The 115,343-nt window shown below is 41.4% G+C and carries 114 protein-coding genes and 1 tRNA gene (1 of these 115 running past the window's edge); 85 read left to right on the top strand and 30 right to left on the bottom strand.

Annotated elements, in window-relative coordinates; translation table 11 throughout:
* Window positions 1-51 precede the first annotated feature (51 nt).
* Window positions 52-276, top strand: coding sequence for a hypothetical protein (locus IIB39_00825; GenBank protein MCH8927241.1), 225 nt, complete (start codon window positions 52-54; stop codon window positions 274-276).
* On the top strand, window positions 273-1,250 hold the full coding sequence (locus tag IIB39_00830; protein ID MCH8927242.1) for an SIR2 family protein: 978 nt from the start codon (window positions 273-275) through the stop codon (window positions 1,248-1,250). The genes IIB39_00825 and IIB39_00830 overlap by 4 nt, the downstream gene beginning before the upstream one ends.
* Before the next feature lie 32 nt (window positions 1,251-1,282).
* Here IIB39_00830 and acs read toward each other — a convergent pair whose 3' ends face one another.
* The 4 genes from acs to IIB39_00850 form a co-directional block, all read right to left on the bottom strand.
* A complete protein-coding gene (acs, locus tag IIB39_00835; GenBank protein MCH8927243.1) occupies window positions 1,283-3,193 on the bottom strand; it encodes an acetate--CoA ligase in 1,911 nt (636 codons plus the stop codon).
* An 89-nt stretch (window positions 3,194-3,282) separates the two neighbouring features.
* A complete protein-coding gene (locus tag IIB39_00840; GenBank protein MCH8927244.1) occupies window positions 3,283-5,103 on the bottom strand; it encodes a TRAP transporter large permease subunit in 1,821 nt (606 codons plus the stop codon).
* A gap of 25 nt (window positions 5,104-5,128) precedes the next feature.
* Entirely contained in the window at window positions 5,129-6,160 is a 1,032-nt protein-coding gene (dctP, locus tag IIB39_00845; protein ID MCH8927245.1) for a TRAP transporter substrate-binding protein DctP, read from the bottom strand.
* 24 nt (window positions 6,161-6,184) lie between these two features.
* Window positions 6,185-7,102: a TRAP transporter TatT component family protein gene (locus tag IIB39_00850; GenBank protein MCH8927246.1), complete on the bottom strand. Its 918-nt coding sequence runs from the start codon at window positions 7,100-7,102 to the stop codon at window positions 6,185-6,187.
* Window positions 7,103-7,311: 209 nt separating this feature from the next.
* Here IIB39_00850 and IIB39_00855 point away from each other — a divergent pair, with 209 nt between their 5' ends.
* From IIB39_00855 to IIB39_00870, 4 genes are all read left to right on the top strand, one after another.
* Window positions 7,312-9,069 carry a hypothetical protein gene (locus IIB39_00855; GenBank protein MCH8927247.1) on the top strand — a complete coding sequence of 586 codons (1,758 nt, stop codon included), beginning with the start codon at window positions 7,312-7,314 and terminating at the stop codon, window positions 9,067-9,069.
* A 21-nt stretch (window positions 9,070-9,090) separates the two neighbouring features.
* Window positions 9,091-9,825, top strand: coding sequence for a carbohydrate binding family 9 domain-containing protein (locus IIB39_00860; GenBank protein MCH8927248.1), 735 nt, complete (start codon window positions 9,091-9,093; stop codon window positions 9,823-9,825).
* Between the two features lie 84 nt (window positions 9,826-9,909).
* Window positions 9,910-11,361: a hypothetical protein gene (locus tag IIB39_00865; GenBank protein ID MCH8927249.1), complete on the top strand. Its 1,452-nt coding sequence runs from the start codon at window positions 9,910-9,912 to the stop codon at window positions 11,359-11,361.
* Window positions 11,362-11,525: 164 nt separating this feature from the next.
* Window positions 11,526-12,404 (top strand): alpha/beta hydrolase, encoded by an 879-nt coding sequence (locus tag IIB39_00870; protein ID MCH8927250.1) that lies wholly within the window; start codon window positions 11,526-11,528, stop codon window positions 12,402-12,404.
* Here the strand turns inward: IIB39_00870 and IIB39_00875 are convergent.
* From IIB39_00875 to IIB39_00885, 3 genes are all read right to left on the bottom strand, one after another.
* A complete protein-coding gene (locus IIB39_00875) occupies window positions 12,391-13,428 on the bottom strand; it encodes an isoaspartyl peptidase/L-asparaginase (GenBank protein MCH8927251.1) in 1,038 nt (345 codons plus the stop codon). The two genes, IIB39_00870 and IIB39_00875, sit on opposite strands and share 14 nt — an antisense overlap.
* A gap of 96 nt (window positions 13,429-13,524) precedes the next feature.
* Window positions 13,525-14,745, bottom strand: a complete 1,221-nt coding sequence (locus tag IIB39_00880) for a glycine C-acetyltransferase (protein MCH8927252.1) — start codon at window positions 14,743-14,745, stop codon at window positions 13,525-13,527.
* A 22-nt stretch (window positions 14,746-14,767) separates the two neighbouring features.
* Window positions 14,768-15,946 carry an alcohol dehydrogenase catalytic domain-containing protein gene (locus IIB39_00885; protein MCH8927253.1) on the bottom strand — a complete coding sequence of 393 codons (1,179 nt, stop codon included), beginning with the start codon at window positions 15,944-15,946 and terminating at the stop codon, window positions 14,768-14,770.
* Between the two features lie 170 nt (window positions 15,947-16,116).
* On the opposite strand from IIB39_00885, the gene IIB39_00890 reads away from it, so the two are divergent.
* From IIB39_00890 to IIB39_00940, 11 genes are all read left to right on the top strand, one after another.
* Window positions 16,117-16,518: a 6-carboxytetrahydropterin synthase gene (locus tag IIB39_00890; protein ID MCH8927254.1), complete on the top strand. Its 402-nt coding sequence runs from the start codon at window positions 16,117-16,119 to the stop codon at window positions 16,516-16,518.
* 8 nt (window positions 16,519-16,526) lie between these two features.
* A complete protein-coding gene (locus IIB39_00895; GenBank protein MCH8927255.1) occupies window positions 16,527-17,714 on the top strand; it encodes an acetyl-CoA C-acetyltransferase in 1,188 nt (395 codons plus the stop codon).
* 20 nt (window positions 17,715-17,734) lie between these two features.
* Window positions 17,735-18,103 carry a hypothetical protein gene (locus tag IIB39_00900; GenBank protein ID MCH8927256.1) on the top strand — a complete coding sequence of 123 codons (369 nt, stop codon included), beginning with the start codon at window positions 17,735-17,737 and terminating at the stop codon, window positions 18,101-18,103.
* Window positions 18,104-18,125: 22 nt separating this feature from the next.
* Window positions 18,126-18,896 (top strand): enoyl-CoA hydratase/isomerase family protein, encoded by a 771-nt coding sequence (locus IIB39_00905; protein MCH8927257.1) that lies wholly within the window; start codon window positions 18,126-18,128, stop codon window positions 18,894-18,896.
* Complete coding sequence (locus IIB39_00910; GenBank protein MCH8927258.1) at window positions 18,893-19,477, top strand: flavin reductase family protein; 585 nt, start codon at window positions 18,893-18,895, stop codon at window positions 19,475-19,477. Before IIB39_00905 ends, IIB39_00910 begins: the two co-directional genes overlap by 4 nt.
* A gap of 80 nt (window positions 19,478-19,557) precedes the next feature.
* Window positions 19,558-20,595 carry an alcohol dehydrogenase catalytic domain-containing protein gene (locus IIB39_00915; GenBank protein MCH8927259.1) on the top strand — a complete coding sequence of 346 codons (1,038 nt, stop codon included), beginning with the start codon at window positions 19,558-19,560 and terminating at the stop codon, window positions 20,593-20,595.
* 34 nt (window positions 20,596-20,629) lie between these two features.
* The gene (locus IIB39_00920; protein MCH8927260.1) at window positions 20,630-21,247 is read left to right on the top strand and encodes a nucleotidyltransferase family protein; all 618 of its coding nucleotides are present in this window, start codon (window positions 20,630-20,632) and stop codon (window positions 21,245-21,247) included.
* Window positions 21,234-22,016: an XdhC family protein gene (locus IIB39_00925; GenBank protein MCH8927261.1), complete on the top strand. Its 783-nt coding sequence runs from the start codon at window positions 21,234-21,236 to the stop codon at window positions 22,014-22,016. Before IIB39_00920 ends, IIB39_00925 begins: the two co-directional genes overlap by 14 nt.
* Window positions 22,009-22,797 (top strand): EF2563 family selenium-dependent molybdenum hydroxylase system protein, encoded by a 789-nt coding sequence (locus tag IIB39_00930; protein MCH8927262.1) that lies wholly within the window; start codon window positions 22,009-22,011, stop codon window positions 22,795-22,797. Before IIB39_00925 ends, IIB39_00930 begins: the two co-directional genes overlap by 8 nt.
* Window positions 22,798-22,891: 94 nt before the next feature.
* Entirely contained in the window at window positions 22,892-24,127 is a 1,236-nt protein-coding gene (locus tag IIB39_00935) for a Glu/Leu/Phe/Val dehydrogenase (protein MCH8927263.1), read from the top strand.
* A gap of 18 nt (window positions 24,128-24,145) precedes the next feature.
* Window positions 24,146-25,411, top strand: coding sequence for a 3-isopropylmalate dehydratase large subunit (locus IIB39_00940; GenBank protein MCH8927264.1), 1,266 nt, complete (start codon window positions 24,146-24,148; stop codon window positions 25,409-25,411).
* A 50-nt stretch (window positions 25,412-25,461) separates the two neighbouring features.
* Here the strand turns inward: IIB39_00940 and IIB39_00945 are convergent, their stop codons facing one another.
* Window positions 25,462-26,154, bottom strand: a complete 693-nt coding sequence (locus tag IIB39_00945) for a polysaccharide deacetylase family protein (GenBank protein MCH8927265.1) — start codon at window positions 26,152-26,154, stop codon at window positions 25,462-25,464.
* A 97-nt stretch (window positions 26,155-26,251) separates the two neighbouring features.
* A complete protein-coding gene (locus tag IIB39_00950) occupies window positions 26,252-27,604 on the bottom strand; it encodes a 1-acyl-sn-glycerol-3-phosphate acyltransferase (GenBank protein MCH8927266.1) in 1,353 nt (450 codons plus the stop codon).
* A 354-nt stretch (window positions 27,605-27,958) separates the two neighbouring features.
* On the opposite strand from IIB39_00950, the gene rdgB reads away from it, so the two are divergent.
* The 11 genes from rdgB (at window position 27,959) to IIB39_01005 (ending at window position 43,588) form a co-directional block, all read left to right on the top strand.
* Entirely contained in the window at window positions 27,959-28,546 is a 588-nt protein-coding gene (rdgB, locus tag IIB39_00955) for an RdgB/HAM1 family non-canonical purine NTP pyrophosphatase (protein MCH8927267.1), read from the top strand.
* 98 nt (window positions 28,547-28,644) lie between these two features.
* Window positions 28,645-34,680: a cell surface protein SprA gene (gene sprA / locus IIB39_00960; protein MCH8927268.1), complete on the top strand. Its 6,036-nt coding sequence runs from the start codon at window positions 28,645-28,647 to the stop codon at window positions 34,678-34,680.
* Window positions 34,681-34,789: 109 nt separating this feature from the next.
* Entirely contained in the window at window positions 34,790-35,596 is an 807-nt protein-coding gene (locus tag IIB39_00965; protein MCH8927269.1) for a M28 family peptidase, read from the top strand.
* Window positions 35,597-35,807: 211 nt separating this feature from the next.
* The gene (locus IIB39_00970) at window positions 35,808-36,260 is read left to right on the top strand and encodes a hypothetical protein (GenBank protein MCH8927270.1); all 453 of its coding nucleotides are present in this window, start codon (window positions 35,808-35,810) and stop codon (window positions 36,258-36,260) included.
* Between the two features lie 85 nt (window positions 36,261-36,345).
* Window positions 36,346-37,572: a GlmU family protein gene (locus IIB39_00975; GenBank protein MCH8927271.1), complete on the top strand. Its 1,227-nt coding sequence runs from the start codon at window positions 36,346-36,348 to the stop codon at window positions 37,570-37,572.
* A 9-nt stretch (window positions 37,573-37,581) separates the two neighbouring features.
* Entirely contained in the window at window positions 37,582-39,870 is a 2,289-nt protein-coding gene (locus tag IIB39_00980; GenBank protein MCH8927272.1) for a TonB-dependent receptor, read from the top strand.
* Window positions 39,870-40,802, top strand: coding sequence for a DUF4249 family protein (locus IIB39_00985; GenBank protein MCH8927273.1), 933 nt, complete (start codon window positions 39,870-39,872; stop codon window positions 40,800-40,802). Before IIB39_00980 ends, IIB39_00985 begins: the two co-directional genes overlap by 1 nt.
* Window positions 40,803-40,998: 196 nt before the next feature.
* On the top strand, window positions 40,999-41,259 hold the full coding sequence (locus tag IIB39_00990) for a hypothetical protein (protein ID MCH8927274.1): 261 nt from the start codon (window positions 40,999-41,001) through the stop codon (window positions 41,257-41,259).
* A gap of 218 nt (window positions 41,260-41,477) precedes the next feature.
* On the top strand, window positions 41,478-42,230 hold the full coding sequence (locus IIB39_00995) for an electron transfer flavoprotein subunit beta/FixA family protein (GenBank protein MCH8927275.1): 753 nt from the start codon (window positions 41,478-41,480) through the stop codon (window positions 42,228-42,230).
* A 14-nt stretch (window positions 42,231-42,244) separates the two neighbouring features.
* Entirely contained in the window at window positions 42,245-43,213 is a 969-nt protein-coding gene (locus IIB39_01000; GenBank protein MCH8927276.1) for an electron transfer flavoprotein subunit alpha/FixB family protein, read from the top strand.
* Window positions 43,214-43,246: 33 nt separating this feature from the next.
* Window positions 43,247-43,588 (top strand): STAS domain-containing protein, encoded by a 342-nt coding sequence (locus IIB39_01005; protein ID MCH8927277.1) that lies wholly within the window; start codon window positions 43,247-43,249, stop codon window positions 43,586-43,588.
* Between the two features lie 210 nt (window positions 43,589-43,798).
* On the opposite strand, the gene IIB39_01010 is transcribed toward IIB39_01005, so the two are convergent.
* From IIB39_01010 to IIB39_01020, 3 genes are read right to left on the bottom strand one after another with little or no spacing between them, the layout of a single operon-like run.
* Complete coding sequence (locus IIB39_01010) at window positions 43,799-44,983, bottom strand: hypothetical protein (GenBank protein ID MCH8927278.1); 1,185 nt, start codon at window positions 44,981-44,983, stop codon at window positions 43,799-43,801.
* Window positions 44,984-44,991: 8 nt separating this feature from the next.
* On the bottom strand, window positions 44,992-45,696 hold the full coding sequence (locus IIB39_01015) for a hypothetical protein (GenBank protein MCH8927279.1): 705 nt from the start codon (window positions 45,694-45,696) through the stop codon (window positions 44,992-44,994).
* Complete coding sequence (locus tag IIB39_01020) at window positions 45,686-46,288, bottom strand: sigma-70 family RNA polymerase sigma factor (protein MCH8927280.1); 603 nt, start codon at window positions 46,286-46,288, stop codon at window positions 45,686-45,688. The genes IIB39_01015 and IIB39_01020 overlap by 11 nt, the downstream gene beginning before the upstream one ends.
* A gap of 211 nt (window positions 46,289-46,499) precedes the next feature.
* Here IIB39_01020 and IIB39_01025 point away from each other — a divergent pair, with 211 nt between their 5' ends.
* Together IIB39_01025 and IIB39_01030 are read left to right on the top strand one after the other, a co-directional pair.
* Window positions 46,500-46,901, top strand: a complete 402-nt coding sequence (locus IIB39_01025; protein ID MCH8927281.1) for a HEAT repeat domain-containing protein — start codon at window positions 46,500-46,502, stop codon at window positions 46,899-46,901.
* A 94-nt stretch (window positions 46,902-46,995) separates the two neighbouring features.
* Entirely contained in the window at window positions 46,996-47,412 is a 417-nt protein-coding gene (locus IIB39_01030) for a hypothetical protein (protein MCH8927282.1), read from the top strand.
* Here IIB39_01030 and IIB39_01035 read toward each other — a convergent pair whose 3' ends face one another.
* From IIB39_01035 to IIB39_01050, 4 genes are read right to left on the bottom strand one after another with little or no spacing between them, the layout of a single operon-like run.
* Window positions 47,413-48,318 (bottom strand): PorV/PorQ family protein, encoded by a 906-nt coding sequence (locus IIB39_01035; protein ID MCH8927283.1) that lies wholly within the window; start codon window positions 48,316-48,318, stop codon window positions 47,413-47,415.
* Complete coding sequence (locus IIB39_01040; GenBank protein ID MCH8927284.1) at window positions 48,319-49,245, bottom strand: PorV/PorQ family protein; 927 nt, start codon at window positions 49,243-49,245, stop codon at window positions 48,319-48,321.
* A 1-nt stretch (window position 49,246) separates the two neighbouring features.
* Window positions 49,247-50,833 (bottom strand): hypothetical protein, encoded by a 1,587-nt coding sequence (locus tag IIB39_01045; protein MCH8927285.1) that lies wholly within the window; start codon window positions 50,831-50,833, stop codon window positions 49,247-49,249.
* 2 nt (window positions 50,834-50,835) lie between these two features.
* The gene (locus IIB39_01050) at window positions 50,836-51,645 is read right to left on the bottom strand and encodes a hypothetical protein (GenBank protein MCH8927286.1); all 810 of its coding nucleotides are present in this window, start codon (window positions 51,643-51,645) and stop codon (window positions 50,836-50,838) included.
* Between the two features lie 161 nt (window positions 51,646-51,806).
* Between IIB39_01050 and IIB39_01055 the strand changes: the two genes are divergently transcribed.
* From IIB39_01055 to IIB39_01275, 45 genes are all read left to right on the top strand, one after another.
* A complete protein-coding gene (locus IIB39_01055; GenBank protein ID MCH8927287.1) occupies window positions 51,807-52,154 on the top strand; it encodes a hypothetical protein in 348 nt (115 codons plus the stop codon).
* A gap of 58 nt (window positions 52,155-52,212) precedes the next feature.
* Window positions 52,213-53,406: a hypothetical protein gene (locus IIB39_01060; protein MCH8927288.1), complete on the top strand. Its 1,194-nt coding sequence runs from the start codon at window positions 52,213-52,215 to the stop codon at window positions 53,404-53,406.
* Between the two features lie 17 nt (window positions 53,407-53,423).
* Complete coding sequence (locus IIB39_01065) at window positions 53,424-54,344, top strand: zinc ABC transporter substrate-binding protein (GenBank protein ID MCH8927289.1); 921 nt, start codon at window positions 53,424-53,426, stop codon at window positions 54,342-54,344.
* A 59-nt stretch (window positions 54,345-54,403) separates the two neighbouring features.
* Window positions 54,404-55,237, top strand: a complete 834-nt coding sequence (locus tag IIB39_01070; GenBank protein MCH8927290.1) for a metal ABC transporter permease — start codon at window positions 54,404-54,406, stop codon at window positions 55,235-55,237.
* Window positions 55,238-55,394: 157 nt separating this feature from the next.
* A complete protein-coding gene (locus tag IIB39_01075) occupies window positions 55,395-56,546 on the top strand; it encodes an acyl-CoA dehydrogenase family protein (protein MCH8927291.1) in 1,152 nt (383 codons plus the stop codon).
* 127 nt (window positions 56,547-56,673) lie between these two features.
* Entirely contained in the window at window positions 56,674-57,300 is a 627-nt protein-coding gene (locus tag IIB39_01080; GenBank protein MCH8927292.1) for a hypothetical protein, read from the top strand.
* On the top strand, window positions 57,297-57,839 hold the full coding sequence (locus tag IIB39_01085; GenBank protein ID MCH8927293.1) for a hypothetical protein: 543 nt from the start codon (window positions 57,297-57,299) through the stop codon (window positions 57,837-57,839). Before IIB39_01080 ends, IIB39_01085 begins: the two co-directional genes overlap by 4 nt.
* On the top strand, window positions 57,823-58,887 hold the full coding sequence (locus IIB39_01090; GenBank protein MCH8927294.1) for a divergent polysaccharide deacetylase family protein: 1,065 nt from the start codon (window positions 57,823-57,825) through the stop codon (window positions 58,885-58,887). Before IIB39_01085 ends, IIB39_01090 begins: the two co-directional genes overlap by 17 nt.
* Before the next feature lie 20 nt (window positions 58,888-58,907).
* A complete protein-coding gene (locus IIB39_01095; GenBank protein ID MCH8927295.1) occupies window positions 58,908-59,597 on the top strand; it encodes a pyridoxine 5'-phosphate synthase in 690 nt (229 codons plus the stop codon).
* Window positions 59,598-59,634: 37 nt separating this feature from the next.
* Entirely contained in the window at window positions 59,635-60,594 is a 960-nt protein-coding gene (locus IIB39_01100) for an asparaginase (protein ID MCH8927296.1), read from the top strand.
* A 110-nt stretch (window positions 60,595-60,704) separates the two neighbouring features.
* Window positions 60,705-60,881, top strand: coding sequence for a hypothetical protein (locus IIB39_01105; protein ID MCH8927297.1), 177 nt, complete (start codon window positions 60,705-60,707; stop codon window positions 60,879-60,881).
* Between the two features lie 153 nt (window positions 60,882-61,034).
* Window positions 61,035-61,790, top strand: a complete 756-nt coding sequence (locus IIB39_01110; GenBank protein ID MCH8927298.1) for a hypothetical protein — start codon at window positions 61,035-61,037, stop codon at window positions 61,788-61,790.
* A 20-nt stretch (window positions 61,791-61,810) separates the two neighbouring features.
* On the top strand, window positions 61,811-62,641 hold the full coding sequence (locus tag IIB39_01115; GenBank protein MCH8927299.1) for a hypothetical protein: 831 nt from the start codon (window positions 61,811-61,813) through the stop codon (window positions 62,639-62,641).
* Between the two features lie 152 nt (window positions 62,642-62,793).
* On the top strand, window positions 62,794-65,631 hold the full coding sequence (gene uvrA / locus IIB39_01120; protein ID MCH8927300.1) for an excinuclease ABC subunit UvrA: 2,838 nt from the start codon (window positions 62,794-62,796) through the stop codon (window positions 65,629-65,631).
* 61 nt (window positions 65,632-65,692) lie between these two features.
* Complete coding sequence (locus tag IIB39_01125; protein ID MCH8927301.1) at window positions 65,693-66,544, top strand: transketolase; 852 nt, start codon at window positions 65,693-65,695, stop codon at window positions 66,542-66,544.
* Window positions 66,531-67,517: a transketolase family protein gene (locus IIB39_01130; GenBank protein ID MCH8927302.1), complete on the top strand. Its 987-nt coding sequence runs from the start codon at window positions 66,531-66,533 to the stop codon at window positions 67,515-67,517. Before IIB39_01125 ends, IIB39_01130 begins: the two co-directional genes overlap by 14 nt.
* Window positions 67,514-68,557 carry a Holliday junction branch migration DNA helicase RuvB gene (gene ruvB, locus IIB39_01135; GenBank protein ID MCH8927303.1) on the top strand — a complete coding sequence of 348 codons (1,044 nt, stop codon included), beginning with the start codon at window positions 67,514-67,516 and terminating at the stop codon, window positions 68,555-68,557. Before IIB39_01130 ends, ruvB begins: the two co-directional genes overlap by 4 nt.
* A 19-nt stretch (window positions 68,558-68,576) precedes the next feature.
* Window positions 68,577-69,608 (top strand): tRNA preQ1(34) S-adenosylmethionine ribosyltransferase-isomerase QueA, encoded by a 1,032-nt coding sequence (gene queA, locus IIB39_01140; GenBank protein MCH8927304.1) that lies wholly within the window; start codon window positions 68,577-68,579, stop codon window positions 69,606-69,608.
* 9 nt (window positions 69,609-69,617) lie between these two features.
* Entirely contained in the window at window positions 69,618-70,313 is a 696-nt protein-coding gene (gene ispD / locus IIB39_01145; GenBank protein ID MCH8927305.1) for a 2-C-methyl-D-erythritol 4-phosphate cytidylyltransferase, read from the top strand.
* Window positions 70,306-70,785 (top strand): 2-C-methyl-D-erythritol 2,4-cyclodiphosphate synthase, encoded by a 480-nt coding sequence (locus IIB39_01150; GenBank protein MCH8927306.1) that lies wholly within the window; start codon window positions 70,306-70,308, stop codon window positions 70,783-70,785. Before ispD ends, IIB39_01150 begins: the two co-directional genes overlap by 8 nt.
* A gap of 9 nt (window positions 70,786-70,794) precedes the next feature.
* Complete coding sequence (locus IIB39_01155; GenBank protein ID MCH8927307.1) at window positions 70,795-71,415, top strand: DedA family protein; 621 nt, start codon at window positions 70,795-70,797, stop codon at window positions 71,413-71,415.
* Window positions 71,416-71,417: 2 nt separating this feature from the next.
* Window positions 71,418-72,857: a glutamate--tRNA ligase gene (locus IIB39_01160; GenBank protein ID MCH8927308.1), complete on the top strand. Its 1,440-nt coding sequence runs from the start codon at window positions 71,418-71,420 to the stop codon at window positions 72,855-72,857.
* Window positions 72,854-73,717: a 4-(cytidine 5'-diphospho)-2-C-methyl-D-erythritol kinase gene (gene ispE, locus IIB39_01165; GenBank protein ID MCH8927309.1), complete on the top strand. Its 864-nt coding sequence runs from the start codon at window positions 72,854-72,856 to the stop codon at window positions 73,715-73,717. The genes IIB39_01160 and ispE overlap by 4 nt, the downstream gene beginning before the upstream one ends.
* 6 nt (window positions 73,718-73,723) lie before the next feature.
* Window positions 73,724-73,794: transfer RNA gene (locus tag IIB39_01170), tRNA-Gln, on the top strand.
* Window positions 73,795-73,813: 19 nt separating this feature from the next.
* The gene (locus IIB39_01175) at window positions 73,814-74,764 is read left to right on the top strand and encodes a ribose-phosphate pyrophosphokinase (GenBank protein ID MCH8927310.1); all 951 of its coding nucleotides are present in this window, start codon (window positions 73,814-73,816) and stop codon (window positions 74,762-74,764) included.
* 20 nt (window positions 74,765-74,784) lie between these two features.
* Complete coding sequence (locus IIB39_01180) at window positions 74,785-75,471, top strand: 50S ribosomal protein L25 (GenBank protein MCH8927311.1); 687 nt, start codon at window positions 74,785-74,787, stop codon at window positions 75,469-75,471.
* An 18-nt stretch (window positions 75,472-75,489) separates the two neighbouring features.
* Complete coding sequence (locus tag IIB39_01185) at window positions 75,490-76,080, top strand: aminoacyl-tRNA hydrolase (GenBank protein ID MCH8927312.1); 591 nt, start codon at window positions 75,490-75,492, stop codon at window positions 76,078-76,080.
* Window positions 76,081-76,082: 2 nt separating this feature from the next.
* On the top strand, window positions 76,083-78,104 hold the full coding sequence (locus IIB39_01190) for a sodium-translocating pyrophosphatase (GenBank protein MCH8927313.1): 2,022 nt from the start codon (window positions 76,083-76,085) through the stop codon (window positions 78,102-78,104).
* Between the two features lie 22 nt (window positions 78,105-78,126).
* Window positions 78,127-78,672 (top strand): 30S ribosomal protein S6, encoded by a 546-nt coding sequence (gene rpsF / locus IIB39_01195; protein MCH8927314.1) that lies wholly within the window; start codon window positions 78,127-78,129, stop codon window positions 78,670-78,672.
* Window positions 78,673-79,218: a single-stranded DNA-binding protein gene (locus tag IIB39_01200; GenBank protein MCH8927315.1), complete on the top strand. Its 546-nt coding sequence runs from the start codon at window positions 78,673-78,675 to the stop codon at window positions 79,216-79,218.
* A 17-nt stretch (window positions 79,219-79,235) separates the two neighbouring features.
* Window positions 79,236-79,457, top strand: coding sequence for a 30S ribosomal protein S18 (locus IIB39_01205; protein MCH8927316.1), 222 nt, complete (start codon window positions 79,236-79,238; stop codon window positions 79,455-79,457).
* Between the two features lie 11 nt (window positions 79,458-79,468).
* Window positions 79,469-79,912, top strand: coding sequence for a 50S ribosomal protein L9 (locus IIB39_01210; protein MCH8927317.1), 444 nt, complete (start codon window positions 79,469-79,471; stop codon window positions 79,910-79,912).
* A gap of 134 nt (window positions 79,913-80,046) precedes the next feature.
* Entirely contained in the window at window positions 80,047-82,290 is a 2,244-nt protein-coding gene (gene priA, locus IIB39_01215) for a primosomal protein N' (GenBank protein MCH8927318.1), read from the top strand.
* 5 nt (window positions 82,291-82,295) lie between these two features.
* Complete coding sequence (locus IIB39_01220) at window positions 82,296-83,213, top strand: hypothetical protein (protein ID MCH8927319.1); 918 nt, start codon at window positions 82,296-82,298, stop codon at window positions 83,211-83,213.
* Complete coding sequence (locus tag IIB39_01225) at window positions 83,176-84,123, top strand: PorV/PorQ family protein (GenBank protein MCH8927320.1); 948 nt, start codon at window positions 83,176-83,178, stop codon at window positions 84,121-84,123. Before IIB39_01220 ends, IIB39_01225 begins: the two co-directional genes overlap by 38 nt.
* A 151-nt stretch (window positions 84,124-84,274) precedes the next feature.
* Entirely contained in the window at window positions 84,275-84,646 is a 372-nt protein-coding gene (gene sdhC / locus IIB39_01230) for a succinate dehydrogenase, cytochrome b556 subunit (GenBank protein MCH8927321.1), read from the top strand.
* Window positions 84,647-84,670: 24 nt separating this feature from the next.
* The gene (locus tag IIB39_01235; protein MCH8927322.1) at window positions 84,671-85,024 is read left to right on the top strand and encodes a hypothetical protein; all 354 of its coding nucleotides are present in this window, start codon (window positions 84,671-84,673) and stop codon (window positions 85,022-85,024) included.
* Window positions 85,025-85,035: 11 nt separating this feature from the next.
* Window positions 85,036-86,772, top strand: a complete 1,737-nt coding sequence (locus IIB39_01240; GenBank protein MCH8927323.1) for a succinate dehydrogenase flavoprotein subunit — start codon at window positions 85,036-85,038, stop codon at window positions 86,770-86,772.
* Entirely contained in the window at window positions 86,772-87,482 is a 711-nt protein-coding gene (locus IIB39_01245; protein ID MCH8927324.1) for a succinate dehydrogenase iron-sulfur subunit, read from the top strand. Before IIB39_01240 ends, IIB39_01245 begins: the two co-directional genes overlap by 1 nt.
* A gap of 3 nt (window positions 87,483-87,485) precedes the next feature.
* Complete coding sequence (locus IIB39_01250; GenBank protein ID MCH8927325.1) at window positions 87,486-87,878, top strand: hypothetical protein; 393 nt, start codon at window positions 87,486-87,488, stop codon at window positions 87,876-87,878.
* A 34-nt stretch (window positions 87,879-87,912) separates the two neighbouring features.
* Window positions 87,913-88,962, top strand: coding sequence for a hypothetical protein (locus IIB39_01255; protein MCH8927326.1), 1,050 nt, complete (start codon window positions 87,913-87,915; stop codon window positions 88,960-88,962).
* Window positions 88,963-88,997: 35 nt separating this feature from the next.
* Entirely contained in the window at window positions 88,998-89,381 is a 384-nt protein-coding gene (locus IIB39_01260) for an NUDIX domain-containing protein (protein MCH8927327.1), read from the top strand.
* Window positions 89,382-89,384: 3 nt separating this feature from the next.
* A complete protein-coding gene (locus tag IIB39_01265; protein MCH8927328.1) occupies window positions 89,385-89,669 on the top strand; it encodes a helix-turn-helix domain-containing protein in 285 nt (94 codons plus the stop codon).
* Complete coding sequence (locus IIB39_01270) at window positions 89,662-90,144, top strand: type II toxin-antitoxin system VapC family toxin (protein ID MCH8927329.1); 483 nt, start codon at window positions 89,662-89,664, stop codon at window positions 90,142-90,144. Before IIB39_01265 ends, IIB39_01270 begins: the two co-directional genes overlap by 8 nt.
* Entirely contained in the window at window positions 90,134-91,327 is a 1,194-nt protein-coding gene (locus IIB39_01275) for a dipeptidase (protein ID MCH8927330.1), read from the top strand. The genes IIB39_01270 and IIB39_01275 overlap by 11 nt, the downstream gene beginning before the upstream one ends.
* 8 nt (window positions 91,328-91,335) lie before the next feature.
* Here the strand turns inward: IIB39_01275 and IIB39_01280 are convergent, their stop codons facing one another.
* The 6 genes from IIB39_01280 to IIB39_01305 all read right to left on the bottom strand — a co-directional run bounded on the left by IIB39_01280 (window position 91,336) and on the right by IIB39_01305 (window position 95,565).
* The gene (locus tag IIB39_01280; protein MCH8927331.1) at window positions 91,336-91,662 is read right to left on the bottom strand and encodes a hypothetical protein; all 327 of its coding nucleotides are present in this window, start codon (window positions 91,660-91,662) and stop codon (window positions 91,336-91,338) included.
* Window positions 91,595-92,281 (bottom strand): Crp/Fnr family transcriptional regulator, encoded by a 687-nt coding sequence (locus IIB39_01285; GenBank protein ID MCH8927332.1) that lies wholly within the window; start codon window positions 92,279-92,281, stop codon window positions 91,595-91,597. The genes IIB39_01280 and IIB39_01285 overlap by 68 nt, the downstream gene beginning before the upstream one ends.
* Before the next feature lie 111 nt (window positions 92,282-92,392).
* On the bottom strand, window positions 92,393-94,024 hold the full coding sequence (locus IIB39_01290) for an arginine--tRNA ligase (GenBank protein ID MCH8927333.1): 1,632 nt from the start codon (window positions 94,022-94,024) through the stop codon (window positions 92,393-92,395).
* Between the two features lie 5 nt (window positions 94,025-94,029).
* The gene (gene rsfS / locus IIB39_01295; protein MCH8927334.1) at window positions 94,030-94,347 is read right to left on the bottom strand and encodes a ribosome silencing factor; all 318 of its coding nucleotides are present in this window, start codon (window positions 94,345-94,347) and stop codon (window positions 94,030-94,032) included.
* 83 nt (window positions 94,348-94,430) lie between these two features.
* Complete coding sequence (locus IIB39_01300) at window positions 94,431-94,961, bottom strand: LytR C-terminal domain-containing protein (GenBank protein ID MCH8927335.1); 531 nt, start codon at window positions 94,959-94,961, stop codon at window positions 94,431-94,433.
* 136 nt (window positions 94,962-95,097) lie between these two features.
* The gene (locus IIB39_01305; protein ID MCH8927336.1) at window positions 95,098-95,565 is read right to left on the bottom strand and encodes a hypothetical protein; all 468 of its coding nucleotides are present in this window, start codon (window positions 95,563-95,565) and stop codon (window positions 95,098-95,100) included.
* Window positions 95,566-95,758: 193 nt separating this feature from the next.
* Here IIB39_01305 and IIB39_01310 point away from each other — a divergent pair, with 193 nt between their 5' ends.
* Both IIB39_01310 and IIB39_01315 read left to right on the top strand, forming a co-directional pair.
* Window positions 95,759-97,876 (top strand): acetate--CoA ligase family protein, encoded by a 2,118-nt coding sequence (locus IIB39_01310; GenBank protein ID MCH8927337.1) that lies wholly within the window; start codon window positions 95,759-95,761, stop codon window positions 97,874-97,876.
* 1 nt (window position 97,877) lies between these two features.
* Entirely contained in the window at window positions 97,878-98,138 is a 261-nt protein-coding gene (locus tag IIB39_01315) for a hypothetical protein (protein MCH8927338.1), read from the top strand.
* Here IIB39_01315 and IIB39_01320 read toward each other — a convergent pair whose 3' ends face one another.
* From IIB39_01320 to IIB39_01335, 4 genes are all read right to left on the bottom strand, one after another.
* Window positions 98,139-99,452, bottom strand: a complete 1,314-nt coding sequence (locus IIB39_01320; GenBank protein ID MCH8927339.1) for a glycine--tRNA ligase — start codon at window positions 99,450-99,452, stop codon at window positions 98,139-98,141.
* Between the two features lie 12 nt (window positions 99,453-99,464).
* The gene (gene topA / locus IIB39_01325) at window positions 99,465-101,693 is read right to left on the bottom strand and encodes a type I DNA topoisomerase (protein ID MCH8927340.1); all 2,229 of its coding nucleotides are present in this window, start codon (window positions 101,691-101,693) and stop codon (window positions 99,465-99,467) included.
* 100 nt (window positions 101,694-101,793) lie between these two features.
* Window positions 101,794-103,479 (bottom strand): amidohydrolase, encoded by a 1,686-nt coding sequence (locus tag IIB39_01330; protein ID MCH8927341.1) that lies wholly within the window; start codon window positions 103,477-103,479, stop codon window positions 101,794-101,796.
* On the bottom strand, window positions 103,472-104,341 hold the full coding sequence (locus IIB39_01335) for a DMT family transporter (protein MCH8927342.1): 870 nt from the start codon (window positions 104,339-104,341) through the stop codon (window positions 103,472-103,474). Before IIB39_01335 ends, IIB39_01330 begins: the two co-directional genes overlap by 8 nt.
* A gap of 169 nt (window positions 104,342-104,510) precedes the next feature.
* On the opposite strand from IIB39_01335, the gene IIB39_01340 reads away from it, so the two are divergent.
* From IIB39_01340 to IIB39_01375, 8 genes are all read left to right on the top strand, one after another.
* Window positions 104,511-104,861 (top strand): heavy metal-binding domain-containing protein, encoded by a 351-nt coding sequence (locus IIB39_01340; GenBank protein MCH8927343.1) that lies wholly within the window; start codon window positions 104,511-104,513, stop codon window positions 104,859-104,861.
* An 89-nt stretch (window positions 104,862-104,950) separates the two neighbouring features.
* Window positions 104,951-105,622 (top strand): TIGR00153 family protein, encoded by a 672-nt coding sequence (locus tag IIB39_01345; GenBank protein ID MCH8927344.1) that lies wholly within the window; start codon window positions 104,951-104,953, stop codon window positions 105,620-105,622.
* A gap of 22 nt (window positions 105,623-105,644) precedes the next feature.
* Complete coding sequence (locus IIB39_01350; protein MCH8927345.1) at window positions 105,645-107,099, top strand: inorganic phosphate transporter; 1,455 nt, start codon at window positions 105,645-105,647, stop codon at window positions 107,097-107,099.
* 130 nt (window positions 107,100-107,229) lie between these two features.
* Window positions 107,230-108,663: a proline--tRNA ligase gene (locus tag IIB39_01355; GenBank protein MCH8927346.1), complete on the top strand. Its 1,434-nt coding sequence runs from the start codon at window positions 107,230-107,232 to the stop codon at window positions 108,661-108,663.
* 24 nt (window positions 108,664-108,687) lie between these two features.
* Window positions 108,688-109,701: a CPBP family intramembrane metalloprotease gene (locus IIB39_01360; protein MCH8927347.1), complete on the top strand. Its 1,014-nt coding sequence runs from the start codon at window positions 108,688-108,690 to the stop codon at window positions 109,699-109,701.
* A complete protein-coding gene (recO, locus tag IIB39_01365) occupies window positions 109,701-110,375 on the top strand; it encodes a DNA repair protein RecO (protein ID MCH8927348.1) in 675 nt (224 codons plus the stop codon). Before IIB39_01360 ends, recO begins: the two co-directional genes overlap by 1 nt.
* Before the next feature lie 89 nt (window positions 110,376-110,464).
* A complete protein-coding gene (locus IIB39_01370; protein MCH8927349.1) occupies window positions 110,465-111,289 on the top strand; it encodes a rhomboid family intramembrane serine protease in 825 nt (274 codons plus the stop codon).
* Between the two features lie 24 nt (window positions 111,290-111,313).
* Entirely contained in the window at window positions 111,314-112,069 is a 756-nt protein-coding gene (locus tag IIB39_01375) for a glucose 1-dehydrogenase (protein MCH8927350.1), read from the top strand.
* Here the strand turns inward: IIB39_01375 and IIB39_01380 are convergent.
* The 4 genes in view from IIB39_01380 to IIB39_01395 are tightly spaced (at most 5 nt apart) and all read right to left on the bottom strand, a layout consistent with a single transcriptional unit that may run on beyond the window.
* Window positions 112,052-113,644, bottom strand: a complete 1,593-nt coding sequence (locus tag IIB39_01380; GenBank protein ID MCH8927351.1) for a GGDEF domain-containing protein — start codon at window positions 113,642-113,644, stop codon at window positions 112,052-112,054. The genes IIB39_01375 and IIB39_01380 overlap by 18 nt on opposite strands.
* A 5-nt stretch (window positions 113,645-113,649) precedes the next feature.
* Window positions 113,650-114,591: a glycosyltransferase gene (locus IIB39_01385; protein ID MCH8927352.1), complete on the bottom strand. Its 942-nt coding sequence runs from the start codon at window positions 114,589-114,591 to the stop codon at window positions 113,650-113,652.
* Entirely contained in the window at window positions 114,578-115,240 is a 663-nt protein-coding gene (locus IIB39_01390) for a hypothetical protein (protein ID MCH8927353.1), read from the bottom strand. Before IIB39_01390 ends, IIB39_01385 begins: the two co-directional genes overlap by 14 nt.
* Window positions 115,227-115,343: the 3' end of a WbqC family protein gene (locus IIB39_01395; GenBank protein ID MCH8927354.1), read on the bottom strand. Its footprint extends 528 nt past the window's final position; 117 of the gene's 645 nt are visible here — the last part of the coding sequence; its start codon lies beyond the right edge, outside the window; its stop codon occupies window positions 115,227-115,229. Before IIB39_01395 ends, IIB39_01390 begins: the two co-directional genes overlap by 14 nt.

Here is a 115,343-nt window from a genome sequence, read left to right on the forward strand (position 1 = left end):
TGTTATGGGTCAGTATAAAGATTTAATGAAGAAATACCCTAAGGTGGTGGCATGAAATCATACCTTGAACTTTGTGAATCAGTAATGCTGAATCCAGCATGGCCTTTGGAAGGTCCATTGAAATCACTGACATTGGAAGTGGAGAAGGGTATACGGACAGGTGATCTTTGTGTTGAGTATTGTCAAGAGAAAATTGACAGCTTGCAGAAGTGGTTGAATGATATTAAGCTTGCTCACCATAGAGAGCATATTGAATTGGAGGAAGCAAAGAAATGACAATAACTGATGACAAAACGCTGAGCGACCTGCAGGGTGATGTCATAGACAGCAGGGATCTGATTGCTGCTATGGATTACTGGAGTGGTGAGGTGGATAACCTGCAGGAAACAATAGATGATCTGAACGATGATACATCTGCAGAGAAACCAACAAAGGAATTGCTTGATGAACTCGAAGAGGCAAAAAATTTTATTCATAAAAAGATTGTAGAGATTTTACTTCCGAATAATCTTAGAACAAACAAGAAACTGCTCGAAAATGCTTTATCAAAAATCGATAAAGGTGACACAATTATTACATTTAACTATGACCTGTTATTAGAACAGGGATTGTTAAAAAGAGGGCTTTGGAATCCTAAAGATGGATATTGCATAGGAGAAGTAAAAGAGGACGAATTAGATATAATAGCAAATCTAGACAAATCTGATGTAAGAGTATTAAAAATGCATGGATCTATTTCTTGGGAATCTCCTTCATGGCACGACAGTAATTTAAGGATATTATTAAAAGATCCGTATAATGATTTACCGTTTTTTGATGAAATTGATACACCGAAAAACGATGTTGAAAAAAAATATACGTCTTATCAGAGTCACCATGTAATTCTACCTACTTTTATGAAATTCTATAGACATAAATGGGAAATTGAACTAGTGAAACTGGCTGCTAATGCTCTTTCTAAAACAGAAGAAGTGTATATTGTTGGATACAGCCTACCGGAAGCAGATGCAATGGCAAATTTTCTTTTTTCATCAATTAAGCAAGATATTGTAATAAAAATTATTAATCCGAATGCAGGTGAATTAAGAGAGAGATTAGTAAGAATATTTGGATTGTCGCGGAGCAAGATAATAGATGAAAGTAGCAAGTTGGAAGTTTGGCTGGAAAATGATTGTAAATACATAGAACATGAAAAAACACTCAAAAATGAAGAAATGATTAATCGTATGATTGAAGAGATGGATAATTAAATCAGACGGTTAATATGAGCCTAAATCGTATTCTACTCTTCCAAAGTAGAGAGATCGCCTTCATCTTCGCCTAACGCTCGCGCTTTAAGCACTCGTCGCATTATTTTTCCGCTTCTGGTTTTGGGGAGCGAGTCCACAAACTCTATTGACTCAGGTCTGGCAATTGGGCCGATTTCATCCCGAACGTGCTGGGAGAGTTCGTCCCGAAGCTCATCGGAGCTTTCCAAGCCGGCATTCAAGATTACGAATGCGTGAATAGCGTTACCCTTTAGTTCATGAGGCAGACCGATAGCGGCAGCCTCTGAAACTGATTTATGGCTAACGAGAGCGCTTTCAATTTCCGCTGTTCCGAGCCGGTATCCGCTGACTTTTATGACATCGTCAATGCGTCCGATAATCCATACGTAACCATCAGAATCAATGCGCGCGGAATCGCCCGTTTTATACCATCCCTGTTTCTCGTAATCTTTCCAGTAAACCTCTTTATATCGCTCGGGGTCGCCGTAAATTGTGCGTGCCATTCCGGGCCAAGGAGCTTTCAGGACCAGTTTTCCCTCTTCCCCCACTCCGACATCATTGCCATCATCGTCAACCACTCCGACTTCATTTCCGAAGAAAGGTTTGGTAGCGGAGCCGGGTTTCAGCGGCGTAATTGGAAGAGGAGTAATCACAAAACCACCCGTTTCCGTTTGCCACCAGGTGTCCATGATAGGACACTTTCCTTTGCCTATAACACGATGATACCATTTCCACGCTTCGGGATTTATTGGTTCACCCACTGAACCCAAAAGACGAAGCGAGCTGAGGTCATATTTTTCCGGCCATTCATCGCCGAAACGCATAAGTCCTCGAATGGCAGTTGGGGAGGTATAAAGAATGTTTATGCCGTATTTCTCAATCATCTGCCACCAGCGGCCCGGGTCAGGATGGTTTGGCGCTCCTTCATACATCACAATTGTGCTGCCGTTGATGAGCGGGCCGTAGACGATATAGCTGTGTCCCGTTATCCATCCGGGATCCGCCGCGCACCACCAAACATCTTCGTCCTTAATGTCGAATACATATTTGTGGGTCACGGATGTATAAAGAGTATATCCGCCATGAGTATGAAGCACGCCCTTTGGTCTTCCGGTGGTACCGGAGGTATAAAGAATAAACAGCATATCCTCGGCGTCCGTTACCTCTGTTTCACATTCACTGCCGGCATTTTCAAAGAGCTCGTGATACCAGAAATCTCTACCATCCTGCATTTCCACATCATGCTCGGTGCGCTTAACCGTGATGCAGGTTTGAATGGTGGGTGCACGTTTCATTGCTTCATTTGAAATCGCCTTTAGGTCGGTGATTTTTCCTCTTCTCCAGCCGCCGTCGGCTGTGATCAGTAGTCGGCTTTGAGCATCGCCGATCCGCTGAGAAAGCGCTTCAGCGCTGAATCCGCCGTAAACTACACTATGAGCGGCACCGATTTTTGCGCAGGCGAGCATAGCGAAAGCCAATTCGGGAATTTGCGGCATATAGATGGTTACGATATCGCCTTTATTTACGCCCTTATCTTTTAGAATGTTGGCGAATTTTGAGACTTCTTCGTTGAGCTCTTTGTAAGTGAATTTGCGCGAATCACCCGGTTCACCTTCCCAAATGATAGCGGTTTTTTCAGCAGTTTCATTTTGCTGATGCCTGTCAACGGCATTAGCAACGATATTAATTTTTCCTCCGGTGAACCACTTATAAAACGGCTTCTCTGATTCATCTAAAACGGTATTCCATTTTTTATACCAGCTGAGTTTTTCAGCCTCATCCGCCCAAAAACCCTCTCTGTCTTCAATAGATTTTTTATACAGGGCATCGTAGTCCTTAATAATAGCTTGATCTACAACTTCGTCAGACGGGTTGAACAGCTCGCTGTGTTCAGCAGTAGTTGTTATTGAATCATCATTAGCCATCTGTTCCTCCGGTCAACTGCATAAATTTATTAAAAAGTAGGATAGATATTAACAAAAATTCAGCCGAAAATGCAAGTTTTATCACTAAATCAATACCCTAACAATCTTCCGAGTCCAAGTGTTAATATCGGTACATAAGTAATAGCAATAACGCCTATCAATAGAATAATCAGGTATGGAATAGCAGATTTGTAAACCGTGATGAGGTCTTTATCGAATCGGTACGAAGCGAGAAAGAGATTCATTCCTACAGGTGGAGTGAGAAAACCTAATTCGAGATTTGCCAAAAATATGATCGCAAGATGAACAGGTTCAATTCCGAAAGCGAGCGCCATCGGAGTTATAAGTGGAACGACGACAACTATAGCGGAGAATATATCCATCAATGTTCCTACCACGAGCAGGAGCGCATTGAGCGATAATAAGAATACCCAGCGGGATTCGACATGCTCCTGAACCCATTCGAGGGCGAGCATCGGCACTTCAGCGTCAACAAGATATGCGGTAAGTCCCATAGCAACGCTGAGAATAATAAGAACTCCGCCGATGAGAATAGAGCATAAGACAATTACCCGCGGGACATCTTCTGTTAAACTTAAATCCTTATGGATAAATACTTCTACTACAAGGGCATAAAGAGCGGCAAGAGCGGCTGTTTCGACAAGAGTCGTAAATCCACCATAGATTCCGACGAGAACGACAACCGGAAGCATTACTTCGTACTTTGCCAACCAAAGGGCTTTAAAAGCAGTATTGAAATCAAACGAAGTTCTCGGAATATTTGATATTATGCCTTGCCGAACTCCCCATGCTCCAATGAACAGCATTAAAATAATGCCCGGAACAATTCCCCCGATAAAAATTTCGTTTATCGGAGTGTGTGAAATAACGCCGTAAAGTATGACAGCAAGGCTCGGCGGAAAGAAAAGTCCCAGCGAACCGGAGGCTGTTAACAGACCTACAGAAAATTTCTCCGGATAGTTATCCTTTATCAGCATCGGGAGTAAAAGCCCCCCTAACGCGAGTATAGTAACTCCGGAACCGCCGGTAAATGTTGTGAAAAAAGCGCACACTATAACCGTTACAATAGGCATACCACCGGGAAGCCACCCAAACCATGCTCGGAATACACCAACAAGCCGATGAGCCGCATTGCTTTCTGCAAGAAAATATCCGGAAAGAGTAAAGAGCGGAATAGTTGGAAGCGTGGGTGAAACAACGATCCGTAAGCTTTCGGCAGGAATGGAGGCTATCGGTTCGAAATCGTGCCAGAAAAGCAGCAAGGCAGCTCCGCCGAGTCCCACAAATATAGGAGCCCCGAATGCGATGGAAGCAAAGAGAAAGATGAACCCTAAAATAAAAATGTTTGATTCCTGGAACATTTCCGAATTCCCAATCAGAGCAAACAGAAGAACAGCGCCAATTATAATCAATCTGATTTTAAGACTGGGCGACGATTTCAGCATAATACGCACAGCGATCACACCCATTGAAATTGGCATTATAAGTTCTACGAGCCAGTTAGGTACGCCTAAAATTATGTCAATCGGGTATTCGAAATCCGCCTTCACCATATTCCAGCTCGCCCATAAAAGTCCGACAGAAACAGCAGTGCCTATAGCGGCGGCGAAATAGCGGGAGTATTCATTGAATTTTCCCTTGAAGACAGCCTTATCTGATGTAAGAGAGAGTAACCGCCCTTCTCTCGCGGCTAAGGACGCTCCGGCAAATGCCACGAACAGCGTTAAATACTGAACAATGACCGAGGAGCCCGGAATACCTCCGGTGGCGATATTTCGATATACGATCTCTATTAGAGGAAGAATAGCCATTCCCAGTAAAATGGCAACTAAGAAGTAGTCCTCCGCCTTGTGAATATATTTGAAAATGGATTTCGAGCCGGAAATCATCAGCCGTCATTTCGTAAAGATTTTATCACTGACCAAACGTATTTCCGGAATTAATGGAATGAAGACTATCGCTAATAGCCACTGCCCTGTCGAATATATCTGCGGGGACGAAGTCGCCACGAAGGTCGGGATAGAATTCTCTGGCAGTATTTCTCCATAATGCGACAGTTTCAGTATTTGCCTCATGCACGGTGAGGCCGTGCTCTACCATAGCGTCAATAAATTTTTGATCGTCATGTCGAAGTTCTTTTTTAATTTTTTCACCGACCGCAGCAGCGGCGGCTAACATCGCAGGCTTGAATTCATCGGGAATTGAGTTCCATGTCTTGAGGTCCATGACGAATCCGCCAATGAAAGGAGCAAAACGCATATCGAGCATATGGTCAGCAATCCCAAACCACTGTGATGAAAGTGCTCCGAAGGGTGGAGCCGCGAAAGCATTTATCAGCCCCGTTTGAAGACCCGTCAGAATATCTATAGGCTGAAGCGGGACAGCGCGAAACCCTGCGTTTTTCCACATACGGAGTGATGTTTCGTCCCCTGCCCATGTAAATATCTTCATATTCCTCAGATCATCAGGTGTAATAATAGGTTTTGAACCGAAAAATCGCACCCAACCGACATCCGCCCACGCAAGAAGAATGAATCCTTTAGATTCAAGCCGTCTGCGAATTTCCGAGTCCATCATTTCCCGCACTTTGTCGAGCTGCTCATAATTATCGTAAAGCATTGGGATAGCGAAGGCGTTGACCGACGGGTCGATATACGCAAGTCCGTTAAAAGTCAACGCAGCGGCTTGAAACTGACCGATTCGAATTTTCCTTATCATTGCGTCTTCGTCACCCGCCACTCCATCAGGATATATTTTCATACGCAATCTACCGTTGGTAATTTCACGCCATTCTCTTCCCATTTTTTCTAAGACTTCGTGCCAGGGGGAACCTTTCGGCGCCAATGTCGCCATTTTCACCTTGATTCGTTTCTGCCCAAATGCAGAACTGATTATCAGGGTAAATGAAAAAAGAAATATAACCGTGTTATATATTAATTTTTGCACTGAAATTCTCCGATTTGTATCATATTAAAAGAACAGATCATCGATAGTCTCAAGAAGCCAGCGCGCTCTGTTTTGAGCGATAATATTCGCCAGTCTATCCTCCGAAGGATTATCGATATTTACGGCTAAGGCTTTATTAAGCATTTCAATAAACATTTCCCGGTCTTGTAGTAATACGCCGACATTTTCGGCGTACGCTACATACGGTCCGGCACGTTCGCCATTTGAAAGTCTGATAGCATTGTCGAGATGTTCTTTTGCTCTTACCTGTGAACCGCCCAATGCCTCAGATCGTCCCCCATCGTAAGAAACCAAAAATTCGTAAAGCGCTCCTCTATCCCAGTTCGCATCAAGCTCCAAAGCTCTGTTGATAAGAATTCCAACCTGCGGCAATTTGGCTATTTCCATCGGATCGTCAATAGAAAGAGATATTTTTAGTCCCAGAGCAGCTGCATACCAATACATAAGAGGCACATCTTTCTTTTTTAAGAAAATAATTGTTGAATCCGGATTTGAATCGAAAGCGTCAAGGAATCCACGATGATTCACCTCAAGACCCCGACGGGCATAATTGATTGCCCTGCTATAAAGTTTTCTTGCCCTCTTCCGAATTTTAAGAGCTTCGTCAAAATCCTCTTCCTCAATAAAATCTGCGTCTTGCTCAATAAATCCATAACTATATTGTGTGAAACCTTTGGCTGCGGTTAAGAGGAGACCAATGTGATTCGGTTTTTCTTCCAATAGTATTTCAATAGTTTTAAGACTGAAAGGCACTGCTTCACGAATTAGTTCAGGGTCATCATCAGCCGCGAATGCAGTTCCTGACGCGCTCATGGCGTCCGCTAATGAATTGATAGCCATTCCATTTATCAGAGAGCATCCGGAGGATACGAATCCGAGAAGGATAATTATGAATATCAATTTTGTTGAAGTTTTAGACATAATCAGGTCACAGAATATAACATTTTCATAATAAAATAAAATTCTTTTTATATTTTTCCGGATCAAGTTATGATGAATTAAAAAATGATTCAATTTGAATTAGATAAAACTATCGGGCAACAATTGCAGGCGGATTTACGTATGAATATATAATCTGACACCATTTAATAATTGTCAGAAAGGATATAACTACAAGGGAAGCACTATAGATGCCAAACATTACAATATATAGTAGAATATTCGCATTTTTCATCGCAATAAGTTTTTTGGATCCGGCATTAATATACTCTCAGGATAATACTCTTGTTGAGATAATAGACATATATCCTAAAGATTTGCGTGTTGCTGGTTTCGCGCTGACCTCAAAACAAGAGATTGCAATTGAAGCAATCGGTTTTAGTTACAGATCTTATGATTACAAGCTGTTTATGGGTAATGCCTGGATACTTGACTCCGAGTCAAGAGAAGTAGTCTGGGACCTGTCGGAAAGTTCCTCAAGAAGAAGCAAAAGGGGGACCTTGGAATTTATGGATAAAGTGTCGCTTCCGAAGGGGATATATGAGGTTTATTATGCCTCATATCCTCTAAGCCGGGATTTTGATTTAGAGGATATTGGAGATATACTCGGTTCATTTTTCAGAGATTGGTTTAATGGAGATCGGAGATCATCGAGAAGAGAGATGAGAGGTTTTTATAAAGAGTTTCAAGTAGTTATAAAAGGAGACGGTAAAAGTCTGTCCAGAAACGAAATTTATGACATTCACGAAAAATTAAAAAATGAATCATTAGTCTGGATTAGCGGATACAAAAAGAATTTGTATAAAAGTGTAGGGTTTGTTGCCAACAAACCGGTAGAACTTGAAGTCTATTCTATAGGAGAATTTGATGATAGAGAACAATTTGACTATGGATATATCCAGGATGCGATTTCCAGAAAGAAAGTCTGGGATTTGTCCTATAGGAAATCGAAGTACGCAGGCGGAGCAGAGAAGAATCGTATGAGAAAAGATACTATAAAATTGCCAGCCGGTAAATACGCAGTCATTTACGCCACAGATGGAACTCATTCCTCGAAGAAATGGAATGCTCAACCACCATATGATCCTGAGTTCTGGGGAATATCCGTCGTATTGAAGAATAAAAAAGATAAAAAGAATATTGAATTTTTCGAGTACGAGGATTTTATGGAACTCAGAACAATTGTAGATATGACACGGGTAAGAAACAATGAGTCAAAGTCTTATGGTTTTACACTTAAAAAGGATATGGATATAAATATATATGCAGTTGGCGAGGGGCGGAGAGGAGAAATGTTCGACTTCGGCTGGATAATTGATGCAAACAACCGAGAGAGAATTTGGGAGATGGAATTTAGAGATACAGAACATTCCGGCGGAGCCAGCAAAAACAGAGTTTATGATGATGTCATAAGTCTGAAAAAGGGAGATTATATCGCATATTATGTTACCGACGGTTCTCATTCTTATCGGATGTGGAATTCTTCTCCTCCTTCGGATCAGAAAGCTTGGGGAATGAGACTGATCGCGGTAGATACCGATTTCAATAGTAAGGATGTATGGGAATATAAAGAAGATGATAAGAATATTTTAGCGAGGATCGTCAATATAGGTGATGATGAACTGATCTCTGAAAGATTTAGACTAAGAGAGAGGACAAGAATACGAATATATGCTATTGGTGAGGGATCCGGGGGAGAGATGTATGATTACGGCTGGATCGAGGATTCCCGAACCGGAAGAACAGTATGGGAAATGTCTTATAGAAGAACAGAGCACGCGGGAGGTGCAAAGAAAAATCGAATGTTTGATGGTACTATCGTATTAAAGCCGGGCGAATACGTTATCAAATATGAAACGGATGGTTCGCATTCGTTTAATGATTGGAACGATTCACAACCATATGACCCATTCAATTGGGGAATAACGGTAACGGCGGTGAGTGAATAAAAAAAAGGATACGGTGGTATAATGAAAAACAATATTCATTTGGTATTAATGAGTTTGATAATGGCTACGAGTACAGCTTATGCAGGTGAGTCAATCTTGGGCGATGAAGTAAAATTTATTCCTAACATTCAGCCTCGACTTGAAATTTCAAAGACATCAGCAAAGATTATAATTGATGGAGAGCTAAATGATGCCGGCTGGGTAGGCGCCAATCCGGCGACAAATTTTACACAGTTTGAACCGGTTGATATGACCAAACCGTCATCAAGAACAGTTGCTATGCTGACCTATGATGATGAATATCTGTATGTAGCAATCAGCGCATACGATGATAATCCCGATGCTATACGCTCAACTCTTCGCGACAGAGATAAAATAGGGTCTGATGATTTAGTTGGCTTCATACTTGATACTTATGGAGACGCATCATGGGCTTACCAAATTTATTCCAATGCAATGGGAATACAAGGTGATGCCCGATGGACACAGAATGGTGAAGATGAAAGTTTTGATATAGTATTTGCGTCAGCAGGGAAAATTACGGAAGACGGATATCAGGTTGAATTCGCTGTTCCTTTCGCAAGCCTGCGGTTCCCGGAAAAAAATGTTCAGGACTGGAAAATTACTTTCTGGAGGGTTCGCCCGAGGGAAAGCAGAGAGGAATATTCATGGGCTGCAATAAGCAAAAACGACCCTAATTTTTTAGGTCAATTCGGAACGCTCGTCGGAATGGAAAATGTGAAATCGGGGAAATGATTTGATATTTTACCGTCATTTACCTCCTCACAAACAGGCACCAGAGATATTAGCGATCCGAATTCATCGTTCCAAAATTCAGATGTGGTAGGTGACGCATCAGTAGGAGTCAGATACGGCATTTCGTCCAACACATCACTTGAAGGAACGATCAATCCCGATTTCAGTCAGGTAGAATCAGATGCGGGTCAGATAGATGTAAATAACCAATTTGCCCTGTTTTTCCCGGAAAAGAGACCCTTCTTCCAAGAGGGAAGCGATCTGTTAAATTCATTTTTTAGTTTAGTATACACTCGATCTATAAATGATCCATCATTTGCGACAAAATTAACAAGTAGAAGCAACAAACTAAGTTACGCATATATCGGAGCTGTGGACGAACGTTCACCATTGATAATTCCCGGTGAAGAAGGTAATAACATTGTACAGAACCTTGGGAAAAGTTATTCTAATATTTTAAGGGTCAGAAGATCATTCAGAGAAGATTCTCATGTCGGGGCATTTATTATAGATAGGAGAGTTGTAGGGGGTGGGTCCGGCAGTATCCTTTCCATTGATTCGAATATCAGATTTAAAAAAGTTTACAATTTTGAGCTCCAGGGAGTCTTCAGCAATACTGCTGAAGTAAACGATACAACTCTCACAGAAGGGCTGAATCAAACAGTATTTGATAATGATGGACACACGGTAGGATTAGATGGAGAATCATATACCGGAAATGCTGTTCATGCGAGTATAACGCGACGTTCCAGAGGTCTCTTTTATAATTTAAATTATCAGCATATATCTCCTTCTTACAGAGCTGATAACGGTTTCCAGACTGCTAACAATAGAAGGTTCGGCTTGTTCAACGCTAATTATTCAATATACCCGGATAATTCTTACATTGACAGAATCAGAACGGGATTATTTGTATTTAGGATGTGGAACTTCGATGGTCAAATAAAAAACAATGCGTTACGTGGCGATCTGTTAGTTGACCTTAAGGGGCAAACATCTCTGTTTGCGCAGTATGGAATTGGCCCGGAAACTTTCCGTGGTAGAAAGTTCAATGATCAATGGACTGCATTTTTTAGAGTAAACTCCAACTATCTTGATGAAATCGGATTTTCAGCATATTTTTTCCGGGGATTATTAATCGCGCGATTTTCAGACCCAATTCAAAATGGGGATATCACTAATTACGGATTTAGCGCAACAATTAAACCGATTGATAGACTGGTCATAGAACCTAATTTGGATATTTTTAAACTGGTTACCGTTGAAACTAAAGACATAAGCGAAGGATATATATTCAGAACACGGGCGGACTACCAGTTTACGAAAGAACTTTTTGTGAGACTTGTAGTTCAGTATAACGATTTTAACAGGCGGTTGGATTTGGAGCCGCTCCTGACATATAAAATCAATCCATTCTCTCAGTTCTTTATCGGCTCAACTCACGGCTCTTTTGACGATGCAAGCAATAGAGGGCTCAATTTTGTCCAGGCGGACAGACAGTATTTTATGAAGTTTCAATATCTCTTTAGAATCTGAGAGATTTATTTAAAGCCCGCCGCCGGCGGGCTTTTTCTTATTGAGTATTCTTATTACCGTTCCGGACTGTTCTGATATACAAAGTTTCCAATCAATCGAAAAATGTTATATATTTACGGCTCGAGAGAAATCAAAATAATAGATCATTAGTGTTGTGAGTCGACTTGAAAACTAAAAAAAATAAAATCGGTCTGATATTTAAAATCGTGCATGGCATTATGAGAACCACTTCAAAAATACTTTGTATGCTTTCTCCAAGCCTCGCAGCCCGTTGGGCAGATATATTATTTTTTATACCTATTGGGTTACCGCGGCCGTCATCAGAGCTGCCGTATTACGATTCCGCAATCCATTCAAGTATTGAATATAACAGTAAAAAAGTCGCTCTTTATACGTGGGGCGAGGGTGAAAAAACTATAATTATGGTACACGGATGGGGAAGCCGCGGAACACGTATGGGACATCTTGCAGAGCCTTTAAACAAACTCGGCTATCGGGTGGTGGCGTTTGACGCTCCTGCTCATGGTGACTCGGAAGGAAAAACAACAAACCTGTTAGAGGTTTCTGAAATAACTGCTCTGATATTCAAAAAATTTGAACCTGTCCAAGCTATAATAGGGCATTCTTTTGGCGGAATGGCTCTGGCAAACGCAGTTCACCGGAACGATTTAAATGTGAGTAGGGTTGCCGTTATCGCATCTCCGTTTTCTATGGATTATATCATAGAGAGTTTCAGGAAAATTATAAATATTAATTCAAAGGTAACAAAGATGATGGTAGATCGTATTAAAAGGCGATTTTTAAAAGAGCAAAATTTAGATGTTTTCAGCCTGTCGCTTGATTCTTTTGCGGCATCTTTTAAAACACCTATTCTTATTGTTCATGACAGAGAAGACAGAGACGTTGCTTATGAACAGGGAGAAGAATATGCGGAAAATTTTCCAAACGCCGAATTTATCAGTACAACGGGCTTAGGTCACCGAAGGATTTTAAAAGATGCGGGAATTATGGGTAAAATAATTGAATTTATCAGTTCTTCTTAAAAATCCGCACGATAGGTTTTTCGCCCTGTCGATAATAGCCGCGATACATTCCATCGGTGTTAAAGGTCATTGATACGTTTCCGTTGTAATCCATTGCTATGACACCTCCCGTACCTCCCGCCTTAGTAAGCTTATTTGTGATTACTTCGCTTGCGGCTTCATGTACATTCATATCTTTATATTCCATTAATGCTGAGACATCATAGGCGATTAATCCACGCATAAAATATTCGCCAATACCCGTTCCTGAGACTGCGCAACTGTTATTATTGGCGTAAGTTCCAGCTCCGATTATAGGAGAATCGCCCACCCTTCCATACATTTTGTTCGTGAGTCCTCCCGTGGAAGTTCCGGCAGCAAGATTACCCTCCGAGTCGAGAGCAACAGCTCCTGTAGTTCCAAAATAATTATCGAGTTTGATAGAGCTGCTTGAGAGATCATTCTTGGATTCAGCATCTAAAACGTTTTGAAGAGATTTCCATCTCCTTTCCGTGAAAAAATATTCGTCCGGAACTAATCCGATTCCGTGCTCTTGCGCGAGAAGCTTTGCTCCATTCCCGATGAGCATAACATGCTCGGTTTTATCCATAACAAGTCTCGCCAACTCAATCGGGTTTTTTATGTTCCGGACGGCGCCAACTGCTCCGGCTTTTAAAGTTCTTCCATCCATGATGGAAGCATCTAATTCGTTCAATCCATTGTGAGTAAAAACCGCACCCTTGCCCGCGTTGAATAGAGGAGAATCTTCCATAATCGTGATTGCAGCTACTACAGCATCAAGGCTCGTCCCCCCGTTGGCAAGAATTTCATATCCCGCCTTCAAAGACTCGGACAATATTGCACGGTATTCGGCTTCAATTTCAGGAGACATATTCTCTCTGAGAATAGTTCCTGCTCCGCCGTGGATTGCGATGGCGAATTCGAATTCTCTTGAAATCGAAAAATCGTCTTTGCTGCATGAAATGGAAAATATAATTATCATTAAAAGAACGGATACATGTATAAGATAAATTTTATTTTTCATAGTTAGGCTACCTCCATCATTCAATTGAAATTTACACAAAACTGTTTACACAATTTACATAAGCTTAATGTCGAATTAAAAACTCTTCAGGAAATATCAGCTGATAACACCCATCCGTTTGCCGACTTTCTCAAAGGCATTTAAGGCTCGGTCAATATCTTCTCTTTCATGCGCAGCAGAAATCTGAGCTCTCAGCCTCGCTTCTCCTTCAGGCACAACGGGGAACCAAAGTCCTTTGATGAAAACTCCTTCATCAAGCAGCGATTTTGCCATCTCCTGCGCAAGTGATGCGTCTTTAAGCATTACCGGAACTATAGGATGGACACCCTCAAGAATTTCGAACCCGAGAGAGTGAATTTCTTTGCGGAAATAAGAAGTATTATCTTTTAATTTTTGTAGAATCGAGGGGTCAGAGTCGAGAAGCTCAAACGCTTCAATCGCAGCGACAATGATATTCGGGGGCAACGAATTTGAAAATGTGTATGGTCTCGATTTCTGCCTGAGATATGTGATAAGGTCGGAATCACCGGAAATAAATCCACCGGCTGCTCCTCCCATGGCTTTTCCAAGAGTGCCTGTGGTGATATCCACTTTGCCGTGAACCCCGAGCTCTTCCGCAGTTCCGCGTCCGCTGCTTCCCAGCACTCCAAGAGAATGTGAATCATCCACCGTCAACGTTAATCCGTATTGACTGCTCAGCTCGGTCAATTCGGGCATAGGCGCTAAGTCGCCCTCCATACTGAATACACCGTCTGTGACCAACAACCTGAACCTGTAATCTTTATCTTTATCTTCCTCTAACATATTGCGAAGATCGTCCATATCGAGATGTTTGTAAATTCTTTTAACCGTGTTTTTCTTGCGGCAAAGCCTCATTCCGTCAATTATACTGGCATGATTAAGTTGGTCAGAATAAATCACGTTCTGCCATTCTTCGCTGCCCAGCGGTTCGTTGAAGAGGCTCGCAAAAAGACCCTCATTCGCGGAGAAGCAGGATGAAAACAGTATTGAATCGTCAGTGCCGAGGAATTCGGCTATCTTTTTTTCCAGGTCTCTGTGAATTGTTTGTGTGCCGCAAAGAAATCGAACAGACGCAACACCGTGTCCGTATTCCTTTATACCCCGAATTGAAGCTTCTATAATGCGAGGATGGTTTGACAATCCGAGATAATTGTTTGAGGCGAGCATCACGACATCGTTACCCCCGACATTTACTCTTCCTGATTGAGGAGATTCTATTTCTGTTTCAAATTTAAATGTATTGGCGTTGTGAATCCTGCCAAGTTCTTCTTTGATGATAGAGAGCATATTGTTCATGAAAAAGATTCCTGTATTTAATTTATTCAGGTTTGAGTAAAACTTTTAGAGCGTTCCCTGCCGCGATTTCCTCAAAAGCGTGGTCAACCTCTGATATGCCAAGATTATGAGTGACAAATCCATTATCAATAAAAGTATCGCTGAGTCCGCTTTCTAATAATTCTATCATTAAGTCCCATGTCTCCCAAATCCGCCGACCGATAATTCCCTTTACTGTCGCACCTTTAAAAATTATATCTCTGGCAAAGTCCATTTGAAAATCACCACTCGGTAATCCGAGAAGAGCGAATACGCCTCCCGCCCGAAGAACTTTAAAAGCGTCTTCATAGGCTTTATAATTTCCGGACATTTCAAGGATGCCGTCAACCCCGATTCCATCAGTTTCGTCCATGACGAACTCGAAAAATTTTTGTCTGTTATCAGGAATTGCCATGTCGAAGCATGCATCCGCTCCAAATTTTTTAGCCATTGCGAAGTGAGAGTCCTCAAGTTTTTCAGGAGTCATCCCCACTTTAGGATGAGAAGCGTCCGTGACAAATATTTTCTTCGCTCCAAGCTTGTGAGAAATTGCGGTAGCCATCAAGCCCTGAATCCCACATCCAAGAATAGCGATTGTTTTATCCTTTTTGTTGATAGTACTCGTCGTATGAACGGCGTTTCCGAAAGCGTCCATAAACGACATAATTTCCATAGGAATTTTTCCACGCTGAATGAGTACAAGATTTTCTGCCGGAACGGTAATGTACTTTGTGAACGCTCCGTGTTCATGAATACCTTTTATGATAGTGTTCTTACAAACGTGTTTTTCTCCTATTCGGCATTGCAGACAATTTCCGCAGGTGATGTGCATTTCTGCGGTGACGTCATAGTCGTTGAAAAGCTTATTTTTGAAATCAGAATTGACCGGAGAATTCAATTTTGTCCCGAGAAATTCTAAAGCGCCGTTTCCTACATCTACCAATCTGCCGGCAAATTCGTGTCCGATTATTATCGGATCAATATCTGCGGCGAGCATCATCTCTCTTTTTATTGATTCTTTTGAATTATAGATTCCAACGTCTGTACCGCATATTCCGCCTGTTGATACTTCTATCAGAACGTGATTATCATCGGGCAGGGTGGCTTCCGGCATATCGGTAACGTTAAATCCTTGAGTCCACTCTTCGTTTTCATGGGGTTTGGGTTTTGTGACAGCTAACAATTTATTTCCTTTTAAGCGTTAGATTATTGACTGTTTACAGCGATTATCTAAAATTATAGAGAACTGAAGCTAAATAGGAGATTATGCATAATCAACTTTTTTATTTGCCCTTTCCTCGACAAACTGTTTATATTTTTCAATAATAACAATCTAAATAAAGATTATATCAAATGTATAAAGTAAGCAAAGCCATAGAATTTTGTTATGGACACCGTCTTTTGAATTACGATGGAAAGTGCAGGCACCTGCACGGCCATAACGCACGGGCAGAAATTGAATTAAATTCCGAAGAACTTGACGATCGGGGAATGGTGTTTGATTTTTCTGATATAAAAAAAGCGGTAAAAAGCTGGATAGATGAAAATCTTGACCATCTGATGATACTCAACGAAAAAGATGAGATTATCCCAATGCTTGAAAAAGCGGGAGAACGGTATCTTGCTGTCCCGGCAAATCCCACTGCCGAATTTATCTCTAAACTGATTTATGATCATGTTAAATCGTTGGGTTTTCCGGTGGTCTCGGTGAAGGTATGGGAAACACCGGACTCATATGCCGAGTATAGTGATTAGGATACAGGATGGCGGAGCAAGAAGTATATATAGCAGAACCTCGTAGGACACCGGTTGGAGCATACGGCGGAGTATTTAAAAATGTACCGGCTGTGGAGCTTGGAAAGTTTTCTGTTAGGGGTACATTGGAGGGCAGCGGAATTGATATCGGCTCTGTTGACGAGGTGATACTCGGACACGCTCGACAGGCTGGAAACCGTCCAAATCCCGCAAAGCAGGTCGTGAGGTTATCAGGATTGCCCGATGAAGTACCTGCGTGGACCATAAACCAGGCGTGCGCTTCGGGACTGAGGAGCATAGTCTCCGCGGCGCAGGCAGTGATGCTTTCTGATTCGGATGTGGTAATTGCAGGTGGAATGGAATCAATGAGCACTACTCCTTATCTGCTGATGAATGCCCGATGGGGCTATCGCTTAGGGCATAATAAGATACTTGATGCGCAATACTGGGATGGGTTTATCTGTCCGCTTTGCGAACAATTGATGGGCGAAACGGCTGAAAATCTTGTTGAAAAATACAATATCACGCGGGAAGAACAGGATAAATTCGCCGCTGAAAGTCAGCAAAAGTGCGAGGCAGCGGCAAAAAATGGCAAATTTGACGATGAAATCGTAAAAGTGGAAATGAAAGATAGGAAGGGTAACCTGACGATAATTGATTCCGACGAACATCCCCGAAAGGGAATTACCGCTGAAGACCTTTCTAAATTGAATCCTGTCTTTAAAGATAATGGAATCGTCCATGCGGGAGCATCTTCAGGTATAACCGATGGCGCAGCTTCGATGCTTGTATTATCAGAAAAAAAAGTGGAGAAATTAGGAATTGACCCCATTGCGAGAATAGTCGGATATTCGGTCGTCGGGCTTAAGCCGGAGCATATGGGATTGGGGCCCGTACCGGCGTTAAAGAAACTTGAAGAAAAAACAGGCGTTAAAACAGAAGAAATCGATTTGATAGAAATTAACGAAGCATTTGCGGCTCAGGTGATAGCTTGTCAGCGGGAGTTGAATATTGACCCGATAAAGCTTAACGTAAATGGCGGTGCGATTGCCCTCGGACACCCGATTGGTTGCTCGGGTGCGAGAATCAGTGTTACGCTGCTACATGAAATGAAAAGACGAAAAGTAAAATACGGTGCGGCTACACTATGCGTTTCGGGAGGAATGGGAATTGCAGCGCTTTTTGAAAGAGTTTGAATTTAGAATGAGGAAAATTAATGGCTAAGGCATTGAATGATGAACCTGATTATGAAGCGGTTATCAAATCGCTTTACGAAAAGACCAAAAAGGGAAAAATTGCATGGGAGCAAGGCGATGAACCTACGAAATTTCGTGCAACATTAGGCGACTCTGTTTCGTTCGTTGTGTTTCTCTATGTAATAAATGCCGAAGAGCAGGAATCGGCGTTTATTCTAAGGATGCATGGCGCTGATGATGTACCGATATTTGCAGTCAGCACAACCACGCCTGATCTTGATGAAGAATATTACGATATGATAACAGAGATATACCGACTTGCCGGTCGGATTGCGAAAAGGGTCGATGACCAAATAAACGCAGCGCTCAAAGCACTTAAAAAAGCCTGAGAAAAATAATTCTTTTATACAGATGAATTATAAATCAATATCGCTGGAAATTGATTCTCCGGCAGCCACAATCAGACTTAACAGCCCCCCATATAATGTCATTGATATTCCAATGATGGAAGAGATTTTCGGCGCTCTTCAGGTACTTGAAGAAGATAATAACATTCAATTTGTGCTGTTTCGGGGAGCGGGTGATAAGCTGTTTTCAGCAGGCGTTGATATTGCAGACCACACAGAAGATAAAATAGAAATGATGCTGACAAAATTTCACGATATATTTCGGCTCATATATAAATGGGATAAGATTTCAATTTCAGTGGTACACGCGCCGGCGATTGGCGGCGGTTGCGAACTCGCGGCTTTATGCGATTTTGTGATAGCCGCAGAATCCGCTACATTTTCGCAACCCGAAATAAACGTCGGATGTTATCCGCCCGCAGCCGCAGCCGCGTTTCCGCGGATAATTGGTCCGAAAGCGGCAATGGATATGATTCTTACGGGACGTGAACTATCGGCAAAAGAGGCAAAAAAATTGGGATTAGTTACACGTGTGGTTCCCGATGACAATCTCAATGAGGCTGTGGACGAGCTAATAGCCACTCTTAAAGGGAAGAGTCGGGCCGTACTCTCACTGGCGAGGAAATCTATTAAGGCAGGGATTGAGTGGGAATACAACCTTGCTCTCACAAAAGCTGAAGACATATACTTTGATGAACTTATGAAAACTGAGGATGTAAAAGAAGGCGTCAGCGCCTTTCTGGAAAAACGTAAACCGGATTGGAGACATAAATGAAAGTAGATCCTGCTAATCTTGACGTGAAGGAATCGCATAAGATTTTAACAAGTATAATTATTCCGCGCCCAATAGCTTGGGTAACTACCTTAAATGAAGACGGCTCGGTGAATGCCGCTCCGTTCAGTTTTTTTATGGGAGTATCTACTAAGCCTCCGAGATTGGCAATATCGGTATCGGCAAAGGGGGGAGAGATTAAAGATACATCGAGGAATATTATTAAAAATTCCGAGTTTGTAGTAAACATGGTTACGAATGCAAACGTTGAGGCAATGAACTCAACAGCGGGTTTATATGACTACGGCGTTGAAGAGCTGAAGATTGCAGGATTATCGACCAGTGAGTCGGAAAAGATAGCTCCGCCGTGTATCAAAGAATCTCCTGTAAGCATGGAATGCAAATTAGAGAAAGTTGTTGAAATAGGAGATAAAAATCATTTTCTATTCATCGGTGAAGTAGTTTTATTTCACATAAATGACGATATGTTTGAAAATGGGGCTGTAGTTTCACAGAAAATTCATGCGGTGGGAAGATTAGAAGGCTCTTTCTATTCACATGTAAGTGATATCTTTGAATTGTAGCGGCAATCCATCGGTGAAAAATAAAAAAATACGATCACACAACTGAAATGTGAATGTTTTATAAATATGGTAACTGATAATTGAGTAAGATGATGAGAGCCGGATTCCTTGTGGAACCCGGAAAAATAGAGCTAAGAGAGATTCCTGTGCCCGAACCGTTTCACGGCGAAATAATAGCCAAAGTTCATACCGCTCTTACCTGTGGAACAGACTTAAAAACGTACAGGCGTGGTCATCCGAAAGTCTCTCTCCCTTCGCCGTTCGGTCATGAATTTTCCGGAACAGTTTCAGCGTTAGGAAATGGGGTAAGTGGATTCAAAGAGGGTGACACCGTTATGACGGTGTTTTCTGCACCTTGCGGCGAGTGCTACTACTGCTTGCGCGGAGAAGAACATCTCTGTAAAGAATTAAAAAATTCTCTGATGTTCGGGGCGTATGCCGAATATATAAGGGTTCCAAAACAGATAGTATCGAAAAATATGTTTGCTAAGCCGCATTCTCTTTCATTTAGACAAGCCGCAATGCTGGAGCCACTCTCCTGCGTGGTTCATGGAGTTGATGAAGCGGCTGTTGGAAAGGATGATTCTGTACTGGTTATGGGAGCCGGTACGATAGGATTGTTATTTACGGCAGTCCTAAAAACTTTAAACCTGCGAAATCTCATAGTTGCTGCTCGTGGGGAAGAACGTATTGACTTAGCAAAAAAATTAGGCGCAGATAATGTTATTGATGCCTCATCTGAAAATATTTTGGAGCGGGTTATGGAATTGACGGAGAATATGGGGGTAAATATTCTGATTGAATCAACCGGAGCCCGTGAGGTCTGGGAAGATTCGGTAAACTACGTTTCAAAGAATGGTGTGGTTATTTTATTCGGGGGATTATCTAAAGGCGCTAAAGTAACATTCGATGCAGAGCGCTTGCATTATGATAACATTAGGCTGCAGGGACTGTTCCATTACCGCAGAAAGGATGTGGTGGAAGCTCGCGAACTTTTAGTAGGCGATAAAGTTTTTTTGGAGCCGTTGATTACAGGTGAATATCCGCTTGGCGAGCTTAAGCAGGCCTTTCAGTTATTGGACAATAAAAAAGGAATTAAATACGCAATTTTGCCTTAATAATTTATAGTATGAAAAAGATTCGGAAATAAGATTGGATGTGTACGGAATAATGCTTGCTGCCGGAAGCTCAAGCAGAATGAACGATAGTTTCCCAAAGTTGACGTTGCCCTTTCGACAAAAACCACTCCTTTGGTGGTCGTTGAAAGCGGCTTTAAAATCAAATTTAAAATCTGTACTGCTTGTTGTCGGCGCGAATAAGAACAGAGTATTATATGGAATAAAAAATATCGGCGGAGAAAATAAATTCAGGTTGGTTGAGAATGAAAATTGGGAAATCGGGCGATCATCTTCAGTGACTTGTGGCCTTCGAGAACTTCCAAAAAATGCCTCCCATGTGATGTTTTTGCAAGGAGATCAACCTCTTATCGGTGTTGATCTTATCAACAGAGTCATTGAATATGCTGTAAAGAATCCCGAATCGCCTATGCTTTATCCATCATTAAAAGGAAAGAAGGCCAACCCGGTGGTTTTCTCAAAAGAGGGATTGATTGAACTGTCAAAAATAGAGGGAGACACATCCGGCTTCGGACTTTCGGATAAATTTAATAAAAGAGCGGTGTCTTTTGAGCTGGAAGATAATTCAACACAGCTGAATATAAATACGAACAGCGATTACAGAAAGTTGATTGAGAATTATGAAAAAGAGTGAGATGTTTAAGAGAATATCGGAGCTGTTAGATGAGGGAAAATCTTTTGCCGTAGGAACGCTTTTGGAAGTCAAAGGTTCTGCTCCTCAAAAAGTCGGTGCGAAGATGATAATTTTTGAAGACTCTTCAATTGAATTCACAATCGGGGGCGGACCGTTCGAGGCGCAGGTAATACAGGATTCTGTAAAAATCCTAAAAAACGGCAGCGGGAGCAAAATCGAAAGCTATGAACTCACAGAGGATTCACTTGGGATGTATTGTCAGGGAGTATCAAAAGTTCTAATTGAGACTTTTAAGCCGGAGGCGCAATTGGTTGTATTTGGGGCGGGACATGTAGGCTCTGCAATTATAAAATTAGCGGAACAAACGGGGATATTCAATTTAACAATAGCCGACGACAGAACTGAGTATGCGAACAAAGACAAATTCACTGATTCGGTGAGTGTTATCCTGACAGATAGAGATTATAAAAACGGCCTTCCGGATGTGGGTCCGAATTCGTTTATCGTGATTGTGACCAGGTGTCATCCCACGGACAAGGAACTGGTGAAAAGATATGCCGGATCAAACGCGGCCTATATCGGTATGATAGGAAGCAAAGCAAAGAAAAAGATACTTTTCAAGGAATTGGAAAAAGAAGGTACTTCTAAAGCGTTCCTTGATAAAGTTCATTCACCAATCGGGATACCGCTTGGGGGCAAGGAGCCGACGGAGATTGCTGTGAGTATTCTCGCGGAGCTCATTAAAGTTAAGAACGAGATTTTTGGATAATCTTATTCTCTTCCGCGGGGCAGGCGAGCTTGCCTCGGGAGCAATACGCAGGTTAACACTGGCAGGTTTTCCGGTAATAGCGCTTGAAATAGCCAAGCCGCTCTGTGTTCGCAGGACGGTTTCTTTTGCTTCGGCAATATATGATGGCGGAATAGAAATTGAGGAGATTAAGGGAATATTCTGTAATGATATCGATGAAGCAGCGGAGATTACAGCCGGACGGGAGACAGCAGTTTTGATCGACCCTGAAGGCGCTGCAATTCAGGAGTTATCACCGAAGATTTTAATTGATGCCCGAATGATGAAGAATAACCCTGATACAAATTCTGATATGGCTCCTGTGGTCATAGCATTGGGACCGGGTTATGCGGCTCCCGAAGACGCACATTATGTCATAGAGACGTCACGGGGGCACGATCTCGGTCGGGTCATCACAAATGGGAATGCGTTAAAGGACACGGGTGTGCCCGGCGAAGTGGGAGGCGAAACCATCAGGCGGGTGATTAGGTCTCCGATGAGCGGGAAATTCGAGTCAAATGCAAATATCGGAGATATGTTAAGCGCTTTTCAAACGGTAGGAAAAGTAAACGGAAAAGAAGTAATAACTGAAATATCAGGATTGCTTCGAGGTTTATTGTATGACGGAGTTGAAATTTCAAAGGGAACTAAAATCGGGGATGTGGACCCGCGTGGCAACTCCGATTTTCTGCATACAATTTCAGATAAAGCAAATGCTATTGCAGGGGGGGTTATGGAGGCGGTGCTAAGATCAATTCAGTAAAACAGCTGCAAAATAATTCTTTCCACCGTCGGCATAAATAACTAACTTTCCATTCGGAACAAATTAAAATTACGTTATTTGGGGATCCAACTAAATGTACGAGCACGAACCGCAATTTATAGTCGATTATTACGACAAGAAATATGACGTCAAGGGATATTTCGTGGTGGATACTCTTATAAACGGAATAGCAGGAGGCGGCATACGAATTCGCAAGGACTTGACGGTTGAAGAGGTTGTTCATCTCGCAAAAAAAATGACTCTCAAATTTACTTTTATAAATCCACATATCGGCGGCGCGAAATGTGGTCTTGATTTTGACGTTAACGGTGCCGGAAGCGATGAAATTAAAGAAGAAGTATTGGATCGTTTCGTTCAATTCCTCGAACCGTTTCTACGGGGTTTCTATGCGACGGGGCCCGATATTAATACTTCCGGAAAGGAAATAATGAAGTCAGTTTTGAAGTTAGGAGTTCCTCATCCTCAATATGCTCTTGCGAAAAAATCGCCTATGGGTTTGGAGAAAGCTCTCGACAGGCTTCAAAAAGGAGTGAATATTCCGGTCAGAGTACTCGGTAAAGAGACTATATTAAATGATGTTGTAGCCGGATTCAGCGTTATGGAGGCGGCAAAAACAGCTTGTTTCCTTGACGGCTCATCGTTTGAGGAAAAGAAGATAGCCATTGAGGGATTTGGTTCTGTGGGCGGCAGCGCGGCTCATTTTCTAACTCAGGAAGGCGCTTCTGTGGTTGCTATTTCGGACATCGACTGCACAGTTTATCATCAAGGCGGAATAGATTTGTCTCTTGTTACCGGAGAGAATTCCGGACATATAAACATAAATAATTTACCTGAAAATTACACCGTTATTCCGGCAAGCGAAGGCGATATATATAGCGTGGAAGAAGATATTGATGTATTTATTCCCGCGGCCCGTTCGGATTATATAACAGCTGAAAAACTGGATCTTCTCATGAAGAATTTGAATCCGCAATATATTATTCCCGGGGCTAATCATCCATTCTTGGTATCAGGCGATAAGGATGAAGGCTATATTGAGAATTGGCTGTTTTCGAAAAATGTTATCGTCATTCCGGATTTTATAGCTAATGCCGGAGCCGCGGCTTTGTTCGGAATTCTTACATGGAATGAGAAGATAAATCTCACAGCTGATTCCCTGCTGCGCGCTGTAGCGGTGATGATAAGGGAATCGACAGTTAAGGTAATGGCTTCAAGCGAAACAGAAAGACTGAGTCCATTTGAAGTTTCGATTGCTCAATCACGGAAGAAGATAGTGGAATATTACAGTGATTATTCATCCAAGTTTTAATTAGAAAGGATTTTATAAATGGGGATGACTCTAACAGAAAAAATACTCGCGAATAAATCGGGGAATTCAAGCATAAAACCGGGTGATCTAATTTTTGTGAAAGTCGATTTATCTATGGCGACTGATATTGCCTCCCCGCTGACCATAAAAGTGTTTGAAGAAATTGGAATGGATAAAGTGTTCGACCCTGATAAGATCGCATTGGTTAACGATCACCTCACACCCGCAAAAGATATAGATGCTGCCGGTTTCTCCAAGATGATGAGAGAATTCGCGAAAAAACACGGTATTAAACACTATTATGAAGTTGGTCGAACAGGAATTTCGCATGTTCTCCTTCCTGATGAGGGGTTGATCGCTCCCGGCGATATTATATTAGGCGCTGATTCGCATTCCACGACTTATGGCGCATTCGGTTGTTTCGGAGCGGGAATGGGCGCTACCGATATTGCGGCAATATGGGCTGAAGGGGAGATTTGGCTTAGAGTACCGGAGACTATAAAGATAGAATTCAAAGGGAAATTACCTAAATATGTGATTGGAAAAGACCTTGTGCTTCTTGTATGCCGCGACCTCGGAATGGAGGGGGGTAATTATAAGGCATTAGAATATTGCGGAGAGACCGTTGATAATATGACAATGGATGATAGGTTGACTCTTACAAATATGGCGATTGAAGCTGGCGCAAAAAATGGCGTTATCGCAGCCGATGATACGACCATGAAATATCTTGAAGGAAAGCTTAAAAAAGACGATTACCAAATATTTGAAAGTGACGATGATGCTGAATATCACAGTGTTCTGGAGTATGATGTAACAGATATGGAGCCGCAGGTGGCAGTGCCTTTCTTGCCGAGCAACGTAAAGCCGATATCTCAAGTAGAGAATGTTAAAGTTGATCAGGTAATGATCGGTTCATGTACCAATGGACGATACTCCGATTTTGAATTAGCGGCGGAAGTTTTAGGTGATAATAAATTTTCAAAGGATACAAGGGTACTAATAACACCGGCAACCACAGAAATATATCAAAAAATGTTAAAATCGGGTCTTATACTTAAGTTTTCTGAAGCGGGCGCTGCCATAACCACACCGGGCTGCGGGGCGTGTATCGGCGCACATCTTGGAGTTATGGGTGATAAAGAAGTAGGAGTTTTCACCACCAACCGAAATTTCCCTGGCAGGACAGGCGCACGTACGGCGGAAGTGTATCTCAGTAACCCTGCGGTAGCAGCGGCATCGGGTATTACCGGCAGACTAACTGATCCGAGGGAGTTGAGTTAAAACCTGTTTAACGGTTGCAGCAGTTGTGTTATAGGATATTGACCCGCCAGTCAATTAGCGGCAATTTTTTCATCTCCGCTAATTAATTCGCTCAGCGTCACAAATTGGTAACCTTTTGCCTGTAATTTCTCTATAATTATAGGAACAGCTTCGATTGTTTGATTTCGGTCAAAATTTCCCCAAGTACCGCCATCGTGCATGATAATAATAGAGCCGGGTTTGACACGCGTTAATACTCGCTTAATGATTTTATCTTTGCCGGGTCTGTTGGGGTCCCTTGGATAGACTTCACCGATAACAGTTTGAAGACCATTTGATTCAATAATGTCGAGTATAGCAGGGGTAAAAAGTCCCATCGGCGGTCGAAAATACACGGGTTTAGTTCCAACAGCATCTTTTATTATCGAATTTGTGGATTCTACCTGTTTATGAACCTCTTTACGGCTTACAAGAGGCAATACCGGATGTGAATAAGTGTGGTTACCAATCTCATGGCCTTCGGCATGTATTCTTCGCGTAATATCCGGTTCTTCTGAAACGTTTTTGCCAATAAGGAAAAAGGTGGCTTTGGCATCATAATTTGATAGAATATCGAGAAGTTTCGGAGTGTATTCCTCATTTGGACCATCATCAAATGTAATGGCAATACGTTTTAAACTTGTGTCTGAAGCCCAGATTACCCGATTTGAGAGCAGGTGACCATATTTTTCAAGCAAAATCAGGTCTGTGTAATAAATACCCACAAAAAGGGCTATTATTAAAATCAGGAGAGAAGGGACGGTTAAGCGATTTAATTTTTTCCAATTATTTCCATCTATATGGTATTAAACGGTTCAATAATCACTCCGAAGCGCCCATAACCTTCAAATAATCATCTTTAAATTCGTCTAATCGTCGAATGATGCTATTTCTCTCAAGTTTTAGTTTTTTGACTATATGTCTATTTGTTAATAGTGTAAGTGAAAACTGCCAGACTCTCCAACGATATTTCACCTTTTTTCGATACGCAAGTGCGCCGAAGCCAAGAAACGGCAAGCTTGTCATGAATGCTACGCCAATCATAGGATCGAATAAATTCCAAATAAGTAAGGTTTCTAAGAAGTAATATGCCAAAAATCCTATCCCCCCGCCGATCATAAGAGCAGACGATGTTTTCGTTTGATCGTATCCGATTTTTTTACCTACGAATTCGGCAAACCGATAAGGAGGATAGTTAGTTATAACGCCGGCTATCCATAGCGGAAGGCCGATTATGCTCCACATAACCATTTTCCAACTGCGTTTTGTGACTTTGGATTCAGTGATATCCGTTTGTAACAAAGAATCGTGAAGATTGAGCCTGTCAATTTTCATTCTGTAATATTTTACATCGTGCAGCAATGCCGTAGCTTTTTCCGGGTCGTTCTCCATATAATAACTAACTGCTTCAGCAAGATGTTTGGTTAAAAACATTTCTTTAAAAACTTCATCATCGGAAATAAGAATTTCGTCCTTTTCGAGTTTGTCTTTTAGCGGAGCTCTATATATTTTCTCCAAATCAGTCACAAAATCGTTAAATTCGTCCTTTTGGATATTTAGTGTAAGTTTACCCAATTCTATTGAGATTTTATCAGTTAGGCGGTGCACACCCTCGTATTCATCAGTCAGATAAGTTTCTTTGAACTCTGAGACAATTATAGGTTTTCCAAAATTTAGCAAGACATTGCTTCTGAATCGATGCCGGGCTGTAAAATAAAGTCCAAGTGGAATAATGGTAACGCCCAATTTGAAATCGTTTTGTCTCTCGGCTCCGAGTGCAATTCGAGCTGTTCCGGTTTTCAGTTTAAGGACTTTTCGGTCCGTTTGACTCGTTCCTTCCGGGAAGATACCGATGCATTTTCCTTCCTCGAGAATAGTATAAGCCGCGCGGAACATATCGTCGTTTTTATTCATTTTATCGGGGTTGTCAAATCTCCGGTAAACAGGGATGATACCCATAGCGTAAAGAAATTTCTTACTTATCGGGTTGGAAAAAAGCCCCGAATGACCGATGTAGTGAATTTTACGAGGAGTTTTAACGCCAAGAACAAGGGCATCCATAATACTTGAAGGATGATTGGCGGCTATTAAAATCGGACCTTCTTCCGGCACGTTTTTCAGATTGTGAATTTCTACCTCGTCAAAGAATAGATTTATGGAGATGCGGAGAATCAATTTAACTGAATTATAGAATATCATAAGTGTAGTAATAATAATTAAGCAGGACTCAATATAGCGTAGAATAAAAGGGAATTCAAACAAGAAAAGAATGTCAAGGTACGCTTAATGCTGTAGAATGGAGAAAGTAGAATCGGCACAAATCCGTTGACAATATTAAAGTTACAACCTAATTTCACCGAGCTATACTTTTAGTAAAACTTTGTTGGAACAATGAGAAAAGATGTTTTTTGATGTAATAATAATACCGTTTGTAACGAATGGAACGACACATTTCAAGATCGTATTCAACGACCAATATTTTGGGAAACAATTACCGTAGAAATGAGTAAAAGAAGAGTGTCCTGAACTATGCAGATAGTAATTGCGACCAGAAACGACGATAAATATAAAGAAATTAGGGATATATTGCGGGATAAGGACATTGAAATCCTTTCTTTAAAGGATTTTCCTGATGCGCCTGAAGTAGAAGAAACGGGAGCTACTTTAGATGAAAACGCGCTACTTAAGGCTAAAAGCGCAGCTGAAGCAACCGGTTTGCCTGCAATTGCAGATGATACAGGATTAATGGTAGATGAGCTCGAGGGAGCTCCGGGTGTGATGTCCGCACGATTTGCGGGCGAAAATGCCACTTATGGAGATAATTGTTCTCTATTGCTTTCAAAGCTGAATGGCGTTCAGGATGAAAAAAGGACTGCACAGTTTGTATGTATAGCGGCGCTGGTTGATGCAAGCGTTTCTATTATTACAAGGGGAGAGGTGGGTGGAGTCATTTTAAAGGAACCAAGAGGAGAAAATGGTTTTGGATACGATTCGATTTTTCTACCGGATAATTCGGAATTGTCTTTTGGGGAGATGACGATTGAAGAAAAAAAGTTGATCGGACACCGTGGTAAAGCGTTTAACGAGATGTTAAAAATAATAACGGATATATATTAATAATTAAAATAGAGGTGACTTATAAGATAGAAGAGATACGATGACTTGGGAATAAAACCTTAGTCAAAATTATTTAATGAAAAAACATACATTTATTAATGATAAACAGCGACAGCAGAGAATATATTATAGCTAGTCGCCGTTTCATTCTATTGCTGTCGCTACTTGTAGCGCAAATTACCTCCCTTTATGCTGAGTCCGGTAAAGAACCGTCAATTTATTCGATACCGGGCTTTGTTCCAATTTTAAAGAAGTCATTTCAGGGACTTTACTGGTCTGATTCTGATTCAAATATCGTGCTGGACGGCGCGTTTCTACCGCTCAGGGTCGGATTTTTCAAATCTATTGTCGAGTTAGATTCATCTGCGAAATATTTTACTTTTAGGAAGCAATATCGCGGGAAAGATATACAGGCTCCTACAGTCATCAGTGTTAAAGATTATTATCTGCTTGCAATGGAAAAGTCACTATTGGAAGATTGGACTTTGCGTGTGGAAGATGTTCTCAAGAGAGAAAGGGAGCGAGGAAGAGGAGGAGCAATAGAAATTATTGGCGGTTCAATCGCCGGACAGGATGTTGCCTTACGGGTAACCGGAAATATTAATATACGCGGTGGATTGCGGAATGAGAATAGAAGTACAGTAGCCCAAAATTTTGCAGAGGCGCGGAATACTTCTTTTAAGCTTGACCAAAAGCAACAATTCAATATTGAAGGAACTATAGGAGACAAAATAAGTATCCTCGTGGATCAAGATTCCGAGAGAGATTTTGAATTTGAGAACGCTTTGAAGATTCGGTATCTCGGCGATGAAGATGAGATTATAAAACGAATTGACGCAGGAAATATTGATCTATCGCTGCCCGGAACTCGATTTGCCGTTTCGGGAGGGAGAAATCAGGGACTTTTCGGAATTAAATCACTAATGAGAATCGGCGGTCTTGATATTACGACTATTGCCAGCGTTGAGCGTGGCAAAAAGGAAAAATTGACCCTTGAAGGAGGCGCCACATCGCAAGCAAGGATAATCAATGATTATGATTATGTAAAAGGTACATATTTTTTCCTCAGTAATACATACAAAGATGCGCTATATCCAACAATCAGAACACAATTTGTAAGGAGGGCAAGTCGAATCAAAAATATTGAGGTATATGTAACCGCTGCAGGAAACGAAACAGGAAATTTTGAAGCGATGGCAGTGCCTGAACCGGACGATGTAAATGATCCGGGATTTGATTTAGCTTTGAGTGGAGGAGAAAAAGGACGCTTTAAGCGATTGACCAAGAATGTCGAATACGAGATAAACGAAAATCTCGGATTTATAAGAATGAATACTTTCCTAAACAGTAACGATATACTCGCAGTAACCTTTGAAAATGATATTGGAGTCACTGTTGGAGGACAAATAATCACACAAGGCGAAAATCAGGATACATTGGTGGTTCTGAAGATGATTAGAAGCAGGAACCATGTTCCAACTCATCCTACGTGGGATTTGGAATTTAAAAATGTTTATTTCCTCGGAGCTACCGGCATTAATAAAGAAGGGTTTGAGTTGACTGTGGTTTTTGATAGAGGAAGCGCCGAGCCGCAGGAACGGGACAGCAACGGAACGAACTATCTACAAATATTCGGTTTGGATTCTCTTGACGTTAACGGAAAAATAGGGTCGGATGAAATTTTCGACATTGAGACATCATCAATTATCAATCTTGCAAGAGGAGAATTATGGTTTCCAGCTTTGAGACCGTTTGAAGCTCCGAGAACTCTCCCCCCAACTTTTTATTCACCTCAATTGTACGATACAACAGCCATAGAGGCTATTCAGGCAGCAAGCAAATTCAAGATAATGGTTTCGTACAAAAACAGATCATCAATCTTAAGTCTTGGAATAAACGTTATTGAAGGAAGCGAAGAAGTAATTTTAGATGGGGTTCTTTTATCAAGAGGCACTGATTACTCCGTAGATTATTTCACCGGGCAGTTAACACTGCTTAAAGATGGAGCGACAGACCCGGGAGCGAATCTTGAGATAAAATATGAAAAAAACCAACTCTTTCAATTGGACAAGAAATCTCTTCTTGGAACAAGGGCGGAATATAGATTTGGCGATAGCTCATATTTAGGTGGGACATTTCTATTTTTCAGTAAAAGTACTATTGACCAAAAAATTCGGGTTGGAGAGGAACCGATCAAGAATATGTTGTGGGATATTAATGGAAAAATTGATCTTAAACCAAATTTCATTACACGGGGAGTCAATGCTCTTCCGATGTTTAAAACGGACCAGGCGTCGGCAATAAATATTGAGGGAGAAATAGCACAAATAATTCCGAATCCAAACACTCTCAACAGTATTGAGACGGGAGATAATAATGGCGTTGCATATTTAGACGATTTTGAAGCAAGCAAAAGGATAACATCGTTATCCATAATCCGTCGCCATTGGTTTAGAGCATCTCCTCCGGACCCACAAAATTTTAAAGGCGAAGAAGAAAGAGCGTTTACCTACTGGTATAATCCGTTTGAAAGAGTGCTAACTCAAGAAATTTGGGAAGACAGAGATATTGGTAGCCAGGCGGGGAATTTATTTACTGATATTTTGAATATTACAATAGATGCTAAAAATAATAGGTTTGATAAACCCGATTCCACCATTCCCAGTGAACAAAGATGGGGTGGTGTTATGAGGGCGCTACCGGCGAGTTTCTTCGATCAAACTCAAACTAAATTTATTGAAATATGGGTAAATGGAAACGAGGGTCTGCTGAATATAGACATAGGTCATATTAGCGAGGACGCTAACGATGACGGAGAATATAATACTGAGGATGTTCCTGTGGGAGGTACAATAGGAAATAATCTACTTGATGAAGGAGAAGATTTAGGAATTGATGGTTTAATCGATGAAGAGGAACCCGGTTATGATGCTATTTCAAATAAAGATCCCAATGCCGATAATTGGCGTTTTGATCCGAACCAGAGGGAAATTGATTATCGAAGAATAAACGGAACGGAAGGTAATCGAAGAGATGAGGGCGGTTTCATTCCGGACACTGAAGATTTGAATAGAAATACCTTTCTTGACACTCGAAACGATTTTTTCAGGTATTCATTCTGGCTCGACGGAAGAGATGATCAATTAATCGCCGGCGGAAGAGGGAATGATAAGGGGTGGCGTCTTTACAGACTACCTCTAAAGGAATTTAATTTTAAATCGGGACCGGGCGCCTCGTTTCAGGATATACAATATGTACGGATTTGGGCAACCGGATTAAACAAGGAAAAGAGCATAAAAATAGCGACTATTGAACTCGTCGGAAACGAGTGGCAGGAAATAGGTGTGTTGGGAAAGGGCGCTACTGATTTTGATAAAAATGATTCGTCATTTACGATAACGGTTGTAAACACTGAAGATAACAGTGATATATATGATGGAAAGAGGGAAAACGGAGACCCCGATCTACAGCCGCCGCCAGGCGTAACAGGACAAGAGGACAGATTAACGAGAGTGCGCGCAAAAGAACAATCGCTGGTTCTTAAATTTAATGACCTTGCTCCCGGAGCTTTTGGCGCAGCTCGAAAAGTATTCTTTAAAGAAATTGATATCGCACGATATAAAAAATTAAAAATGTTCGTACACGGCGATAAGCACTTCGGAAAGGACTCTTCATCGGTAGAGTTTATCATACGAATAGGTCGAAGTAATGAAAGCTATTATGAAATAAGCGAACCGATTTATCCGGGTTGGGATGACAGGAATCACATAGATATTGATCTTGAAGCGTTAACCCGGCTAAAGCTAAAAGATGGAGAAGTATTCAATTTAGGAAATGGGAAGAAGGCGAGGATAGTAAATTCTCCCTCGATTACACGGCTACGACAATTAGTTGTAGGTGTGAAAAACAATCGTAAGGTCATTCCAATATCAGGACAAATATGGTTAGATGAACTTCGAGTTTCGGATATAAGACGTGAAAGTGGCATCGCTGCCCGTGGAAGCGCATCAATAAAATTCGCAGATATTGGAAATATGAATTTCAATATTGATAGAGTTGATGCAAATTTCCATAAAGTGGAAGATAAATTAGGAAGTACGGGATCCAGTACAGAACGAGTTTCTTACCGGTTTAACAACACGTTTCAATCCAATAAATTGTTACCTGCCCGATGGGGACTATCAATACCGATAACTTTTAATATAAGTCGGCAGTTTAGTAAGCCGAAATTTTTCCCCGGAACAGATGTTCTCGTTCAGGGTAGCGCTCCGGATTCTATAAAAAATATAGGAAGGCAAAGCAAATTTGGAATTTCGTTTAAAAAGAACAGTAAATCCAGGAGACGAATATTAAAATATACTATAGATAAGTCAACGGGAAATCTTTCTATTCTAAATCAAAGCGGAAGCAACTCACAAATATTTGAAAAATCATTATCAGCTTATAACGGCTCTTTTGCCTATAAACTTCCCGTGAAGAAAAGATCAAAACTAAGACCATTCTTCTGGACCAAGTCTATACCTTGGTTGGGCGGCAAATTGAGCGACCAAAAGTTCAATTATTATCCAAACTCTTTTAACTGGAATTTAAAAGCTACTGAATCAAAAAGCAGATCGATTCCACGAAGAGGCAAGCCTTCTGAATCATATAAATTTAATATGGTAAGAAATCTAAAAACAGGATTCCCAATATTTAAATCAATGAATTTAGAATATGGAAGAGGATGGACTAACGATTTAAGTGATTTAAGAGGATCTAAATCAGATATCTTCTCCGGCGATTTTGGAGCGCTCACCAATGCTAATGAAACTTTTTCTGCAAGGTGGAATCCAAAGGTTTTTAATTGGCTCCAAACAGGCTTTGGTTATAACAATAATTATCGACTTCAGCTGCAACGCGCGAGGCAGCTGCAAAGCAATGATGTTTCGAGTCAAAAACAAATGAACGCTAATTTGAATTTTAATTTGAAGAAATTCATGTCATTTTTAACTCCGAAAAAGAGTGATAAGGAAAAGGCGGCTGCGAAAAAAACTGCAAAAAAAAGAAGGCCGGGTAGAAGAGCAAGAAAGAAACCTAAACAAAAAGAGGAAGCAATAGAAAAAAAGGGTAAGAAAAATCCCACACTTGGGGAATTAATTACAAAACTTTCACAAAAACTCCAACCGGTTACTTTTTCTATATCAAAAAGCACAAATATAACTAATCCTGCGGTATTCGGCGCACCGTCATTGGCGTACAAATTGGGATTAACAGACAATCCGAATTTGGTAAAAGATTCTCTTATAGTGGCTGAGAATAGAAAAAGCGAAAACACCAACATAACTGCAAAAAGCGGCTTGAATATTAGCCGAAATTTGACTGTGAATTTTTCATATGGACAGAACGAAAGAAAAAGCAGAACGTCGGCAAGCAATTTGAATATTACTAAATCCAGAGACTTTTTCCCGCTGGGCGAGCTCGGTAATGAAGGAATTCCTTTTCCGACATGGAATGTTCGCCTTTCGGGACTCGAAAAAATTTCCTTCTTCTCCAAAATAGCAAAAACAGTAAGTTTGGAACATGGATTCAGCGGAAAAGAAAACGAGAAGATATTAGAGACAATAGTACTGACGAATGATTCAAGAATTGATTCCATAAGTAGTGAAGTTACCGGCAAAAATTATTCAAAATCCTGGCAACCGTTAGTGGGTCTGAACTTAAACCTTAAAGGAGATGTGTCGGTCACTATCAGGTATAACAGTTCATCTTCAATATCAAATTTTTTTGGAATCAGAGATGGAACGCAGATAATTAACACTTCAAATTTATCTGTGACAGCCAATTATTCACGGCGCGGAGGATTCAGGTTGCCCATCTTTTTCTTCAGGGATTTCAAACTTGATAACCAGGTAACATTTTCTTTAAATTATAATCGTGGGAAGAATTTGACCCGTTCGCGGACAGGACCAACAACAAATGAATTTGCGACGATAAATAAATCAAATAGATGGACACTACAACCACAAATGAATTATTCTTTTAGCTCAAAACTTAATGGTGGTGTATTTTTTGAAATTGGAAAAACAGAAACTATAAACGGAACCACCAGCTTCCAAGATTTTGGCTTAACGGTTAACATAACCATCAGAGGATAAGAACATACATACTGTTTCAAAACAGATAATATTCTCGATTCTCCTTACAACTGTTGTATCATGCGGTAATACAAAACCTGAATTTGATAGTGCAAACGCGTTTAATATTTTGGTTGAGCAATGTGATTTCGGCCCAAGAAATCCGGGTTCAACCGGGCATAAAAACACTCTTGAGTATCTGGCATCGAAACTTAGCGCATTAGCGGATACTCTGAAATTACAAACATTTTCATACCTTGATAGCTCTACAGGAAGGAAATACCAGCTAACAAATATTATAGCATCATTTAATTTGTCAAACCCCAAAAGGGCATTATTGGGGGCGCATTGGGATACGCGACCACGTTCGGAGAACGATTTAGACCCGTTAAAGAGAAACGACCCCATGTTGGGCGCAAACGACGGCGCAAGCGGTGTGGCAGTGCTATTGGAGCTTGCCAGAATTTTTAACTTAAATACTCCTCCTATTGGTGTGGATATAGTTTTATTTGATGGTGAAGATTTCGGGGAGGAAGGTGATTTAGAAAGGTATTTTTTGGGATCGAGGTATTTTAGCCAGAATTTTAAAGGTGACAAACCTGAATGGGCGCTGATTATAGATATGGTAGGTGACGCAAACCTCGAGTTGCCTATTGAAAGATATTCCTATGACCGGAATAAAAAATTGGTTAATGAAGTTTGGAGCGCAGCCGAACGCGCAGGAGCATATCAATTTAAAAGACGGCTTGGCCACTATGTCGAAGATGACCACACGATGCTTTTTGAGCATGCGGGAATTCCCGCTATAGATATTATTGATTTTAACTATGTACAGAGAGGGGTCAATCTCTGGCATACTTCTCTTGATACTCCCGACAGATGCAGCCCTGCGAGCCTTGATGCGGTTGGTAGAACGTTAATCGAAATGATATATTAACTAATCATTATTTATCTCTGTTTTCATCTGAACTCACCAGTTATTATATTCCTTCAGATAAAAAGTAAACAAAAGAAATATTATTTTAACTTCTTTCAGAAAAGACATTGCAAGCTATGCGATAAGAAAATTCTCGCACGCTGAAGTTGATTCCAATTCTCCTATTTCCATCGGGAAAAGTATTGAAGAAAGTTCGGGAATACTGATATGTATGCCTGAGGATGAAAAACAGTTCAGGATTGCAAGATACGTATTTAAGAGCGTATTCGCGGCTGAAGTTTCTAATCGGGTTACTATTATACTCACGGAAAAAAACGCGAATTCTTTTCAGCAGGAAACAAACGCTCGGAAGATAATATTAAAAAAATCGGATATCGGTTTTTGGAGATTACCTAAATCCCAGTGGATTAGCGATCAAGGATTTTCCAAATACGACCTTACTGTGGATTTGAACACAAATTTCTGTTTATACTCGGCATATTTGTGTAAGAAACTCGGTAACAGATTGCTTGTCGGATTCGCATGGGATAATTCAGACGAATTCTATAATGTAGTACTTGAAATGCAGGGAATTCATACCAACTTAGAAAAAGTTTACAGAATTGTCAGAGATGAATACACAAATCTTATCCCTGTTGAGCTGATACAAAAAACAAGACGATAATCAGCTCCGGGGATTGAAGACATTGCATTAAATGAAACAAATGGATTTAAATATCCGTTACGATATATCGGAGGAATAATAAGGAATGATGAGATCGGTGTTATTCGAAGACGAACATACAAGACGTCTGAACCCGTTAGTTCACCTACGTCCTGTATACGACTTGAAATTCGGTATACGGACTATCAGAGAAAAATATCAAAAAATATTTAAAGATGAATTTGAAACTCTTCATTGCCGCGAAGAATTGGCAGCTGTTTTGACGAATCAAAACCCAAAGGCGGAGATAAACAGCTATTCCGCCGATAAATATATTTTTATTAACGGCAGAAGTATCATCACAGAATCTGCTCTCAAAACTATAGATGAATCGGAGGATGCACTTTACTTAAAAGATGGCGTTGTTGCAGCGGCGGTGCTGTCGGGGGGTAATATCGATCTTATAAGGGCGGTAAAGGGAATGCTGTTAAGCCGAAAGGATTTTCCCGATCTTCCTGAAAAAGAGATAGAATGTACTTGGATTAATTTTCCCTGGAATCTATTTCTTGAAAATGGAAATGAAATAACCCGGGAATTTGAAGGCCCCGGAATCCACGGCAAGGTTCACAATGGCGTTAATATGCTCAACGAGGAAAATATCTATATCGCAGAAGGAGCAATAATAAAACCGGGTGTATCGCTTGATGCAGAAGAAGGTCCGATTATTATAGACGCAAATGCGCACATAATGGCAAATGCGTATCTACAAGGTCCTCTTTATATAGGTGAGAACAGCATCATAAAAGCCGGAGCTAAGATTTACGAAGGCACGACTATCGGCGAATTTTGTAAGGTCGGCGGTGAAGTGGAAGAATCTATTTTTCACTCTTATTCAAATAAACAACACGATGGTTTTTTAGGTCACGCTTATTTGGCAATGTGGGTCAATCTTGGGGCTGACACCAACAACAGCGATCTGAAAAACAATTATGGAAACGTACGTTTCCATGTGGAGGGTGAGTCAATAGACACCGGTACAATGTTTTGCGGGCTTGTAATGGGCGACCACTCAAAATCAGGTATCAATACAATGTTCAATACGGGCACACACGTAGGTATTGCGAGCAATGTTTACGGAAGCGGTTTTCCACCGAAGTTCATACCATCATTTTCGTGGGGCGGCGCTGAAGGAATGACAAGTCATCAAATTGATAAAGCGGTTGTTACTGCCCGATTGGTGATGGCGCGGCGAAATGTGGAATTGTCATCTGAAGAAGAAGCGCTGCTTAAAGATGTATTTGAAAAAACCGCTTCTGACAGGGCTGCGTATTAAGGTGCCGAGTTGGATAATATTAGAAAGCAGCTGATAGTATTTTTATTATCAGTTGTCATTTCCGATTCGGTTTCGGCTACGAGGATGGAATCAGATTTTTCAGAAGCCGGTGACGGTGTTTCAATCCATGGTACTATAACCGATGCCGGTTCAGGGGAGTATATCTACGGCGCAAATATAGTCCTGAAGGGTACTCGATTCGGCGCTGTAAGTAATATCGAAGGCTTTTATTCCGTTCCCAAGATCGTTCCTGGACAATATACTCTTTTAATAACGTTTATCGGATATGCTCGATTTGAAAAAATAATAAATGTGCAGCCAGGCTATAGTGGTCGTGAAGATGTTGAATTAGCCGCGAAAGATTTAATAGGTAGGGAAGTTGTGGTGACCGGTGAAAAATCCGAGTTTGAGAAAACCATCAAGACTTCGACTGTGTCGGTAAATCCCATAAAGATAAAAACTCTTCCCCAAATAGGAGAAGTTGACCTATTCAGGGCGCTACAATTTCTGCCCGGTGTAATGTCTCAAAACGATTTTTCAGCGGGGTTATTGGTACGCGGAGGAAACACAGATCAAAACCTGATATTGCTTGATGGAATCACGGTATATAATCCCTCTCATCTTGGCGGATTCTTTTCCACATTTATTACCGACGGACTTCGTGAAGCAGAGCTTATCAAAGGCGGCTATACTGCTGAATATGGTGGACGTCTTTCTTCCGTACTTGATATTAAGACAAAAGACGGTAACAATAAACGTATAGCAGGCTCAGGCGAAATCAGCCTAATATCATCGAAAATGTTAATTGAAGGTCCCATTGCTAACGGCGGGTGGTTGTTTGCCGCCAGAAGAACCTATATAGATAAAGCGCTTGACGGAGCTCGCAAACTTGGCATCAGCGATTTTGATTTTCCATATTATTTTTTTGATATTCAGGCGAACATTTATCAGGATTTAACTCCGAACGACAGGCTGAGGATTTCAGCCTATTTCGGAAGCGATGTACTTGATTGGAGAGCAGCCACAGCTTTTATAGACTGGGGAAACGAAACGTTTTCTACCCGCTGGCGACATCTGTTTAGTAACAGACTGTTCTCTACATTTATGATAGCACGCAGTAAATTTGAGGCCAACTTCAACTTCGGTGGAGATGATGCATTTATAGGGTTGGACAAAGTCAGGGATTGGACCCTGAAGGCGGATTTAACATATTTCAGAACTGAAAATCATCAGATTAATTTTGGAACAGAAATTAAAGACCTCAACGTAGAATTTAAGCAGACGTTTGATGAGAGGGAGTTAATTCGTATTATACAGAAACCGATATTTTCAGCAGTGTATTTCAATTCTAAGTGGAATCCCGACAGCTGGATTATTCAATCTGGTCTCAGAAGTACATTTTACAACGATGCTGTTGATAAATTAACATTTTCGCCCAGATTATCTGTCAAAAAACTACTGAATCCACTAACGGCGCTGAATTTTTCAATAGGTCGGTATTACCAATATATTTATACATTTAACGATGAATTTTCATCATTTACAATAATTGATCAATGGTTTGCAATCGATGAATCCGTTCCGCTACAATTTGCCGATCAGATTATGTTCGGTTTTGAAACCAAGCTGACTGAAAATATAAATTTTACTCTCGAACCGTATTATAAAAATATGCATAATCTTTTGGTTGGACGTCCTCAATTGGCGACTTTTGATGAACAGTTAATCAATCCTACCGTAAGTGATGTATTTGTCGAAACTGATGCCGAAGCATTTGGAGTAGAATTTTTCCTTGAAAAGACTTCCGGCAGACTAAACGGAAATCTTTCCTATACTTATTCTTATGTAATAAAACAGATAGAGAACGAGCCAAAATATTGGGCAAATTGGGATAGAAGAAATGTTTTCAAGGGGGTATTGAACTTCAATAAATCAACAAATACCGAATTCGGATTCGCCTGGACTTACAGCAGTGGGCTTCCGTTTACTCAACAAATAGGAACATATCCATATTGGGAGCCCGGATACACTGTTCCGGAATATCAGCTAATTCCCGGAACAAGAAACAACGCACGGTTACCATTCAGCAATAGGCTCGATTTCAGCGTTACCAAGCACAAGCGATTCAGTAGTTGGAAGATGGATTATTATTTCCAGATAGTGAATGTGTTCAACAGAAAAAACATATTCGCCGTTTTTTGGAATACAGATGAAGTCGAAAAGGGAAATCCTGCAGAGAGAAGTGATTTACGAGGGTTTCCTTTGATTCCCACGTTCGGAATAAGGGCTGAATTTTGATGAATAATAAATCCACTATCGCAATAAGCATACTTTTTTCACTCTTAACGGTTTTGTCATGTGAGTCTCTGCTTGATTTACCGGACCCAAAGCAGTTTGAAGAACTGATAGTGCTAAATGCCAACCTGGAGTCGGGTGCGGATAATGTGCAGATAACGCTGAATTTGTCGGCCTCAATAGATGACCTGTTCGATGAGCAGACAACCCTACTTTCGGGGGCAACAGTTATATTAAAATATAATTCAATTTCTGACACTTTAGTGGAGACTGTTCCGGGTATTTACTCATCCACAGACACGGCTTTTGAAGTAAAGAGTGGAGCAACATACAGCGTAGAAGCGTATGATAATGAACATACAACAGTGACGGCTTTTACAACTGTTCCGGCTCCGATTGAATTGTATGATCTGAGCCCTGTTATAAATCCCAATGATTCCCTTGTATATGTTCCGGCCGGAGAAGACGCGCAATTTCTTTATCCATATATGTTTTCATTTAAGGTTCGAACGCTGAACGGAGGATCGTTTCCGGCGATGATCAGACTCGTAAACGAGGCTTTGGATGCGCGCGCAGAAACTATGGTAACGGAAGACAATACTCTTAAAGCCTTTCTATTTAAATGGGAAGGGATCGGGGATGATAGTCCTTTGGACATCACGAACAGAATCCTGACAAAAAGCGAAATTTCGTTCAATAGCGTTGATACGGACGCAATCTATAAATTGGGCTGGATATATTATACATTTTACGGCCCTCAGCGACTTGAAGTATTCGCATTAGATCAAGGATATTACAATTATCATGTTTTAAACCTCGAAGGTCCCCCTACAGATCCGAATTATCTGCCTGAAAGTAACATAACCGGCGGATACGGGCTTTTTTCTTCCTCCTATAAAGTAAGTTTGGATTATTATCTCTTACGCCCGAATTAATCACCGAGCGGGTTATTTAATTAAAAACATTAGCAAAATAGAGTAAAGGCGCCAAATAACACTCTATATGGACATAATTCCTTCCGGAATAACCGCTTTAGCACAATAATAGCCCCCATTTGCAAAAAAATCGTTAATCCTATTCAGAATATCTTCTCCTTCCCGATAAATATTTATAGACGAGACAGTGATTAAAATGAGTAAAAAAAATAAAATAATAACATTGATGAATAATTCCGGGCATAATATGGAATTATCAGAAATAGATGATTTAATTCCCGTTCATTATTCAAGCATGAATAATAACAGACCGGAAGGGGAATTGAATTTTGAACAATTTGAAAGGGCCGTTGCTTTGATATGGAGCGCCATAATGGATGGTTCGGAGAATTTATCCGGGCATTCCTCTCAAGGCAGATCGAAGAAGGTGGATCCAAACCCGGTATCAGATGCCTGAGGGTACCAAACGGAATTGTTACCTTATTAGGGATTTGGGCCCTCACTGAGCGCCTCTGTTTGACTTATGACCAAATAGGGGCGTTGCCCTTTTTTGGCCGGTATTATGTTAATATTATAGCATTTTATTCATTATTCTCAGCTTGCAATTCACCGAGTATTTTAAGTAATTTTCAATGGCTTTTAACGTATTAGATTAAAGAGAAATCGGAGAATTAGTTGAATGTTATCGTTTGTATGAAATCTGTGCCGAGTACAGAAACAAAAGTAATTGTTGGGGATGACGGTAAATCAATTGACCAAACTGACATTGTCTATGAGATAAATCCATATGATGAATTTGCGATTGAAGAGGGAATTAAAGCGAAGGAGGCACATGGCGGAAAGGTCACAATTATAACTCTCGGATCGGGAACAGCAACCCAAAATATCAGGAAAGGGTTAGCAATGGGCGCAGATGAAGCCATTCATTTAGTTTGCGATGGCTCGAGTCTAATTGATTCATCTGTAGTTGCCAAGCTTCTTGCGGATACAATAAAAGAATTGGAATTCGATTTGATATTATGCGGGAAAAAATCTGTCGATAGTGATAATCAGCAGGTTCCGAACAGAATTGCCCATCTTTTAGGGATTCCTGCGGTTACGGCAATTTCCAAACTTGAGCTCTCATCCGACAGCGCGATAGCGACAAAGAATATTGAAGGTGGATCAGAGACTGTTAATCTGAATCTGCCTGCACTTTTCTCGGCAGAAAAAGGGCTGAACGAACCTCGATATGCTTCTCTTCCGGGGATTATGGCTGCCAAGAAAAAGCCTCTTGAGGAAAGAGAAGTTTCACTTACGGATAGGAAAATTGAATTAAGCTCGCTTGAGCTTCCGCCTCCGAAGCCTGAAGGTCGCATAATCGGGGAGGGACCCGAAGCAGCAGAAGAATTAGTTAGGGTCTTAAGAGAAGAAGCGAAAGTAATTTAGGAGGAGTATAGATAGTGGCATCAGGTGTGTTGGTATTCGCGGAGCAAAGGGAGGGAGTTTTAAAATCCACTTCTTTCGAATGTGTGTCTCTTGGAAGAAAATTGCTTTCGGATATTGGCGGTGAATTAAGTGTGGTTTTGATAGGTTCCGCTGTTTCGGACATGGCAAATGAATTTGAGCCGTACGGAGTCGATAAGATATATATGGCTGATGATAGCGGCTTAAATTACTATGACGGCGGAAGGTATAGCGAAATTATAGTAAGTATTATCAAGGATATTAACCCATCAGCGTTCATTGCCTCGGCATCGTCTATGGGGAAAGATATTGCTCCACGTGTGGCGTCTTCTCTGGATGTTGGATTGGCTGTGGAATGCACAAACGTTGAATTTTATAACGGCAAAATCAGCGCTACGAGACCGATATTTGCCGGAAAAGCAAATATTAAAGTTGATTTCCAAAATGAATTGCAAATGTTGACAATCAGACCGAATGTTTTTGCCTCTGAACCGGCTGATACCAAGACACCGGAAGTTATCAAGGTTGATGCGGGAAGTAGTAAAGAGCCGGTAAGCAATGTAGGACATATTCAAGATGAACGACCGGAATTGACGGAAGCTTCAATCATAGTATCCGGCGGCAGGGGAATGGGGGGTCCGGAAAATTTCAGTGTTACGGAGAAACTTGCCGATGAGTTGGGCGCTGCGATAGGAGCAAGTCGAGCAGTAGTTGACGCAGGATGGAGACCACACTCAGAACAAGTTGGACAGACAGGTAAAACGGTGTCTCCTAATTTATACATTGCCTGTGGAATATCAGGAGCAATACAGCACATTGCGGGTATGTCAACATCAAAAGTTATTGTGGCTGTAAATAAGGACGCTGACGCGCCTATCTTTAAAATCGCAACGTACGGCATCGTCGGAGACCTTTTTGAGGTTGTGCCTAAGATGATTGAGCATATAAAAAAGTTAAAAGGATGATATTCAGCAGGATATAAATCCGGGGAAATTAATATGGAATACAGTCAAGAATTAAAAGGAAACAGTTTGATATTCAGGATAGAAGAACAGAAATTAAATACATCTGTTTCTGTGGACGTGAAAGATATATTACTTAATCTTCTGGAAAATGCGGATATCATCAATCTATTTTTCAATCTTTCTTCCGTACAATCAATTGATAGCAGTGGCCTAAGCTCGTTGCTTTTCGGCAGAAGACAGGTTACCGAAAGAGGAGGAAAGTGCTCTTTGATAAATCCTCAGCCCAAAGTTGTATCGCTGTTGAAGATTGCAAGACTGGATAAAGTATTTGAATCGTTTGACGATGAAGGAGATGCTTTAAAATCCGTATCATAATAATTTAAATTTCCATTAAAAAGCCTTCCATAACGGAAGGCTTTTTTAATGGGAGCAGGAGTACGTATCGAAATATGTGTGGGGGAAACACCTATTTCACGAAACCCCTGCTGTTTATTACTAAAGTTGTAACAAATATAAATTTATACGCTTCGTTTGTCAAGGAAATTTTTAGAGCAGCCGATTATTCGGATAATGAGAGAAGTAAGATTAATATTCTGTATATTTGATTTTCTTAAAGAAATCTTCGTTTGAGATTTTCCCTTTGTTGTAATCAACTAAGACACTTTTCCGCACTCTCATAACGAGAGAGTTTTGTGTTGCACCGGTGCGCCTAAAATTTGTAGGATTCTGCCAGTTGGTCGTAACACAGATCCATTCATTATTTTTAACCAAACGAAGTGTATTGCCGTAATTGCCAAGAAGTCTGGAAAATGATTTTTTAAAGTTTTTTATCCTTTTTAAATAAATTTCCTTCTGCCTCTCTAATTCCTTTTTTTGATTATAGATTCTCTTTCTGTTTTCATCAGCGGAAACGCCTTCGAATATTTCAATTTGAGTTCCATTAAATTGATTTGCGGATAAATTCAATAAATTAGGACCGAGAAGGATAAAATTATTCCCGAAATTACCATAAGAAGTTTTAATAAGAAACAATGCTCCGAAATTTTCCAGGTAAAGTCCATTGACACTTTGGCCAGAATATCCGATACCATCATGCCTATGTCCTGATTGCGTTTTCACCGCGGAATCCAATACATACGCTAATATATCAATTTGCGATCTCATTTCATTTTTATCTTCAAGTGATGTTACGAGAATCAACGAGTTAAATTGTTCTACACTGAGTTTACCCGACCTGAATTTAGTTATATTCGACTTCGATACGCTATGAAGCTGTAACGGCGCACGGTTAGAATAATCATAAATATAGATTGAAATTTTGTCGTTAGGTTTCAACTGACCGATGGCATCTGCGTAAATTCCGAGAAAGTCCTGTATCTTTAAGGAGATTTTATCCAGAATTTCATTTTCCTGCCTTTTATTTTTCCCGCCGTCAAGCTCATTCATTTCAAACGAATACGAAATCCCGTTGGTATTGGGCACTTTGGGCAGTGAAGGAAAAACAAATAGAGGTCCTGATGCGGATTTGGCTATCGGTACTGAAAAAATTAAACCGTATTCGGGAACGTAAAATCCCTTTGATCGGGTGATAGACGGCCATTTGTTCGGTACGACGGAACCGATAAGCTTGTCAATTATTCCTTCCATTATTGACAGGTCGTCATTTAACCTATTGAAATCAATGTATCCGTTCTGCTTCGCAACTACCGTGTTAAGCGAAAACGCTAAAATAACGCAAGTGGCTATTATCTGACTAAATCTCTTCATCATTTCTATACTTAATTTCCTTCGATCTTTCTTGAGCTTCCTTGATAGCCGGGTTGGTATGAAGAGAGCCTAAACAGCTCATTTAGCATCCGGTTTGTCTGCAGTTGACGGTCCTGATTTCTTTGAGCCAGCTTATTGATTGAGCTGCCTATCAAGAAGAGGTCTTGTTGTCTTTGCTTAGCAAATTCGTTCGCCAGAATACTTACCGAGTTCATATTTTCTTCCCGGAGCCTTCTTTCGCTGTTAAGGAGAATACTGTTCATAAAGAGAAGATTTTCCTTCTGAAGTTTTTTGAATTCAGCAAGAACAGCATTTTCATTTCTGATTTCATCTCTCTTTAGTTTGTCGCCGAATGATATTTCCCATTCGCCGTTTTGATATACAGCGTCCGTTCTCATAATTCCCGTGAACAAAACCAATATAAAGATAAAAGTTAAAGCTCCAAAAACAAACCTTTGCGGAGTAATTCCAAACTGATCGAGCTTACCTATCAACCGCTCCATAAGCGGAACCTTTTCTTCAATAAATACGAGGTTTATTTCAGGCTGTTCCTCAGTCCATCGGGCAAGCGCTGTAGTAGTTTCTTTTAATTTATTATATTTTTTCGCGCAGGATTTGCAAGACAGGAGATGATACTTGGCGAGCTCTTCATCTTCCTTGCTCACTTCTTCATAAATCAAATCCACGAAAACTTCTTCCATCTTTTTACAATTCATACTGAAAAACCTCCTTATCAATCTCGAGGTCTGCCAATGCCTTTCGCAGTGCGGTTAAACCATAATACATTCTTGATTTAACGGTATTCAACGGCTCCTCTAATATCTCTGCTATTTCTCTGAATTTTAATCCCTGATATTCTTTCATAATAATTACTGTGCGCTGCTCAACGGGAATCATATTCAAGCCGCGCCGAATTATTTCCACAACTTCACCCTGATATAGCGAATCTTCTGGTGACGCTGAGTCATCCGAAAGAAAGTCAGCGAGTTCCATTTCCTCTCCGTTGCTCGTTCTTATTTTGCCATGAATGGACGTTGAAGGAGCGCGTTTATCCTTTCTCATTTGGTCCCGGCAGATATTCATAGCGATTTGATATATCCATGGTGAAAATTTATTCGGATTCTTTAGTTTTCTAAGGTTCTTGTAAACCTTAATAAACGTCTGCTGCGTAGCATCCTTTGCATCTTCTCTTTTCCCGAGTACTTTAAAAATAAAATTATATATTTTCAGTTCCCAGCGGTTCACTAAATGATTAAACGCACGCACGTCACCGCTTAAATATTGATTTATAAGACCGCCGTCTTCCATAATATTGTACTCCACACCTTTATAGACTGAGTTTTCATTGAAAAAGTTCTATCAGCAACTGATTATTATGATATTCGTATAAGCATATACGAAAATAATAATGGTAAGTTCAAAAACATAGAAACCTTTTTGTATAATTTGCTGTCAAATGAATGCAACCGGGATTAAGGAAAACGAGATGGGAGCCACTGAATAACGGATACGGAGGAATATGATGAAGCAAGCAATGAAAGCCAGGGTCATGCCAGCCATATTGATGGCGGGGATGGTATTGGGAGCGGTCACCATCGTTGCGGCGGAAGAAAACGATACAGTAAGACTAATCGAAGCACTGAATTCAGAGAATCTTGGGCAAAGAATATCGGCGGCGCATCTTCTTGGCGAATATGAAGATACCTCGGCAGTTAGGCCTCTAATTGCAATGCTGCAAAACGATAGTGAATATTCTGCAAGGACATCAGCTGCAATCGCTCTTTTGAGAATAGGTGATATAAGAGCCATTGCCGCATTGAAAAAGTCATCACTGAATGACAGCAACAATATTGTAAGAAGCGTGGCAACCGAAGCATATATTATGTTACAAGTTTCAATGGTGAAATTTACGTCGGAATAAAAACGGCTGAACCACAATTATTCAGCCCGTGAAATAAACACGGCTTTTGATTATACTTCCGTTTTTGCCGCTGAGATAGTAATATCCTGTCCTTATGGACAACAAGGTTTTAGAAATCAGACGGGCCTGTCCGACCGATGCCAGGCGGGCAATATTCGATTTCGCGCTGCTGTCTATCCTGATTCAGCTGTTCCTGGCTTTTGTATATCCCGACAAAATATATTATTATCTCTATCTTTCGTTGCCACATCTTGTAATTGCAATATCATCTAAATTTAAACAGGACTTTGTCTATCTGTTCGGAATTGCTCTGGCGTTTACTTCGATACTAATAGGTATTTTTCAGGGTATATATCTTGTTTCTCTAAAAGAGTGGGGAATTTTCTTCAAGCTGGGATACTCTCTTCATTTTTCCGAACTATCTGATTTTCTGCTGTTCCTGAACCTTACAGGAATAATTTACTTTTCACTGAGAGGCATTATTTTGAAAAGGGGTTTGAGTAAACGTTAATCAAAAACCGATTCTGAAGCTGATCTGATGAGTATCACTGAGATTGAAATCGAACGGAAGATAGGCATAATCAAACCGATACCGTTTTCTGTTTATGCCGAAGCCGGCAGTGTAGCCGGAGGAGCTTTCCGAGTTTTTCCGGTAGCCGGCCCGGAGATTCAACGTTTCGTTCAACGCTAATTCACCGCCGAACCGCAGGAATGCGGAAGAGTCAAAATATTTCCCGGCATCCAAAGACCAATTAATAGTTGAAGACGAATAGGGTAAAAAATCGCCGCTGATGCCGCCCGTTACGCGGGCGGGAAGTTGAGTGGACTCAACGTTCAGGGAAGACATCCCACCGATGTCTTTCACTACAACGGCGGCGCTGATATCGTGGAAACCCAGCTGTTTTTTAATGCCGAGGTCAACGGCAAATCCGTTTGCCGAGTAAGTAAATATCTTTTCGTATAGAAATTTTAAGGTGACTCCAATCTGAATATCATTACCCTGTGCTTTCGCAGCGGACAGAGAAAGCGCCAACGAGTTGGCGCTGAAATATCCTAACGGTTCTATTGTCGGGCGTTCATCCCGTCTTTCTATATCGCTGACACCCGAGAATGCGGCGCTGAGACCAAAAGAGATTTTGTCTCCCGGAAAAGTAATTCCGAGCTGTTGGTTAATAGAGCCTGCGAGCCATTCCTGATGTGAGAAGATGGCTTCGGAGGATTCGTTGTTTGCGAGTCCGGCAGGATTCCAGTAGATAGCTGAAGTCCCGGAAGAATTGGCTACTGCAGCTCCGCCCATAGCGGTTGATGCGGCGTCTCCTCCAATCTTAAGGAACGCCATACCGGTGGAAGAAGCGTCTCCCGCGTAGAGCGGCTCAGTGAAAAAAAGCGTAATTAAGGATAATAAAAATATTTTCATCTAAAAGATAAACTCCCAACTGAACAGATGTGTTCCACCCTCGCCGCTAAATTCCTGCTGAAACGCATAATTAATCTCAGTTTCAAGGTTGTCGGAAACCGAATAAAACAGACCGCCTCCGAATGCTATCCTGTCATCGTTGGTGCCTACTCTCAAGGTGTACAAGTCATTGCCGTGGTATTCCACCCCGAGCCTGAATTTCTCCTGCAGAAGCTGGTTGAATTCCAATGTTGTGGAAATAAGGAATATGTCATTAAGAATATAAGAGGCACCCAGATTGACTGTGTAAGGAATGGAATCAACGGAAGTAGTTCCCCGTGTAAAAATGTTCTGCGTATCCCAGCTCAAGCCGCCATTTAAGTCCTTTAGCTGAATAGCTACCGTTAAATCTTTCAGCGGAAGTACCATAAGACCCATATCAAAAAACAGGTCATCAGCGGAGAGATCATCAGAAACGAGATCAAGATTATGTCTAATGACTTTTACCGTTAATCCTATCGAAACTTTTTCATGAAATCTGTTTGCGAAGGAGAGTCCGAAAACGTTCACGGATTCAGATAGATCAAATGTGTGGTTACCCGAAAGATCTCTTCCGTCAATCTTATCGGTTCCGGCGCTAAGCCAAAAAATAGAGAACCCTGCCTGCGGTTTTAAACTTTGGGAGTACGAGATGTACTGTATTTTCCTATCCAGAGAGAGTAAAGAATAGGTAGTGGAGAAATGTTTTTTATTGAGAAACGGTAATCCGGCGGGATTGTAAAATGCCGCAAATCCATCATCTGCCACAGCCGTTTGCGCTCCGCCCATGGCGATAGCCCGCGCCCCGAGACCCATCCTGAGGAAAGCTCCGGCGAGACCACCCTCTCCCTGGGCTGATGCGGTAACAGGCAGAATCAAAAACAGTAATAGGAAAACTATTCGTTTCATTTTATTCAATCACCATAACCTTTCCCCACTGAACTTCGCTGCCACCGGAGTCGTGATTGATGATGATTTTATAAAAATAAGTACCATTCGCTACGATGGCTCCGAAATCGTTTCTTCCGTTCCAGACGTCGTCCCACTCACGTTTAAATCGCGGAACATCGCTTACGGCTTCGGTTACAAGCGTCATTGAAAAATCATATATTTTGATCGTAACAGTAGAGGATTGATCTACCGAGTAGTGAAATCGTACATGACCGTCTCCGCCGATAGTGTTATGCCGGGCAGGAGAAAACGGGTTAGGATAAGAATAGCTTTTTACGCCTCCTGAAGTAGAAATCGGAGCCGTCGCCCTGAGGAGTGTCCAATCAGCGCCGTTGTTTTCAGTATAAATAATACCGTCTGCCGTTCCTCCCCAGAGTTTTCCGTCCGCTGCGCCCCTCACCGAAAAAAAAGTGGAAGTATAAAGCGGTAATCCTGTAGTTAGATCACTGATTGGAGGAAAGGAAGCCCAGCTAAATCCACCGTCAATGGATTTAAAGAGTCCGCTGTCCGCGGCGGCGTAAATCACTGAATCAAACGATGCGAAGTTCCATACTTTCTCGCCCGGCAAAACGGAATTCCAGCTGTTTCCGCCGTCGTTACTAAATGTGACGCCGGTTTGCTCTATAGGTGAGCTCGGTCGTGTAGCCGCGAGTATAACCTCTTCTCCTTTCCACGAATGTCTATGCATAGCAACCGCCCAACTGCCGGTTATCCCATTGTTTAAGCCATTATATTTGTACCAGGAAAGTCCGCCGTCTGTAGATTTGTTGATTCCTCCGGCAGTTCCGATATAGACAGTGTCGCCCCATGCGATGACAGAAAACGGCCGGTGGTTTAAATTTCCCAATACGTTGAATTTAGTGTTGTCAACCGGGCTGAGATCAAAATTATGGTCAGATGTAAGTGTGAGAGAGTCTGCGAAATCAGGCGGGAGAACAATCCGCTTCCAGGTTTTTCCAAGATCAGTGGATTTTCTTGCTCCGCCTGCGAATGAAGTAATATATATTGTGCTGTCATTTAAAACAGCGGCGTCAAAGGTTACATTATCCACCGCGAGAATAATGGGCAAAGCGTCTATTCTATCTCCGAATACCGTTACAAAATCAGCATCCGCTGAATCAATAGGCTGACTAATGTGGAGCCAGGTTGCGCCGTTGTCTGTGGATATGCTGATACCGCTTCCGGTGGCGTTTGATTCTTCCACATCCGGATCGTCAAACGCAGTAGCAACAACTATGGTATTCCCTGAAACAGCTAATGCCGAGACTCCCCCGAGTCCGATATCTATTTCATCAGGGGAATACTCTTCGAATGTATTGCCGTTGTCCGAAGTAGAATTTAGTCCCTTACCTGTTCCTATCCACATTGTATTCAGAACATTTATCCGAATATCCGTGACTGAATTTCCGAGGAGGCGGCTGCTTTTTCGTAAAATTTCCTGATCGTATAATCGATAATCCTGAACAATCTGTCCAAAAGAATTTTCAACCATAAACAGAGTCAAAAGTGTAATCATAAAAGGAAATAAATTTAATTTAATTTTCATATTTAATCTGTTAAGGTTACCGGAACCAGAAGCTCGTCGCTTTTTAGACCGGAGAAATCTTCAGCCGTAATAATAAAAGTAAATACTCCGGTGCTTCCGCCTTCGCTGGTAGGGTTCGTTGCTTGTTTCACGGAATATACAGCGTCACCTGCTATCTTATCGCCGAAAGCTCCATCGTCACGCAAGAAAAATAGCGGGCTTTTAACAGTCAGCGTGTCATTAGGAGGAAGAACCTCATAAGTAATTTTAAAGATGTCAGCCAGACCGTTCGAATCTGAAGCCATCACTTCCAAAAAAATTGTGTCACCTGCCGTGACTATATTAGTGACCGAAACTAATCTTAACCTTGGCGCGAAACTGATAAGATTGTAAAGGAATTCGGCTGAATCGCTGATATTTGACTCTAAGTCAACAGCGGAAAACAGGAACTTTATTTCGCCGAAACCTAATCCCGGCGGTAACGGAGGGATTAGCGCGGAGTAAAGACCGTCTTTTATGATGATATCGCCATCACTGCCGTCATCGTTAAGAGTTCCTGTTGCATAAAGTCCGATGCTATCAGGTCCAAAAAACTCGTACGACACGCTATCGATGTCAGATTGACCCTGTGGGTCGCTGATCTCCGCCGTAAGAAAAAACTGCTGTGTAGTCTGATTTAAAATAGCATTGACCGATACTATAGTGGGCGCTACTTCTCCTGTGTCACTGTCAGGCTCGTCCGGAAATTTTTCCTCGCACGCTGAAAGGAAGAATAGAAGCGCTACTATCAGAAAAGATTGCAGCGTCAATGAACTAAAATATGTGTTTTTCATCGTAAAAATTACGGGGAAATATAAACGCATATGTTGGATTTGTCAAGTACGTAAGATTTTATGGGAAAGAAATAGTTAAAACAATTTGAATGCAAATTTGAATAATCTTGATAAATTGCAACTTAGAGCTTATTATTTCTTAATTGCCAAGAGATATTTCAATGATAAAGAAACTTATACATATCGCATTTATTCTCATAATCACAGCTATGGGTGCGCTGCAATTTCTCGATCATCATTCTGTATTGGGAGTTGAGGAGTTATCACTTTCCTCTTGTGATAACGAAGAACATAGCCATCAGTCTTACAACGGTGTACATATATGTCTCCTCCTGAGAAAGCAGCAAACCGATGCTTACTTGAATTCCGAAAAATTCGCCTATAGCATTGATGCTGTCGGGCGACTGGTTTATGTCGAAACTCTGATTTTCGATGATATTTTTTCTATAGCTCTCTTTGAAGAGCGAGCTCCCCCGCTTAGTTTTACCCTAATATCTACACAAACATAATCTGATTTTTAAATTAGCTGCGGTAAGTACCGCAGTAACATCAATGGGAGTATAATCATTGAAAAGTTTAACACTAATTATGGTAATCTTAATTTTAAGCTCACTGGAGCTAAATGCCCAACAGGCAGAGACAGAGAGCTCGGCAAAAGACAGCGCGGACGCTGCGCTCGAGGCAGAGTTGGCGAGAATGCTGGCGGGGGACGATAAAAGTCCATCGCCCGCTCGGCAGTCGAACACACCGATTCCAGCAGCATCGACAGGCGGTATCAGCAATATGAACCCTAATATCGGATTGATAGCAAAATTTACCGGAGATGGGCTTGTGAACGGTGAATCCGGCGAAGCAGGCTCGCTGGAAGGATTCAATTTTCATGAGGTGGAGTTCTCCTACCAGATGATAATCGACCCATACGCCCGAGCGGACTTTTTTGTGGCGCTCCTGCCTGAAGAAGAAGCGATTGAATTAGAGGAAGCATTCATCACTATATTTTCGCTCCCCCTCGACCTCCGTGCAAAAGTAGGTATAATCCGTTCGAAGTTCGGAAGATTGAACCCAATCCATCCGCCTGAGGTAGTCTTCGTGGACTATCCGCTCCCGTTAGAAATGTATTTTGGCGGTGAGGGATTGGTCGGAACGGGAGTCTCTATAAGCTATCTGATACCGAATAAGTGGGACCTATTCTGGGAGGCAACATTCGAAGTAACAAACGGAGATAACGAGGAGATATTTAACGGAAGAGCAACGAACGATTTAGCGTATAACGGACACATCAGTTCCTTTTTTAGCGTGGGAGATAACTCGGCGTTTCTGCTGGGCGGTACGGCTATCACAGGAGTTAACGATGAGTTGGGACTTTATAGGACTAACGTTTATGGCGTTGACCTGACTTACAAATGGAAACCTTTAAGAAGACAACTTTACAAGTCTTTTACCTGGCAAACTGAATTCTTTTTCCTGGATAAGGAAGTAGCCGGGGTAGAAAATATTCAGGCTACAGGTTTCTATTCTTACGCAGAATGGCAAATTGGAAGACGGTGGTTTGTTCTCGGCAGATATGATAGAGCGGAGTTGCCCGATAATTCAGGTGATGCGGGTCAGAAATATATCGCCGCCTTAACTTACTTCCCGAGCAATTTTCAGACAATAAGATTGCAGTCCACTACAAGCAGGAGCTTTGAAGGAGAAAGCAGCACTCTATTATCGCTGCAGTGGAATTTTGTAATTGGCTCTCACGGGGCACACATATATTAAAAAAATGGAGTATGAAATTGAAATTAATTAATAAATTATCAGTAATAATTATACTAATTTTCGGAGCTTCACAAGTTCACGCACAGCTGCGTGTCGTCTCGACGCTACCAAACTTTACAGCGATAGCTAAAGAAATAGGTGGAGATAAGGTAAACTTATCCACTATAGCGAAAGGGTATCAAAATCCACACTTTATTGATCCGAAACCGAGTTTTATAATTAAAATGAAAAAAGCCGATATATTGATTTGGGCTGGTTTGGATCTTGAAATTTATTGGCTGACACCGCTGCTTGAAAACTCCCGTAATCAGAAAATTATCTGGGGCGCATCGGGAAACGTTGACGTATCCAAAGGAGTATCTCTTCTTGAAATCCCGAACATCCCCGCAGCTCAATTGAGAGCGGGAGGTGACATCCACGTTTATGGGAATCCACATTATTGGCACGATCCGTTGAACGGGAAGATAATTGCGCAGAATATTTACAACGCCCTGGTGGACGCATCTCCGGAAGATAAGGAGTATTTCAAGGGGAATTTAGAGGATTTCAATTCAAGATTAGACGCATCCATTAAAAAATGGTTGAAAATGATGGAGCCATATATAGGATGGAAAATAATCGCCTACCATAATTCCTGGCCATATCTGGAGAAACGGTTCGGGTTCGAGATCGTCGATTTCGTAGAGCCGAAACCGGGAATCCCGCCAAGTCCAAATCATCTTGTACGTCTAATTAAGAAGATGCGAAACCAGGATATTAAAGTGATTATTATTTCTCCGTATTTCAATGACAAACCGGCGAACGTTATCGCCGACAAAGTAAACGCAAAAGTCGTTTTGGTAGCCCCAAGCGTGGGCGCGTTTGACGGTGTTGACAGCTATTTTGATATGTTCGATTACAACCTGAATTCGTTGGTGGACGCTTTCAAATCCAAATAATCAGAAAAGTAGATTTTATTAATTATAACCTGAATTAAATAAAGTAGGAGAAAGAAAAGATGTTTGAACTTATTTCATTACCGTTATTCGCCGGATTCCTTCTCGTTTCAATTCACTCCTATCTCGGTATCCACATAGTTGAGAGAAAAGTGATATTCGTCGATCTTGCGTTAGCGCAAATTGCGGCTGCCGGAGCAGGAGTGGGGGTGCTTATGGGCTACGAGCTCGGAGGGATAGAGACTTTCCTCACAGCGCTGTTTTTTACGTTTATAGGTGCGGCGATATTCTCGTTCACAAGAGTGAAAAATGAAGTAGTTCCACAGGAGGCTATAATAGGAATAGTTTATGCAGTATCGGCTGCGATTTTCATACTTCTTATGGATACCGCTCCTAATGGAGCCGAGGAAGTGAAAGGAATGCTCGTAGGATATATTCTGCTGATAAGTTGGGATGACATTCTGCGTATTATTCCTCTTTATTTGCTGGTAGGGATATTTCATTTTATCGTGAGAAAAAAAATGATTTTTATCTCTCAGAACCCGGAAGGCGCGTTTAAAGAAGGGATAAACCTTCGACTGTGGGATTTTTTGTTTTACATTTCCTTCGGAGTCGTAGTAACGACCGCTGTTCAGATTGCCGGAGTCTTACTCGTGTTCGCATATTTAATCGTACCTGCCGTCAGCGCAATACTGTTCACGAAAAATTTCAGGAAGAGACTAATTATCGGATGGTCGCTCGGATTGCTCGGAAATTTTCTCGGAATGTATTTTTCTGTTCAGTTCGATTTACCTACAGGAGCGGCTATCGTCACTACATTCGGGCTGATTATCGCAGTTGCGGGTTTGGTCAAGTATATATACAGCAAATTCTTCATGCAGCAAACGGAAAGTTAAACTAATTATATCTCACTGAGATATGGTTCCATTTGACTTGAATTTATAGAGGCGAGAATCTTAAATTCATATTGAGAGTGCCGGGGGAATATTCATTCAAATTCCGGAGCATATGTGGCTATCGCATTTATTGATATTAATACAAGGATAATCAGAGATGGATTTTAGTTTACCTGAAGAAATTGAAATGCTCCGTGATACGGCAAAAAAATTCACCGATAAAGAAATACGTCCGTTGGCGGATCAGATTGACCGGGAAGAAAAAATCCCGAAGGAACTTATCGAGAAACTCGCAAAAACCGGGCTGATGAGCGTTATTATACCGCCCGAATACGGCGGAGGAGGATTCGGCGAGCTCGGTTATTGTGCAATGCAGGAAGAGATAGCGCAAGGTTGCGCTTCCACCGCCACATTCCTCGGCGCACACCTCTCTCTCGGTTCACAGACCATCGTACTTTTCGGCTCCGAAGAAACCAGGAAAAAATATCTCCCGCGACTTTCAACCGGAGCGCTGATTGCCGCATACTCTCTGACAGAGGCAGGTTCGGGTTCGGACGCCAGCGCAATGAAGGCAAAGGCGGTATTCGACGGTGAGGATTGGGTTTTAAACGGGACTAAAATCTGGGTCACGAACGGTTCTCTGGCTGACGTGATTGTTGTGTACGCATTGATGGAAAAAGACGGCGAAGATTTAGGCCCCGGCGCTTTCGTCATCGAAACTGCCGACAAAGGTTTCAATGTGGACAAAATTGAAGAAAAAATGGGAATAAAAGGTTCCGAGACGGTGGCTATCAGTTTCGCTGATTTTCATATTCCGAAGGAAAATCTCCTTGGAGAGCCCGGACAGGGATTCAAGATAGCGCTAACAATTCTTGATATCGGCAGATTGGGTTTGGGCGCTTCCACATTGGGACAGGCTAAAGAAGCATTGCGACTGAGCGCTACATATGCTCAACAGCGCGAACAATTCGGGCAACCGATAGCAGAATTTCAGGCTATACAGTGGATGTTAGCAGACATGACCAACGACATTTATGCAATGGAAAGCATTTTGTACCGCACTGCCGCATCTTATGACGAAGGCAAGCGAGTCACACGCGATGCCTCATGCGTAAAGTTATTTTGTTCTGAAGCATTAGACAGGATTGTGGATAAAGCAGTACAAATTCACGGTGGTATGGGATATTCGCGAGATTTAAAAATTGAACGGATGTATCGTGATGCCCGTATAAACAGGATTTTTGAAGGAACAAGCGAAATTCAACGACTCGTCATAGCCAGAGAAACCCTCAGGCGGGGAGGGTATTGATTTTAAAAAAAATCATCTAAGGGGTAATCCGTCATAGGTGCTAATCAGGGCTTGCCCTGAAAGCGCCAACCCCGCAAGGTTTATCCTATCATAAAACAGCAGTTTTATTGACATTCGGTGAGTCTTTATGTATGTTTTGACGATGAAATATTTTCTTTTCGCAGCTGTGCTTTTACTTTTTTCTGGGTGCGACTCTCTTTTTGGTACGAGGGATGCCGAAGATCCGAATGACGATGTTGTCAGAAGCTTATGGCAGCAGCCGACTACCCCTGAAATTGTACTGGTTAATATGTCCAACGCCTTTTTGGAGCGCAATTCTGAAAATTATATGCGTTGTTTGACAGATCCGTCCGTGTCGGGAAGAGACTTTTTGTATATCCCCGATCAGGAAACGGCAATCAGTAATCCCGGCTCATTCACAGAGTGGGGGCTTGATGAAGAGCGGCTTTACATAAACTTCATATTTGCAAAATCATCACTTCCTGACGGAGCTTTATCCCGTTTAGTGTTCACTTCTTTTGAAGAGCCTTCTATTCCATCGGATACGGCTCTGTTCGATGAAGTATATGATCTGCAAATTGAGCATGAATTAATCAACGTACCAACAAATATGAGAGGGATTTCGAGAATACGAATGTCTGAGGATTCTAATGGAAATTGGTCAATTTACCGTTGGGAAGATCTGACTTTCAGCGGCGAGCCTGATACATTAGATTTACCCACATGGAGCGAGATGAAGGCGCGGGCGCAGTGAGAAAAATATCCATAATTATATTATTCCAGCTATTTGCTTGCGTGAATCCTTTTGCGCCCGAGCTTGGCAACATAGATGCGAACGCAAGCGCTGTATTAACGGAAAGAACGAACCCGGAAGAAGTTTTAGAAAATTTCCGGTTCGCTTACATCTTCGGAGATTCGCTGGTTTATAGCGAACTTATTGATACCGGATTTGTGTTCATATTTTTCGATCCAACTGTGGAGGGTACAGGTAGATTCGACAGTTGGGGAAGAGATGTGGAGCTTAAGGCAACAGCAGGGCTGTTCCGGGCGGTGAAAGGGATAACGCTGGAATGGAACAGCACTATCGAGGAGTCTTATTGGACGCCGCAGCCGGACTCTGTGGAAAGTATAGCATATTTTGAAGGAGCAAAAAAGGCAAGAATATCAAAAGGCTTTCAGTTGAAGCTCGGAACAGAAATTCAGCTGAGCGGAACATCTGTTTTTACATTTTCAAAAGAACGCTTCGGGAATGGATGGAGAATCAACAGGTGGATAGATGAATCGATATTTTAAGAGGATAATTCTTATCTGGATCGCGGTATGGCTGATAATCGACATTATAATTATTGTGAGAAATCATTATGCAGGCTTTGAAAATGAAATTTCGGTTCTCACAGCGGAAAATTTAGAAACTTATTTAGAGAAAAACTTTATCAGATCATTGAACGCGAACGGATTGCCGTTGCGATTAAATGGAAGTGGAAATGATGTTTATTATAGCTATCCTGATGGATTCGGAAAATATTGGATTCAAAAACAAATAAGAAAAGAGTTTGAGGGAGTGGGAGCCAGCGCCGAGATCATTTGGAATTCCAAAAACAGCGGATTTGACATTACCATAAACAACACGGACATAAAAAGCTATAAAGTACAATTTAGAAAAAAGGGAAATATCAACTCAGGATTAATTGCGATAATAATAGATGATTTCGGATACTTTTGGGATGAACGAGTAAACGATCTGATGGAGATAAGAATTCCAATGGCGTTCGCTGTAATTCCCGGGCATGAGCATTCCGAACGTATTGCGTATGAATGTTTGAAGAACCAAAAAGAACTGATACTCCATTTACCGATGGAATCAATTAAACAACAGGGACGTGAGGAGAATTTTCTTTTGAAGGGAAATATGTCTGAAAATGAAATGCGCAAAATAATTGAAGCGGCTCTAACGGGAGTTCCGGGAGCATCAGGAATCAATAATCATCAAGGTTCAAAAATGACGGGAGATTTGAAAGGTATTAAGAGATTCCTTGCTGTAATACGCCCGCTAAACTTATATTTTATCGACAGTGTGACTCACGCTTCAAGCGTGGCTTATACGGAAGCGCTGCAAATGGGAATTCCGGCATCAAGGCGAACTATATTTCTTGATAGCTCGGAAGATATTAAGACTATCGAATATAGATTGGACGAGCTGAAGAAAAAAGCGCGTGATGAGGGTTGGGCAATAGGTATCGGGCACGTCAATGCCGAAACGATATCAGCTTTAAAAAGGGCAATTCCATCTATGATTGAAGATGGATTTCAATTTGTTTTTCCATCACAGCTTGTAAATTAACTGAATAATCAGAGGTTTTTATGTCATTATTAGAAGTAAAATTAGATCCTGTAGCGAAGATGAGAGACACTATCTCCGAGTCCATGGATCCGGCCACATTTGCTATGGCAGCCGAATTAGCCGGTGCGGATAGCATAAGAATTACGCTTACGGAAGACAGGGAAGAGGAACGGATACGGGATTTAACGATATTACAGGAAGTAGTACATTCAAGGCTAAACCTTGTTATAAATTCTTCGAAAAGACTGGTGGATAAAGCCCTGTCCATCAATTCCGAAATAGTAACTTTGGACGATGAATTAGGACTAAAAGATTCTAGGGTTGCAACGAATATGAAAGAAGCGATCTCTGTATTGAAGAACAACAAGAATTTGGCGCTGTCAATTCGAATAAATCCTGAAGTGGCAGATGCCAAAACAGCTTCTCGCTTAGGGGCAGATTATGTGGACATAAATACTTCTCGTTTTGCCGGAACGCAAAACTATCACGACAGAACATTGGAACTTGAGAGGATTGCCTCCGTAGCCCGCGCGGCATTCAAATTTGATCTTGGAGTCATTGCCGGAGGTGGATTGACTTTTCAAAACGTGGCATACATCGCAGAAATTGAGCAGGTTGACACTGTCACGGTAGGCGGAGCCTTAGTTAGCCGGGCGATGATAATTGGATTGGAGAGTTCTGTTCGGGATATGTTAGACTTAGTCAAATGAATTTCTCTCAATGTCCTTTTCAAGAGGAATTTAGAAGATAAAAATATTAGTATATCGGAATGCCGATATTGAAAGTGTTCATTCGGTAAGCGCAGCTGTCATCGGTCCTTCGGGAGAACTGATTGCAGAGTACGGCGATTCAGAACTGAGATCATTCATCCGCTCGGCCGGAAAACCATTTCAGATTCTTCCTTTCCTAAATAACAATGTGGATGTGAAATACGATTTCACGGATAAAGAGATTGCTGTCTGCTGCGCATCTCATTCAGGAGAAGAAATTCACGTCGAAACGGTAAAAAGTATCCTTAAAAAAACCGGAATAGATTCATCGACCCTCAAATGCGGTATTCATACTCCGTTAGGAAGAGAAGTTAAGAATAAATTGAGACAATCCGGAACTGAACCATCTGTGTTGCAGAACAATTGCTCGGGAAAACATTCCGCTATGTTGGCTATTGCAAAAGCTATGGACGAAGAATTGGATAATTATCTGAATCCCGACCATCCTGTGCAGCAAAGGATACTGAATGTGATTAAAGAACTGACCGGTGAAGAAGATGTCACCGTCGGAGTTGACGGCTGTTCGGCACCGGTATTTTATCTAACTTTGAAAAATATGGCGACGCTTTACCATAAAATAGCCGCAGCCGAAAACGGAACTCATTTGGAAAGAATATGGAACATAATGACATCAAACCCTGTGCTTATTGGCGGAACAGGTCGATTTGATACGCTGATGATGAAAGCCGGAAACGGAAAATTACTCTCAAAGATGGGGGCTGAAGGCATACAATGTATGGCATTTCACAGTGAGGACGGCCCTATTTCATTAGCGCTTAAAGTGCACGATGGAAGTCGGAGGGCGGTAGTGCCGGCAGTTCTGCATATCTTGGATAAGTTGGGTTTGACGCCTAACGTAGATTTGGAACGATTAAAATTTCCGATATTGATAAATCATATGGGAATTGAAATCGGAAAAATTGTGATTCAGGCTTAAAAAGTAGGTTGATTCATATTGACAAGAAATCAATCAATAGTTAAATTGGTGAGCCGGTAATTTTAATGCCTAACATAAAAAATAGAGACAATAAACTATATTAAACGAAATTGATTTATAAAATAATTTTTGTAAGCGCATTGATTATTGCACCTTTATCCGTTTCAAAGGGGCAGTATCGGCGAAGCGAATATGGATTGAAAAAAGCGGTTATTGAGGTAGAGAAATCTACCAATATCGGCAACAATCGCGTTCTTCGATACAAGCTTTCTACTGATATTGAATAATAGAATCAGCTCCAAAATCTCGACAGGATCTTCCGAATAAATTTTTCGGGAGCAAATCCTGTTCAGTAGCGTATAAAGTGAGTCTCTTTTGCTTGTGTTTCAGAGAGATAGTTGTTTATATTAAGTTTAATTCATCTTAAGGAGTTCCAAAATATGCTTGTAAAGATGAGAATTTTTGTTTTTTTTCTACTTTTACCATCAGTTCTTCCCGCGCAGGACATAACATTATTTGAACAGCGAAACCTCATAAACAGGCCTACTGCCGGCTCATTAGCCAGAGGAAGTTATGATTTTGAATTAAGAGTTTATCCGGGCGGTGGATTGCTGGGAGGTGTGGCGGTTGGACTCACCGACAGGATAACTTTTGGAGCCACTTACGGAGGTTTAAACATCATTGGTGAAGGTGATGTTGAATGGAATCCCAGGCCTGAAGTGAATATTAAGTACAGGCTTATGGAAGAGAGTTATTCCGGCCCTGCAGTTTCGATTGGATTTAGCGGCCAGGGATACGGCTCATGGTCGGAAGAATTAATCCGCTATCAGATTAAATCGCCCGGAATCTATGTCGCACTGAGTAAAAATTACAGCATGATCGGTAATCTCGGATTTCATGGCGGAGCAAATAAAAGTTTTGAGGATGATGACGGCGACAGCGACCTGAATCTGTGGGTGGGTTTCGATAAGAGCATCAACGAGGAGATATCATTGCTTGCGGAATATGATTTTGCTCTCAACGACAACAGTGATAATACGCTCGGCTCGGGGAACGGTTATTTTAACGTTGCTCTTCGATGGTCGTTCGTGGAGAAGTTAGTAATTGAGTTTGACGTGAATAATATTTTAGGAAACAGAGTTGATAGGGATGCGGCAAGCAGAGAGATAAAAATAATATACGTAGAATTTTTCTAATCAAAAGGGAATATGAAATTATGCCGGGATACCTGAAATCAGTGATGATAGTCAGTATGCTGTTGGTACCATTGGGATTATACGCCCAAGATATGGGTGGAGAAGATTCACTAATGATGGATAATGATACGACCATGCATGAAATGCATATGGAGATGAGCGCAGCCGAAAAGTTTGAATCTGAAGGAGATGCATATAGAGATTCGTTTAATACTGAAATGGCGCTTCAATCCTATTTGAACGCAAATAAGGAAGATTCATCCAATGTTACTTATATCTGGAAGATTGTCAGGGAATACACTGACATGGGGTTTTTCGCGGATAGTAAAGATGAAACCAAGGCTCACTACGCAGATGCGGAAAAATGGGCGAGAGATTGTGTGAGTATATATCCGGACAATGCAGATTGCCATCTCTTTCTTTCGGTTGCAGTGGGGCGAGTCGCGCTATTTTCCGGCGGTAAGAAAAAAGTCAACCTATCAAAAGAAGTGAAAGAGGAAGCTACAAAGGCAATTGAACTGAATCCGAATTTGGACGGTTCCTATCACGTACTGGGAAGATGGAACCGGGAAGTAGCAAATTTATCCTGGTTTTTGAGAGCCGCTGCGAAAATAATATATGGCGGGCTTCCTTCAGCCTCAAATGAAGACGCTGTTATGAACTTTGATAAAGCAATAGATCTTCGGCCTGACAGGATGCTGCACTATTTTGAGCTTGGCGTAACCTACAAGAAATTAGGCGAAAAGGCGAAAGCAAAAGAAGCCTTTGAAAAATGTTTATCTATGGAAGTAGTAGAGCGTCAGGACGCAGGGCGACAGGAGGATTCTAAGGAGTTTTTGAAAAAACTCTGAGTTTTTGACATCTCGTTCAGATAACAGGGGCATCTTCAAGATGCCCCTGTCCGTTTCCGATAAGTTGTTGATATTAAGGGGAAATTCGTTAAATACTGCTTGAATTCGCCTCAATAATTTCGTATATTCAATGTTCGAATATAAACGGAATGATGGTGGCAGGTAACAAGATAACAGTACGCGGCGCGAAGGAACACAATCTTCAAAACGTAAACGTAGATATACCGAGAGAAAAACTCGTTGTACTCACAGGACTATCCGGTTCAGGAAAATCTTCACTGGCTTTTGACACAATCTATGCTGAAGGACAGAGGCGATACGTAGAATCGCTATCCTCCTATGCGAGACAGTTTCTTGGGCTTATGGAAAAGCCTGATGTTGATTACATTGACGGTTTATCGCCGGCGATTTCCATAGAGCAGAAAGGAACATCAAAAAATCCCCGATCTACGGTGGGAACCGTAACAGAAATTTACGATTACTTGAGGTTGCTTTACGCCCGCATCGGTGTACCGCATTGCTATAATTGCGGTAAAATAGTCGAACGGCAGACGGTACAGCAAATTGTTGATTCCATTCTAAATATACCCGAAGGTAAGCGCATACACGTACTATCACCTTTAATAAGAGGGCGAAAAGGCGAGTACAAGGAGCTGTTCAAGGAAGTTCAAAAGAAAGGATTCGTCCGAATGCGAATTGACGGCGAACTCCACGACTTGGAAAATATTCCGAAGCTTCATAAAAATAAGAAACATGACATTGAAGTCGTTGTGGACAGATTAGTAGTCAAGCCGACCATAAAAGAGCGACTGACTGATTCTGTTGAAACCGCGTTACATTTAAGTTCCGGATTGATTTTCGTCGATGTGCTGGGAGGAGAAATGCATACGTTCAGCGAACAATTTGCCTGCACAGATTGCGAAATATCTTATGAAGAATTAGCTCCAAGAATGTTTTCTTTCAATAGTCCTTATGGCGCATGTCATCTCTGCCACGGTCTTGGTACACAAATGGATGTAGATCCTTACCTGGTTGTGCCTGACCCGTCACTCTCCCTTGCTCAGGGAGCTATAGAACCGATTGGCGGTCAACCGAGGGGAAATTGGTTTTCCTCAATTCTGAAAAGCGTAGCTGCGGAATTCAATTTTGACTTCGTTACGCCATGGAAGAACCTTTCGAAAGAGTCGCAAGATATTCTTTTATACGGATCCGGTGATCTGGAGATAACCGTCAAATACGTCCATAGTAATGGAAAGGCAAAAGGGGAATATCAGACGAAATTTGAAGGGGTATTACCGAATCTAAAAAGACGATATTCACAAACCGGTTCAGCCGGGATTCGTGGTTGGATAGAAAAATTTATGTCAATCAAACCGTGCCCCGAGTGTAATGGAAGCAAATTACGTAAGGAAAGTCTAGCTGTAAGGGTAGGCGGAATAAATATTCAAGAGCTTACGAATAAATCTATTAAAGGAGTGAGAGAATTTATTGGATCAATAAAACTCTCCAAGACTCAACAGGAAATATCTAACCAGATAATCAGCGAGGTGAAGTCGCGGTTAGAATTTCTTCTTAATGTAGGTCTTGATTACCTTACTCTTGATCGTCGGTCGAGCAGTTTATCAGGGGGAGAATCACAACGCATCAGGCTTGCGACACAGATAGGCTCTCAGCTGGTAGGCGTTCTATATATTCTTGATGAGCCTTCTATCGGCTTGCATCAGCGGGATAATAGGCGATTGATAGACGCTCTTGAAAATCTCAAGAGAATGGGGAATACGGTTCTCGTTGTGGAGCACGACCAGGAAATTATCGAAGCAGCTGATTGGGTTATTGATCTTGGGCCGGGAGCCGGTAAAAACGGGGGTAAAATAGTAGCCTCAGGCACACCGGCTTTTATAAAAAAACATAAACATTCGTTGACCGGAAAATATCTGTCCGGCAGGAAAAAAATCGAAATTCCGAAAAAGAGAAGAAAACACAACGGTAAATTCTTGATTATTAATGGCGCGACCGGCCACAACCTCAAGAAAGTGAATGTAGATATACCTCTTGGACTTTTTATCGCAGTGACAGGTGTATCGGGATCAGGAAAAAGTACTCTGATAAATGAAACGCTTTATCCTGCGTTGATGAGACATATTTATGGAGGCATTAAAATGCCTCTAAATCATTCAAGCATTGACGGAATGAACAATATAGATAAAGTTGTGGACATAGATCAATCGCCCATCGGGAGAACTCCACGCTCTAATCCGGCTACCTATACAGGAACGTTCACATATATAAGAGAGCTTTTCAGTAATTTACCGGATTCGAAAATAGCCGGATACAAACCCGGAAGATTTAGTTTCAACGTGAAGGGTGGAAGGTGCGAAGCATGTGAGGGTGATGGGATTATAAAAATAGAAATGCATTTTCTTCCTGATGTTTATGTTCCCTGTGAATCCTGCGAGGGGAAAAGATATAACAGGGAGACTCTTGATATTCGGTATAAAGGGATGAATATCTCTGATATTTTGGAAATGACCGTAAAAGAGGCGTTAGAATTCTTTCAAAAAGTTCCAAGAATCCAGAGAAGGCTTCAAACTTTGACGGATGTTGGTTTAGGCTATATTCATCTCGGTCAACAAGCCACTACTCTGTCGGGTGGAGAAGCTCAACGAGTAAAGCTTGCTTCCGAATTAAGCAAAATAGATACGGGGAAAACTCTGTACATACTTGATGAACCTACTACCGGTTTACATTTTGAAGATATTAAAATGCTGCTGAAGGTCCTTAACAGATTGGTTGATCTTGGGAATACCGTAATAATAATAGAACATAATTTAGATGTAATCAAAACGGCAGATTATCTGATTGATCTTGGACCGGAAGGTGGGGACGAGGGAGGCAGGGTTGTAGCAACCGGAACGCCTGAAGAAGTAGCGAAATCTAAAACTTCATATACGGGTCAATACATTAAAAAAATATTAAACGGAAGGCATTAGATAGTTCTTGGAAAAACGTCTAAAATGCCTTATATTACAATAGCTTATAGCAAATTTATTTATGAATCCTCATCAGTATGATATAGAATCTCTAACGAATATCGCCAATGAAATAAGAGGTGATATTTTGCGTATGTTGGAAAAAGCAGGCTCCGGTCATCCGGGCGGGTCATTGGGAATGGCGGACGTATTTGCCGCTCTATATTTTAGTGTGTTGAATTTCGATCCAAACGACCCTTTGTTGGAGGAGCGGGATAGGGTCGTTTTATCTAACGGTCATATCTGTCCTGTTCTTTATGCAACATTGGCAAGGGCAGGATATTTTGACCTTGATGAATTAAAGACTCTTCGAACGTTAGGTTCCAAACTTCAGGGGCATCCCAGCAGACTTGATCTACCTGGAATCGAGACCAGCGCCGCGTCTCTCGGACAGGGGCTGAGCATATCTGTGGGAATGGCATTGGCAGCCCGAATGGATAAGGCTGATCGCCATATATTTGCGATGTTAAGCGATGGTGAATTACAGGAAGGCTCAAGTTGGGAAGCGGCAAATGCCGCCGCGAAATGGGGGCTGGATAACCTTGTTGCAATTATCGACAGGAACAATATACAAATAGACGGAAACACCGAAGATATTTTTCCGTTAGAGCCGCTGAGAGATAAGTTTGAAGCTTTTAATTGGCTGGTGATTGAGATAAACGGAAACGATATGGAGCAGCTATTGCAGGCGATGAATTCGGCTATAGAAATGAAAGGGCAGCCGATATGCATCATAGCTCACACAACTCCCGGTAAAGGCGTCAGTTTTATGGAAGATAAATATGAATGGCATGGAATAGCGCCGAACAGGTTAGAACTGATGGAGGGATTAGCGGAGTTGGGACTTGCGCAGGAGGGTTATGAGCGGAATTAACCCCGAAATGAAACTCGTAGCTGATCTGTATAATGATCTGGAGCAAAAAGCTACAAGAGCCGGATTCGGCGAGGCAATGGTAGTTCTTGGAAGTGACAATGAAGATGTGGTGGCTCTTTGCGCGGACCTGTCGGGGAGCTTGAAACTTGGTGAATTTATAAAAACGTGGCCTGAAAGGTTTTTCCAAAGCGGGGTTGCAGAGCAGAATATGGTCGGTATGGCGGCAGGATTGGCATTATCCGGAAAAATTCCGTTTGCCGCAAGTTTTGGCGTGTTTATGCCTACCCGTACTATGGATCAGATACGAATTTCTGTTTGTTATAATAATATAAACGTAAAACTCGCAGCATCTCACACCGGTATTACAGTCGGTCCCGATGGAGCTACACATCAGGCTTTGGAAGACATCGCAATGATGAGAGTGCTTCCCAATATGAAGGTCATCGTGCCTTCCGACGTATTAGAAACGAAAAAAGCCACAATAAAGGCTGCTGAAATTCACGGTCCGGTTTATCTTCGGTTCGGAAGACAAGGGTCTCCCGCTTATACAACTGAAGACACTCCTTTTGAAATCGGAAAAGCAAATTTATTGATAGACGGTGGTGATGTTGCAATAGTGGCATGCGGGAGATTGGTGTATGAATCTCTACTTGCCGCAAAAGTGTTGTCCGAAAAAGGGATATCGGCTCGTGTATTGAACTGTCATACAATAAAACCGATTGATTCAGACGCACTTATAGATGCCGCTGAAGTATGCGGGGCGGTGGTTACAGCAGAGGAACATCAAAGAATGGGTGGTCTTGGGAGCGCTGTCGCGGAAGTGCTTTCGGTTTCCAAGCCTGTTCCGATGGAAATAATCGGAGTTGATGATACGTTCGGAGAATCGGGTGAGTCGGACGAATTGATGGAAAAATACGGATTGACCGCAGCGGATATTGTGAAATCGGTAGAAAAAGTTATAGCGAGAAAATGAGCGCCGACGAAAACAAAAGAACTGATATTTCCATTCCTGTTGAACTCAGCGGCGAACGGGAATTAGAAAAAACTCTCCGACCGAAACTGTTCTCGGATTTTATCGGGCAAAAAGAAAAAGTTGATAATCTCAAATTGTACATAAAAGCAGCTCTCGGAAGAGGTGAGCCTTTGGACCATGTACTCCTTTTTGGTCCTCCCGGACTTGGAAAGACTACCATTGCCAATATCATAGCCAACGAACTCGGAGTCGAAATTTCGATGACCTCCGGCCCTACTCTTGATAAACCGGGCGACCTTGCCGGGTTGTTAACCAAATTAAACGAAAGAGATGTTTTATTCATAGATGAGATTCACCGGTTGAATGCGAGCGTTAAGGAATATCTTTATTCCGCGATGGAAGACTATCAAATCGACATTATGATTGATAAAGGTCCAAGTGCCCGCAGCGTCCAGCTTAAGCTATCCGGATTTACCCTTATCGGGGCAACAACCCGCGCCGGTTTGCTTGAATCACCATTCAGGGGACGATTCGGTGTGGTGGAAAGGTTGGATTTTTACAAGACGGAAGATCTAAAGAAGGTGATAAAAAGATCGGCGGAAATACTGCAAGTAGGAATAAGCGAAGAAGCGACGGAGGAGCTTGCCAAGCGTTCAAGGGGAACGCCGAGGATAGCAAACAGGCTTCTGAGACGGGTAAGGGATTTCGCGCAGGTTGAGGGAACGGGCGACATTACAATCGGTTTATCCAAAAGCGCTCTTGATAAACTTCAAGTGGACGAAGTTGGATTAGACGAAATGGACAAAAAAGTTATATCAACAATAATAGAAAAATTCGGTGGTGGCCCTGTTGGTCTAAATAGTCTCGCAGTTGCAGTTGGCGAGGAAAGCGGCACCATTGAGGAAGTTTACGAACCCTTTCTAATAAAGGAAGGATTTATTCAGCGAACGAATCGAGGCAGAGAAGTAACTGCCCGAGCATATAAACATTTTGGAATTAAAATTCCAAATAATATTCAAGGATCGATGTTTACAGATTAGGAGATAGAATGATATGGGGATGAGATTAGTAGAATTCCAGTATAATTTACCGGATAGATTTGTGGCGCAATCGCCATTACCAAAAAGAGATAGATCAAAATTGATGGTGCTTCACAAAGAAACAGGTGAGATCGAGCATAGGACTTTTTATAACATAATTGACTATATGGAGAAAGGCGATTGTCTGATTCTAAATGAGACAAAGGTTTTTCCTGCTCGCGTTCAGGCAATAAAAGAAAAAACAAACGCAAAAGTAGAGCTTTTCCTTTTGAGGGAGCTGGAAAGCAATATGTGGGAAGTTCTTGTCAGACCGGCTCGTAAAGTCCGAATCGGCAATAAGCTCAGCATAACCAAAGAAGTAACCTGTGACGTAATTGATAATACCGTCTCCGGCGGCAGAGTAGTGCGGTTTTCCTGCAACGGTGATGACGTTTATAAGATACTTGATAAAGTTGGCTCAGCTCCATTGCCGCCTTACATTAAGAGAAAAGCGACCAAAGTGGATAAGAAACGTTACCAGACGGTGTACGCAACCCATGTGGGAGCTGTAGCTGCACCGACAGCAGGGCTTCATTTTACTCTTCCGCTTCTCGAAAAAGCGAAAAAGAAAGGCGTTCATGTCGTTCCGATAGTTTTGAATGTGGGACTCGGAACATTCAAGCCCGTTCATGTTGAAGATTTATCAAGGCATCGAATGGATTCGGAGTATTTTGAAATACCTATTGACGCTGCTAATATAGTGAACAACGCTATGGAACAGGGGAAGAAGATAATGAGCGTTGGAACCACGACCACAAGAGCGTTGGAATCGGTTTACATAAATCAGTATAGAATAAATCCGGGGATGGGTTGGACAGATAAGTTTATTTTTCCTCCCTATGATTTTAAGGTGGTGGATAAACTTTTAACTAATTTCCATATGCCCGGTTCTACTCTTCTGATGCTCGTTTCAGCATTTGCCACACGAGATATGATTTTTAAAGCATACGAAGTGGCAAAAAAGAAGAAGTATCGCTTTTACAGCTATGGCGATGCGATGTTAATCATTTAGGTAAATGATTTGAGTGTATCCGCTGTTATTGTCGCTGCGGGAAGTTCCACGCGAATGGACAACGGTGTGGACAAGCTGTCTGCAGTGATAGAGGGTCGCGCCCTTCTTGCTTGGACTATTTCGAGGTTTGAAGCTGTTTCAGCTATCGACGAAATTATATTGGTCGTCAGGGCAGATTCTCTCGATTATATCCGAGATGAAGTGGTTGGCAATGAGGGATTTAAAAAGGTTAAGGCGATTGTACCGGGGGGAGATGAGAGACAGAACTCAACGGAAAACGGTTTGAACGCAACATCCGAAGATGCGCAGATAGTTCTGATTCACGATGGCGCAAGACCATTGGTTCGCGCTGAAGAAATTGACTCGGTCATTCAATCCGCGATGCAAAATGGAGCCGCATTGCTGGCTGTTAGATGCAAAGAAACCGTTAAAGAAGTTATGGATGATAAAGTAGCCAAAACGCTTCCTCGTGATACTATCTGGCTTGCGCAAACTCCGCAGGGATTTCGGAAAGATATTATATTAGATGCTCTTAAATCAGCAAGGGATGAAGATTTCATTGGAACTGATGAGGCATCGTTGGTAGAACGTATGGGTGTTGATGTTTCCATAGTTGAAGGAAGATCAGACAACCTTAAAGTTACTTTTCCTGAGGATGTGAATCATATTCAATATTACCTGAAAAGGGAACTGACGGATGCATAGAGTAGGATTCGGATATGATGTTCACCCGTTTGAAGATGGAACTCCGTTGATATTAGGAGGTGTAAATATCCCCCACCCCCTTGGACTTAAAGGGCATTCAGATGCCGATGTGGTCAGCCACGCAATAGCTGATGCTCTGTTGGGAGCGGCTAATTTAGGCGACATCGGAGAACATTTTCCCGATACAGATGAAAAAAACAAGAATATCTCATCCTTGAAAATATTAAAAGATATTTTCTCCCTGATTGGCAACAAGGGTTGGCAATTGGAAAATATTGATGTTTCAATTATCGCGGAAGAACCCAAAATTAGTCCGTATAAAAAGCAGATGAGAGAAAATATCTGCGAAGCGCTCTCCTGTAATGCAGCTGTTATTTCGATTAAAGCTACCACTAACGAGCGTCTTGGGGCAATAGGCAGAGGCGAAGGGATTGCTGCGATGGCAGTTGCGCTATTGAGTTCGGTAAAGTGAGACACTGAAATGGAATGGTTTATAGAATTTATCAGCGGAATGAATCCCGCAATGATATACCTCGCTCTCCTTTTGGCTGCTTATCTTGAAAACATTGTTCCCCCGATTCCGGGAGATTCAATAGTAATTTTCGGCGCTTATCTGGTGGGTATTGGAATCATAGCTTTTATCCCGACTCTTATTATGACAACCGTAGGTAGCCTTGCGGGTTTCCTGACATTTTATGCTATCGGAAGATACGGAGGCAGAGATTTTTTCGAGAAACGAAAACTCAGATGGTTTGATTCCAAAAGGATATCTAAAATTGATAAATGGTTCGGCAAATGGGGCATTTGGGTCATAATTGTAAATAGATTTTTAGCAGGAACAAGGTCTGTAGTTTCAATTTTCGCAGGGTTTTCAAAATTCGGATGGCTCAAAGTCACTGTTCTGGCTTTAATTTCGAGTTTGGTATGGAATACGATATTAATTACTGCGGGTTACTACGCTGGGAGCAATTGGGAGGCTGTTGAGAGCGGTCTCCGAAATTATAGCCGGATCGTTTCAATAATAATTTTAGCGGCAATCGTGATATCAATATTTTATTATGTCAAAAGTAAACGTTCATCGCGGCTGTCGGAGAGCAGCTAAACTTGTCAGAAGTAAGAGTTAGATTCGCGCCAAGCCCAACAGGAGCACTTCACGCAGGGAACATTCGAACGGCTCTGCTCAACTGGATATATGCGAAACAACAAAATGGAACGCTTATCCTCAGGATTGAAGATACTGATCAGGAAAGACACGTTATCGGTTCGCAGGAGATGATTTCCGATGATCTTAAATGGCTGGGAATAGATTGGCAGGAGGGAATGGACGTAGGCGGTGATTACGGACCGTACCTTCAGTCAGACAGACTTGATTTTCACAAAGAATACGCAGAAAAGCTCCTTAGCGATGGAATCGCCTACAAGTGTTATTGTTCTGAAGAAGAACTTGATGCTGCGCGTAAAAAAGCGTTAGCAGGAGGACGTCAGCCAAGATATAATGGAAAGTGCAGAGAAATATCGAGTTCGGAAGAACAGCAAAAGATTGATGAGGGAATAAAACCGGTATTGCGGTTCAAAGTAAGAGAAGGGACTATAACTTTTAACGACTTGATTAAAGGAGAAATCAGCTGGGATCTTTCCAACATCGGAGATTTTGTAATAATTCGCTCCAATGGAATGCCGTCCTATAATTTCGCTGTAGTAGTAGATGACGCTCTGATGAAGATAAGCCATGTAATTCGGGGAGAAGGGCACGTTTCCAATACGCCAAAGCAATTACTTCTTTATGAGGCATTTAATTTTGATGTTCCGTTTTTTGCGCACACCGCTACAATATTGAACAAAGAAAAAAAGACACTTTCAAAAAGGAACGGAGCGCTTTCGATCAAGCGTTACCGGGAAGAAGGTTATCTGCCGGAAGCTTTGATCAACTATCTCAGTCTGCTCTCCTGGTCGTCAGAAAGCGGAGATGATATCATAGATGTGGACAGGCTCATAAGCGAATTTAGTTTCTCCCGAATGTCGTCCTCGGCAGCCGTATTCGATGATGACAAACTCACATGGATGAACGGGCAATATATTCGAGCTTTGAGTAAAGAACGACTGATGGAACAATCGATTCCCTATCTTCAATCGGCAGGGTATTCTACGGACGATGAGGAAAAAACATCTTTGGTTGTAGAAGCGGTAAGGGGAAATTTATCAACGATTTCTGAAATACCAAATTATGTGTCAGTGTTTTATAACTCTGACTATTCGCCAAAAAATGAAGATGAAAAAGAGATTCTAAAAAAAGAAGACTCTCGGAATATATTCAAATGTTTCCTGAAGATTGCAGGAGAGTTCGAACAACTCGGTGAAGATGATTTTCGTTCAATAATGAAATCAGTTCAAGAAGAGACCGGGCATAAGGGGAAAAATCTCTGGATGCCCGTTAGAATAGCTCTAACGGGTCTAAGTCATGGTCCCGAGCTGCAAAAGCTGGTGGAATATTTCGGTAAAGATGAAGTTATCCTACGTTTTAATAATGCCTTAGGAACTGAATGAAACCGTTGACTTTAAATGCTTACGCCAAAATAAATGTTGGTCTGAGGATAACCGGCCGGAGGGACGACGGCTACCATTCTCTGAAGACAATGTATCAGACGGTAAATATCTATGACAAGGTAACGTTAAGTCTGAAAGATGAACCGGGAATCAGTTTCAAGTGGTATGGAGAAAACGTGCCCGATGGAGATGATAACATTTGCAGCAAAGCAGCAAAGTCATTCTTTAAATTTATCGGGGAAGAAAAAGGTGTAAGCATAGAACTTGAAAAAACACTGCCTGTGGGTTCGGGTTTGGGCGGCGGAAGCAGCGATGCCGCTTGCGTAATTCGGGGGCTCAACGAACTGTTAGACATAAAATTAAGCGCACAAAATATGGAAAACATTGCAGCCGAATTGGGGGCAGACATACCATTTTTTATTCGAGGCGGATGTCAGTATGCCGAGGGCATTGGAGATGAATTAAGTCCGGGTGAATTAAGCGAAAACTGGGTTTTACTTCTTGTGGTTCCGGACATACATATCAATACATCGTGGGCTTATGAAAGTGTAAAGCCTTTGAGCTTGACAAGGAATATTAATGACGTTAATTTAGCAAGTTTCCCCCATAATGGGGACGCAAAAAACAGGAAACTGTTCAGGAATGATTTTGAACCTCTGATTTTTTCGAAATATCCTGAAATTGGTGATATAAAGAAAGACCTGCTGAAATCGGAAGCGGTGTTTGCTTCACTCTCCGGATCCGGCTCAGCAGTATACGGATTTTATGAGACGACCGAAAGGGCTGAAAAGGCAAAGAAATTGGTGAACAAGAGTCATAAGCGTTGGGTGTTAACAATGGTGCGAGAAGGCACACTTTGATATGATTGGGGTGTGGCCAAGCGGCAAGGCACAGGGCTTTGGTCCCTGGATCGCAGGTTCGAATCCTGCCACCCCAGCAATAAAAAACCGGAACTAATGGAAAAGAAATTTCAAATATTCAGCGGAAGATCAAATCTTTCTTTAGCGGAAGGGATTGCAAAATATCTCGGGAAACCTCTGGGCAAAATTGAAATAGTTGAGTTCAAGGATGGAGAGATATACGTTAAATTTCATGAGACTATCCGCGGCAGCGATGTTTTTATCATCCAATCAACAAATCCTCCCGCAAAAAATTACCTTGAGCTTTTCTTAATGATAGATGCCGCCAGGCGAGCATCAGCGAAACGGATAACTGCCGTAATTCCATATTATGGGTACGCGCGGCAGGACAGAAAGAACACTCCGAGAGTGGCTTTATCGGCAAAGCTTTTCGCTAATATGGTAACAGTTGCAGGGGCGAATAGAGTAATGGCGATGGATTTGCACTCTCCCCAGATACAAGGATTCTTTGATTTACCAGTTGATCATCTTTATTCTTCAATGGTATTGCTTGGTTATCTTTCAAAGAAGGAATATTTGAAAAACGCAGTGGTGATGGCGCCGGATATAGGCGGAATTAAGATGGCGCGCGCATATGCACGTCGTTTGGATCTTGAACTTGCAGTTATTGATAAGCGTAGAGAATCGGCGAATAAATCGGAAGTGATGAATATTATCGGTGATATAGAAGGTAAGGTTGTAATTATGTTAGACGACCTGATAGATACTGCCGGAACGTTGATAAATGCAGCCGGAGCCGCTATGGAGCGAGGAGCCACCAAGGTCTATGCAATGGCGACGCATCCTGTTCTATCCGATAGCGCGTTGGAAAGAATAGAAGAATCCGCCATCCAAAAACTTATAGTGACGGATACAATTCCACTGCCTGAAGGTTATAAATCTACTAAATTAGAAATTGTTTCGGTAGCCAATATTTTTGGAGAGGCAATTAAAAGAATACATGAAGAACGGTCTATCAGTAAATTATTCGATAGCCGAGATTATTGAAATCAGTAAGGAGCTAAAAAATGGCCAATGATGTACTTAACGTTGAAACACGAGAATTAAAACGTACAAGCGAAATAAATTCCGCGAGACGAAATGGGAAAATTCCGGGAATTTATTATATTGCCGGAAGTGAATCTATAAAAATAGAAATAAATGAACGCGACCTGAACGCTATAATAGCTTCGGGAAATGTTATTATTAAAATGAAATTGGCGAATGAGGAAGATAAACAAGTCATCATTAAGGACTTACAGATACATCCGGTAACCGATAAGATTTTACACGTGGATCTGATGGGTATCAGAATGGATAAAGAGATTGAAGTTAATATCCCGATTCATTTTGAAGGTACACCAGAAGGCGTAAAAATGGGAGGTATCCAACAATCTACTTTGAGAGAATTAGTGATTAGAGGATTACCCGGAAAGTTACCTGACGTTATCAATGTTGATGTTGCGGATCTTGAAATCGGTGATTCAATTCATGTAAAAGATATTGATGTGCCGAACGTCATTGTCGTAACTGATGAAGAACTCGCTGTAGTATCAGTAGTAACTCCGAAGATAGTAGAAGAAGTTGTGGTTGAAGAAGAGCTGGAAGAAGGAGTTGAAGGTGAGGAAGTCGAGGGCGAAGGCGAAGAGGGTAAAACTGAAGAAGGCGGGAAGAAAGAAGGAGCTGATAAATCTACCGATGATTCAGAAGAGTAATTTAAATCAATTTATATTTTGAAATGTTTAATAGGCTTAGGTAATCCGGGAATAGAATATGAAGATACGAGACATAATCTCGGTTGGATGGTAATTGACGGGATTGCAGAGCAGAAAAAAATATCATTTAAAGCGGGTAAAGGACGTTACTTTGAGGCAAAGGACAGGAGCGGTACTTTTCTGCTTATAAAGCCCACAACATATATGAACGATAGCGGAATCGCCGTTGAACATATTTATAACCGATATGGATTATCTTCTTCGGAATTACTTGTAGTATATGATGATTTAGATTTGCCGTTAGGAACCGTGCGGATAAGAGAAGGCGGCGGAGCAGGCGGTCATCACGGCATGGAATCAATTATATATCATCTTCGGACGGATAAATTTCCTCGAATAAGGCTTGGGATAGATGTAGATACAAGAGGCGCGGATGATAAAGATTTCGTGCTTTCTACGTTTGAGGAAGAGCAATCCGACGAAGCAAGAAATATGGTTGAGTACGCGGTAAACGGGGCGATGGAATTTATTTTTGGCGGTATTAAAAAAAGTATGAATAAATATAATAAACGTGAAAACAAAGATATGATTAATAGGGAGGAAAATTAAACTTGGAGATTCCGGGTATTGTAGAATTTGCGCCATGGTTTGGAATTGGAGGAATGGTAATTGCGCTATTGGTATATGTTTATATAACCAAACAGGATGCCGGCAATGAGAAGATGCGCGAGCTTGCCGTTTTGATACATAATGGAGCGATGGTATTTTTAAGAAGAGAATATACAATTCTTCTTGGTTTTATCTTTTTAGTAGCAATATTTCTTTACACGAGTATAGCGCCGGAGACGGCGATAGCGTATGTTGCGGGAGCATTTTGTTCAATGGCAGCGGGATTCGTGGGGATGAAAGCCGCAACAAAGGCAAACGTACGAACAGCTCAGGCCGCTGCGAATTCAGGGGAAAGTAAAGCGCTGGTAGTGTCGTTTATGGGCGGTTCGGTAATGGGGCTTTCCGTAGCGAGTCTCGGTCTGTTAGGAGTGGGTACTTTCTTTTTGATGTATGGACAGGATACATCATCGGCTCACTATATAAACGGATTTGCAATGGGCGCGAGTTCAATAGCGCTGTTTGCAAGAGTCGGTGGGGGAATCTTCACCAAAACGGCAGACATAGGCGCTGACCTTGTAGGAAAAATAGAAGAGGGAATTCCTGAGGATGATCCTCGAAATGCTGGAGTTATTGCAGACATGGTAGGTGATAATGTGGGTGATACTGCCGGTATGGGCGCGGATATTTTTGAATCTTATGTAGGATCTATTATTGCGACAATAGCAATCGGCGCCACAGCTACCATGGCTGAAGTAATGCCGATTAAATTTATGGCTCTCCCGTTAATTCTGGCTATGATAGGACTGGTAGCGTCTTTGGTGGGGATTGCATCTATTAAAGTTTTAAGTAAAGGAAATCCGGCCGGAGCTTTAAGATATTCAGCAATTTTAGCTTCGTTACTCTTCCTTGTAGGGTCATATTTCGTGACAGATATGCTTGGTTTTCAAGGTAGCCTGGGCGATAAAGCCGTCACCGGGATTTCAATATTCTGGGCGATAGTTTCCGGAAGTCTCGCGGGTGTGCTCATCGGATTCGCCACAGAATATTATACATCGTCTTCCCCTATCAGGCGGATTGCTGAAGCATCTGTAACAGGTCCGGCAACAAATGCGATTACAGGTTTGGCTGTAGGATTAGAGAGTACGGCATTGCCAATATTGATTATTACCTCAGTAATATATATATCCTCGGAATTCGCCGGACTGTACGGAATCGGTATTGCCGCAGTTGGGATGCTTGCGACCGTAGGAATTACGATGTCAGTGGATGCGTATGGTCCTATAGCTGATAATGCGGGCGGAATAGCAGAGATGGCCGGTCTTGGAGAGGATGTTCGCAAAATTACCGATAAGCTTGATTCTTTAGGAAATACGACCGCTGCTCTCGGAAAAGGTTTTGCGGTAGGGTCTGCCGCACTAACTGCATTAGCGCTCTTCTCTGCGTATAGCAAAGCGGTAGGGCTTGATGAAATAGGGATAGATTTAACAAAGCCGGTCGTAGTGATAGGTCTTCTACTCGGAGGAGCTGTGCCGTTTCTTGTGGCGGCGCTAACAATGACATCGGTAGGAAAAGCAGCTTTCAAAATGGTAGAAGAGATCAGAAGGCAATTCAAAGAAATTCCCGGTCTTATGGAAGGAACAGGAAAACCGGATTATGACAGATGCATTGATATCAGTACACAAGCGGCATTGAGGGAAATGATAGCTCCCGGACTTATTGCGATTTTCGTGCCTGTTACCATCGGTTTTTTGCTTGGAGCAGAAGCGCTTGGAGGACTTCTCGCCGGCTCTACATTGGCCGGCGTTTTTCTTGCGCTCTTTATGTCCAACGGCGGAGCGGCATGGGACAACGCTAAAAAACTTATTGAAGCCGGAGAATATGGCGGTAAGGGCTCCGACGCTCATAAGGCAGCTGTAGTAGGCGACACGATAGGCGATCCTTTTAAAGATACATCCGGACCTTCAATGAATATCTTGATAAAACTTATGGCTGTTGTATCTCTGGTTATTGCGCCATTACTTTAATGAATACGAAACGGAGGAAGCAGTGAACTATTACGAAACGATGTATATTATAAACTCTTCGCTTGAGGGCGATGAAATTCAGCAAATTAAAAAAGATGTCGTTGATTATATGACATCAGAAGGCGCCGATATCTACAGCAAGAGCGATTGGGGAAGAACAAGACTTGCGTATGATATTGAAAAACAGCGCTATGGAAACTATATAATTCTAAGATATTCATCCAAGCCCGAGTTGATAAGAACTCTAAATGAGAAATTCGGTTTAATGGATGCCGTACTTTCTCATTTGTGCATTGTTCTGGACAAAGAACCGGAACGCGTTGACGAAGAAATGAAAGCTCACGAAGAAAAAGAAATTGAGAAATATCCGACGACCGAGAAGAAAATCGGAAAAGATGTAAAAGTCGAAGAGAAAGCAGACAAGAAAAAAGAAGAAGTAGAAGAAAAAGCTGAAGAGGCAGCCGAAGAAGAAGAAGCTGTTGAGGAAGAAAAGGTTGTTGAAAAAAACGAGAAAGATGAGAAAGAAGAAGTCGAAGAAACAGTGGAAGAGAAAGAGGAGTCCGCTTAAATGTCTGATTTACGAATGCCGGACCTTAACAGCGTAATTATCGCGGGCAATTTGACGAATGATCCAACATTTGGAGAAACAAATGATCGAACACCTGTAGTAAATTTCCATCTTGCTTCTAATCGTAGATTTAAGGACAACAAAGGTCAGGTAAAAGAGGATGTATGTTTTGTAGGCGTTGTCGCTTGGGATGCCTTGGCAAGAAGCTGTAATGGAAAACTTTCGCAAGGTAGTTCTGTTGTAGTGTCAGGCGAACTGCAATCAAGAAAATGGAAATCGGATGACGGTAATAATCGAACCATTGTTGAAATTAAAGCGCGCAAGATTCAGTTTCTGGACAAACATAAATTTGAGCATAAAGCTGAAGAAATAAGTGAATCAACTAAATCGAACGGCAACGTTGATTCCACAAATAGTGAAGAACAAAAAAGCGAAACAGACTCGGATTCTCAGAAATCAGTAGGAAACGATATGTCGAGCGTTGAAAAAGATAATGATACAATTAATGATAATGACGAATTTGGATATAAAGGATTAGAGATTTAATTTTCCGGAGAAAATAAATGGCAATGTCAAAGAAGAAAATATGTAGATTTTGTGAAACACGTAACTCGTATATAGATTATAAAGAACCGAAAATGTTAAGAAAATTTATTACAGACCAGGGAAAGATCATCCCTCGCAGAGTGTCGGGAATGTGCGCAAAGCATCAGCGGGAGATGACTACGGCAATAAAAAGAGCGCGGAATATTTCCCTGATTCCGTATTCATTTAAATCAGTGTAGTAGAGGAAAATATGAAAGTTATTCTAACGAAAACCCACGAAAGTCTCGGCGAAGCAGGAGAAATAGTCAACGTAAAGAACGGCTATGCAAGAAACTATCTGATTCCGAGAAATATGGCATTAGCCGCAACCAAATCAAATACGCTTCAATATGAAGAGAGTAAAAAACACCAGAATGCGGTTAAAAATCGCGAAATGGAATCAGCGAATGAAATGGCAGATGAGATGAGCAAAATTTCACTGACTGCGAGTGTGCAGGTTGGTGAAGACGACAAGGTTTTTGGATCGGTAACGTCTCAGGAAATATCCAAGTTGCTTTCTGAACAGGGATTCACGGTTGACAAAAAAGACATACTTCTTGATGAACCGATAAAAGCGTTGGGCATATATAATGTATCGGTGAAAATTCAGCAGGATGTAAAATCTGAAGTGAAGCTCTGGGTGGTTAAGCAGTAAAAGATCAATAGTTTAACCTTTTGGTTATAGCAGGTGATGAAAGCGTAGGTAATTCCTACGCTTTTTATTTTGGGGTCGAGAATATATCCCTTTTATTTTGTATTATCTATGATGGTACCATATTTTGATTGTCTATGAATAACAAGAATTATAAAACTGTAAATATAGCGTTTCCGTTACAGATAGATGAAGCGTATACTTACAAAATCCCGATAGAATGGGATGATATTCCCATAGGCTGTCGTGTAGTGGCGCCGCTGAAAAACAAGTCTCAGGTAGGCTTTGTGGTAAATTCGTCAACCGATAATGGAAATTACAAAGGACGTTTGAAAGAGCTCAAGTCCAAGATTGACGACCTGTCAGCCTATTCGCCAAATATGTTGAAATTTCTGCAATGGCTCAGCGACTATTATCTTTCTCCTATGGGATTGGTGATGAAAGCCGCTCTTCCTGCCGGAATGGGTGTAAAGAAGAAGAAAATCGTAAAGCTCGTAAACGAAGAAGCAATGGCTGGCAAACGTCTTTCGGAAGTTATGAATTCGATTTTAATAAAACTCAAAAAAAAAGAAAGTTACAGCTATTCGCATTTAAGAAATTATATTGGAGCGGATGGATTGGATTCAGCGCTTGAGGCATTAACGAACTCGGGTGCTGTAATAACAGAAATAAGTTATACGGGATTTTCTACAGCTAATATTCAGAAACGATTGACCGAGCCGGATTTTCAGATGGAAGAAATATTACTTACGAATGCGCAGTCGGAAGTTTATTCTCCAATACATAATTCCATAATGAATGGAAAAGCCGACTCATTTTTACTCCACGGAGTTACCGGCAGCGGGAAAACAGAAATTTACCTCAAGGCAGCGTGGGAAACACTTTCCGGCGGAGGAGGCGTGCTGATTATGGTTCCTGAAATTGCGCTCACTCCACAAATTGCAAGCCGATTCGAACATTATTTTGGCGGACAGGTCAGTATTTTACACAGTAATCAATCTGATAGCGAAAGACGTAAATCTTGGGAGAAAGTAAAATCGAGTCAGTCAAAAGTGGTCGTTGGAGCACGAAGCTCAATATTTGCGCCTGTAGAAAACCTGAAGTTAATTATCGTTGACGAAGAACAGGAACCCTCATACAATCAATCTGAACCTGAGCCGCGATACAATGCTCGTGATGCAGCGACAATGCGGGCAAAAATCGAAGGAGCAACGCTTATACTCGGCTCAGCGACTCCAAGTATGGAGTCAATGTATAATGCGAAGAAGAAAAAATATCATTATTTGCGATTAACCGAGCGATTCGGTAGCGCAGGCACTCCAAAATTACATATAGTAAATACCGGAACAGAAACTTTTGAGGGCGGATATTCCGGTGAAATTATTTCCTCGGTTTTAAGAGATAAAATATCCGAACGGTTGAAGAATAAAGAACAGATTATACTGCTTCAAAATAGAAGAGGATATGCGTCGCTTATTAAATGCAAAGAATGCGGTTATGTACAGGAATGTCCTGATTGTAATGTAACACTGACATATCACAGCGCAACCAACAGGATGAGCTGCCATTACTGCGGAATAAGAAAATCGGTTCCGTTAAATTGCCCTGAATGCAACTATAATAAATTGATGTTTCAGGGTGTGGGGACTCAGCGGGTGGAAAGAGAACTTGGTAATCTATTCCCAAACGCAAAATCTATACGTATGGATATGGATACAACTACCGGAAAGGGTTCTCATTGGCGGATTCTTGGAGACTTTAAGGCCGGCAAATATGATATTTTAATCGGAACTCAGATGATTGCAAAAGGGCTGGATTTCGACAATGTAACTCTTGTGGGAATTATTTCTGCCGATACAGGATTGTATCTTCCGGATTTTAGGGCAGGTGAGCGTACCTATCAGTTGATATCACAAGTTGCAGGAAGAGCGGGCAGACGTAAGAGACGAGGAGAAGTTGTAGTGCAAACTATCGATCCTGACAGATTACCGATTAAGAGTGTGGAAATTGAGGAGCAAAATAATTTTTACAGAAACCTGTTTAAAGAACGAAAGCAATCGGATTATCCGCCTTATAGCAAACTCATTTTATTTGAAACTTCATCAGAAGAAAAATCGATGGCAATAGAGGGAGCCAAAACAGTTATGGCAGCCCTTAAAAGAAACGGTGGAGATTACGAACTTCTCGGTCCGGCGCCTGCTGTCATAGAAAAGCTTAGGAAGAGATATCGGTGGAGAGTAATGGTTCGTTTGAACAATAGAGGTGTGAAACGATTGAGTGGAGTGAAAATATTGTTACGAAAGCAGATGAATAATTTGAGAAAAACTTTGCCTAGAGAAGTAAGGCTTTCGGTTGACGTTGACCCGGTAAATATGCTTTAAGTAAAATGAGTAAGATTCATCTAAATATATTATTGCTGCTGATATTTGTTCCGCAAGGGCTGGTGGCTCAGGATGACTGGAAAGTATTTAACGAAGGTTTTATTCGGATTCAGTATCACGATTACGATGTACAGTTAACAAATTTAGTTGTTTCGACAATACTGAATAATATCAATAGAATTTCAGAAGATATCGGCTATGACGGACCTCCGATTGCAAATATCATCATAAGCGGAAGCCAAAAGGAATTTGACGGATTTACGGGAAATATTCTTCCGTCCTGGAGCCAGGGCTCAACGGATTATAGCAAGAGCCTAATTGTTCTTAAATCTACATCGTTCAGCAAAGCAACAAAAAAAGAGTTAGAGAGAACAATTACCCACGAACTTACTCATTTTCTAATCGGAGCCGTTATTGATGCGGGCAAAGTACCGCGTTGGTTCAATGAAGGTCTGGCTACATTTTTAGCGGGGGGAGAAACTTTTAGAGCAAAAATCTTACTCTCACGGGCTTTGTTCACAAAATCCTTGATCAAATTAAATGATGTACAAGAAGTTTTGTCGTTTGATGGAAATAAAGCCAATCTTGCGTATGCGCAGTCGCGTGCAGCGATAGTGTTTCTTAAAGAAACAGCGGGTAAAGATGTGATAAAATTCATATTCGAAAATATAAATTTGAACAATTCTTTTGAAGCGGCGTTTACAGAAGTAACCGGTACGGATTTGCTCGATTTTGAGATAGACTTAAGAAGGAACTTAAAGAATAATTATAGATATTATTTCCTTGCCGCTGTAAATGATTATATATGGATTTTAATACCTGTTTTATTGTTATTGGCTTACATTGCGGTTAAACATAAGAATTGGAAAATAGTAAGAAAATGGGATGCTGAGAGAGAAGAAGAGAATGGTGCGACCGGCTAAAAGTTTTATTTTACCAATTATAATATTGTTCACATTCAACGAATCGATTGCAGGCGAACGGCCCGGCCTGGCATTTTTAAATTCGGAAATGAGCGCAAGAGGAGCCTCGCTTGCTGGAACTATGGTCGCCAAAAGAGGAGAAGTTCACGGTCTTTTTCATAATCCCGCATCTCTTAGCGGCTTAATAGGTGTTACCTGGAGCGCGAATTACGTAAACCACCTTCTTGACATAGGAGGCGGAAATCTCATGATGGCAAAAAAACTTGAATCAGGCACTGTTGGAATCGGTTTGGCTTCAATGGACTATGGAAGCTTTGAAAGACTTGATGACAGGGGAAACGATCTCGGATCCGATTTTTCAGCCTCTGATCTTATTGTATCGCTGGGTTACTCGCAAGAAATAACCGGTGCGCTTTCGATAGGCTCAAATATAAAATGGGCTAATTCCAACATAGACGCATATTCGATAAACGCCATAGCATTAGATGCCGGATTTATATACTATCAGGCTGAAAGGGAACTATCCATTGGAGGCGGTATATTTAATCTTGGTAAATCCACAGCGTTTATTGATAACAGTGATCCACTTCCAACAAATTTTCGTCTTGGTATAACTAAACTGCTGGCTCATCTTCCATTACGCGTGAATGCGGAAGGGATTTGGCTGACTTACGGAAATTGGAAGGCTCTTGTGAGCGGAGAAATAATTCTATCGCCGAACGTCAATTTAATATTGGGATTAAGTTCAATTCGGCTCGACCTTGATACATCTTCGCTGAGTGAAGATGTCTATTCCGGTGGAAATATCGGCTTGGGAGTTACGGTGGATAAATGGCGTATTGATTACGCTTTATCGTCTTTCGGTGGCGCCGGTTTAATACAACGGTTTGGCTTATCAGGTAATTTTTAAAAAATTTATCCTGTCGTTGTCTCCTCGAAGGGAACTAAATTCGTATTAATGATGTCTGAGAAATCTGATAAAAAGGTTGCCATTCTAACGGCTTTTCAATAGCTTCAAAACGGAAAATAATTGACCAAACCCCACTTTTAGGAGATAAATATTGTCCTGGTTAAAGATTCTTTTGAAATATGAAAAAGCGCCGGGTGCATGGTCTTGGGGATTACATCGAATAACAGGACTTGGTTTGATGTTTTACCTTTATCTTCACATTCTCGCTCTTACCGGACTTCAAAAAGGACCGGAAGCGTTTAACGCTGAAATGGAATTATTTAAACAGCCGGTTTTTATGGTTCTTGAATGGCTGTTATTCGGACTGGTGCTATTCCATTCTTTCAATGGGTTCAGGATAGTTCTTATAGATTTAGCGGATGGTTCGAAATATCATAAGCCGCTACTATTTTGGCTTGTCAGTCTTAGCGTTGCAATGTTTATAGCAATGGGGTATGTAATATTTTTTGGCGTATTTCATTAGCCGAAATATGAGGAGTTAGATTTTATGGCATATAAATCGGTACCGTCGAAATCAGGTGGAGCAATGCCCTGGTTTCTTCAGCGGATTACAGGAGTCGTGCTCCTATTTGTAATGATAGGTCATTATATTCTAATGCATTACAATATAGATTCGGGCCATACTTACAGCGCGGTTTTAGAGAGGATGCAAAACCCATTTTATAAAGGTCTCCAAATGACTTTTGTGGTACTCGGAATTTATCATGGAATAAACGGTACGTGGTCTATTATTAGAGACTTCAAGCTCAAAAAAGCTATATCATGGACGTTATATGCGATGCTTGTTATTTCAGGCGTCGTATTCGGTCTTATTGGTATTACAACTCTACTTTCTTTCTGAGGGATTATAAATTGATACATGAATACGATGTTGTGATTGTTGGCGCCGGCGGAGCAGGCCTTCAAGCTGCGTTGGAAATCCCCGCAGATAAAAATTGTGCGGTTCTGACAAAAGTATATCCCACAAGGTCTCATACAGGAACAGCGCAGGGCGGTGTTAGTGCGGCGCTTGGAAATGAAGAAGAGGATTCCTGGGAATGGCATGCTTTTGATACTGTGAAGGGGGGAGATTATCTTGGTGACCAGGACGCCATCGAGACTATGTGTAAAGACGCCATTAGAGCTATCATCGAGCTTGAGCATATGGGTATGCCGTTCAATCGGACACCTGAGGGTAAGATAGCGCAGAGAAAATTCGGCGGACATACATCAAATTTTGGCGAATCATCTGTGAAGCGAGCTTGCTATTCGGCGGATAGAACGGGTCATGTTATGCTTCAGACGCTTTATGAACAATGCGTGAAGAACGATGTTATTTTTTACAATGAGTTTCATGTGACTGATCTGATAGTGAATGATGGAGTTTGCTGTGGGCTTGTTGCTATAGAAATTAAGACCGGTGAAATCCATATTTTTCACGCAAAAGCGGTTATGTTTGCCACAGGCGGTTACGGACGTGTATTCCAGATAACTTCTAACGCTATGGCTGGGACCGGGGACGGGTTTGAAATAGCATACAGAAACGGAGTTCCGCTTGAGGATATGGAATTTGTTCAGTTTCATCCAACCGGATTATGGAAATTAGGAATATTAGTCTCAGAAGCAGCGAGAGGCGAAGGCGGTATCCTTAGAAATAAAGACGGTGAGCGTTTTATGGAAAGATACGCGCCAAGCATAAAGGACCTCGCTCCACGCGATATGGTCTCCCGCGCAATCTTTACGGAAATCAAGGAAGGCAGGGGAATAAAGGGAGACGACGGAACTTACTATGTAGGGCTGGATCTGACTCATCTTGGGAAAGAACTTATTGAAGAGAAGCTTCCCGAAATTACAGGATTTGCTAAAACTTATCTCGGCGTAGATGCGAATGAAAAATGGATTCCCGTCCAGCCGACAACTCATTATGCGATGGGCGGAATACCAACCACAATAGACGCGGAAGTGATTATTGATGAAAATAACAATATTATGCCCGGATTTTATGCGGCGGGGGAATGTGCCTGTGTCTCCGTTCACGGCGCTAACAGGCTCGGAACAAACTCGCTTCTTGATATATTAGTTTTTGGAAGAAGAGGGGGAAAGCAGATTTCGAAGTATATTGAAAACGCCGAATTAACCTCGCTTCCTGACAACGCCGATGAATGGACAATGAAGTCCATCGAACGCATTAAGGGTAACGATTTTGGCGTAAAAATGTTTGATGTGCGAAAAGAGATGCAGGAATCTATGATGGACAAATGTTCAGTATTTCGCGAAGACGCCGGATTGAAAGAAGGTCTTTCAAAGATTAAAGAGTTGAAAGAAAAATATCTGAAAGTTGGTATTGATGACCGAAGCAAAGGATATAATACGGACTTATTGGAAGTGATAGAGCTCGGCGGTTTACTTAGCACAGCAGAGACAATCATTACCAGCGCTTTAGATCGAACAGAAAGTCGCGGCGCTCATTGGAGAGAAGATTTTCCTAAAAGAGATGACGCTGAGTGGCTGAAACATTCGCTCATTTTTAAAACGGATAAACCGGTGCCGGATATACGATATAAGCCAGTCGTTATAAAACAGTTTGAACCGAAAGAAAGGGTTTATTAGTGGATTTAACCGTCAGGATACAACGCTACGATCCGGAAACAGATTCTGCGCCTCACTTCGAAGATTATGATCTCGAAAATGTAAATGCCACCGACAGGATTTTAGATCTTCTCAACAGAATTAAATGGGAAATAGACGGTGGATTAACATATCGTAGGTCGTGCACGCATGGCATATGCGGTTCTGACGCAGTAAAAATCAACGGCAGGAACAGGCTTGCTTGCTCCGTATTGGTACAGGACATAAAACTAAGAAAAAATCTAATCCAAATAGAACCGATACCTGCGCTCCCTCTGGAAAAAGACCTCCTGGTTGATATGTCTTCGTTTTTCGAAAAATACGAGATCGTAAAACCATACCTGATTCCAAAGGACGCTCCTCCTGATAGAGAACGGTATCAGACCAACGAGGATGCCGAACTCCTTTTTGAATCGGCAAAGTGCATTCAATGCGGTTGCTGCTCATCGTCATGTCCGTCATTATGGGTAAACGAAGATTACATCGGTCCGGCTGCATTTTTGAAAGCCTACAGATTTATATTTGATACAAGAGATAACGCAACAGCAGAGCGGCTTGACATCATAGACACGACAGATGGACTCTGGCGATGTCACACAATTTTCAACTGTGTTGAAGCGTGTCCAAAAGATATAGATATAACATGGCACATTTCGCAGCTGAAAAAGGCTGCATTAAGGCGGGAAATTTAAAGTGTGGGGTTCTCCGTCGACAAATCATATATACTTCCGATAATATTCTTTTCGCTATTCGGCTGCTCAGATAGTGAAAGTCTTGGTGAGATAAGTTATAACGATCAAATCCAGGAATCTATTTTCATATTTTCATGCAGTACGGCAGCTTGCCATGACGCTTCAAGTGCGGGCGGACTGGATCTGACATCATATGCCACACTGATGACAGGCGGAAACAGTGGATTAGTGATTCAGCCCGGAAACGCTGATGAAAGCCCGCTGATATGGAGCGTGGAAGGAAGAGACCCCGTTGGCAATCCGGTAAACATCATGCCAAAGGATTTACAACCATTGTTAAGGTCGGAAATAAACATCATAAAAGATTGGATTGATCAAGGAGCTAAAGATAATTAACTATAAAAAAATATTTATTCGATTCGTAATTGTGTTGGCTGTATCTCTGACAGTAGCATCTCCAATACGCAGTCAGGAACTACTGCATTTCGGGATCAATGAAATAGATTCCCGTTCTATCGGGATGGGATTAACAGGCATTGTGGATGCGTACGGCCCTTTATCGGTATTAAGAAATCCGGCTCTGAACCGGTCCGGAAGAGCGCTGAGCTTCAAACCGCTGTTTCAATGGAATGGAAATAATAAATGGGGTGATGTAATTGCCATACCGCGACAGCTGAGTGGGACAGGAAACGGATCTTCGTCCGTTATACCGAATAGCTTATTAGGACTTACGTCGAGATATTTTGGCGTTATTGTGCAGGGGAAAGGCACAACAGTGGGATATATTCATTCGAACAGGGACGAGCTATTATTCAATGACGGTTTTGGACTTTTCGATCCACAACCGAAATTTTATGGCAGACACGTAGAATCTGATTTTTTGTTCGCCGGATATACGTTTAATATTACCCATCGGAGCAGAGTCGGTGTTCTCCTTAAAAATTTCCGCATGATGGATACAGGCTTGCGATCAATTAATGCAACTTCCCTGAGGAGCGCCAATGACGTTGATGATTTTCTTGATGAGGAAGGCTCCCGCGTTGAGACTAATGTAGGAATTGATCTTGGCGCATTGTTCACTATGAATATCCTCAGAAGACCAATAACCGTTGGAGTGGCGATTAATAACGTAGCGACTGACTCGTTGTTCGGATTTAAGCCGCCGACTTATGTTAACGTCGGTCTTGCTTTGGTTCCGTTTAGTGGTCTCCTATTAGAAGCAAATGTTGTGAATAGATTAGAAAACGATAATAATTCTTCTGACGTAGAATTTCGATTCGGAGTAGAATATATCTTTAGCGGAATCCGAATCAGGTCCGGAATCGCAGGGGAAAACGCTTCTTTTGGTGTCGGTATCGGTGGAGAGGGACTGAGTCTTGATTATGGTGTAATTGAAGTGGATCATAACAGTCTCAATGGCGGGATAGTAAAAGAAACTTTTCAATCGTTTCAGATCAGCGTCAGCGGTCGTTTTTATTGATGGAAACGTTTGAGCAAAATTCCGCAGGATTTATATTGTTTAAGGACAACGGAGAACGAAAATATTTACTGCTGAAACATGGAATGAACTATTGGAATTTTCCGAAAGGGAAAATAGAATCGGGCGAAAGTGATTTGGACGCAGCAAAACGAGAATTGTATGAAGAAACCGGATTAGATAAAATAGAGATCATAGATGGTTTCGAAGAGAAGTTCGGATATACATTTCTTGTGAAGGAAGGCTTGATAAAGAAAGTAGTAAAAATGTTTCTTGCTAAGTATCTTTATGGATCAATCAATCTTTCTCAAGAGCATGAGGAATATCAGTGGTACGTTTTTGAAGATGCGGTGGTTATTTTGAAATTTAATAATATTAGAAAATCACTCAAAGTGGCGGATAAATATTTATCTGATAAATAGAGTATGCTGAAAAAAGTTATGACAGCGGATGAGCTGGCTGATTATCTACAGTTCAGTCGCTCAACAATTTACAAAATGGCTCGCGCGGGAACAATCCCTGCAATAAAATTCGAAAATGTTTGGCGATTTTCAAAAGATGCCATTGATTTATGGCTTAAAAATCAATCTGTGGAGAATTACAGGGGTAGCCTTGAAGAACGCGTAGGCACGCTTGAGCATGTAGAGTTCAGGACATTTGAACTTCACCTTCGATCGGATTTGTCGAAGAAGGCCTTTTATAGTGGTTAGAGATAGCATACTGCTAAATACCGACGTGCTTCTGCATGCAGCTGATTCGTCTTCGCGGCTTCACCTATACGCTCTAAACGTTCGTGAACTGGCAGTTAAGAGTGACATTAAGGGGTGTGTCAGTATGGGAGTGCTGAGTGAATTGATGGTTGCTTTAACCAGCGAATGGCATGTTCGAAATCCCATAAGCTCTTCGGATGCTATTGCCGAATATGAAAAATATATAAATCTTAAACCTATTAATAAGATAATCAACCTGATGAATTCGTATAAAACGATAAATAATTTAGTGAGAGATTACAATCTTAAGGGCACAGATATCAGACTCGCCGAATTAGTGGCAACTATGCTGGATAACAGGGTATACAAATTGTGTACCTTCCAGCTGGAAGATTATGAACGTTTTACCGAGATCGAAGTCTTGAATCCTTTCGAGTTCGACAACAGGCAAACTAATATTCAATTTGGAGATTAATCTGAAAACTATATTTTTGATTTTCCTTCTGTTGCTGATTTCATGCGGAAACGATGATGAACATTTAAATTTCCATCATTCGTCATTTGTAGCAGATCTTCATGATGATACTCCCCTTAAGATTTTGAAGGGGTTAGATTTGGGTGAGCGAAACACCGTTGGACAGATAGATATACCCCGTATGAAAGAAGGCGGGATGGATCTCATATTTTTCGCTATCTGGATGGATTCCATCAATTACGTCGATAACGATAATGCGTATAAAAAGGCAAATGAAATAATTGATGCCGTAGAGGCGGTAGAACAAAAATATCCTACTAAAATAAGGTTAATCAGATCGGCAGATGAAGCACTTTCAACCGTTGAAGATGGTATGATTGCCGGAACATTTGGAATGGAAGGAGGATATGCTATTGAAAATGATCTATCAAAGTTAGAGCATTTTTATTCGCGCGGAGTAAGATACTTTGCTCCAACCTGGAATCACAATACAAGTTGGGCGACAGCGGCAAAATTCGAGTCAACGGATAAATCAGGCTATCCGCTCGGTTTAACTGAATTCGGACGCGAGGTCATCAAAAAATGTAATGAATTGGGTATTATGATTGATCTGTCTCATTCAGGTGAAAAAACCGTAATGGATATTTTAGAAACGACAGAAGACCCCGTGATAGCATCTCACTCTTCCGCATGGAGATTGACACCTCATTACCGAAATTTAAAAGATTCGCAACTAAAGGCCATTGCAGCGGGTGGGGGCGTAATATTCGTGAATTTCAATTCAGGATTTGTAGACAGCACATATAAAAGCCGGTATGATGATTTAATAGAATTTCACAAAAGGGAAGTTGATTCTATTAGGGCGGAACTGGAATTTGAGGATAGAATCGGCGACCTTAATGAGGAAATAGATATACTCTTTAAAAGTGAATTAGATAAAATCAGACCGCCATTCGCAACCATTATTGATCACATAGATTATATCGCAAAACTTGTAGGAGTTGATCATGTGGGATTGGGATCAGATTTCGATGGAGTACGTTCAATGCCTAAGGAAATGGATGATGTGAGTGATTTACCAAAAATAACTAAAGCACTTTTTGACAGGGGTTACTCTGAAGAAGATTTGGAAATGATCCTGGGCGGAAATTTATTAAGAGTATTTAAAAAAGTAACGGGTTAAAATGCCTGTTAAGCACTTGTTATTGCAGATTGTATAACGCTTTCTATATAAACTTTGCTTGAAGTTCCCGGAACCACAAATTTCTCATTAATTAGATAATACGGGGTAACAGCAAGTTTCTTAAAGTTATTTTTTCCATTATTCAGATTTGAAACGTTAACAATATTCAAATTGATTGCTTCAATTTCCACGGTAATTTCTTTGATTCGTTTTATTGCGATTACGCACTGAGGACACTTCTCTGTGACGAAAAGTTCCACTTCAACTTTAGATTCCAGCTCTATCTTTGAGCCCTTTCTCGTTGATGACGATAACTTTACGTCTTTTAAATTCAATTAAACCCTCGCGCTTAAAGTCGTTAAGGCAAGCCGTTGTGGTTTCTCTGGTTGAGCCGATAAGGTTTGCGTAATCATAGTGAGTAAGACTGATATCAATGAGCGTATTACCGTCAACGTCTTTTCCATGCCTTTCGGAAAGGCGGAGTAAGAGAATTGCGAGCCGTTCATGAACACCCCGGAAAACAAGGTCTTCGAGCATATTTTCAATTTCTCTACGCCTGAATCCCATAAGTTTTGTGATACTGAGAGCAAGTTCGGGTTTATTATGGATGAACTCTTCAAAGTCTTTTCTGCTGATAACACATAGATAAGCCTTTTCAATAGCTTCCGCCACTGTTGATCGAGTTTCCTCGTCATTGATGAGTGCGGATTCACCAAATATTTCTCCCGGTTCGAGAATAACGAGTGTAATTTCACGCCCGTCTTCGGATAGTTTAGAGATTTTAACACGGCCTTCCTTCAGCAGGTAAACTTGATCGCTCACATCTCCCGGCAGATAGATCAGGTCTTTCTTGTCGTAATGTTTCATATAGGTGATGCCGTCCAAATGCTTTACTTCCGCATTCGACATACCCTTGAAAATGTTTATTCTCTTGAGGTACCATGTCTTTTCCATTTAACATGACTCCAAATTAGGAAAATTATTTTTTAATAATGTAAGTATAACTACAAAACCTTTTATGGCTAATCCAATTTAAAATTGAAGATGATAGCATCAAAGTCTTATCTACATTGATTCAGGCGCTGAAATACCCAGCAATCCGAGTCCATTTTTCAGTACAATTGCTGTTGCGGAGCATAAATTTACTCGTGCAGCAGAGAGGTCTTTATCATCACTTACTATTCGGTGCTTTTCGTAAAAACGAGAAAACAGTGTCGCTACTTCGGAAAGGTATGTGGTAAGCAAATGAATATGTAAATTTTGTTGAAGATTCAGAATCAATTCCGGCAGTTCACCGAGAGAGAAAATGAGCGCTGCTTCTTCTTTGGAATCCAACAACGAAAGATTCGAGTTTTCAGGATTAATATTATTTTCATTCGCGAGTCGAATCAGACTTGAAATACGAGCAAACGCATACTGTACATAATAGACAGGATTTTCGTCCGATTCCTTTTTTGCCAAGTCTATCTCAAAATTTAGGTGACTGTTGACGCTTCGCATAAGAAAAAAATATCGGAGTACATCCGTACCAACTTCGGAATTGAGCTCGTCAAGCGTGACATAGTTTGCTTTACGGGTGGACATTTTAATCTTTTTGCCCTCTTTAGTCAACGTCACAAACTGATGCAGTAGCACCTGAATCTTGTTACTGTCATAACCAAGCGCGCCTACCGCAGCGACTACATCGGGAAACGATGCGTGATGGTCTGCGCCTAAAATGTCTATAATAATGTCGTAGTTTCTCTGAATCTTATCCACGTGATATGCTATATCGGGCATACGATATGTATATTCTCCGCTGCTTTTAATTATGACTCTGTCATCGTCCGTTCCCAAAGCCGCTGATTTTAACCATACGGCACCATCCTTATCATAAGCCAGATTTTCTTCACGGAATTTATTTACGATTGCCTCAATAGCCCCCGAGCTGTAAAACTCGTCTTCGTTGGAGTACTTGTCCATCCTGATACCGATATTATCAAGGGTCTTTTGAATTTCTGCAAAAATTGTTTTCTCTGCTATATCCTTGAAAGGTGTTATATCATCTGAATCAGCGAGTGAGTCACCTTTTTCATCAAGAAGGAGCTGAGCTATATCAATCAGGTATTCACCTTCATATCCGTCATTTGGGAATTCGGAAGGCTTGCCGAGTTTCTCAAGGTAATGATGTTTGACAGTTTCGCCCAAAATCCTCATTTGTCTTCCGGCGTTGTTGAAGTAATATTCCCTTGTGACTTTATAGCCGGAGAATTCGAATATGTGCGAAACGGTGTCGCCGATTACAGCGTTTCTTCCATGTCCGACGTTTAAAGGTCCGGTAGGATTCGCGCTGACAAATTCAATGTTTACGGTTTTGCCTGTTCCGACATTTGATCTGCCGTAATTCTCGTTGTCCGATAAAATCCTTTCGATTATTTTTGTTCTGTATCCAACACCGAATTTAAAATTTATAAAACCGGGAGGAGCCACATTTACACTCTCAATTTTATTCTTATCAAGGTCAAGATTATCAATTAACGATTGGGCGATCTCCATCGGATTTTTTTTTGCTTTACCCGCCAAAAGAAGAGCAAGATTTGAGGAAATATCTCCGTGCTCGGAACTTTTTGGTTTTTCTAGGGATATATCGGCGATAGAATCAGAATAGCCCAGAGCGCCGGCTGCTTCAGATAATGCCTTTAATAGGTATTCTTTCATCGGTTTTAATCAGAAACAGATGATATATCAGCGTCTGCCCACAGCCTCTCAATATCATAATATTCTCTTGTAGTTCTATCGAATACATGCACGACAACATCAACGTAATCAAGTAACACCCATTTCAAACTTTCGTATCCTTCTACATGCCATGGTTTGGAAACCTTAACGGTGTTATCCTGTATATGATCGACAATAGCTTTCACGTGTAAATTACCGTTTCCGGTCACAATGACAAAGTAGTCGGTCATATCTGTTAAGCCGGCTAAATCGAATATTTTAATTTCTTCACCTATTTTCTCCAAAGCAGCATTCGCTATAATTTCAGCAAGAGATTTAGAACTATAATCAGTCTTCTTGGAAGTGGAAATTTTGATATTCTTATTATCAGGTGGTACCAATTATTCTACGGCAGCTCTCTATTTAAATTGAATGGCGCAAGATGTTTGTAATCTTTTCCAAGTATGACGGTAGCGTCCAATATCAGAGATTTGTTTATTTCCTGAAGCACAGAAAGAGTATCGATATTCAGTATCTCCGCGAGATTCCGTGCGGAATATAAATTTCCCGTTCTATCTTTAACCATGGAATAAATATAATCTGTTCTACCGGCGTCGTCAGTTTTAACAACGTCGAATCCTTTTTCTCTGAGAAAATCGGTGACTTCGGCGGCAATTCCATCAACTCCAATACCGTTTAAAACTTCCACTTTGATATCACGATATTGCTTCTCCATCCACATCTTGCTTGTCAGGGTGGTAGCCTCTTCAGGCAAGCTGATTAATACAGATGAACCGTCTTTTTTTGCTATAAACTGACGGTGCGCCCATGAGTAACCCAATGCAAAAACTAAAATTGTTAAGACAGCAACCGAACTGTTTAAGAATAGGTTACCGGATTTCTTTTTCCGGCGGTTTACACCTGCAGGAGATTTCAAGGATTTTCGCCTGTATCTACGTCTCACCATTAGGAAATTGGCTTGAAGCCTGTAACAGGTAAAAAAGAATTTTCAGTTATTGAAGAATTAAATATCAGAAAATGAGTATATAGCATCCTTACCCGGCTAATAGGACTTAGTATCTCCTGTAGCGAGAATACGGATTTGCTCCATATCTTGGATAATTATTTATACTGAATTTGATTGCCATATTTTCTGTGGGGAAATAACTAATTTCACCACCGCCGACAAACTTTCCCTGATTTGCAGAAGGAGAAGGCGTGTAAAAAGACTGTAACGGGTCGTGAACGTAACCGAGATTCAGGTTAAGAAATATTTTATCGTTAACAGGATAGAGAATTTGATTCATATACAAACCATATGAGCTGGAACGCCCGCCGCCGGAACCGAATCCGACCGAATAGCTTTGGCTCATCTTGACTTTTGAAAAGTCTAAAAATCCGAGTATCGAACTACCGTTATATCCCGTCGGCAATCGAAGACTTTCGGAAATGGTCGGCGCATTATCCTGATTTTTATATTGTGAAAATCCGGCTACAGGCAATGATAATAAAAGTATTGCTGTTAGTATTGTTCTTTTCATTCGATCATCCCTTTAGTGCTGTTAAATAACCCAGCTTACAGAGGAATATATAGGCGTAATAGTCAACTGTCAAGTAATTTTGAACAGAATTGACAGAGATATTACCTCAAAGAATAGCTGATATTCCGAAACTCTTGCTTATAGCGAGGCGATAAGATAAATTTTGAGTTGTAAATAATGTGGGGATAGTGGATTGAAAAAACATAACAAACTTGACGGAATATTCCGACCTGAATCCGTGGCGGTAATCGGAGCTTCAAGTAAGAGGCATTCATTGGGTTGGGAAATATTGAATAATCTGATTTTGTCAGAGTTCAAAGGTAAGGTTTTTCCGATAAATCCTCACGCCGATCAAATTCATAGCATTAAATCGTATAAGTCAATACTTGCAGTCAAAGATGCAATTGATCTTGCCGTTATTTCAATTCCGGCGAGCTCCGTATTAAAAGTTGTGAGGGAATGCGGTAAAAAAGGCGTTAAAGGTTTAGTGGTTATCACAGCCGGATTCAAAGAAATTGGCGGCGAAGGAGTCAAACTTGAAGCCGAGCTGATGAAAATTATTAAAAGATATGGGATGAGAATGGTTGGTCCCAACTGTATGGGCATTATAAATACCGATGAGGATGTAAGCCTAAATGCAAGTTTTGCGCGGGGGAGACCCGAAGCCGGAAAAATCGGGTTTCTTTCACAGTCAGGCGCTTTAGGAGAGTCGATTTTAAGCCACGCGAAAAACCTCGGAATTGGCATTTCTAAGTTTGTGAGCATGGGGAATAAATCGGATATATCCGGTAATGACCTTCTTGAGGAGTGGGAACACGATAAAAATGTTGAGTTGATACTTATGTATTTAGAGAGTTTTGGAAACCCCAGAAAATTCACTCCCATTGCAAAGCGGATAAGCAAAAATATACCGATAATCGCTGTGAAGGCCGGAAGAACAGTTGCGGGAGCCAGGGCTACCATATCTCACACAGGCGCATTAGCAGGAATGGATGTGGCGACAGGAGCGTTATTCGCACAGTGCGGCGTAATAAGGGTCACGTCAATTGAAGAGATGTTCGACGTATCTAAAGCGTTTCTCTCTCAACCGGTTCCGCTAAACGATAAAGTAGCTATCCTTAGTAATGCAGGCGGTCCGGCTATAATGGCTACCGATGCGTGCGTTCGACTTGGATTAGATGTAGTGGAACTTTCGAAAGAGATTCAATCAAAACTCAGAAAAGTTCTGCCAAGGGAAGCGGCGGTTTCAAATCCGATTGACATAATAGCTACGGGCGGACCGGAGCGATATAAGGCCGCGCTGGATATTCTAATAAAGGAAAAGGATATCGGGTCTATAATCTGTGTATTCATTCCTCCCATAACCGTTGATGCGCCCGGTGTGGCAAGAGTTATAGTCGGCGCCAATAAAAAGACGAAAAAGACTATCCTGTCCGTATTCATGTCGAAAAATGAGCAGGAAGAGGGAGTGCAAATATTAAAGAAGGGAGGAGTTCCGGTTTACCTTTTCCCTGAATCAGCTGCGAAAGCCTTATCTGCAATGGTGCGGAGAAGACTCTGGCTCGATAAACCAAAAGGGACTATAAAACGGTTTAAGCCGAAGAGAGAAGAAGTCCGAAAAATATTCAGGAGCGTGAGAAAAAATAAGAGATTGTCATTGACAGCGTCAGAATCATTTAGTGTACTTCAATGCTATGGAATAAAGTCGGTGAAATCGCTCACAGCGAAGAACGTTCTGGACGCAGTTGAAAACGCAGGAAAAATCGGATACCCGGTAGCTATGAAAATTGACAGCCTGAAGGCAAGTCACAAATCGGATGTAGGGGGAGTGATGCTTGACCTTAGAACTCCGGAAGACGCGAAAAAAGCATTTAAAAAAATAGGCGAAAACGCTAAGAAAGCCGGCATCGCAAAATCGGATTACGAAGTATTGATACAGGAATTCAGAAGTGGCGGAGTGGAGACAATACTCGGGGTTCAACAGAATCCGAGTTTCGGTCCGCTGCTGATGTTTGGACTCGGCGGAATTCATGTGGAAATTCTAAAAGACGTTTCATTTGGAATTACTCCTCTCTCAAATATTGATGCAAAGGAAATGGTACAATCCATAAAGGGCTATCAATTGTTGAAAGGAACGAGAGGTCAGGATGCGGTAAACGAAGATGCTATAGAGGATGCGATACAGCGGCTTTCAAGATTGGTAACAGATTTTGAGGATATCGCCGAGTTGGACATCAACCCATTTCTCGTTCAGCCAAAGTCGGTACAATCAATGGCTCTTGACGCACGGATTGTCTTAACAAAAAAATAATATGCCTCCCCGGAAGTTTCCCATTAAACTTAATAAATTTCGGTTCGGAGCAGCATTCATTCTTTCAATAATCTCCTATAACATTGTTGACAGGCTCTCATTGTGGGTCACTGATTATGATCTATGGAAATGGATAAAACTAAATGGATTGCAGGATCAATCTGTTTTTATTCTCGTATTAGCGTGGATAGGATCGCTGATATTGCCTATGTTATTCTGGTATAAAATCGCCGGTCTATTTATGAAAAATAAAAGCGGCTAATTAAGTTGAAAGTTTTTCGGTTAAATAAGAAGTGGCGCTGTCAGCAGCTATCCGCTCTTGCTCCATAGAATCCCTGTCGCGGATAGTGACGGTTCCGTCTTCCATCGATTGTGAATCAACTGTGATTCCGAACGGAGTTCCCGCTTCATCCATTCGGCGGTATCGCCTTCCGATTGCTCCTTTTGAATCATAAAAAGTTGCGAAATGTTTACTCAGTTCGTCTTTGAGTTTTTCGGCAAACTCCGGCATACCATCTTTTTTGATAAGCGGAAACACACCGACTTTGATCGGGGAAAGCTTAGGATTGAGTTTTAAAACCACCCTTTTTTCACCCTTCACTTCTTCTTCTGTATAAGCGTCAAGGAGACAGACTAACAGGGTGCGGTCAACACCGGCGGAAGTCTCTATGACATAAGGAGTATATCTTTCACCGGTCGGTTCATCGAAGTAATCGAGTTTTTTGCCGGAATATTCCGTGTGCCGTTTCAGGTCAAAATCCGTTCTGTTATGAATTCCTTCCAACTCTTTCCAGCCAAAAGGAAATTCATATTCTATGTCAAACGCCTTCTTAGCGTAGTGAGCCAGCTCGTCAGGACTATGTTCATGCAGGCGGAGTTTATAACTACTGATTCCTAAGCCGTCATACCACTTCAGACGAATGTCTATCCATTGTTCGAAATATTTTTCATCGTCGCCCGGTTTGACGAAATACTGCATTTCCATCTGCTCGAATTCTCTTGTGCGAAATATGAAATTACCGGGCGTTATTTCATTTCTGAATGCTTTCCCAATTTGAGCTATGCCGAACGGAATCTTTTGTCGGCTTGTCCCTAAGACGTTCTGAAAATTTACATAAACCCCCTGTGCCGTTTCCGGTCTCAAATATGCTATAGTAGCATCCTCTTCAACGGGGCCGACATGGGTTTTAAACATAAGGTTGAATTTTCGCGCTTCTGTGAGAGATTCTTTGGTCCCGCATTTCGGACATTGCCCGGAATCAAGATTCTTTTGAGGTATTTCATCTTCTTTAAAACGGGATTTGCACTGCCTGCAATCCACCATAGGATCTGTAAACCCCTCAACATGTCCTGACGCTTCCCAGACTTTCGGATGCATCAATATGGAAGAATCGATACCCACGATATCATCACGATAGGTCATTGACTTCCACCAAAAATTCTTAATGTTTAATTTAAGTTCGACACCGAGCGGGCCATAATCATAGGTGGAACCTACGCCGCCATAAATTTCTGATCCGGGAAAAATAAACCCTCTTTGCTTGGCGAGGGATACTATCTTGTCGATAAGGGAAATTTCTTTAGCCATCTAATCTTCCTCGACAGCGGCCTCTGATTCCTTAACCTCGGCTTTACAGTTCGTGCATTGCAGAACAGATTCACCGTCTTTGCCACCCTTTACGACCATAAAAGAATACTCGCATTCAGGGCATGTAACCGCTTTAGGTCTTTGCCAAATCGCAAAATCACAATCAGGGTAATTTGAACAGCCGTAAAATGTCCTTCCCCGTTTTGTTCTGCGGGCTACGAGATCGCCTCCGTCATTCGGGCACTGAACGCCGATTGGAATAGATTTCGTATTTTTACAATCGGGGTAGTTTGAGCAGGCTAAAAACTCGCCGTTTCTGCCTCTTTTCACAATCATATCTCCGCCGCATTTATCACATTTTTCGTCTGTGAGATGTTGGTGAGCTTCTTCGTCAGATTTAAGAGGTTTGGCGCTTTTACATTCAGGCCAGCCGGTACAGGATAAAAACTTTCCGAATCTACCCCATTTAACAATCATAGGCTTGCCGCATTCTTCGCAAATTTCGTCCGATTCCTCTTGCAGTGATTCCTTTATTTCTTTTGATTTTTCCGTTACCTCGTTCAGAGTCTTCTCGAAAGGAGTGTAAAAATCCGAGAGGGCGTCTTTCCAATTTTGGTTACCTGATTCTATCTGATCGAGTTCATCTTCCATCCGAGCGGTAAATTCAACGCTGAAAATATTCGGAAAGCTTAAAACAAGAATTTTGTTCACTGTCATACCAAGTTCTGACGGAACCATTCTTCCTTCGTCTTTCTTCACATATTCCCGATTATATAAGGTAGAAATAATTTGAGAATATGTACTTGGTCTGCCGATTCCATTTTCGTCGAGTTCCTGAATCAACCGACTCTCCGAGAATCGAGCCGGCGGTTTGGTGAAATGCTGTTCCGGCGTTATTTCAAGTAAATTAAGCAGTTCATCAACCTCAATTTTTGAAGGAATGAAAGTATCTTTCTCGCTTTTTGCGTCAGGATAAAAACGTTGATAACCGTCAAAAGTTCTGATACTGCCAACAGTTCTAAAGAGATATTTATCTCCTGCGGAAATATCTATAGATGTCTGTTTGAAAAGCGCCTGATTTGTTTGAGAGGCTACGAATCTTCGCCAAATCAGGTCGTAAAGTTTAAACTGATCGTCCGACAGGCTATGTTTGATGGAATCAGGCGTGAGCTGAACATCAGTAGGTCGGATAGCCTCATGAGCGTCCTGAGCGCCTTTCTTCTTTTTAAAGAATCTTGGTTTTTCGGGAACGTATTCGTTTCCGGCGGTTGTATTGATAAATCCTCGAACTGCATCCAATGCTTCATCGGCTATTCTCGTGGAATCAGTTCTCATATAAGTAATCAACCCGACCAATTCACCACTGTCAATCTGAATTCCCTCATAAAGCTGTTGCGCTATCCTCATAGTGTTTCTCGGAGAAAGACGCTGTCTGCGGGCGGCCGCTTGTTGCAGAGTGCTCGTAGTAAACGGGGGAGCGGGATTTCTCTTCATATCTTTTTGATTTATGTTAGTGACAATAAAATCTGAACTCTTAAGGTCATTGAGAATTGCGGCGGATGACTTTTCGTTATTTATTTCGGGATCGGAGCCTTCAATTTTAAATAGATTAGCAGCGAAGGTTTCATCCATTTTGTCTTTAAGCGAGGCGGAAATAGTCCAATATTCCATCGGAACGAATTTAGTGATTTCGTCTTCCCGTTCGCATATAAGCCGGAGAGCCACCGATTGTACTCTGCCGGCGGAAAGACCGTAGGTAAGAGTTTTCCAAAGAAACGGACTAACCTTATAACCTACAAGCCTATCCATAATTCTTCGTGCCTGTTGAGAGTTGATCTTATCAAAATCTAAATCTCTTGGAGATTCAAGTCCCTTCTTTATGCCGGATTTAGTAATCTCGTTAAATAAGACACGCCGTATATTTCCCTTACCCCCGATAATTTCACTGATATGGAACGCAATTGCTTCACCCTCTCTGTCAGGGTCAGTGGCTATCAGAATTTCATCAGAATTCTTCGCAGCGGTTTTTAATTTTTTAATTATATCGCCCTTACCGCGAATAGTGATGTACTTTGGCTCGAAGTTATTATCGAGGTCTACACCCAATTCTTTTTTGGGTAGGTCTCGTATATGTCCAACCGTTGCTTGAACAGTGAATTCCTTTCCAAGATATTTTCCAATTGTCTTCGCCTTGGATGGTGATTCGACTATAAGTAGTTTTTTTGCCATAAATTTATTTTTTCTCCACTGTCTCAGGAAAGGGAGAATATAATATAAATTATCCGTCTGTCAAGAGTCAGTATATATAAGTATAAGAAAATATCACTGATTATTTATCAGCTAATAGGATATTTCCGTTTTTCAAAAGATTGTCATACCATATTTCACCACCGATTACGGTCATCAATATATTCGTTTTTAACAAGTCCAAAGGTTCATTTTTGAATATATCTTTTGAAAGAACTGTAAAGTCTGCGAGTTTACCGACTTCAAGCGTTCCCTTCAAATCCTCTTCAAATGAAGCGAAAGCGGCCCAGGAAGAGAACATCCTTACTGCTTCCTCAATGGTCATTCGCTCCTCAGGATACCATCCGTTCTCAGGAAAACCTTTATGGTCCTGACGGGTAACAGCTGCATATATTCCCCAAAGAGGGTTTAGAGACTCAACGGGAGAATCGGATCCACCCGGAATAACGACCCCCGAATCAATTAGTTTTCTCCAGGCATAAGCGCCCTTAATTCGTTCGCTGCCGAGCCGGTCTTCCGCCCAATACATATCCGCAGATTGATGTGTAGGCTGCATAGATGGTATTACTCCGAGTTTTTTAAATCTTGGGATGTCCGCTAAAGAGAGCGTTTGTGAATGCTCAATTCGATGCCGTGTATCGTTTCCATTCGACAATTCTTCGTAAATATCGAGAGTTAATCTGTTTCCCCGATCACCGATAGCGTGAGTGCTGACCTGAAAACCGAGCTTTGCCGCTCTCTTGATTTTTGAACGCAGCTCATCTTCAGGAGTTAACAGCCACCCGGAATTGTCCGGGTCATCTGAATATGGCTCAAGCAACGCAGCCCCTCTGGAACCGAGAGCGCCGTCAGCATAAAATTTCATTGTTCGAATATTCAAGTGATTGTTATACAGGCCGATTTGAGGGCCTGATTTGAAATATTTTTCTTTTAAGTTTTCCTCATCATCAAGCATCACATAGACCCTTGGAACAAGCCTACCTTTCTCAGCGAGCTCTTTATAAATATCCACATTATCTGAGCTGGACCCCGCATCGTGCAAAGTTGTGATGCCTAATTTGAGAGCATAAGATAAAGCATGGACTATTCTTCTCTTTTTCAAATCCTTTGAAGGAGGCGGTTTCACTTCATTCACGAGAAGCATAGCGTTATCTATAAGCACGCCGGAAGGTTCATTTGTACCGGATAGCCTGATAATTCGACCTCCTTCGGGGTCAGGAGTTTCAGCGGATATTCCGGCAATCTCAAGAGTCTTGTTATTGACCCATATTGCGTGACCATCCACTCGACCAAGAACAACAGGGTTATTGGGAGCCGCTTCGCTTAGCATTTGAGATGTGGGAAAATTCTTTACTTCCCAATCGTTTTGATCCCAACCGCGTCCTTCGATCCAATCTCCGGGAGCTATAGAAGAAGCGGCAGACCGGATTTTGTCAGATATTTCCTGAGCGCTTGTTGTACCCACAAGATTTAACAGTTGGAGAAATTTGCCCGTACCTTCAATATGCATATGCGCGTCAGTGAGACCGGGGACAACGGTGTTCCCCATTAAATCAATTATCTCGGTTTTATCGTTTGAATGATTAAATAAATCTTCTTTATTTCCTATATAGATTATTATTCCATCTTTGACAGCCATAGAATTTGCTGTTTCATTTTGAGAATTCATGGTGTAGATAACGGCATTGATAAATATTTTATCGGCGTCGTTACGAGCGCACCCAAAAGCGATTGAGCAGAAAAGAGCTAAAGAAAGAATTTTAATCATTATGATCTCCGTTATTACTTGAAGTAAGATATATTCCTATCAGAAGAATCAGACCTCCGATTATTTCACCTTTGACGGGAATTTCTGAAAGGAAGAAAATTCCAAGCAACGTAGCTCCGATCGGTTCTCCTAACATAAACACAGATACTGATGTTGCAGAACGCCGCTTGAGCGCCCAATTAAAGGATGTGTGCCCTATAAGTTGTGGAATAATTCCTATCATTATCAGAAGAATATACATTCGGTTTGAATATCCGGTCAACGGTTGACTGAAAATAAACGTCAAAAGCAGAACGGCAGAAGCAGCTATAATGTAAACACTTCCCGAGTAAGCGATTGCGCTTTTATTCCGCCGGATAACCCTACCGATAGTAAGATACACTGCCGCCATAAATCCACCCGCGACGGCAAGAAGGTTACCTACAAAAGATGATTCGCCTGAATCAATTCCGAAAAATCCTATCACAGCTGCGCCGCTTATAGCAAACAGGATGCCGATAAGCTGCTTTTGCGTTAGTGTCTCCTTAAGAAAAAAACGGGAAATCATAGCGGCCCAAATCGGTAACGTATAAACAAGAGCAACCGAACTCGCTATGGTAGTCAGCTTAAGGGATTCAATCCAAAAGACGAAATGAAGCGCTAACGCTAATCCTGAAATTAGTATTAATTTGTTTTCCTTGGAGGCATTGAATGAAAATAGTGACTCGCCCTTTTTAAAAGTGGCTCCGGCAAGAAACACACCCGCGACAGTCAACCTGTAAGCCGCAATGACGATAGACGGAATCTCGTCAGTCCATCTGATAAGAATCGAAGAAGATGAGATAGCTAGAAGCCCAATTCCTATAATAATATACGTGCGCAAAGTATTCCTGATTTTAATGACATAACATTTCCGAAGGTATAAAACAGTCCTTAATCGTTGCAAGCTCTTTGGAGAGACCTTCGTAAGCGGGGATAATTTATTTTACTTAACATTTAGCGGTCACATATATATATTTTGCTAATTAATGTATTAGACAGAGGAGCGAATAATGATACTACTTACTACTCCTTCCATAGAAGGGAAAAAAATAGTGAAGTATATAGGGCTTGTGACGGGTACTGCAATATTAGGCGCGAATATATTCAAAGATTTTATGGCGAGTATTCGTGATATCGTAGGAGGACGTTCCGCGGCATACGAAGAAGAACTTAATAAAGCAAAAGATATAGCGTTAACGGAAATGAAACGGCAGGCAAAGGACTTAGGCGCTAACGCTATAATAGCTGTTGACTTGGATTACGAAACCATAGGCGCAGGCGGAACCAATATGCTAATGGTGAGTACAAGCGGTACGGCAGTTGTCTATAAAGATAAGCCGATGCGCAGAAAAGTGACTTGAAGATTCAAAAATTGATTAATTATTGACTTAAGGTTTTATTTAAGTTATTGTTTAATCTGATTAAATTAGTATAATATTTCGAGAAACTTATGAGAGGTCTTCCCGCATTATTCAGTAAATCTCCATTTGTGCCTCTTCAGGAGCACGGTGAGAGAGTAATGGATACGGTCAAGCATCTGCGTCCACTGTTCGAGGCGCTAAATGAAGGAGACGATGCAAAATTCAAAGAGCTTTGTGCTTTTATTGATGAGGCAGAACACCAGGCAGACATCGTAAAAAATAATTTTCGTGGCGAAACTCCTAAATGGCTTTTCTTGCCGGTGAACAGGAGAGATTTGCTGGAGTTGTTATCAACACAAGATTCGGTAGCCGATAAAGTTCAGGATGTTGCGGCTATTCTGGTAATGCGACCGTTGGAAATTCTTCCCGAGATGGAAGATGGATTGTTTGAGTTAATTGATAGGGTCATTGACACTTGCAATAAATCCTCAGAAATAATAAATAGACTCGACGAGCTTTTGGAAGCGTCGTTCGGGGGGCAGGAAGCTAAAAGAGTTCTGGCAATGATAACCGAACTTGGTGAATTGGAACACGATAGCGACGAGGCAGGGAAGAAATTCGCTAAAATTTTATTTGGACTCGAAAAAAAGATAGATCCTGTATCCATAATTATGTGGTCAAGAGTGCTCACTCATGTGGGGGACGTTGCAAATCATGCTGAAAATATCGGCGATCATCTAAGATTATTATTCTCCCGGTGAGTATAACAAAATATAGGTTCTGATGGGTCCGGAAACCATTCTCCTCTATTTAGCTTTAGCGTTTGGATTTTATATGGCGTGGAATATCGGCGCCAATGATGTGGGAAATTCAATGGGTACCTCTGTCGGTTCGAGAGCGCTCACTCTCAGACAGGCGGTTATTATCGCTGCGATAGCAAATTTTGCCGGTGCGGTTCTCGTAGGTGGAAATGTAACAGATACTGTCCGCAAGGGAATCACAGACCCTCTTATTTACGCCGATAATCCTGAAACGCTTCTATATGGAATGCTGGCTGCCCTATTAGCAGCCGGATTGTGGTTGCAGATAGCAACACATTTCGGATGGCCTGTAAGCACCACACATTCCATTGTAGGTGCGGTCGTTGGATTCGGAGTTATCGCCGGCGGGGTAGATTCTATTGATTGGATAAAAGTTTTAACAATCGCATCATCCTGGGTAATCTCACCGTTATTAAGCGGTATTGTAGCGTTTCTCATATTCACATTCATCAGAAAATATATCCTTAATGCAGCAGATGTGATGCTTGCTACCAGGAGAATTGTTCCGCTCATTTTCGGGTTTGTAATATTTATTATGTCGCTCGTGCTTCTTTTCAAGGGGCTTAAGCATTTGCATCTGCTTCTAACAACAGAAGAATCTGTCATGCTGTCGTTGGTACTCGGATTCATCGCATGGGCTACGAGCGGGTCGCTTCTTCATGGCGTAGATATAAACAGATATAAGAGAAAATTTGTTTTAACTCAGCGAATGGCAAAAGACGATAATCTAATGTTGGCAAAAAGCCTTAGGAAAAATCTGACATTTCGCGATAAAAATTTAAATTTCGCATCCGGTACTATTCACCAAAGAATGGACGGTATTTACGATGAAATGGAAATGCTGGCAACTGACATTGAGGAGAACGCTTACACTGAGGCTAAGAATTTCGGCGGCGTGGATTACCATTTCGTCGAACGGATATTCGGTTACCTTCAGGTATTGAGCGCAGTATTTGTTGCATTCGCTCACGGAGCGAACGATGTAGCAAACGCTATCGGACCATTGGCGGCGGCAGTATCAATAATACAGACTAAGACGGTGCTTGTTCAAGTGGGAGTCCCTATCTGGCTGCTGCTGTTAGGCGGCATCGGAATCGCATTAGGAATTGCTACCTTAGGATGGAAAGTAATGGAAACGATAGGGAAAAAGATAACGGAAATTACTCCATCCAGAGGATTCGCCGCTGAGATCAGCGCCGCCACCGTTATTGCTGTGGCATCAAAACTCGGTATCCCGATATCAACAACTCATACGCTGGTGGGGGCAGTATTCGGCGTAGGTCTTGCAAGAGGATTAGCATCTTTGAATTTAAGTGTTGTCAGGAATATTATAATCAGCTGGTTTGTTACGGTACCGGCAGGAGCAGTTTTCGCGGTTATCATCTACTACATTCTGAAAGCGATCTTCGGAACATAAGCAACATCCCGAGTTGAATCCCATCCTACTTTCATTTGTAATAATCTCCTAAAATAAGTAAACTTATACCCTGTCCATATATAGTGGACTTATTATTTGTAATTTAAATTAATAAAACTTGGGAGAGACGATGACCAAGGGGATAACCAGCAAAGAGCAGGATTATTCTGCGTGGTACAATGATATAGTATTAAAAGCCGAAATGGCGGATTATGCTCCCGTAAAAGGGTGTATGGTAATAAGACCGCACGGTTATGCCATCTGGGAGAAAATTCAGAAAGGTCTCGACGATATGTTTAAGGAGACGGGGCATGAGAATGCCTATTTCCCGCTTCTGATTCCCGAAAGCTATATAAAAAAAGAAGCTGAACACGTGAAAGGATTTTCGCCCGAATTAGCGGTTGTGACTCACGCGGGAGGAAAGGAATTAGAAGAGCCACTTGTCATTCGTCCGACTTCGGAAACAATTATCTGGTCAATGTATAAAAATTGGATTCAATCTTATAGAGACCTTCCATTACTGATTAATCAATGGGCAAATGTTATAAGGTGGGAAATGCGGACGCGGCTTTTTTTGCGGACAACTGAATTTTTATGGCAGGAAGGTCACACAGCGCACGCTACAGCAAAAGAAGCGGAGGAAGAGACGTTGAGGATGCTTGAAGTGTACAGAACGTTTGCCGAAGAATTTATGGCGATGCCCGTTCTAACCGGTAAAAAAACCGATGCTCAAAAATTCGCCGGCGCTGTGGATACTTATTCAATAGAAGCGATGATGGGAGATAAAAAAGCTCTGCAGGCAGGAACAAGTCATTATCTCGGACAAAACTTTGCCAAAGCGTTTGAAGTGAAATTTCAAAACGAGGATAACGTAGAAGAATTCGTATACGCTACAAGCTGGGGAGTTAGCACACGCCTGATTGGCGCACTGGTTATGACTCACAGCGACAACAAAGGATTAGTGCTGCCTCCGAAACTTTCACCGTTCGAAACAATAATTATACCAATTATGAAAACTCCGGAAGAAGAATCGGCAGTTCGTCCGTTTGTTGATAAGTTGACGGATATGCTGAAATCAAACGGAGTAACGTATAAAGTTGATGACAGATCAAACGTATCGCCCGGTTGGAAATTCAACGAATGGGAATTGAAAGGTATTCCGCTGCGTATTGAAGTGGGTCCTCGAGATGTGAAAGAAAATAGTATCGTCGTAGTTCGAAGGGACGATTCCGTGAAAGAATCTCTTCCTCTTGAGGGATTTGGAGAGAAATCGAAAAAAATATTAGGCGATATTCAAACGGGGTTATTCAATAAGGCAAAGGCTTTTAGGGAAGAAAATACAAATAAAATAGATTCGTATGATGATTTAAAGGAATATTTTGCATCAAATAGGGGGTTTGCTTTGTCTTATTGGTGTGGCTCATCCGAGTGTGAGGGTGAAGTCCAACAAGAGACTAAGGCGACGATAAGGGTAATACCGTTTGACCAACCGGGTGAGAAGGGGAAGTGTATAAAATGCGGAAAAGAATCGGATACCGAAGTTGTCTTTGCCAAAGCCTATTAAGGTAATAATTATAAGGGAAACGTTATGAATGAAAATTTGGAAACTACTCCGGAAGAGCATTCAGAAGAAAGCAGCGCTTCGTCCTCAAATGAACCAGGCATTTTAAGGAAGATATTTAAAAATCCGTTCGGACATATCAGAGCCGGATGGAGAATGGTAGTCTATCTGATTATTTTAATCTCAATTACTTTTCCTCCTATGTACGTATTCAATAATCTGAAATCACACATACCGGGTGGAAAAGGAATGCACTCACCGGGGTTGATTGTGCTTTATATTGTGCTTGTAAGCACTTTTACATTCGCGGCATATCTTACTCTTAAACGGATTGATAAAAGACCATTTCGATTACTCGGGCTTTGGTTCTCGCCAGGGTGGTTTAAGGAATATTATATCGGACTGGGTTTCGGGTTCGGTACGATAACAATTACATTTCTTATATTATGGCTAACGAAGCTTGTGGATGTGTCTATGGGAACATGGGATTTAGGGTTACTGTTATTCTTAATAAAATTATTTATTCTCTTTGCGTTTGCAGGAGCGTTAGAAGAATTGATGCTGCGTGGATATTTCTTTCAAGCTTTCATAGAGGGATCAAATAAATTTATTGCTATGTTAATACTGAGCATGATTTTTTCGGCAATTCATATGTTTAATCCGAACTGGTCGGCAGGTGGAGCTATAAATATCTTTTTGGCAGGATTTATGCTTAGTATCGCCTATATAAAAACCCGTTCGCTCTGGCTGCCGATAGGATTGCATATGGGATGGAATTGGACACAAGGACCGTTATGGGGGATGAATGTCAGCGGAACAACGATGGAGAAAAGTATTCTTGTCTCGCCTCCGCAGGGACCGGAACTATTAAGCGGTGGAGAGTTCGGAGCCGAAGGAAGCCTGATCGCTACATTGATCATTATTTTAATATCCTGGTATATGTGGCGCGCAGAATGGATTAAACCCTCTGAAGCAAACAGCGAATTATGGAAGAAATATCCCGCGAGTTATGGAGTTTCTCCCGAAGAATCTGAGATCTAATGCCGATATTAAAATCCGAGGGAGTTGTTCTCCGAAGGATAAAATATGGCGAAACAAGTCTGATAGCGACGCTGTATACAAAAAGCTCCGGAAAGATATCGCTTATTGCCAAGGGAGCGCGCAAACCTAAAAGCAAATTTGTCGGATCACTTGAACCCGCTACTCACTCATCAGTGATTTATTATCATAAAGAGTCCCGTGAAGTTCAGGTGCTGTCCGAAATCGAGATTATTAACGCTAATATATATATTAGTGAAAATCTCAGAAAATCTGCTGTGGCGTTGGCAATCGTAGGTCTTGTGGATAGCGTTATGTCGGGAACGGAATCCAATGAAGAGTTGTTTGAGCTTTTGACCGGGACTCTATCGGCACTGAATGACACTGAGTATGACGTTGCCTTGCTATGGTATTTTGAGATTAATCTTCTACGTCTGCTCGGGTTTGGAATTGATATACATAATCCGGAAGGGCTGAGCAGTGGAGAAAAGCTGAAAGGCGAACCATTAGCAATGTTTGAAAAGATTGAAAAAGCAAATCTTCCTGATATAGGAATTAATGGTTTTACCAGAGGAACATTCAAAAAGCTCAATCGGTTTTTCAGCAGATACCTTGAGTATCATATAGAGGGAGCCAATAAAACCAAGGCGTTAAAATTTGTGGACAGTCTGATTTAATATTCCCTTGGTTATTGCGGATTATCAGAATATTGCTATCTTTCAGTTAGAGCTGGCTGGATAAGTAAATGAGACGAATGGTTTAAGAAATGGATTATAATTATCAGGAAAGGGTAACGTACTTCGGCAGAGGAGTCTCTTCTGCCATCAAAATTCTTATTGTAGCGAATGTAGCGGTATTCCTTCTCGAGAATATGCTCGGAATTGAGCCGCTGCTTAACCGATATCTCGGACTTGTTCCGAGTTCTGTAATAAACGATTATTATGTTTGGCAACTTTTCACATATATGTTCCTTCACGGCGGACTCTGGCATCTTGTAATAAATATGGTAGTGCTGTGGATGTTCGGCAGCGAGATAGAGAGATACTGGGGCAGGAAAGAATTTCTCGGATATTTCTTTATTACAGGAGTCGGCTCAGCGATTCTCACTACGGTATTTTCCTATAACAGTTCTGTTCCAATCGTAGGCGCATCCGGAGCGATCTACGGTGTTCTCCTTGCGTATGGAATGATGTTTCCAAACAGAACAATACTTTTATATTTTCTGATACCGGTTAAAGTTAAGTATTTTGTCCTGTTTATTGGAGGTGTGGCATTTATCAGCAGTATAACTGACAAGACCGGCTCTATAAGTCATCTGACACATCTGACAGGAATGCTGATCGGATATATTTATATGAAATCGAATGTAAGGATTTCAAACTTAAGTAAGTCTTTCGGCAAACTGAAAATAAAAAGAGAGGTGAAAAAAGCCGATCGCGTTCGCAGGAGCTATGAGAATGTAAGACAGGAAATTGATTCAATACTCGACAGAATCAACGAAGTGGGTTATGAAAATCTTACAGACGATGAAAAGCAGAAACTTGAAGAAGCCAGTCGGGTCATCTCCAAAGATAAAAATAACAGTAATTAAATTTTCCACTATTAAAGGATAAGATTGATTGACCTAACTGATAAAGTTATTATAATCACTGGTGGGTCGCGCGGAATAGGCGCCGCTACCGCTGTTGCCGCCGCCGGTCAGGGTGCAAAAGTATTAGTTAATTTCAACAGTGATGAAAATTCAGCCCAATCTGTAGCAAGTAAGATAAAAGAATCTGGTGGAAGCGTCTTTATTTATAAAGCAGACGTATCAGATATGACTTCGGTACAGGATATGGTAAACAGCGCATTAGAAAAGTGGGGTAAGATAGATGTGCTGGTTAACAATGCCGCTATCTGGAAACAAGCGGCGATCGACAATATGTCGGATATGGATGTTGAGACAACTATGACCGTTAACTTTAACGGAACGCTCAATTGCATAAGAGCGATAGTTCCTACTATGAAGAAGCAAAAGAGCGGGAGCATAATAAATATATCTTCAACGGCAGCTCAAAGAGGAGAGGCGTTTCATTCGCACTATGCCGCGAGCAAGGGAGCCGTCGCATCATTAACAAAATCACTTGCATCAGAACTTGGACCCGACGGCATAAGGGTAAATGTAGTTTGTCCCGGATGGACATATACCGATATGACGACAGAGGTGTTTAAGGGCGGCAGCGATAAGATTATTTCCGAAACTATTCCGCTCAGAAGAATCGGGACACCTGAAGATTGTGCCTCAGCTATCGTATTTCTTGCATCGGACGACTCTTCTTATATTACGGGAATTTCTTTAAATGTAAACGGTGGGTCAGTTCTCACCGGCTAAAGTAACTCTGTTCCTACCGGACTCTTTTGATTTGTAAAGAGCCTCATCAGCGCTTTTAACAAAATCTTCACAACTGTTTAATTCTTTCTTTTGTTCAGCAACTCCTACACTAACCGTAAGATTTCCTCCCGGCTGAGCTTCTTGATTATCGAATTGTGCATTTTCAATTGTTCTTCTTATCTTTTCTGCAACAAGTTTAGCGCTTATAAGAGGTGTTTCAGGCAATAAAACAGCAAATTCTTCGCCCCCATAACGAGTGACATAATCGGTTTTACGAACGGTCTTTGAAAACAACTGAGCCACACTTACTAAAACAACATCGCCTGCGGGATGTCCGTTAGTATCGTTATAATTTTTAAAATTATCTATATCTATCATTAAGAGGCTGAGAGGATTTTGATACCTTCTTGACCGTTCCATTTCCTGCGTTAACTGGTTCATAAAAAAGCGATGATTATATATTTTAGTCAATCCGTCAGTAACCGCTTCTTTGTGTGCCTTTTGCTGAGAAATGAGTTGCTTAAAACCGATTGAAACCGCTGCAGCGATTTCATCATAATATTGATTTTTTAAGGAGTCGAAACCCTTTGTTTCGGGGAACAGCAAGATAAGCGAACCTCTTAATCGATCCGGTCCATAAAGCGGATATAGAATCCCGTTGGTTACTTCTTTAGAGGATAGGTTTTCAGGCTCAAGAAATGGAGAATTATCGTCGCTTAAGTTGAAGAGTAACGGTTTACCCTCAATGAGCGAATCGAAATAATTTCGAGTGGGGAAGTCCAATTCTGCCAGCTCTTCTCCTATCATAAGTTCAAAACCTTCCCAGAAAAGCACAGGTCTCATTTCTTCGGTTTCTAAATCTTCTGCGTGAATAAAGCCGACAGTGGCTTCAGTCAGTTCAATAAGTTTTTTCCCCACTTCTCTAAGAAATTCAGATTCTACAAATTTACCTGAAATGCTGTTTAGAAATTTCAAAAGAGAGGAAAGTTCAAATACTCTTCTTTCGGAGACAACGCGGGAACTATCTAGCTTCGATATCACGTCAAAAACAATTTTTTCGCTTACCGGAACAGCATTCTCAGGGTTGTATACCTGCAAATCCGATTGTCTGATATTTAATTGAGCCGAAATTTTATTCCATAACAAGTCTAAAACTTTTGGGGATTGAGTTATCGTCGTTCTGGTACTTGGATTCAAAGTTTGAATGTCATTTTCAGAAATAACAGATACTATGGCGTAGTTTGTCTCCGGACTTGAAATGAAAAGAAACGAATAATTTTTAAGATCATCGGATTGAGATGAACTTATATGTTTTATCTTTGGATTATCAAGTACTTCCAATTTTCCGTTTACTAAGAGTGTGGCGTTAAATTGAGTAAGCGATATAATTGAAATAATATCATTTACTTTTGGGTCAAATTCAAAATTCTTGTAAAATATGTAGCCGTCTTTCTCACTGCTGGATACATCTTCCAATACAGATTTATATAAATCGGAAACGGTGTTTTTCGATAAAGTTATTTCAAGAATTTGACCTCGAATTTCATCGGTTAAGCCAATATCGAGATCAATCATTCTGGTTATGTCCCACTAATTTCTGGTCGGGAAAGATACCCTTTAATAACGCTGTAGCTTAAGAGATATTTAATTATTTTGAACGCCAACGGTCGGGGAGCAATATTATAGGTTTTCTTCATCATCCCGAAAAATATCGGGTTAAAAATAGTAAGCATCAACGTTTTTTTAACGAAAAAGTTTTCAAAAGTATTAATTTTGAATTCATCGGCGAGGATAGGATGCTTTTTGACAAGATATGGAACAACGTATGTTCCGAAGTTTTCTAATAGACTGCACGTGTTTTCAAGCGACCGCTGTTGGTGGTGAATAGCTTTTGCAGAGGGATTATAACGTAATTTTAAAGTCTCATCCTTTTCTATACGCAAGATCAGATCAAGTTCTTCCCCTCCCCATTTACTAATTTTTTCATCAAATCCCCCAACACCATTTATCATTTCTTTTCGAAGCGATGCGTTTCCGAATAGAAAATATTTATGGCTCAACTGCCGCTCTGCCCCGAATCGTTTAGCGCCGCGTCGGGGGTCGTTTAAATATCTTGTAAAAATAGAACTCATATTAATATCGTGAGTTACCTGTCCGACGGAGCCGTCCCAGTTTCCATTTTCCATCGGCACAGTATGGTTTTCTACCCATTCCGGTTCAACTTCCATATCACTATCGAGGAAAAGAAGAATATCGCTTTTGGCGATTCCGATAGCGCGGTTTCTAGCTGCCCCGATGCCGAGGTTGGTTTTCTGTACCAAAAGCTGGAAATTGTTTTCGGTCTTATAAGATTCTAAAAACTCGCGTGTTCCGTCTGATGATTTATCGTCAACGACTATTATTTCATAGTCGGAAGATGCCATACTCTGATTCCGGAGAGAATGGAGGAGGGGTTCAATAGTTTCAATGGAATTGAACGTCGGAATTATAATGCTTGCTCTAATCAAGTCAGTAATTTTCAACCGAAGTTTTATTAAACCACCAAAACCCGTGTGTCAAAATATATAGATTTTCCTCTTTGCCTATATGCTGACACATACATCCCTCCCGCCAGTGCGCCGAGCTGTCGGATATATATTTATAATTTTCCATAAACCTATCTTCATAAGCCTCGTACTCAATTCCGTCAGGAAGAGGCTTTTTTTCATCCTTATCTAAAAACCGGGAAGGCTCATGGTAACTCATTCCGGTTATGGATGTGCCTAATACAGACTCGAGGAGAGATTTTGATTTTACGAATATCTCCTCCTCTCGGGAGCTGAGTCCGGGATGACAATGGAGCTCATAATGAAATCCAATTTCGTGACCCATTTCTAATATTTCAGTGAGTGAAGTGTAAGAATCATAAGCCAATACGTTATAATTATTTGCGTGTAATCGTATAAAATATGTCGATTGAATACCGAGCTCCCCTTCTATCTGAGCCAGCGAACACATTGCGGGAATGGAAAGGTCCTCATCGTGTCTCATTAAAATAGTTTTCCCGCTTTGGTCACCGGAGGCTGCATCCTTCATTCTCTTGAACGTGTATCCCTCTTCGAGTGCGAACTCCATACATGCTTTATAGTGTGAGTGAGTGAACCCGCAGTTGTCGAAATCAGTTTGATTCAATGTTTTGTTCTCCCATAATTCGAGGTAGGCTTTCATTGCCGCAGTTAAAAATTAGATCTATAACGCTCAGATTTTGAATAAAATCTCCGAATCTTTGAGGATA

It is taken from the genome of Candidatus Neomarinimicrobiota bacterium (assembly GCA_022573815.1).
Classification (GTDB): Bacteria; Fidelibacterota; SORT01; order SORT01; family SORT01; genus JACZTG01.

Coding starts and splice junctions, on each gene's coding strand:
- IIB39_00825 (MCH8927241.1), top strand. CDS start 52: ATGAAATCATACCTTGAACTTTGTGAATCAGTAATGCTGAATCCAGCA.
- IIB39_00830 (MCH8927242.1), top strand. CDS start 273: ATGACAATAACTGATGACAAAACGCTGAGCGACCTGCAGGGTGATGTC.
- acs (MCH8927243.1), bottom strand. CDS start 3,193: ATGGCTAATGATGATTCAATAACAACTACTGCTGAACACAGCGAGCTG.
- IIB39_00840 (MCH8927244.1), bottom strand. CDS start 5,103: ATGATTTCCGGCTCGAAATCCATTTTCAAATATATTCACAAGGCGGAG.
- IIB39_00850 (MCH8927246.1), bottom strand. CDS start 7,102: ATGTCTAAAACTTCAACAAAATTGATATTCATAATTATCCTTCTCGGA.
- IIB39_00855 (MCH8927247.1), top strand. CDS start 7,312: ATGCCAAACATTACAATATATAGTAGAATATTCGCATTTTTCATCGCA.
- IIB39_00860 (MCH8927248.1), top strand. CDS start 9,091: ATGAAAAACAATATTCATTTGGTATTAATGAGTTTGATAATGGCTACG.
- IIB39_00875 (MCH8927251.1), bottom strand. CDS start 13,428: ATGAAAAATAAAATTTATCTTATACATGTATCCGTTCTTTTAATGATA.
- IIB39_00880 (MCH8927252.1), bottom strand. CDS start 14,745: ATGAACAATATGCTCTCTATCATCAAAGAAGAACTTGGCAGGATTCAC.
- IIB39_00890 (MCH8927254.1), top strand. CDS start 16,117: ATGTATAAAGTAAGCAAAGCCATAGAATTTTGTTATGGACACCGTCTT.
- IIB39_00895 (MCH8927255.1), top strand. CDS start 16,527: ATGGCGGAGCAAGAAGTATATATAGCAGAACCTCGTAGGACACCGGTT.
- IIB39_00900 (MCH8927256.1), top strand. CDS start 17,735: ATGGCTAAGGCATTGAATGATGAACCTGATTATGAAGCGGTTATCAAA.
- IIB39_00905 (MCH8927257.1), top strand. CDS start 18,126: ATGAATTATAAATCAATATCGCTGGAAATTGATTCTCCGGCAGCCACA.
- IIB39_00910 (MCH8927258.1), top strand. CDS start 18,893: ATGAAAGTAGATCCTGCTAATCTTGACGTGAAGGAATCGCATAAGATT.
- IIB39_00925 (MCH8927261.1), top strand. CDS start 21,234: ATGAAAAAGAGTGAGATGTTTAAGAGAATATCGGAGCTGTTAGATGAG.
- IIB39_00935 (MCH8927263.1), top strand. CDS start 22,892: ATGTACGAGCACGAACCGCAATTTATAGTCGATTATTACGACAAGAAA.
- IIB39_00940 (MCH8927264.1), top strand. CDS start 24,146: ATGGGGATGACTCTAACAGAAAAAATACTCGCGAATAAATCGGGGAAT.
- rdgB (MCH8927267.1), top strand. CDS start 27,959: ATGCAGATAGTAATTGCGACCAGAAACGACGATAAATATAAAGAAATT.
- sprA (MCH8927268.1), top strand. CDS start 28,645: ATGATAAACAGCGACAGCAGAGAATATATTATAGCTAGTCGCCGTTTC.
- IIB39_00970 (MCH8927270.1), top strand. CDS start 35,808: ATGCCTGAGGATGAAAAACAGTTCAGGATTGCAAGATACGTATTTAAG.
- IIB39_00975 (MCH8927271.1), top strand. CDS start 36,346: ATGATGAGATCGGTGTTATTCGAAGACGAACATACAAGACGTCTGAAC.
- IIB39_00985 (MCH8927273.1), top strand. CDS start 39,870: ATGAATAATAAATCCACTATCGCAATAAGCATACTTTTTTCACTCTTA.
- IIB39_00990 (MCH8927274.1), top strand. CDS start 40,999: ATGAGTAAAAAAAATAAAATAATAACATTGATGAATAATTCCGGGCAT.
- IIB39_01005 (MCH8927277.1), top strand. CDS start 43,247: ATGGAATACAGTCAAGAATTAAAAGGAAACAGTTTGATATTCAGGATA.
- IIB39_01010 (MCH8927278.1), bottom strand. CDS start 44,983: ATGATGAAGAGATTTAGTCAGATAATAGCCACTTGCGTTATTTTAGCG.
- IIB39_01015 (MCH8927279.1), bottom strand. CDS start 45,696: ATGAATTGTAAAAAGATGGAAGAAGTTTTCGTGGATTTGATTTATGAA.
- IIB39_01020 (MCH8927280.1), bottom strand. CDS start 46,288: ATGGAAGACGGCGGTCTTATAAATCAATATTTAAGCGGTGACGTGCGT.
- IIB39_01025 (MCH8927281.1), top strand. CDS start 46,500: ATGATGAAGCAAGCAATGAAAGCCAGGGTCATGCCAGCCATATTGATG.
- IIB39_01030 (MCH8927282.1), top strand. CDS start 46,996: ATGGACAACAAGGTTTTAGAAATCAGACGGGCCTGTCCGACCGATGCC.
- IIB39_01035 (MCH8927283.1), bottom strand. CDS start 48,318: ATGAAAATATTTTTATTATCCTTAATTACGCTTTTTTTCACTGAGCCG.
- IIB39_01040 (MCH8927284.1), bottom strand. CDS start 49,245: ATGAAACGAATAGTTTTCCTATTACTGTTTTTGATTCTGCCTGTTACC.
- IIB39_01045 (MCH8927285.1), bottom strand. CDS start 50,833: ATGAAAATTAAATTAAATTTATTTCCTTTTATGATTACACTTTTGACT.
- IIB39_01050 (MCH8927286.1), bottom strand. CDS start 51,645: ATGAAAAACACATATTTTAGTTCATTGACGCTGCAATCTTTTCTGATA.
- IIB39_01055 (MCH8927287.1), top strand. CDS start 51,807: ATGATAAAGAAACTTATACATATCGCATTTATTCTCATAATCACAGCT.
- IIB39_01070 (MCH8927290.1), top strand. CDS start 54,404: ATGTTTGAACTTATTTCATTACCGTTATTCGCCGGATTCCTTCTCGTT.
- IIB39_01075 (MCH8927291.1), top strand. CDS start 55,395: ATGGATTTTAGTTTACCTGAAGAAATTGAAATGCTCCGTGATACGGCA.
- IIB39_01080 (MCH8927292.1), top strand. CDS start 56,674: ATGTATGTTTTGACGATGAAATATTTTCTTTTCGCAGCTGTGCTTTTA.
- IIB39_01090 (MCH8927294.1), top strand. CDS start 57,823: ATGAATCGATATTTTAAGAGGATAATTCTTATCTGGATCGCGGTATGG.
- IIB39_01095 (MCH8927295.1), top strand. CDS start 58,908: ATGTCATTATTAGAAGTAAAATTAGATCCTGTAGCGAAGATGAGAGAC.
- IIB39_01110 (MCH8927298.1), top strand. CDS start 61,035: ATGCTTGTAAAGATGAGAATTTTTGTTTTTTTTCTACTTTTACCATCA.
- IIB39_01115 (MCH8927299.1), top strand. CDS start 61,811: ATGCCGGGATACCTGAAATCAGTGATGATAGTCAGTATGCTGTTGGTA.
- uvrA (MCH8927300.1), top strand. CDS start 62,794: ATGGTGGCAGGTAACAAGATAACAGTACGCGGCGCGAAGGAACACAAT.
- IIB39_01125 (MCH8927301.1), top strand. CDS start 65,693: ATGAATCCTCATCAGTATGATATAGAATCTCTAACGAATATCGCCAAT.
- IIB39_01130 (MCH8927302.1), top strand. CDS start 66,531: ATGAGCGGAATTAACCCCGAAATGAAACTCGTAGCTGATCTGTATAAT.
- ruvB (MCH8927303.1), top strand. CDS start 67,514: ATGAGCGCCGACGAAAACAAAAGAACTGATATTTCCATTCCTGTTGAA.
- queA (MCH8927304.1), top strand. CDS start 68,577: ATGAGATTAGTAGAATTCCAGTATAATTTACCGGATAGATTTGTGGCG.
- IIB39_01150 (MCH8927306.1), top strand. CDS start 70,306: ATGCATAGAGTAGGATTCGGATATGATGTTCACCCGTTTGAAGATGGA.
- IIB39_01155 (MCH8927307.1), top strand. CDS start 70,795: ATGGAATGGTTTATAGAATTTATCAGCGGAATGAATCCCGCAATGATA.
- ispE (MCH8927309.1), top strand. CDS start 72,854: ATGAAACCGTTGACTTTAAATGCTTACGCCAAAATAAATGTTGGTCTG.
- IIB39_01175 (MCH8927310.1), top strand. CDS start 73,814: ATGGAAAAGAAATTTCAAATATTCAGCGGAAGATCAAATCTTTCTTTA.
- IIB39_01180 (MCH8927311.1), top strand. CDS start 74,785: ATGGCCAATGATGTACTTAACGTTGAAACACGAGAATTAAAACGTACA.
- IIB39_01200 (MCH8927315.1), top strand. CDS start 78,673: ATGTCTGATTTACGAATGCCGGACCTTAACAGCGTAATTATCGCGGGC.
- IIB39_01205 (MCH8927316.1), top strand. CDS start 79,236: ATGGCAATGTCAAAGAAGAAAATATGTAGATTTTGTGAAACACGTAAC.
- IIB39_01210 (MCH8927317.1), top strand. CDS start 79,469: ATGAAAGTTATTCTAACGAAAACCCACGAAAGTCTCGGCGAAGCAGGA.
- priA (MCH8927318.1), top strand. CDS start 80,047: ATGAATAACAAGAATTATAAAACTGTAAATATAGCGTTTCCGTTACAG.
- IIB39_01220 (MCH8927319.1), top strand. CDS start 82,296: ATGAGTAAGATTCATCTAAATATATTATTGCTGCTGATATTTGTTCCG.
- IIB39_01225 (MCH8927320.1), top strand. CDS start 83,176: ATGCTGAGAGAGAAGAAGAGAATGGTGCGACCGGCTAAAAGTTTTATT.
- IIB39_01235 (MCH8927322.1), top strand. CDS start 84,671: ATGGCATATAAATCGGTACCGTCGAAATCAGGTGGAGCAATGCCCTGG.
- IIB39_01265 (MCH8927328.1), top strand. CDS start 89,385: ATGCTGAAAAAAGTTATGACAGCGGATGAGCTGGCTGATTATCTACAG.
- IIB39_01285 (MCH8927332.1), bottom strand. CDS start 92,281: ATGGAAAAGACATGGTACCTCAAGAGAATAAACATTTTCAAGGGTATG.
- IIB39_01290 (MCH8927333.1), bottom strand. CDS start 94,024: ATGAAAGAATACCTATTAAAGGCATTATCTGAAGCAGCCGGCGCTCTG.
- IIB39_01305 (MCH8927336.1), bottom strand. CDS start 95,565: ATGAAAAGAACAATACTAACAGCAATACTTTTATTATCATTGCCTGTA.
- IIB39_01315 (MCH8927338.1), top strand. CDS start 97,878: ATGCCTCCCCGGAAGTTTCCCATTAAACTTAATAAATTTCGGTTCGGA.
- topA (MCH8927340.1), bottom strand. CDS start 101,693: ATGGCAAAAAAACTACTTATAGTCGAATCACCATCCAAGGCGAAGACA.
- IIB39_01330 (MCH8927341.1), bottom strand. CDS start 103,479: ATGATTAAAATTCTTTCTTTAGCTCTTTTCTGCTCAATCGCTTTTGGG.
- IIB39_01340 (MCH8927343.1), top strand. CDS start 104,511: ATGATACTACTTACTACTCCTTCCATAGAAGGGAAAAAAATAGTGAAG.
- IIB39_01345 (MCH8927344.1), top strand. CDS start 104,951: ATGAGAGGTCTTCCCGCATTATTCAGTAAATCTCCATTTGTGCCTCTT.
- IIB39_01350 (MCH8927345.1), top strand. CDS start 105,645: ATGGGTCCGGAAACCATTCTCCTCTATTTAGCTTTAGCGTTTGGATTT.
- IIB39_01355 (MCH8927346.1), top strand. CDS start 107,230: ATGACCAAGGGGATAACCAGCAAAGAGCAGGATTATTCTGCGTGGTAC.
- IIB39_01360 (MCH8927347.1), top strand. CDS start 108,688: ATGAATGAAAATTTGGAAACTACTCCGGAAGAGCATTCAGAAGAAAGC.
- recO (MCH8927348.1), top strand. CDS start 109,701: ATGCCGATATTAAAATCCGAGGGAGTTGTTCTCCGAAGGATAAAATAT.
- IIB39_01370 (MCH8927349.1), top strand. CDS start 110,465: ATGGATTATAATTATCAGGAAAGGGTAACGTACTTCGGCAGAGGAGTC.
- IIB39_01380 (MCH8927351.1), bottom strand. CDS start 113,644: ATGATTGATCTCGATATTGGCTTAACCGATGAAATTCGAGGTCAAATT.